The organism is Thermogutta hypogea, from assembly GCF_055386265.1.
On record NZ_AP042425.1, the window covers coordinates 4383036 to 4498378 of the forward strand.

Genomic DNA, 115343 nt, shown 5'->3' on the forward strand with positions numbered 1-115343 from the left:
TCGAGCTTTTCCAGCCCAGGCATACCCCATCGCTGTCCCAACCAGACGCCGGTTAGGCCTGCCAAGACCACCAGCGAGGACCAAACGTCGGTGGAGAAATGCAAGGCGTCGGCTTCGAGGGCCTGGCTGTGATATTTCGCGGCGGCCCGCTTCAGCACGCCCGCCCGCCAGACATCCACGCCGATGGACCCCAGCACGACGAGGAACGCCCACACGCTCGGCTCAATCTCGACGTTCTCGCGAAAGAAGAGGCGTGCCGCGGCTTCATAGATCACCCAGCCGGCGGTGATCAGCAGCAGCAAAGTCTGCCCCAGGGCCGAGAGGTTCTCGAACTTGCCGTGACCGTACGTATGGTTGCGGTCGGGCGGTTTTTCGGCCAGTCGAACCGCCCACAACGTCATGGCCGTGGCGATCAGATCGAGGCCGGAGTGCAAGGCCTCGGCGATGATTCCCAAGCTATTCGTCAACACCCCCACCAGCAGCTTGCAGGCGGTCATTCCCGCCGCGGCCAAGAGCGACCAGAGCGCGACGGCGATCTTTTCGTGCTGGAAAAGCATGGTGCTGGATCGGTTTCGGCCGGGATGCCGCCGGGTCAGGGAAAGCCCACGAGGCCGACTTCGCGCGTTTCCACCTGGATCAACGGCAGATCGAACTTGCGGTTCTGTCCCAGATAGCGGACCGGGTTATTGTGAAAGACCTCGATCGCCTCCTGGAGGGAGTGCCCGCGGCGGCGAAAATCGAAGATGCACTCGTGCAGCGTGGCCGGGTCGCTGGGGCCCCAATCCGCGGAGGAATTGATCAGCGTCCGCTCCCAGCCGTAGCGTTCCAGCATGTCCACGGCCCGACGGGGTGAACATTTCGTGATGGGGTACAAGGTGAAGCCCAGCCAGTAGCCCGCATCTTTGACCATCCGAATCGTGTGTTCCTCCACGTGGTCGATCCAGACCTTGTCGGGATCGAGGCGAAAGTTCTTCAGCACCTCCAAAATGCGTTTGGTGCCGAACAGCTTGTCGGCCAGATGCGGGGTATGCACGAGCAGGAGCTGATCGTACTGAAGGGCCAGCTCGATCTGGGCCTCGAAGATTTCGATTTCGTGAGGCGTGCTCTTGTGAAGCCCGGTCTCGCCCACGCCCAGCACGGTCGGTTTTTCGAAGAATGCCGGCATGTTTTCCAGGACGACGCGGCTCAGCTCGGGATTCTCCGCCTCCTTGGGGTTGACCGCCACCCAGCAGAAATGCCGGATGCCGTACTGTGCGGCCCGAGTCGGCTCGAACTCGCTGATTTGGCGAAAATAGTCGATGAACGTCTCGGGATACCGGCGGTCGAACCCCGCCCAAAATGCCGGCTCCGCCACGGCGACGACGCCGGCGGCCGCCATCCGTTCGTAATCTTGGGTGGTTCGCGCGATGGCGTGATAGTGCGGTTGAATGATGAACATGGGCCTTGCATTCCCTCGGGTTAGAATCGACGCTCCGTGAGGTGCCGGATCGCGCGAGCCGTCCGGGAGAGAACTCATCGCCGACTCGCTCTTACCGAACGGCGTTACGGCGTTCCGCCCGGATCGTCGGAGAAGAGCAGCAGAATTTCCTCGACGCGATCGTCCCGGGACCCCGACGATGCGAGAATCCGCAGCGCCTCGTGGATTTTGCGGCGGCGCGGGTCGCCATCGGCGTTGCCCGAAGCGACTCGCTCCGCGGCCGCGTCGTAGCGGTCCAAGGCGGCTGCGATCTCCAAGAGCATCGATCGCACGTCCAAGAAGTAAAGATCCATCACCTGGTTCGGCACAAGCATCGGCGAAAAAGTCTCCCGCGTCTCCGGTTCCGGCGATTCCCGTATTTCGCGTCAACCCCCATTGTACGCATCCGTTTCAGCGGGGGATACATCTCTTTTTTCGTGCACGGGGAAGGCGGGCGACGCACTCCACGCCTGTATGAAGGCGACCGTGCACGCCCGTGCAGGTAAACCCGGACTACGGCGACTTCGGGGTATAATGCGGAAAAAGATGATCCGCGTTGCTCACCGCCCGCAGCGCTGAACCGTCTCGCTCCTTCCCTCGGCATAGGAAAGGAATACGATGCCCGAACAATCGCCCTGGATTATCGAAACCGATGTCGCGCGTTTTCAAACCGACGTGCTGGAGCGATCGAAGCAGGTGCCCGTCGTAGTGGACTTTTGGGCCCCTTGGTGCGGTCCGTGCCGGATGCTCGGGCCGATCCTGGAAAAGCTCGCGCGAGAAAAGAACGGCGCATTCGTGCTGGCCAAGGTCAACACGGACCGGGAGCCGAGTTTGGCCGCCGCTTTCGGAGTGCAGGGAATCCCGGCCGTCTTCGCCGTGCGCGACGGACGCCCCGTCGATCAGTTCACGGGGGCGATGCCGGAATCGCAGCTTCGGGCATGGCTGGAGGGAATCTTGCCGGCGGAGGACGAGACACGGAGCGAAGCCGCCCGAGCGCTGGCGGCGGAGGATCCGGCGGCCGCCGAGGCGGCCGTGCGGGCAATCTTGGCCGAGTACCCAAACAGCAAGGCCGCACGCCGCGTCCTGGCCGAGTTGCTCTTCGCCTCGGGGCGGCTGAAGGAAGCCGAGCCGCTGCTGGAGGAGCTGGCGGAAATGGGCGGAGCGGACGAGGCCTGTGAGCGTATGCTGTCCGAGATTCGTCTGCAAGAGGCGGTGCGGACGCAGGGGGACCCGGCGGAGTTGCAAGCCCGTCTGCGGGCCGATCCCCATGATTTTGCGGCCGCGTTGGCGCTGGCGGAGATCGAGGCCGCCCGGCACGACTATGCCGCAGCCCTGGAACACGCCCTGCACGTGGTGGCTCGAGACCGCGGCGACCTCCGCGAATCCGCCCGCGCGTTGATGCTCCGCGTCTTCAACGTCCTGGGCAACGATCATCCGTTGACGGAGGAATACCGCCGTAAGCTCACGATGCTGCTTTTCTGAGGTCGTTTCATCGGGCGGCGCTTTCGCGAAAACAGGGTCGCGTTCGAAAGGGGATCGATGGCCATGACCGGCGTGCTTTCCGCGGAAGGGGGCGCGGCGCTCGCTGCCGAGGTGATTCGCGTCCGGGGCGTGCGGGTGCACAATCTTCGCGACTTGGACGCCGATATCCCGCGAGATCGCATCGTGGCGATTACCGGACCGAGCGGTTCCGGAAAGAGTTCGCTGGCCTTCGACACCCTTTACGCGGAGTCGCAGCGGCAGTATTTGGAGACGTTGTCCGTCTCCGCGCGCCGCCTGTTGCCCATGATGGATCGCCCCGACGCGGATTGGATCGACGGCCTCCCGCCCGCCATTTGCGTCGATCAACGGACGGACGCGCCCAATCCTCGGGCGACCGTGGCCGCCTTGACGGAGGTGTACGATCTATTGCGGTTGCTCTACGCGCGGCTGGGAACGATGCGGTGCCCCGAGTGCGGTGAGCCGGTGGTGAAGCAGACTTCCGAGCAAGTCCTGTCGGAGCTGATGCAGCAGCCGGAGGGAACCAAGGCGGTGTTGTTGGCGCCCTTGGTCCAAGGGGAGAAGGGGGCCCACCGCACGATCCTGGCCCGCATCCGAAAGCTGGGGTTCCTGCGCGCCCGCATCGACGGCGAAATCGTGGATCTGGACGAAGTGACCGCGCTGGACGCGGCGAAGCCCCACACGATTGAAGCCGTGATCGACCGGATCATACTTCGCCCGGGAATCGAAGATCGGCTGGCGGAATCGTTGCGTCAGGCCTTCAAACACGGGAACGGGCTGATCCGCGTGGCGCTCGAGCAGACCGTGGCGGACGGACGCAGACGATGGATCGACCGGGTCTTCAGCCGGCACCGGTACTGCGGCCGGTGCGGCACCGGTTATCCCGATCCCGAGCCGCGGACGTTCAGTTTTCACAGTGCGCACGGCGCATGCTGGACGTGCCAAGGCTTCGGATACACGGATCGCTTTGCGGCCGAGTTGGTGCTGGACTTCTCGCGCGGGCTGGGAACCGGGGCCGTGCGCGTTTGGGAGGACGCCAAGACCGAACTGAAGCACCATCGCAGCAAACTGCAACAGTTGATGCGGCAAGGCGGCTTCGATTGGTCGACGCCGCTGGCGGACGTCCCGGAACCGATCCGGCAGATCTTGATCCACGGCGACAACGGCTCCGGCGCGCCGGCGGACGGCAAGCCGAAACCGGCCCGCCGCCGGGCGAGCGCCCGCTTTGTCGGAATCCTGCCCCTCTTGGAACTGCATTACGAGATGCTGGATGACGCCCGCACCCGTAAGGCATGGTCCCGGTACCGCAGCCGGGTGACGTGCCCGGAATGCAAGGGCGCTCGGTTGGGACCGCTTGGGCGGTCCGTCTTCTTGGGTGAGAAAACAATCCACGACGTCACCTGTCTGACGCCGGATCGGGCGGCCGACTTTTTGGCCGGGCTGGAATGGACCGCCGTCCAAAAGGCGGTGGCCGAGCCGATCCTCGACGAGTTGCTGGCGAGATTGGGTTTCCTGGCGGAAGTCGGTTTGACCTACGTGGCCCTGAACCGTCCGGTCGACACCTTGAGCGGGGGCGAGCTCCAACGGGCAAAACTGGCCGCCGGGATGGGGGCCGTTCTGACAGGCGTTTGCTACATCCTGGATGAGCCTTCGGTGGGACTGCATCCCCGCGATAACGACCGCCTGATCGCCGCCCTCCGCTGCCTCCGCGATCGCGGCAACACCGTGTTGGTGGTGGAGCACGACGAAGCCTTGATCCGGTCCGCCGACTGGATCATCGACATCGGTCCGGGGGCGGGCGAAGACGGCGGACGCCTGGTGGCCCAAGGCACGCTGCCGGACATCCTACGGATCGAGGATTCGCCGACGGGTCGCTATCTTTCGGGCAGGAGCACGATTCCCACTCCCCGGAAGCGGCGCCCGATTTGCCCCTCCCGCGCCATCGTGCTGGAAGGTGTGACGACGAACAATCTCCAAGATGTGACGGCCGTCTTCCCACTGGGCGTGTTGGTGTGCGTGACGGGTGTCAGCGGGTCGGGAAAAAGCTCGCTCCTCAGCGAGACGCTGGCCCCGGCCTTGCGGCAGGCCCTCCAACATTTGCCCGTGCAAAACGCCGGCTACCGTAGACTCTCCGGGGCCGATCTGGTGGATCGAGTGGTGGAAATCGACCAGACGCCGATCGGCCGCAGCGCGCGGAGCAATGCGGCGACCTATTGCGGCATTTTCGACGAGATTCGCAAGGTCTTCGCGCAGACGCGCGAGGCCCGTCGCTTCGGTTTCACCGCGGCCCGTTTCAGTTTCAACGTGCCGGGCGGGCGGTGCGAGGCCTGCGAAGGACAGGGCCGTAAAAAGGTGGAAATGGACTTTCTGCCCGACATCTTCGTCCCGTGTCCGGTTTGCGAGGGGACGCGATTCAATCGGCCGACGCTGGAGGTCCGCTATCGGGGAAAAAACATCGCCCAGGTGCTCGAAATGTCGGCCGGTGAAGCCCTCGATTTCTTCACGAACTTTCCCGTCATAGCGAGGCTGCTGGCCGGACTATGCGATGTCGGATTGGGCTATCTCAAGCTTGGTCAGCCTTCCACCACTCTGTCCGGCGGCGAAGCCCAGCGGATCAAGTTGGCCGCCGAGCTGGGGCGGAGCGAGGGAGGCCATACGCTGTACCTGCTGGACGAACCGACCACCGGGCTGCACTTTCAGGATATCCAGCGCGTGCTGGACGTTCTGAATCGCCTGGTCGGTCGCGGGAACTCCGTGATCGTGGTCGAGCACCAGCTGGATGTCATCAAGTCCGCGGACTGGATCATCGACTTGGGCCCGGAAGGCGGCATGAATGGCGGCCGCATCGTGGCGGAGGGAACGCCCGAGCAGGTCGCCCAATTACCGGACAATCACACGGCCCGATATCTGGCCCGGGTATTGGCAACGGCATAAGCTAAGCTCCGAGGCGCAGCCCACCCATGGCAAACGCCGCTACGCCGGATGTCATCTCCCGTCGTGAGCGGAATCCTTGGAGTGTTAGCCTTGGTCTGAGCCCACGGCTGGGCGTTGCGAGGCTTTCCATTCCCTTGATCGGGTGTAGCGGAATGATTCAATTGCATCAAAATGCGGCACACAGGTAAGGTGGCAAAAAATGGTAGGTGTTGCCTCGGAGTATAGAGCAACGCGTCTGACTTCCGGAATTGCAAACGAGACCGGCATTTTTCGATAGCATGATGTTACACTAGCTTGGAAAAATTGAAAAAAGCGAAGCCTTTGTTATTGGCATACAGTTTGCAGCGTACTCTTTCCATGCACCGACTTTCCCGGTAAGTGCTGATGGGCAATGGCCGGCTCTGTGGCTGGCGGGGAATAAGGCCAATAGGCAATGGCTTGTTACAATCACACGGCGTTACGCATATAAATTACCGAAACTGTGTGCTCCACTGTTGATTCCCATATTTCCCATAATTACAATTCACAGAAGCGTGGCGTTGTCCAGTATGCCGCTGTCGGAAGGTGAGAGAGAAGAGGGTGTTGGGACTTTGGCAAAAGAAAGCGTCGGCAACATGAGAAAGCAACTGGTTCATCGAGGCTTGTTGAGTTTGGCGGTGGTGGCGGCCGGCATGTTGGCTTGCAACACCCAAGCCGTGGCGGGAATCGTTTGGGTCGATCCGAACGATTACAATCTGGGAGATGCCATCACGCCGCCCTTCGTAACGCTTCGCGCTCTCCAAGGCGCAACCGCCCAAGCGGTGCCGTTCACTCCCACGGTGTTTGCCATGGCCGACGACAAGGGGCACTACCCCTCCTCGATGCACTTCTTCGGCTGGAAGACCGAAAACAGTAATGTGATCACCGACAAGCCGGCTTGGCGGCAAAAGTGGGTTGTTTTGCGGGCCGATTTCGACTCGCCCGTCTCGTTCGTCTCGATGGATTTTTATCGAAACGACTTTTCGGGCGGCCCGCTGGATGACGAGCAGGGGTTCCTGACGGCCTTCAATTCGTTCGGGGTCCCGATTGCCACCGTTCCGGTAGGCATTCCCACGAACCAAGAGGTGTTTACCGCCACGATTTCGCTTGCCCTCCCGGACATCAAGTACGTCATGGCCAGCGGTCTCTACAATCCTCAGAATAGTATTGATGACGACATCCTGCTGACTCGGCTGGGCTACAGCGTGGAAGCCGTGCCCGAACCGCTGTCGTTGGTGGGCCTGGCAAGCGGCGGCGGAGCGCTCGCCGTTTGGATGGGTCTGCGGCGGCGGTCAGTGCGCCGCAAGGGTGCTCAAGCCGCTTGAGATCGGGCCGGGACACGTGCCGGACCGGCGGCTGAGCGTGCAACAGTCAAACCACGGAACGGAGGCTCGATTTGCAGGATGGCAAGTCGGGCCTCACCCGTTTTCTTGAGCGTGTTCCGCAAACGTCCGCCGTAGGGCATCTCATTGCCGATGGTCGGACAAGCGAACGCGACGCAACGCCTTCCCATACGAAGGACGCCCCTTTTGGAACGGTAAGCCGCCGCGCCGAGCGTCGGCCGCGCGGTTTTCGGTCGAGAACGGCCCGCGATCCCCTCTCCGCCGCCTATTCCCCCCGCCGGATGCCCCGGCGATAATGGAACTCTTGAAGAAGCCCTCCCAGGATTCGTCAGTGCAGAGGCGAACGTTTCGCCGGGGAGCTCGACATGGTGGCGTCCTTCGAATACATCGAACGGATCCTAGCGACGTGCCGAAAGGCTACTGAGGCCAATACCGAATGCGATTTGCGAAAGGGGAACCTCGTCGTTCTCACGCCGGCCGACGGCGATGAAATCATGATCACGGGCGATCTGCACGGGCATCGCAAGAACTTCAACGCCATCCGGCGTTTGGCCGCGCTGGACAAGCATCCGCGGCGGCACCTTGTGATTCAGGAAGTCTGCCACGGCGGGCCGACTTACCCCGAAAACGGCGGCTGCATGTCGCACACCGTGCTGGAAGACGTTGCGAAACTCAAAGCGCAATTTCCCGATCGTGTGCATTTTCTGCTAGGAAATCACGAATTGGCGGAGGTCACGGACTACCCCATTCAAAAGAACCGGCAGATGCTGAATCTCCTTTTTCGGCTCGGGTTGCAACACGCCTACGGCCCCGCTGCCGACAAGGTGCGCCAGGCCTACATCCCGTTTCTCCAAAGTTGCCCGTTGGGACTCCGTTTACCGGGCGGCGTCTTGTTGACCCATAGCGTTCCCGAGGCCGTGGACCGAAACGGCTTCGATGGCTCGGTCTTCGACCGGCCCATCGATCCTGTTGAATTTCTGGAGCACGGGGCGGTGTTTCGGCTGGTGTGGGGACGCGATTACCGCAAAGAGAACGCGCGGACGTTTTGCCGTCTTATGCGTGCCAACCTGCTGATCAACGGGCACGAGCCGGCTCCGCAAGGATACGCCGTGCCCAATGAATATCAGATCATCCTGGATTGCTGTTCGGATAAGGCGGCCTACCTCCTCTTGCCCCTCGCCCACGAAGGCGACTGGACGCAAGAGGAGGTGTTGGGTCGCATTCAGTACCTGCCGTGATAGTCCCCGGAAGGGCCGGATCCGTCGCGGCCGCTGTCGGAGCCGGCTCCCGTCCGCGTCGGCCTCTCGGTGCGAGCGGAGGAGGGCGGTCCGGCGCGTCGCTCGAGGATTTTCGAACCGCTTCGCCTCACGGCGTGAAATCGTCGTCGGGGCTGAGGGTTTCCAGGAACCGGGCGAGCAGGTCGGCGGCGTGATCCATATCTTCCAGGCTCACCAACTCCACGGGGCTGTGCATGTAGCGGTTGGGGATGCTGACCAATCCCGTGGCCACGCCCGCGCGATTGACCTGAATCGCATTGGCGTCGGTGCCGGTGGCCTTGCCCGCCGCCGCCAGCTGATAGGGGATGTTGTTGCTTTCCGCGGCCTGAATTAGGCGTTCGACCACCTTGGGGTTCATATTGGGACCGCGATAGATGACCGGTCCCTTGCCGATGGCGATGTCGCCTTCTTCCTTTTTCTCCAAAGTCGGGCAATCGGTGGCGAAGGTCACGTCCACGGCGATGCCCACGTGGGGATCGATTCCGAAGGCGCTGGTCCGAGCACCGCGGAGGCCCAATTCCTCTTGGACCGTGGAGACGGAGTAAGCCGCCGCGCGAAGCTTCTCGGGCCGAACCCGTCGCAGGGCTTCGATCACGGTCCACGCGCCCGCCTTGTCGTCCAGGCCGGAGGAGATGATCCGCCGGTTGAGCAGCGTACGGTAGGCCAATTCGATGGTGACGCTATCGCCGATGCGAACCTTTTCCGCGGCTTCCGCCTTGTTGGCCGCCCCGATGTCGATCCAGAGGTCCTTGAGTTTGGGTACGGCTTTGCGTTCTTCCTCGGTCAACAGATGGATGGGCTTGCGGCCGATGACGCCCGCCACAGGCCCCGAAGCCGTCCAGATCACGGCTCGCTGGCCGACCAGGTTGATGGGGTCCCAGCCGCCGATGGACTGAAAGAAGATGAAGCCGTTATCGTCGATGTATTGAACGATCAAGCCGATTTGGTCGCAATGGCCGGCCAGCAGGACGCGAAAAGGAGACGCGGCGTTCCGCACGGCGATGACGTTGCCGTGAACGTCGGTGCGGACTTGCTCGGCGAACGACCGCGCATGGGCGCGGACGACGTCTTGGCCCGGCGTTTCGTAGCCCGAGGGACTGGGGGTTTCCAATAGCTTGGTCAGAAAATCGAACGCGACCGATTCCATGAGCGACTCTCCGTGTATCGAGGCATTTCCTTCGAAGATGACCGGCGCCCGGCCTGGGGAGCCGGAAGGTCCGACCGGCCGCTGAGCAGCCCCGGTGGATTACCGGCGGACCGAAACTCTCCAATCATACCGTCTTGACGCTCGTCAAACCACTGGCATAGGATGAAGTCTTTACCGCGTTATGCAGGGGCGAAGTGCGCTTTGGCAGCGCGTTCGCTCGCCGCGACGTCACGATTTTCATCTCCCCGCTGGTCAATCAGGGGGCATTTCGGCCTCGCCCGGGCCGCCTCCTGCGAGGCATGCCATGCAGTCCATCAAGGTTGGGATTCTCGGGTTCGGTACGATCGGTTCGGGCACGGCGCGGTTGCTGTTGGAACAGCGCGAGCGGATCCGTCGTCGAGCCGGTTGCTCCCTGGAGTTGGCGCGGATCGTCGATAAGGACCTCTCCCGGCCGCGGAACGTCGCCGTTCCCCGCGAGTTGCTTTCGGATGACGTGGAAGGCTTGATCCGCGATCCGGACATCCGCATCGTGGTCGAGTTGATCGGCGGCGTGGAACCGGCTCGGACGTTGGTGGCCGCCTTGCTCGAAAACGGCAAAGACGTCGTGACGGCCAATAAGGCGCTGTTGGCGGAGCACGGCCCGGAATTGTTCGAATTGGCGCGAAGGCACGGACGGTCGATCGCCTTCGAGGCGGCGGTGGCGGGCGGCATCCCCATCATCGCGGCGATTTCCCAATGCCTGACCGCCAACGAAATCACCAGCATTCACGCCATTCTCAACGGCACCAGCAACTTCATCCTGACGGAGATGGAGGAAAAGGGGCAGGAATACTCGGCCGCGCTGGCCGAAGCCCAACGGCTCGGATACGCGGAGGCCAACCCGGCCATGGACGTGAACGGCAGCGACGCCGCGCAGAAGCTGGCGATCCTGGCCCGGCTGGCCTTCGCCTCGCAGGTCTCGTGGCGCGACATTCCCCGCGTCGGCATCGAGACCGTGCAGGCGGCGGACATGCGCTATGCCCGCGAATTGGGCTATAGCATCAAGCTGCTGGCCGTCGCCGAACGAACGGAACAGGGCCTCCAGTTGCACGTTTCGCCGACCTTGGTTCGCCGCGGCACGCCCTTGGCCGAAGTCCGCGGCGCTTTCAACGCCGTCCGCGTGGTGGGCGACGCCGTGGGGCGGGTATTTTTCCATGGGCTGGGAGCGGGGCAGATGCCGACCGCCTCCGCCGTGACCGCCGACATCATCGACACGGCGGTGGGGCGGGCCGCGATCACGTTCCGCAACCTACGGCTTTGGGAACGGGACGGCGACGCCCCCGTCCTGCAAGACGCCCAAAGTATCGCCAGCCGTTTCTACCTTCGCTTCCATGTGCAAGATCGTCCCGGTGTGCTGGCGGAAATCGCCGGCATTTTGGGCAAGAACCAAATCTCCATCGCGTCGGTCATTCAGCATGAGGCGGAGGAGGAAGACGGGGGGCCGGTACCCCTGGTCATCATGACGCACGAGGCCCGCGAGGGCGCCATGCGACAGGCCATGGAGGCGATCGACCGCTTGGAGGCAGTGCGGCCGGGGAGTGTGCGCATGCGGGTGCGAGGCTGACGGCGAAGCGGTGGGGCGTCCCCTTACGGACCAGACAAGGACCCGATTCGATGAAGTTCGTCATCGTCATTCCGGACGGCTGTGCCGACGAGCCGCAGGCCGAGCTGGGTGGGAAGACGCCCTTGCAAGCCGCCCGAACGCCCCACATGGACGCCGTAGCCGCAGCGGGCATTTGCGGGCTGGCCAATCACGTCCCCACGGCCTTGCCGCCCGGGTCCGACACCGCCAACCTCAGCCTGTTGGGCTACGACCCGATCCGCTACTACACGGGCCGAGCGCCCTTGGAAGCGGCGGCGCAGGGAATCGCCCTGGGACCGCAGGATTGGGCCATCCGCTGCAATCTGGTGACGATCCGCGACCGAATCATGGCGGACTTCACGGCCGGCCATATCACCAGCGAAGAGGCTCGGCAACTGATCGCCGCGCTGCAAGCCGAATTGGGATCGGAACGGCTGCGTTTTTACGCCGGCGTCAGCTATCGCAATTTGGTGATCTATCGTGGGGAAGGTGAACCGGCCCCCTTCAGCGCCCATACCGAAACGACGCCCCCCCACGACCTCATGGATCGCTCCGTCCTGGACGACTTTCCCCGGGGCCCCGGGAGCGAGCTTCTGACGGCGTGGATGAACGCCGCCGCGGCGATATTGGCGAGCCATCCGGTCAACCGGGCGCGGGAAACGGCGGGCAAGTTGCCGGCCACGAACATTTGGCTTTGGGGGCTGGGCGGCGCACCGCAATTGCCGTCCTTCGCCCAGTGCTACGGCGTACGGGGGGCCATGATCACGGCCGTCGATCTCCTCCGCGGACTGGCCTGCCTGTTCGGGTGGGATCGCATCGAGGTCCCGGGAGCCACGGGGTATTTGGATACCGACTATGCGGCGAAGGGGCGCTACGCCGTCGAGGCCTTGCGCCGGTACGACCTGGTCTGCGTCCATGTGGAGGCCACCGACGAGGCTTCGCATCAGGGACAGGTACGGGAGAAAGTCCAGGCCTTGGAGCAAATCGACCGCCATATCGTGGGACCGCTTTGGGAGGCCGTTCGCGAGCTGGGCGAATTCCGTATCATGGTGTCGCCCGATCATCCCACGCCGCTGCGAACGAAGACCCACAGCCACGGCCTCGTGCCTTTCGCCATGGCGGGGACCGGTCTGGCGCCGAGCGGGGTTCCCAGTTATGACGAGGTCGCTGCGGCCGCCGGGCCGGTTTTCGAACCCGGCTGGCGATTGATGGGCTACTTTTTGGGCAAGCAATCCTTGGAGGACACCGCGCCGAGTTGACGTGCGAATCGTCGATCACGAAGGCGCCGTTGGAAGAAGGTCGGTTTCACGTCGGGTGACCGCACCGCCGCGCAGATCTGCCGATTCGTCGCGGCCCTCAAGGCAGGCGGCGAAACGGACTTCGAATCTGTCCTCGATTCTACGGGCGAGGAAACGAACACGAAATCTCCGGAATACAAGGCAGTCAAGGGCTTCACAATGGGAATCTTGGTACAAAAATTCGGCGGCACGAGCGTAGCCGACGCGGAAAAGATCATGGCTGCGGCCCGGCGGGCGATTCTTGCCCAGCGGCAAGGTCGGCAGGTGGTGATGGTGGTCAGCGCGATGGGCCACACCACGGATCATCTCGTGGACTTGGCGCGGCAGATCACCAGCGATCCGCCCGCCCGCGAAATGGATATGCTCCTCTCCACCGGCGAGCAGGTCAGCGTGGCCCTGATGGCCATGGCGATTCACGCCATGGGGCACAAGGCGATCAGCTTTACGGGCGGCCAGTTGGGAATCCACACGGACGCCATCCACACCAAGGCCCGGATCCGCTCGATCTCGACGGACCGCATTCGGCAGGCGCTGGACGACGGCTGCATCGTAATCGCCGCCGGCTTTCAGGGCGTCAGCGACGCGGCGGACATCACGACGTTGGGGCGGGGAGGGAGCGACACTACGGCCGTGGCTTTGGCGGCGGCGCTCCGCGCGGAGCAGTGCGAAATCTACACCGACGTGGACGGCGTGTACACGACCGATCCGCGTTTGGTCCCCGAGGCCCGCCGCATGAATCGCATCAGCTATGACGAGATGCTGGAGTTGGCGACGGCGGGGGCGGGCGTGATGCACAACCGCTCGATCGAGTTCGCCAAGCGATTCTCCGTCCCCGTTCATGTCCGCAGCAGCTTCAGCGACAGCGAGGGGACGGTGATCTCGTGGTTGCCGGAAAGCCGCGCCGTGCCCGTTTGCGGAGCGGCGTTGATCCAGAAGGAAGCCCGGCTCACCGTCCGCGGCGTTCCCGACCGCCCCGGCGCCGCCGCCGCGATCTTTACCCGCCTGGCCGCGCGGAATATCCCCATGGATATGATCGTACAGAACGTGGCCACGCGTGGCCGCGCCGACATCTCATTCACCGTGTTCCAGGAAGAGCTTCCCGCCGCCCTCCGCATCGTCGAAGAGGTCGGCAATCAGCTCGGCGTCGAGGGCGTGAGCTACGACGAAAACGTCGCGAAGACCTCCGTGGTCGGATTGGGAATGGCACGCCAGGCGGGAGTCGCCGAGCGGCTCTTCTTCGCCCTCGCGGAAAAGGACATCAACATCCTCATGATCACCACCAGCGAGATCAAGATTTCCGTGCTGGTGGATCGCGGGCACGGCGTGGAATCGCTCCGGACCGCTCATGCGGCCTTCGCTCTGGATCAAGCCCCGCCTCCCGTCGAGGAGGAATCGGCCCCGGCCCTCAACGGCAAGAACGATCGCGAGCGGATCATCGGGCGACTGCACGGAATGGAGGATCTGGTGATCGAATCGATCACCTTGGACGAGACGCAAGGCCGCGTCACCATCGCGGATATTCCGGATCGGCCGGGTTTGGCCGCTCGGTTGTTCCAACAGGTCTCCCAGGCGGGAGTCAACGTGGACATGATCGTGCAAAGCGTGGGCCGCGACGGCAAGGCGGCCATGAGCTTCACGATGCCTGAAGCCTGTTACGAAGCCGCTTTGGAGACCGCCCAGCGATTCAGCCGCGAAATCGGCGCCGGTGCGCCGACGGGCGAACCTCGCGTCGCCAAGCTCTCGGTTTCCGGTACCGGTTTGAAGAGCCATGTCAGCGTGGCGTCGCGCACCTTCCGCGCCCTGGCCGATGCCGACGTCAATGCCGAAATGATCAGCACCAGCGAAGTCCGGCTGAACGTGGTGGTGCAGGGCAACGAGGGACGCCGCGCCGCGGAGGCTTTGAACAAGGAATTCGCGGAGGAGCTGATCTGACCGGCGGCAAGTTCTCGTTGCACCGGTTCGCGTCACACTCGGAAGGCTCGCCGCCGCGCCGAAGAATCGTGAAAGGGCTTTTGGGCCGAGGAAAGACTGCGAGTATTTCGCACGTGCCGCGGGAACGTCTTTTCGGGCGTGTTCGTAACCCCTCGGTAACTTCCGGCAGCCGACCGATGTGGGAGCGATGCGGACGATTCCCGACGAGCAAGGGTGTCTTGCGTGGGGGGCGATTGGAAGACATACTAATTTAGGTGTCGGGCAGGGTGGTCGGTAGGATTCCGCTTGCGAGCATCATCGCAAGTCATGTCCAGGTCGCCGGCCGTGTTGCCTTGCCGGAGTGGCGGAATGGCAGACGCGCTGGACTCAAAATCCAGTCCCCTTCGGGGGGTGTGGGTTCAACTCCCACCTCCGGTATTTTTCCCGCCTGGGAACGGCTCGCTTATTCCTCGGAAGTCCCACAATCCCCGAAGTCGTAACAGGCTTTCGGCGAGAAAGCATGTTTTCGCGGGGTAGCCACCGAAGCCTGAACTACCGCCGAGCACGGCGTTGTCGCGTTTTCCAAAACGGGTACGCATTCTGCGGGCACGTGCTCTCTCTCGCGATTGCCGGTCCGCCAACGTGAACCGGTGCGGGTTGCATGGCAATAAATCCCCAATGGTCGGATGGGATGTTTCGGCCGGGTAGTCCGTTTTATTGGGGATTGGTCACGTCTTGCTCCCATCGGCGCAGCAAGACGTGGAGCCGGGCGGCTTCGTCCGGTCGGTCTGCCCGCAGATTGCGGGATTCTTGCGGATCGTCCTGCAAGTCGAAGAGGTATTCGACGCGTTGAGCGTCATCTTCTCGCTCGATGTACTTGAGTGCTCCGTCGCGCACGGCCCGCCACGTCAGCGTTCCCCGCCGCTGGCGCCAGAATAAGGTGCGATGCCGGAAGGGAGCCTTGTCCTCGATCAGTCGCAGGATATCGATGCCGTCCAGTTCCTCGAGCTTCGACGGGGGGACTCCCGCCGCGCGGAGGATGGAGCGGGTCAAATCCATCGTCAGGGCAGGCTGCTCGGTGACGGAGCTTGGAGGCAGGACCTCCGGCCACCGCACCACGCAGGGAACGCGGATGCCTCCTTCGAACAGTCCGCCCTTGGTGCCGGAGTAAGGGGCATTGCGCCCCAGTTTTGTGGCACCGTTGTCGCTACAGAAGATGACCAGCGTGTCTTGCTCCAATTGTTCTTGTCGTAGAACGTCGAGCAGCTCTTCGATGCCGCGATCCATGCTTTCCACCATCGCGGCGTAAGTTGGGCGATCGCCGAGGTTCCACACCTCTTCGGTGCAGCGGGCGGGCGGTTTGGGGCCCGGCGATTGAATCGGCGTATGCGGGGCAGTATAAGCCACGTACAAGAAAAAGGGGCGACCCGGCGGCCGGTCGCGGACCCAATCCTTGGCCGTTTCCGTGATCAGGTCCGTAAGGTAACCCTCCCGTGAGATCGGGCGGTCGTCCTCGTAAAGCATCGCGGTTCCGTCCGGTTCGCAGTGGTAGAAATAGTCCACGGCCCCGCCCAGCGGTCCGAAATAACGGTCGAATCCGTGCCTGCGGGGCGAGAACGGGGCATCGTACCCCAGGTGCCATTTGCCGCAGGCAAAGGTGGCATAGCCCGCCTCGCTCAACCCCGCCGCCAAGATGTTTTGCTCGGGCGGCAAGCCCAACCTCCCGACGGACGCTAGACGCTCCGCGTCGTCGTAGCGGCCCACGTTTCCCAAGCCGATGGCACACTCCATGCCGGGCGCTCGCTGCTGATAGCGGCCGGTCATGAGAGCGGTCCGCGTGGGCGTACACTCCGGCCCATTGGAGTAGAACGACGTGAAACGCACCCCCTCACGCGCCAAGCGATCTATGGCCGGCGTGCGGATATCCGGGCATCCGTAACAACCGACGTCGCCGTAACCCAAGTCGTCGGCCAGGATGAAAACGATATTCGGGGGGCGGCGGTCGCCGTCGGAGGGCGCGGCGTTCGTGCCGGGCGCGACGATTCCAACCAAGGCCATCAGGGCGAAGATGCAGCGCGTTTTCATCGGCGATCTCCCAGGGTGTCGGTTCCGATTTCCGCGAACGATTCCGCCGCCGACGCGAGCCGAGCCCGTCTTCGCATCCATGGAAATGATCGGCCTTCCGTATTGCAAGCCGTAGGCTTGGGTAAACGGCGCGCCGGTTCACGGTGCGGGATGCCTTCCCGAGCCGTCGGCGTCACGGTTGCTCGGAGCCGCCCACGATCGCAATGTAATCGAATCGGCAAGTGCCGGTGAGGTTTTCGCCCGTCGCCAGATCGAGGCGGAGTTGCTTGAGCGTCCCCTTCCAGCCCGGCACGGAAGACATATCGACGACGTATGCGCGCGGTGCTTCGTCGTTCGGAATCACGTCGAAATCGCGGCTCTTGGCGTCGTCCCAGGCCTGATCGCCGGCGGTCGTGAATCGGAACCGCATCGTCGTCGCCGGGGTATGGTTCATGAAGCGGATGCGAATCAGTTTGTGATGATCGACGTTCACATCGAGGTTGTCGGGAGAGAGCAAATGGGCGTCGTTGCTGTCCTCGACGGCCAAGATGTAATACCCGCCCGAGACGTACCGCACCGGCAAGGATCGGGTCGGCCATTGCGGATGCGGCTCGTCGCGCTCGCGCGTGCCGGGGTGGACCTCGGTCCAACCTTCCTTGTCGAGGAAACCGTCGAAATCCCAGGCCTTGGCCGCGGTTTGTCCGGCGGGCAAGACATGGACGGCGACCGGATCGCTCACCCAGAGTTCGCCGTCGTCGCCCACCAAACGCAAGAGATAGTCGCCGGGGGCGGAGAACGTCGCCGCCGTCGCGGCGGCGGTTGCGTCCTGGAATGAGACCTCGCCCGGCCCCTCCAGTACTTCCCAGCGTACGGTCAACGGCTTGCCTTCGGGCCGGCCGTCGTCGACGACCTCGCCTTGCAGCGTGGCGACGGAGGCGCCGGTGTAGACGGCCGGACCGGCCTCCACGACGGGCGGATTGTTATGCGGCATGGCCCGATCCAGGGCCTCGCGGTCCGCGTATTGCGTATTGTCGCGGAGTGTCCACTGCGTCAGCGTGGGAGCTTCGTTGACGAAGAATTGCACCCCCGGCAAAAGCACGTAGCCGTTTTCCGCGATCAAGCCCGTGCTGCAACAGACGGCGGGGTCTTGCGGTTGGGCCTTGCCCCAAATATAGATCTCGCCCGGCCCCAATTTCATGGCCCAATTGTTCCGGATGAAGCGCGAGCGGCGAATCTCCACATTCTTGGGTTGCGGCGACCGTAGTCCCAAGACCTCGACGGCCGCCCCGGCGTTGTTTTCGAAGGTGCAGCCGTCGATCAAACAGCCGTCGCCGTGGGCCTCGAAGTCGATGCCGCCCTCATCGTGGCAGCCCGAGTCGGGGACGTTGCGGAACGTGCAGTTGCGGATCGTGAGGTTCCGCGGATCGACGAGCATGATGCCCATGGTCCCCGCCGAGGCGTGCCCGCCCGAGGCATCGAACACGCTGTTTTGCAGCACGGCATCGTGAACTTGTACCAGCGCGGGATGGGGCGACGTATTGTGAACATAGCAGTGGTGGCAGTAGACGCGGTCCACCGTGAGGCCTTGGCCCTTCAAGAAGAATCCCCAGGAGGTCTGGAAGAGATCGCAATCGCGAACCGTCAAGTCGTTCGCGGCGGCGCCCACCACGGCAATACCGGCGGAGGCGTTGAGGGCATCGCCTTGCGGTCCCGGCCGATCGCGCCATTCCGGGATGCCGCTGCTGTTGGGCCGATAGATCCCCTCGATGTGATGCGCGATGCAGTCTTCGATGATCAACCCCTTGCGGCCCGGTTCGGTGTACGTCACCACCAGCCCCTTGGCGGCGTAGCACAGCGTCAGGCCGCGGATGCGGAGATAGTCGGGGTCCATCACCCACGCGCAGCGGTCGTCGATGTGCCAGTTGCGGCGGAGAATGGGACGTGGTCCAACGCCGTAGGTGCCGATCTCGGCCCAGCGGTCGGGCGTTCCTCGCGCGGAGAGTCGCAGCTCTTGGTTGATCACGCTCCCCCGTTTGATGAGCAATCGCTCACCCGGCCCCAATGTCTTGCCGTTGATCGGCGTGAAATCCCGCCAAGCGTTCTCGGGCGAGGTGCCGGATCGAGCATTGTCGCCCGCCGTGCCGTCGATGTAATAGGTGACCGCCTCGTAATCGGCGACCGCCTCGGTTCGCGGCGGCGTCGCCTCCGGCGCGGCGGCGCGCGCCCCACCGTTCCCCGCAAGCAGTATCAGGGCCGTAAGCAAGGTTTGCCCATGCCGGATGCGCATGACGTTTCACCTCCCATGTTTCGTGAAGCATGAAGCGTTGGGACTATTGTAGCACCGCGGCGGTCGCGTGCGAGCGTGCGTAACGGGTCATTCACGGCGGAGGGCGCCGATCAGGGGCAGTGAGGTCAGTTGTCGGCCCGCCAAGGCGGCCGAGCAAAGGCCGATCATCAGCGAGATCGGCACGATCCACAGCAGGGTGGTGACCGGCGGGATCGCCCTGCCGAGAATCCATTGAGGCAGCACCGCGGCGGCGGCCGACGCCGTCCCAATCGCCAAACCCCCGCCCAGCAAGACGAGGTTTTCCAGCACGATGAGGTTGCGAATCCGGCCGTTGCGAAAGCCGACTGCCCGCAGCAGGGCCAGCTCCGAATGCCGTTCGGCCACGCCGCGAATCTGGGCCGCGGCCAAGCCGAACGTCCCCAGCAGTAACCCCAACGCACCCAAGGATTGGAAGGTGGAGAGGTACGTGTTTTGGACGGCCAGCAAGGCGGCTTGGCGTTCGGTCGTCAGTGTCATAGTCATGCCGTAGTCCAGGCACTGCCGCTCCAAGGCGCGTTGCACGCGGCGGGCCGCCTCCCGCCAATCGCCGGCGGTCTTCTCTCCGTCGCCGGCGACGGTGCTTGACGCAGATTCACGCGGTTCGACCAAGAAGAAGCGATAGCCCGCGGTATCGGGAAACAGCTTTACGAACTGCTCTTCGGCAATCAAGACATTTCCCTGAAAGATGCTGTTGCTTAACGTGGCGACGATCTTCAGTCGCACGGACCGGCCCCGCCCGTCGAGGATGTCGAACTCCGCCCCCACGCCGGAAAGGTGAAGCGAATACTTGACCGTGGCATCGTCGAGGACGGCCGGAATGGGAGCCGTCGGCGAACCGGCGGGACTGTCGGACGGTACCAGCAGCTTCCAAGGGTTTGTTCCCGAGCCTGCCCCCGATGCCTGAACTGCGGTGGCGGCGAAGGCGAACCCGTCGCGTTGCCGAAAGGCCTGCGGCACGCCCAAGACGCGGGGCTGATGCGGGCGATAGAGATTCAGGCAATCGGCGCTTTCTCCGCTTTGAAGTCGTAGCGGAAAGATGCGCACCGAATCCAGCAACCGCGCGTCCTCCGGGGAGAAGCCGAGCGCTTGCCGGCCGGTCGGCGTGTTGAGATCGGCGAAGATGGGCTGATCCGTCTCGCCCATCAAGTGGAATCCGCCGTTACCGCCGTCCCAGGCCGGAACGGACTGCGAGGGATCCAGGCGAAAGGCGGCCACGGAGAAAATGAGGAAACATGCGGCCGCCATCATGCCCAGGCTCAAGGTGCTGCGGGTGGGATTCCGCGCGGCGTTGCGGAGGGCCAGCCCTACCAGGGACCTGGCCGCGTGGGTTTGCCCGGCGGACCGACGGAGCCGCGCGAGCACGGCGAGCAAGGCCCCGCACAGGCTTAGCAACCCGACCAGAAAGAAAGCCACGGCCTGCTGCATCTCGTCGCCCCGTCCGCCTTGAACCGCCAATCCCAGGGCCGCAAGGAAGCAGACCGCGGAGACCCAGCCGACGCGTTTGCGCATTCCTCCCCGACCGCTCGCGGCGGAGGCCGCCCCGTCGGCGCTGCCCGCCAAAAGATTCCGCGTCGGCACCCGGACCGATTGCACCACGGCCCAGGCGGCAACGACTGCGGCGGTGAGCACCCCGGCGCATCCGCCGATAAACAGGGAAATCGTGGTCGCGTGGAAGCGCAAGAACGGAACGACCACGGCGGGCAACCAAATCGTGTTGAGCCCGGCTATGAAGGCCGCGGCATAGCCCAGCCCCAAGGGAACGCCGAGGACGCCGCCCAATACGCTGACGACGCACGCTTGGCCGAGCAGGAATTGCAGCAGGCGACGGGACGGCCAACCCACGGCCGAGAGCACGCCCAATTGCCGCGTCTGCTTCTCGATTCCCAGCCGAAACAAGAGTGAGGCGAGTAGCAATCCCGCCGTCATCACGAACATATTGAAGCCTAAGAATAGTGCGCTGAAGGACGTGGTTCCCTCAGAGGCGGTCAGTCCCTGACGCTTGACCGGCAGGAGTGTGATCCCGGCTTCCCGGGGAGAAAACCGGAGCCGCGAGCGAAGTTCGTCGGGCGAGACGTTCGGCGGAGGGACGACGCGGAGCGAGGTGGCGTCGCCCCACCGATTGGCCCAAAACCGCGCGGCGATCCGCGGCGAGAAAAAAGCCTTGGGCGTGCCGCGATGCCGCTCCCAATATTCTTCATCGGCGGGAGTAACCTTGCGGGCGTCGAAGGGGAAGGGCGGGTCCCAATCAGCGATGGACCGGCGGTCGGTCAATCCCTCGACCTCCGGCATCAACGCGGGGTCGTCCGCCGCCCCGGCCAGGGCGACGATACCGCTGACGCGGAACTCCCGCGTATGACGCCCGACTTCGCCGCCCGTCTGCTCCGGCTCGAACCAGGTGACCTCGACGGTATCGCCGAGGGAGACTTGCAACTGTTCGGCCGCCCAGGTGTTGAGAACGACTTCGTCCTCCCGCGGCGTGGCTACGGGCTTGCCGTCGGCGGCTAGGAACGGCCCGAGCGGCGGAACCGACTGCAACTCCAAGGCCGCCGCCGTGGCATAATGGATCGTCCGCGATCCGGCGCGGACGCTTTCCAGCAGATAGAAAAAGACGGGATCGACGGCGGCGATCCCCAACCGCGATGCGACCAGGCGGTGGAGAGACGGTGCCAGCAACATCCTTCGGCTGGTGAGGTGGAGGTAGCCCCGCGCCGTCTCCTCCAATCGCAAGTCCAAGTCTTCGGCCGACAAGATCGCGCTCTCGCCGAACCGCCGTTCGGCCGCGGCATCGGCGGGGCGATCCGGTCGTTTGCCGGTAATCAGCCACATGTTGGCCGCGCCGGGCTTGTCGAGCCGCTCCGCCAACCACTGCAAGTCCACGAAGGCGTTGCGCGGGACCTGTTGGGAAGGCTCCAAGGCGAATCGTCCCGCACCCTCGTCCGCGATGACATCCCGGACGGTGACGACCGTGGATTCGATGGTGTCGGCCTTGCGGCCGAAGACGCTCTCTCCGGGAACGGCCTCCGGTCGCGGCAGGCGGAGGATGAGACGGTCTCCCGGCCCGGCCCCGAGGAGTTCCGCCGTCCGCCGATTGAGCACGATTTCCCGCGGTCCCGGTAACTGTGGCGGGGCACGGTCGAAGGCCGACCAGAAGCGGGCGTCGCAACCCAGGACTTGTACGTGCCCGGCCGCGGCGCCGTCCGGCGATTGACGCTGCAAGGCGGCGTACAAACGGATCACCGGAACGACGGCGTCGAATGCCGCGGTGAATTCGGGCGAGGCCGAGCATCGCTCAGCGGAGGCGTTCGTGAGCCAATATGGGCCGGTCAGGGCCTGATCGACGCGCCCCAGGCGATCCAGCGTCAATTGCCGCAGGCTGAATCGCATGGAGTCGCCCACGACCAAGGCACCGGTGAGCACTGCAGCGATCACGGCCGCTCCGAAGGCCGCCGTCAAGTGCAGACTCCGGAAGTAAAAAACGGTTTTCCACAGGAATTGCATGAAGTTCATGGCCGATGCGAAGCCCTCCCGTTCAGACGGTCGTCGGATGCAGCCGGCCGCCTTCCAGCCGAAATACCCGCTCCGCGGCGGCCGCCAGACGCTCGTTGTGCGTCACGAGGATCAGCATCGTGCCGAATTCCTCCGTGGTCCGGAACAGCAGGTCGCGAACGTGTTCGGCCGCGGCGGCGTCGAGGTTCCCCGTCGGTTCGTCGGCCAGAATCAGCACGGGGCGGCGGATCAACGCGCGGGCGATGGCCGTTCGCTGCCGCTCTCCGCCGGAGAGCTCACTCGGCAGGTGCCCCGTCCGATGCGCCAGCCCCACGCGATCCAAAAGCTCCGTTGCGAGCCGGACGTCTTGGTCGCTCACGCGGGACTCGGCGAGCACCGGAATCAGCACGTTTTCCAAGACCGTACACTGCGGCAACAAATGGTGATCTTGGAAGACGAAGCCGATGCGGCGTCCGCGAAAGCGGGCCAGCGCGTCGGGCGGCAGGCGCGTCGGATCTTCGCCGTTCAACAAGACCCGGCCGGAGCTCGGCACGTCCATGCCGCCGATGATGTTGAGCAGGGTGCTCTTGCCCGATCCGCTGGGGCCGATCACCGCCACGCGCTCCCCCGACTGAACACGCAAATCGATGCCTTGCAGCACGGTCAGGGGTTCGGCTCGGGTGGGATAGTGTTTGGTTACGCTTTCGAGTACCAGTTCGGCCATGATGAGACGCCTATCGTTGGATGGTCGGTCCGCCGTCCCGTGGATTACTCTCCCCGGTGCACGCTCGAAGGAGGATCCGCACTTCGTCTTTCGCCAATCTAGCGGGCATACGCCGTTTTCACCACCGGTTTACGCCCGCGGCTTGCAGAGCTGATGGAGAGCGAAAACGCAATGCCCGACGCGCGATGGCCAGGCTCGGGTGTCGGCTCAAGGTGGAAAAGTGCGCCCGGCGCGGTTGCATCCCGGGACGGCATGGGTCACCATGAAAACCGAATCAACTTCAGGGAACGATTGGGGGAAGGAAAGAAATCATGTTGACCGTGATGTGTCCCTCCTGCCAGGCCAATCTGCGTGTGCGTCCGGAATTAGCCGGAAGGGCGGGCAAATGTCCCAAGTGCGGCGCCATCGTCCACGTGCCGGCGCTCGAACCGGAGGCCGAGGCCGAACGCCGCGTCGAAAACGGGCGATCCGTCGGCGATAGCGACGCCGGCAATGAGTTTCCCGACATCGAGCCGACGGACCGCCTGGTCCGCGACTACCATTATCTGGTCGTGGACCGCAAGGGCTTGGTGGCCACATGGGAAAACAACGGGCAAGGCTGGATGATCCGCTCGGGGACGACGTTCGTGCGGGCCGTCCGCAACGCCGACAAACTCCCCGGCCAAGGCGATTTCAAGCTGGTGGAGCTTCAGCTCACGAAGACGGAGGAGGGTTCCCATCGGCTGAAGGGGCTGGCCGTCTATCAACTGGCGCCGCGTTACGCCCTGACCAGGATCGAAAGGGGGGAGGACGCAATCCTTCAAGCCGTGCGGGGACCGGCACCCCTTAGCAAGGAACAGAAGATCGCCGTCTTCACCTACATCCGAGAGAAGTTCATGCGGCCGATTTGGGAGGACCATGCGGCCCTTGTCGATTACCTGACGAATCTCGACTACCATTCGCCCGGCATTTCTTTGCACACGCACCCCTTCGTCACGTGAATCGACGGAGCATCACGGACGCTGCCAAGCGTCCCCTTGCCGCAAGCGGGCGGAGACGACGAGCCGCTGCTTCGTGACCGAGGAGATCGGCGGGACCGTCCCAATCGCCTTTCGCGGCCCGGTTTCCCAGCCGAGAGCTGCGGAGCCGGTCCGTCACGTCGCGTCAACGTACTAGGTCTCCTGCCCCTCCGCGATACGCTGCTTAAGCTGGGAAAAGAGACGGCGGAATTTCGGAGTGCGTACCTCCCGGCCGGTCTCCCGGCGGCTGTTTTCCCCGTCGGCCTTGCTTCGCGCCGTCCCCGGATGGGCATCGAAGATCAGCACTTCCGCCGTGCCGGTGTCCTCCGGGATAGAATCGCTCGGTCGGTCCTCGCCGAGAGGAGTCGCCCGAACGGTCGGCACGGTCGCGTCGTCTTCGGTCGCGATCACAAGCTCCAAGGAGCCGCGGTTCGCCGACTTCTTCTCTGTTTCCTGGTCGGGGAAGGTCCGGGTCCACGGCCGGTCACCCTGGGCTTGCGGGGCCGTCTCGCGGACGGTGCCGCCGGTCACCGGTATGACTTGCTGGAATTCCTCCTCGAAGGGATTGCCCCAGTCGTCGAAGATCAGCTCGACCTCGGTCTTGGTTGCGGGAGGCCGGAACTCCTGCTGCAATTGTCGCAAGGCGTTCTCAGCTTGTTGGATGTGCTCCAGCGGGCGAATTTCCACCGGCTCGGGGATGGCTTGGCCGCAGTCGGCTTCGCCGGATGGCACGGGAAAGGCTCCGCTCGGCCCGTTTACCATGGGGCCGGGGCCGTGAAAGCGTCGGCCGCCGTCGCTCCGCGCGGCCTCTTCCCCGGTCTCGGCCGCTTCTTCCGGGGCAGGCAAGTTCTCTCCGACGGGGCGGTCGTCGTCGGGCATTCTCGTCCCGTCTGCCGCAGCGGCCCGCAAGTCCTGACCCAGGTCTTCGGAGGGTGAGTCGGTGGTGGAAGTGTCCTCCCACGCGCCGAACTCCACGACCTGCGAGGGCCCGCTCTTCGGTCCAGGGACCGGCTCCCAGGGCATGGGAAGCTGCTGCAAATCGGACCACGCCTCTTGCACCAGCTCCGGCGAGATCTGCTCGACTTCGTCGGCGAAAGCCAGCAGCAAGGCATGGTCGCAAATCTGATTGATCAGGCGAGGCACGCCGCCCGTGGCGTGGTACACCGCCGCCAAGGTCTCTTCCGAGAGCATCGCGTCGGGATTCCCGCCGCACAGCCGAATCTGCTCGCGGACGTAAGTGAAGCTCTCGGCCCGGCTCAAGGCGTCCAGATAGCATCGCGCGGCGATCCGTTGGCTGAGGGGCTGGAGCTTCGCGGCGGCCAGCTTCTCTTCCAACAAGGTTCCCCCGGACAGGAGCAGCCGGAGCGGCGGTTCCTCGCCCTTTCCCAGGTTGAGCAACAGGCGTAATTCATCCAAGATCCGCAGGGAGAGCGTGTCGGCCTCGTCGATGATCAGGACCAGCGGCTTCTCTCGATCCTCGCTCAAGAGGTAGTCCATTAGGGCCAGCCGTAATTCGCCGTCATCCATGCCCTGATAGGGCCGGCGCAATTCGAATAGGACGGCTTGAAATAGGGCTTTGCGCGATGCGACGCGTCCCACCGCGGGCATCACCACCTCGCAGTGGGCATTCAAGTTCGCTCCAACCGCTCGGCACAACAGCGTCTTGCCCGTGCCGGTCGGACCGACGAGCAGGCCGACGCCTTCGCCCCGGGCCAGGCACCGCACCAATTTCGCGCGGTGTTCCTCCATCGTCTGCAACGAGACGTAGTGCCGAAGGGACGGCGCTGCCGGAAACGGCCGACGACGAAAATGGAAGAATTGCTCGTACATGCTCGATGATGACGGTTAACGGGTTCGAACGGGCCTTGGGGTATGTTTGCGGCGATGGGGCAACGCATCGTCATCGGGGCTGAAACTTGGGGCGGGACGGCGGTTCCGCTCCATCCGCCCGCCAATATCGCCGAGGAGGCGGTTCGGCGTGGGGCCTTTCCCCCGTGTCGCGGAGGCCGCTCCAAATCCAACCCGCGGCAATGGCCGAGAGCACACTCAAGGCCGCCGCCAGCGTGCTCCGCAGCCCCCAATCCGAACGCGACCGAGTGATCGACGCAGTCGCCGGAGGATTCGAGTGCTCGGAAGAGTCCGTCGCTGCGGCCGCCCGTTCCGCGGAATCGCACCAGGCCTGCCGCAAGGCTGCGGCGGACGCTTGTTCCTGCCGTAACGCCGATTCCAGCTCTTGCCGAGCCGCGCCGGCTTGCTCCAGCAATTGCGAGAGCGTGGCTTCGCCCGCGGCCAAGTCGCGCATCGCCTCACGAAATGCTTCGGCTTCCTCGCCCCCAACCGGCAACCCCTCTGGGATTTCTCGCGGATCGCTCTGTCCCACGGGGGGTTGCGAGTCGGCGGTCACCAAGTGCTGCTGATAGGGCGGCGGCGGTGCCGCGGCACTCCGGCTCGATCCCTGCCCGCTTCCGTCCGGTGCGAATTCCCCCTGGTTGCCGAGCCACTGCTCCAGTTGGCGGATTTCGTTCCGCAGCTCGACCATGACGCCGTCCAATCGGGCGACCTCCGGGTGCGCGGGCGTGTGCGTTGCCAAGAGCCGGGCGCGTTCCGCTTCCAATCGCGCCAGATCGCCTTTTAGAAACGCCCAGCGCTGCCTCTCCATCTCGGAATACGGCGACCGAATTGCCTCGGCGGTGTCGGAGGCATTGGACGCCGGTGCCGCGTTCGATCGCTGCGCAAGGAGCGAGGAACCGTATCGACGGGCGTCCCGGAGCACGGCGACGTGCTGCTGCAAGAACAATTGCGTTTGGTTGGCGATGGCGGCGTATTCGGCTAGGGCGGCTTGCACACGTTGCCGCGCGACAAACCAAGCCTCCCAGCGATCATTCGATAAGGCCCGAGATTGGGAGTTCTCGACAATCGAGTCGTCGGCCGCGTGGTGCGAGGTTGGATCGGGATCCGACGGAAAGGCGGCGAGGCCGGGCGTCTCCCCGATCGGCCGCGACAGCCAAATCACGGCCGCGAACGTAACCGACAGCGCCGCTCCGCGGACGAGCCACCCCAGGGGATCGCCGCCGATGCGCGCCTTCGTGGACGGTCGGGATATCGCCTCTCCTGGACTTGCCATCTTGCCCAAAAGTCCTCGGTGGTCGAGGTACATGCGGCGGACGCGCGGGCCGATGCCCCCTTGGTTTGCACGTATAATGCAAGGGGAACGCCCTGACGGCGCCCTGCCGCCCCTCACCCGGCATCGACTTTTCCCGGAATGAGCTTTAGACCGTTCCGTGCGGTCGTTTTGCTTTTACCAATCACCGGGGTTTTACCTGACGGGAAAGACGCGCGCGGCGGACACTTTGATGCCGCCGAGGAACGCCGGCAAAATCGACGGACCGCGTCCTTCCAAACATGGGAGAGCGATGCGGATGGGCAGGCCGTGCACCCTCATGGACGCCGTGTTCCGGCAGCCATCCTGCGCCGTGGCGGTTCGGCTTTTCGAGAGACGAGCAATGTTTCGCGTCAAGATTTGCGGAATCAAAGACTTGGAGGGGGCCGAGATGTGCGTCGCGGCGGGCGCGGACGCCATCGGCCTAAACTTCTACCCGCAAAGTCGAAGATTCGTGGCGGCCGACACGGCTCGGCGGATTTCCCGGGCGGTCTCCGGGCAACTGCTTCGGGTGGGAGTCTTCGTTTCCTGCCCTGTCGAAGAAGTGCGGGATTTGGCCGCCTTTGTGGGGCTGGATGCCGTGCAGCTTCACGGCGACGAGCCGCCGCAAGATGTTGCCGCTCTGCGCCCCCTGCGCGTCGTCAAGGCCTTTCGCGTTCGAGATAGTTGTCATAGCGTGGAGGACTATCTCGCGCGGTGCCGAGAGCTGGCAGCGCTCCCCGCCATGATCCTCCTGGATGCTTGGAGTCCCGACGCCCCGGGCGGGACGGGCAAGACGTTCGAGTGGTCGGCGGCCGCGGAATTCCTGCGGCACGAGCCGGACGTTCCCGTTGCGTTGGCCGGCGGATTGCGGCCGACAAACGTCGCCCAGGCCATCCGCACGGTTCGGCCGTGGGGCGTCGATACGGCGGGCGGCGTGGAATCCTCGCCCGGCGAAAAGTCTCCCCGGCTCATCGCCGCGTTCGTCGAAACGGCACGGACGACCTTTCGCGAGTGCGGCATGCTCTGAGGGCGATGACCGGCGCCGGCTGTGAATGCCTAATGATAAACAGGTCTCAGCAGTAAATCCGGAAAAGCCGCTTCCGGGGGCAAAATGCCCGTATACCTTCCATAGTTTTCCAATACCGCATATTGCGACCCTTGCCTGAATTCGCCAATATCTCCATAAATCCTCTCCGATAGTTCTTACGGCGGACCCCACACCGAAGCTCTCACCTGTGTGCCGCATCCTTCTTTCCCGCCGCGGACGTTTCCAAAGTGAAATCTCTTGACTATTTGGGGAGGACCCAAGCATGGCGAAACGCTGGTTTCCCGGCACTGTGTTCGGATTCTGTAGCGGAACACTTCTCGTAATCGGTTTAAGCTCATTGCGGACGGATCACCCGGCAGTCGGAAAACAGGCACCTTGGACGCAACCCACGACCTACGACGTTAGCGAGGAAGTTAATCCTTGGCTGGTAATGGAGGACGAAACCGACAAGAACCTTGCTCAGATCGGCGAAATCGACGGAGGAGTGATGGAGGGAGAAAGGGCGGCGGAAGGCGAATTCGCCGTGTCGAACCAGGTTTCCGAGAACCGGTTGGAACCGGCGAGCGACGCCGCCAATTGTCCGGTGGAAGAGTTCTTCGCACAAATCTCGGAGTATCGATACCGCTATCTCTTCCAGGGGCGGGACGAACTGGGCTTCTTCGCGGCCGAGCCTGGCCGGTCGGTTGCCGCGGAGGACGAGCCGGCAACACCGGCGCAAGCTGCGCCGGAGCTTATGTTCGAGGATGCCGCCGATACCGAAACCTACGGTTTCTACGAGGAATACGGCCCCAGCGAGCCGTATTCGTCCGCCGCGGACTTGCCTGAAACGGCATTGGACGATGGGCATGACGGCATGGATGACGAGGCCCTTTACGGGGACTACTACGAAGAGGCTCGACCGCAGGAGGTGGTCGGCGGACGTCCCTGGATTCGGCGTCGCAACGCGCGGCAGGCGCCGGCACCAACGGCAAGCGAGAACGCAACATCCGCGAAGTCGGGCGTGATTCAATTTCCTACCCTTGCTGAATACGCCCAGGTCCATGTGGAAGAGGACTGGGAGGCTCGTGTTGCGGAGACCTGGATCTTGGCCCGAAACGATGGGATTGCCCCGCAAACTGATGAAAACCAAGGGCCGGTCGAAGACCGGATCGGAGCTGCCATAGCGGGAATCGGGGCGGATAGCGATGAGTACGCCGATTCCCTATGGGGCACGGACTTCGATCTGGTCCGTGACGAGAGCCTGGAACCACTGTTTGAGGGTGACGAGCGCGAGATGAGCGGTGACGTCTCCCTCCCCATTCCAGAGGAAGACCGCGGCGAGGCCGCACCGGTTTGGGATACGCCGATGCACGGGGAGCCGGGCGAAGACTTCCAGTGGGATGAAAACCGGGAAGAGACCACGGTGGAATTTCCGGTATTCCCGCGGTTGGATTCGGCCGCGGCAGGCGGTGATGACTTCGATGCCGGCGGCGACAACGCTTGGGACCTCGAAAAGCCCGGCTATTCGCCCGACTTGAACTCGAATGAGGTTTCGCACATCTACGAGGGCGAGTACTACCAATCCGAAAAGTATCGCTACTTCGTGTATGAAGAAGGGTACCGAGGTTGGAAGGAACTGAACGCCGCGCCCTTGGCGGGAGACGACGCGGATTTAGTTCGAGTGGAGGTCGTGTTGCCCGCCCTGCTGCGAGCGCTGGACTCCCTGCCCGAGTTCCTCGGTCGAGCCGCGAGTGACGCCCGGCGGAACTTGGCGGATAGCGTCGCTTGGCTGCTGAACCGGCCTCGGACGGCTGCGAAGCCGGATTCGACGAGTGTGAAGTAGCGCCGCCGGTAATTGCCGGCGTAGTGCAATTGATTGTCGGCGTAGTGCAATTGATGCATTGGGCACGGCGGCAGGAACATCGCTTTCACCGCCGTGCCCGCTTTTCCGCGGGCCGCCGTGCCGCCTCCTCCGTAAGACGTCTCGCGGCCGTATTCGTCGCCATGCGCCGTCCGGCCGACTTGTCGGGCCATCGGTAGCACGGCCCCCCCGTTTTGACGCCTTTTCTTCGACGAGACGTCGTTTTCGGATTTTCCGCGGACGGCAAGAATTTCCCTGAGCGGCGGTGCGGAACTTCGCGCCCCGGCCGGGCGTCAAAAGAGCGGCACGGCATCAAGCCGCGCGTCGCCGCGATGGTCGGGCGGCTCGAACCGGCCAACGATCCGGAGGCTGTGGGCTTTTCCCATTATGCCCATCTATCCAGATCGAAAGTTTTTGCTTGGCAAACGTAATCTGTCCAAGCTACAATGGGCATAGCCCCTTAGTTTTTGAACAAAGACATCGGCCTCTAGTCTGTTTCGGCGCGTAGGTCCCGGGGGAAACGCCGAAGGCGCGTGTTAAAGTCGGAGAAGCATGATCATGTCGAAAGTGCGTCCCAGCCTACTGGTCCCATGTTTCGCCTGGATGGTCCTCTCGCTTGGGGCATCGGTGCACGCCGCAGCGCCGCAGGGGAACCTGGAGGTGTTTCAATCCCCGGACGGCACGGCCTATTTCGCCGCCTCGCTGCGAGCGGATGACTCCGTGCTCCGGCCCGCGGATTCGCACCACGTGGTCATCCTGGTGAACACCTCGGCTTCCCAATCCGGTGATTTTCGCCGGACCGGACTGGGGGTCTTGAAAAACCTGCTCGCCAAGTTGGAGCCGAACGACAAGGTCCGAATTTTGGCGGTGGATTTGAAGGCCGTGCCGATGCAGGCCGATTTCGCCGCGCCGGGAAGCCCGGAATTGGAGGCCGCCCTGGCCAAGCTCGAGCAGCGGGTGCCGCTGGGCGCTTGCGATTTGGAAGCGGGTTTGAATGCCGCCGTGTCGGCCTTTGAAGGTACCCCCCAGCTCGGTCGCTCGTTAGTTTACATCGGCGACGGTTTGAGCCGCGCGAATCTCCTGCCGTTGGATCGCATCGGAGCGATCTGCAACCGGTTGCAAAAGGACCGTATCCCGGTTAGTAGCTTCCTGGTCGGCCCGCGTTGGGACGCCCCCTTGATGGCGAGTATCGCCACGCATAGCGGCGGCATCTTGGTCCGCGATATGGAAGGCGTGACCGCCGAGTCGGCGGCTGCGGAATTGGCCGCTGCGGTGGCCTCGCCGGTTGCCTGGCCGAGCTCGGTGAACTGGTCCGGATCGGTGGGGGAAGTGTTCCCGAAGACGTTGCCCCCGCTCCGTGCGGATCGCGACACCGTGGTTGTTGGAACGCTAAAAGAGTTGGGAGCGTTGGAAGTCGAGGCGGGTTTCGGCGACACGTCGTTGACCTGGAATCTGCCGGCGGTGGAATCTCGCCCGGACAACGCCTTCCTGGTCCAGCTCGTCGAATCGATGCGAGCCGGGGGGGGAATCGCGGCACCGATTCCCGGTACCGCCCTGCTCCGCGAGTTGGCCGAGGAATTTGAGATTGCGGCTTACAACCTGACGGAATTGGCCGAGCAGGCCCTGCAAGTCAACGACGTGCAGGCGGCGCGGCGGATGGCGGAGGAAGCGGTGCGCCGCGATCCGCAAAACCAAGCCGCGCGCAAGATTTTGGCGCGGGTGACGCAGATATCGCAAGAGTCGGCCGAGGCGGAGGCGCCCGCTGCGGCGGCTCCCGCCCCCGCGGCCCCCAACGCGCCGCAGGCCCCTGCCGATTTGACCCTGAGCGGTCCGGCCGTTCCACCCGCAGCCGGTGCAGCGCCTCCCGGTTTGGTCGCGCAAGTCCTGAAGGATCGGGCGATCCTGGTGGATGCCGTGACGCAGGATGTCCGCGTCCAATTGAATGAGGCCCGCAAACGGATGGCGACCAATCCCGAGGATGTTCGCCAGGATCTCAAGGAGCTTTTGGATCTCGTTCAGAGAACGCCGGATTTGCCGGGTGAAGTCCGCGAGCAGTTGGCCGATCAAGTCCGCGCGGCCATCCGCCAGGCCGATGCCCGCGTCATCGAGTGGAACGAGCAACAGCGTCGCGCCGCCGCGCAAGAGGCCCAAGCCTTGGAGCGGAAGCTGTTGACGGAAAGCCTGTTGGCACGAGAGCAAAAACTGAGCCAACTGATGCAGCGATTCGACTCGCTGATGCAAGAGGGGCGATACGATTTGGCCGAGGTGGAGGCGGCCATGGAGGCCGTCAAGCTGGCGCCGGAGAATCCTGTGATGAACCTGGCGCAGCGGATGGCCAGCCAGCAAGGCAATTTCGAGAAGGCGATGGAGCTGCGCGAGGCCCGCAAGAAGGGTGTGCTCGACACGCTATATCAAACGGAAAAGGCCCACGTCCCCACCCCGGACGAACCTCCGGTACTGTATCCCGATGCCGAAGTTTGGCAAGAGCTGACCGCGCGGCGGAAGGAGCGCTACAGCTCGATGGAGTTGACCAGCGACAATGCGGCCGAACGGAAGATCGCCGCGGAGCTGCGACGTTCGACGGAGCTGGACTTCGTCGATACGCCGCTGTCGGAAGTCGTGGATTACCTGAAGGATCGGCATGGAATCGAGATTCAACTTGATAACAAAGCCCTGAGCGCCATGGGGGTGGATAGCAGCACGCCGGTCTCCAAGAGTCTGCGCGGCATCTCGTTGCGGTCCGCCCTGCGGTTGCTGCTCCGCGATCTGGACCTTACCTACATCGTCAAGGACGAAGTCTTGTTGATTACGACGCCGGAGCAGGCCGATACCGACCTGATCTTGAAGGTCTATCCCGTTGCCGACCTCGTGGTACCGCCGAACGTTATGGGCGGAGGCATGGGGATGATGGGAGGCATGGGTGGCTTCGGAGGCATGGGTGGCATGGGTGGCTACGGAGGCATGGGTGGCATGGGTGGCTTCGGGGGCATGGGAGGCATGGGTGGCTTTGGTGGCATGGGTGGCTTCGGAGGCGGGTTCGGCGGCGGTATGTTCAACGTCCCGAACGGCGGCAACAACGGCTTCCGTGCCTTCAGTGTCAACGATGATCTGACTTCCACTCCGGACGGTCGGCCGCGTGCCCAGACCGCCCCCCAAGCTTCGCCGCTTCTTCAGGCGGCTGACCGGATCGTCGCTGGAAACAGCGACACCGCCGCGGGTTTGGTGTGGGATAGCCTCTTCCAAGGGGAACAGCCGATTCCCGCCGCCGAGATCCGTGAGGCCGTGCGTCGTCTTCTGGCGGCTCAAAAGTTTGATGAAATCTTGGAGTTGCTGAACGCTTCGTTGCGCCACAATCCGCCCGAGCCGTGGATGTACGAAGGCATGGCTCTGGCCATGGAAGCGGCGGGACGGCCCAGTGAGGAGATCGAGCGGGTCTTGATGTCCGCGGCTGACTTCGCCGTGGAACCCCTGGACCTCCTGGCGTTGGGGATCCAGTTGGAACGTCACGGGCTGGACGCCCGCGCCTTGAGCGTTTATCGCCAGGCGGCTTCGTTGGCCCCGCAATGGCCTGAACCGTACGTGGCCGGACTGAAGGTCGCACAGAAGCTCCAGGATCTGGAGGGGATCCAGTGGTCCACCGTGGGAATCTTGGGTCAGGTGTTCCCCGAGAAGCACCAGGATGTGTGGCTGAACGCCCTTCGGACGGCCAAGGCCACGTTGGACGACTTGAAGGCCAAGAAGCTGGAGGAACAAGCTGCGCGTTATCAGGCCGCCCTCGATGAGGCCGTCGCACGGGACTGTGTGATCGAGGTCTCGTGGCTCGGCGAAGCCGACGTGGATTTGATCGTGGAGGAACCGGCGGGCACGCTATGTTCGCTCCGCAATCCTCGCACCACCTCGGGCGGGGTGTTGGTCGGCGACGCATCCAGTCGCTCGGTGCGCAAGGGCGACGAGGGGTACCGTGAATACTACGTCTGCCCGCGGGGCTTCAGCGGCACCTATCGCGGCTTGATTCGCCGAGTGTGGGGCGACGTGGCGGGCGGCAAGGTCAAGGTCACCATCCACACGCACTTGCTGACCGACAAGGCCCAGTCGCTGACCAAAATGGTCGAAATGAAGAACGACGAGGCCGTCATTCAGTTTGAGCTGGCCGACGGTCGACTCCAAGCGCCGCTTAACGAGCGGATGTTGGCCGCCTCGGTGATGAACCACCTCGAGCTTCGCAATCGCATCTTGGCCCAACAGCTTCCGGCCGATCAGGCTCCTCAAGTCGATCCGGCGGCCATGGCGTCGTATTACGGCTCGCGTACGGACGGGGCCAATTTGGGCGGGGCCGGCGGCATTTTGCCCTTCGTGCCGGTCCGCGGCGGCGCGGTGGGCTACGCCCCGCAAATTACCGTCGTGCCTGAAGGAGCCTACATGATGACTTCGGCCGTGATCTCGGCCGATCGCCGCTATGTCCGCATCAACCCGGTGCCGTACTTCTCCGCGATTACCGAGGTCAACACCTTCAACTTCATCACCGGGGAAGGGGCGCAAGGCCGCGGCGGTGCCGGCGGACAGGGCTTCGGCGGACTGTTCGGCGGGGGTGGTTTCGGCGGCGGGTTCGGCGGCGGCGGCTTCGGCGGCGGGTTCTTCTAAAACGATGCGCCGGTGACCGCCGGCCCGATGGGGCGATTGCTGCCGACCTGAATTTCTGAGCTTCCCCCAGCCTCCGGCTGACGCCGGAGGCTTTTTCATTCTCGTGGGCGTCGATTTCGGATTCGCACCGCCCGGCGGCAGGGAAACCTTGTCGAGTACGCTTTCGACGCTGCACGCAGAATCGCGACTTGCACCCCAGGCTTACGTTCGAGTCCGAGGTTCACGCTCGTGCGCCGATCCGCACGATCGCGCCGGCGCTACGGAGGCGTAACCTAGGCCGTCGGCACAAACCGGCGGTGGATGCGAGGGAGAGTTCACTGCGCGGCGGGCTGGGACTTCCATCGCCGATAGAACTCGAGCAGCCGGCCCAGATTGACCCGCACGTACGGTTCATCGCAGGCGGGCGTCGATCGCCCGGCGTCCGCCACCCACATATCGAGCTTTTCCGGCTGCATAACGGCGTTGTGCAGGTTGGAACTCATGGCCACGGGCCGCTTGATGATCTCGATCATGGCAGCGGGGTCGATGCGGCCGAACTGCTGATGCAGGCGTTCGCTCAGGACCTCGGCTCGCCGATCAGCCGAGATGAATACGGTGTCCTGGGGAACCGGCGGTAAAAGGGGGTGTTGCTCGCCCGGCCGGAGGACGAGCAGCTCGTCGGGCACGGCCCGGACGGCCGCCAAGTTTCGCTCGCGATCGCTGAAGACGTAGTAGTACTCGCAAGTGCGGGGCGTACTTCGGAGAATTTCGAGGGCCTCTTCCACGGTGGCCGCCCGCTCCATGATCTCGCGGAGCAGCAAGCTCATGGGCATGCCGTCCCAATCTCCTTCGCCGCGTCCGCCCATCTCGCCCACTGCCAGCCCCTTTTCGTTCATGGCGGTAACGGTGCCCACGAAGCCGGCGTAGCCGAGGCTCATCCAGGCGTGGCGATCCTCGGGCAAGAAGACTTGTACGGCCGCGCAGGTTTGCAGGTGGATGTCGCGCATGTAATCGAGCACGCGGGCATGGACGACCGATCCGTCGGCGCTGGCACTACCGCGCACCGCCACGCCGCTGCAATGAAAACGTTCGGGAAAGAAATTGGCGTAGCGGCCGTCGCGGATCGAGACTCCGGCGGCCAGAGAAAGCGCGTCGATTTCCTCGATGTATCGGGCGGGAACGTGCGGAGCGGTGCGCTTCTCGATTTGGGCCATGGTATCCAGGAACCAGGCGCCGCCGGCCAAGGAGTCGGCCGCGCCTACTCCATACACCACGCGCTCCACCAAATAGCGGACTTGACCCGCCAAGAGTCGTCCGTGGGCCGTCCCCATTTCCCGCGGATTGCCGTCCACAATGACTATCTGCTTGCCCTGATAATGCAGCAATACGCCGTGCCCCTCGGGATCGACGGCGACGACGCGATAGCCTTCGGCGGACAAGGGGGCGATCGCGGATTCGGCGGCCGCCGCACGAACCCAGACGCCCGTCACCATCCCCCACGCGAGCAGCAACGGTGCGATGATCCGAAGCCCGCGCCGGGCGGGGTGAAACGATGGCTGTGCCGACCGACCGTCCAAGTCGTGAATCATGGAGACATCCTCGATGGACCGATTTGTTTGGGATTTGTTAATGCGAGCCGCGCCGCCGAGACGAGGCAGCGGAGCGGCCGGCGCCGTTCAGCGCAAGCTTTCCAAAGCGAAGTTGATCACCGCACCGAACATACGATAGACGTCGTCGGCGGCGACGTCCTGCGTCTCCGCTTGGGCCGGGGGAGCGAACAATTCCTGCGAGGCCGGGGCCTCCGTCTGCCAGCTTTGGAAGCGTACCCGCACGGTCACGCCCTCGGCTTCCACGGTGATTTCCTCGGGGACTTGGGCGCCTGTCGCATAGACCAAGCGCACCGCGGGCTGTTGTTCGCGTAAGGGCGTGACGACCAGCGTGCGCCGGCCGTCTTCAGCCGGTGATTCGCGAATTTCCACCAGCGACTCCAGCGCAGCCGGCGAAGCCGCCGTCCCGGCCACCGCCATGACCGCGAACCGCAGTCGTTGGAGATACTCCGACCGCACGTACGACAGGGGAGAACGCACGGCGTCCAGTCCCTCGCGACCGGCGAACGTCCGCGCGGAGACCGACGTCATCCAGGGGAATTCGCCCTGTCCGATGGTGAAGCCGCCCAACTGCGGCACCTTGCCGGCCAAGCGAAAGCGATAGCCGCTTCCGCGGATGAGCATGAGTTCGCCGCCCTGCTGGGATTGTCCCGATTGCACGTCGGCCGAGGCTCGCACGATGTGGCATCGCCCCGGCGAAGGCTCCTGCAAGTAGAACCGCGTCCACTCCCGCAGGGTTGCCGAGAGCAAGGCGGCGGGCGTTAAACCACCCGTCGTCGGAGCGGGCGAGATTGCCGAGTCGGGGGGCAAATCGCGGGCGAAGAAGGCCGCCGTGGTGTCCAAAATCTGCGGCAACGCGCCCAGCGAAGTGTAATGCCCCATTCCCTCCAGCCAAACGATGCGGTCCTCGATGCCCAGGGCTTGAGCCAGCTTTTCGGTGGACGATTTCGGAATCACTTCATCCTCCGCGGCATTGATCATGAGGACGTATCCCGCCTGAGCGCGCTCGCGAAGGGCATCGGCGCGGTAAAGCGGATCAGCTTGGCGGAAGGCCTCCAGCACGGCCGCCCGTTGCTCTTCCGGCAAAGCCATCAGAAATCGCCGGAGGTCTTCGGCCTCGCGGGCAGTGGCGAGGATGCCCGGCAAATCTCCGCCCGCCAGGATCAACGCTGCTCGGTACAGTCGCGGTTCTCGCTCGGCGGCCGACGCGGCGATGATACCACCCAAGCTGATGCCCGCCACGCCGATGCGATCGGCGCGGACCTCGGGTCGGGAGGCCAAGAAATCGACGGCCCGGCGGACCTCCTCCATGGTTTGATCGAGGACCGCGGTAAATCGCTCGGGACGTGCCAGAATGTCGTGGGGCCCGTTAGGACCGCCGCGATCCCCGTAGTAGGGCAACTGGAAGACCATGGCCGGGATGCCGCGCGAAGCCAACACGGCCGATAGGATCCGCACCAATTCCAAGCTGCCGTCCAAGATGTGCAGGCAAATGACGGCCGGTCGCGGTCCATCCTCCGGACGCAGATTCAACGGGAGGTAATACTCCACGGGGATGACGTTGTTCTGCGGCAACTCGGTGACCACGGGCGAGGGGTACCGAAGGCGAACCACTCGGCAATTCTCCTTTTCCGTGACGGAGACGATCTCGCAGGCGAAGCTCCCGCCGTGTGCGGATTGGGAGACGGTCCAGACGTCTCCCGGCCGCCAATCCGTCGGCGCCGCAGTTTGGGATGCGACGGGATTTTCTGCCGCGGCCGCAAGGCCGCCGAACGTGACGAGCACCGCGGTCGCCACCGCCGTCGCGCGAAGCCTTGGCGAGACGGCACCGGTTCGGCATTTCCCCGATGCCCCGGCCCCAATTCCCATAACGCACGCGAGCGGACTCAAGGTCGGGAAGAGTCTTTCGGCTACCATAACGTGCCGATCCTCCGAGGTTTGAGATGAAAGGCAATAGTATCGGTGACATGACAGTCGGCTGCCGTGCCTCCGCGGACGGGATGACGGCGGACGGCCGTCGTCATCCCTGGATGGGGTCGGCTCGGGTCGAATGCTCGGCCCGCCACGGCCGAAGTCAACCATTATTCGCGATCCGCCCGCCCCGGCCAAGCCCGATGGAGGGATCACCGCCGCGGACCGACACCGGCGGTTCGCGGCGCGGCATGGGATGACGACGCCGGACACTGTACACCGTTCTTGGCTGCCGGGTTGCAGCGGCGGCGGCGCTGAACCAAGATTGAGTCTGTGGACGGTTCGGGGAAGCGTTGTGATACGGCAGCTTGGCGATGGGGCGGCACCATGAGCGACGGCTGTCCGGTGCAGCCGGCCTCGAGTTGCCCGGCAGACACACGGCGAGACGCGGCGATGATTGTGGTGACGGGAAGTAACGGACAATTAGGGGGGGAAATCTGTCGCCGCTTGGGCGATGCCGCCGTAGGGCTGGACCTGCCCGACTTCGACTTGACCGACCCCGCGCAGGTCCGCGACCGGCTGTCGGCGCTGCGACCCGAGGCGATCATCCACGCGGCGGCGTACACGGCCGTGGATCGGGCGGAGGAGGAACCGGACCGCTGCTTCGCCGTCAACGCCGAGGGCACCGGTGTTTTGACGGAAGCGGCCCAGCGATTGGATTGTCCGCTCGTCTATATCAGTACCGATTATGTCTTCGGCGCAAGCAGGCCGGACGCCGAGCCGCACCGCGAGGAAGACCCCGTTTGCCCCCAGGGAGTGTATGCTCGGTCGAAATACGAGGGCGAGCTGCGGGCCTTGGCCTGGCAAAAGCACTACATTGTGCGGACGTGCGGTTTGTATGGGCGGCTGGGGCCGAATTCACCGGGCAACTTCGTGGAGACCATGATCCGCTTGGGAAAGCAGGGGAGGCCGCTCCGCGTGGTGGACGACCAATGGTGCACACCCAGCTACGTCCCGCACGTGGCCGGGGCCGTCATTTACCTCTTGCGGAGCGGAATGTACGGCACATTCCATGTAGTCAACGGTGGGGCGACGACTTGGTACCGCTTCGCTTGCGAGATATTCCGGCTGTTGGGTCTCGACGCGGACATTCAGCCGATTACCATGGCGGAATACGGTGCCAAGGCCCCGCGACCGGCTTTCAGCGTGCTGGATACCTCGAAGTACCACCGGTTTTCGGACGCCCCGCCCCTGCCCCATTGGAGGGAGGCTCTGGCAGAATACCTTCGGGAACAGGAACACGGCAATCCGGCGGCCGGCTGATCAGAGGACAACGGCGAGACTTTCGCGGCGAGAATTGGCTTGCCGGGACGCTCCCTCGCATTTCCCGCCTGACAACGCGAGGGCCGATACGCCCGCGAGGCCCGATACGCCAAGCGACTCCAAACAACCCCGGTAACCCAAAGAGTCGCTCCTAGTCGGCGTTGTACGAATTGGCGAAAGACTTTATACTCAGGGGTCTGAGTTTCTCGTCTGTGCTTAGATTGCCTATTTTATCCATCGAGCGAATCCATGCGGTTCAGCCTGATTGATCGGATTTTGGAATTGGAGCCGGGACGCCGAATCCGGGCGGTGAAGGCGCTGTCGCTGGCTGAGGAATATCTCGGCGACCATTTCCCCAAATTTCCGGTCTTGCCGGGAGTCCTTATGTTGGAAGCGCTCACGGAATCTGCGGCGTGGCTGATTCGCGCATCGGAGGATTTTGCCCACAGCATTGTGGTTTTAAAGGAGGCCAAGCGGATTCGCTACGGCCAGTTCGTGGAGCCGGGGCAATTGCTCTATCTGACGGCCGAAATCGTCTCCCAGGACGACAGATACACGGAATGCAAGGCCGAAGGCCGAATGGAAGATCGCCTCACCGTCAGCGGAAAAATCTACCTGGAGCGGTATAACCTGGCGGATAGAGACCCTGAACTTGCCCGAGTCGATCGCTCCGTGGTCAAGGACATGCGCCAGTTGTTCAACATCCTATGGCCCATCCCGGCGAGAAAGAGCAGTGGTGCTCCAACCTCGACTCCGGCAGGGGCCGAGAGCGTCCACACCGGTCTCTCGGGTGCCGCGGCGAGTTCCTTGCGGAACGAGGGCTGATCGTGCATCGAAAACGAGGGCGAGGAGAAGCCGGATGATGCAACCGTCCTTCAGGGCAGGGACGCCCGGCCCGGTGAATTCGTCGCGGCCTTTGCTCCGATATGGAAAAGTCCTTTAGGAGGACGTGGGGCGGCAGCGGTAACGCCGATTACGCCGAAAGAGAAAGTTCAGAAACGAGGAAAGGCTCACGTGGTCCAAGGGAAAATCGCCATTGTGACGGGCGGCAGTCGCGGAATCGGTCGGGCGTGCGTTCTGGACCTCGCCCGAAACGGCGCCGAGGTCTGGTTCGTGTATCAAAGCAGCCGAGACGCTGCCGAAAAACTGGCCGCCGAAGCCGCCGAACAGGGCGGCAAGACCCATCCCGTCCAAGCCGATGTGCGAGATTTCGAGCGGGCACAGCAAATCGTGGACGGCATCTTGGCCGAGCGAGCGCGGATCAACGTCTTGGTCAATTCGGCGGGCATCGTCCGCGACGGCCTGCTGGGGACGATGACGCCCGAGCAATGGGCCGAAGTCATCGCCACAAACCTGACCGGCACGTTCAACTTTTGCCGGGCGGTGGCGCAACAGATGATTTCGCAGCGAGCGGGCAGTATCGTCAACCTCTCCAGCACGGCGGCCGAGTTTTCGTCCCGCGGGCAGGTGAATTACGCGGCCAGCAAAGGCGGCATCAACGGCTTAACCCGGGCCATGGCCAAGGAAATGGCCCCGCGTCGCGTGCGCGTCAATGCCGTGGCCCCGGGGATGATCGACACCGACATGAGCGCGGCCGTCCGGGGATTGGTCGGCGACAAAATCAAGGACCTGATTCCCCTGCGGAGGATCGGTACGCCGGAAGAGGTTGCCAAAGTCGTTACGTTTTTGGCGAGCGATGCCGCAGCGTACATTACCGGCCAAGTCATTCGCGTGGATGGCGGATTGAGCCTGGGAGGGTATTGACGGACACCGATTTGGGGAGGAGGCCGGGACCCGTCGAAATTCAAGGCCGCTGTTGCTAGGATAGGGAAATTGACGGCTTATTGCCGATGATCCCCGGCGGACAATTCCGGCAGCCGCATGGTTGACGGGCGCCCCGACGCCAATAGAGGCATTTGAGCCGCGGGCGAGGTTGTTTTCATCCCGCCGGTCCCGCACCTTTCCGAGACCCGCAGCAGGCACATCGGGCAAGCCTCCACAGAACTGAGTCATGAACGGAGCTTTTTGGTTTCTGGATTCGCAAGGGAGAACACTATGATGACCCCCAGTAAGGAGGAGATTTTCGAAAAGGTTCGCGAAGTTTTGGTGGATGCCTTGGCCGTGGATGAAGATGAGGTCAAGCCGGAATCCACTTTGGTGGGGGATTTGGGTGCAGAATCGATCGACTTTTTGGATATCGTTTTCAAGCTCGAAAAGACTTTTAACATCAAGATTCCCCGCGGCGAATTGTTCCCGGAAGATATCATGACGAATCCGGACTACGTGAAGGACGGAAAATTCACGGAGGCGGGTTTGGCCGAGTTGCGGAAGCGGATGCCGTTCGCCGAGCTGGATCAATTCGCGCAGAACCCGTTGGTGCAGGATTTCGCGAACCTGTTGACGGTGGCGGATATGTGCCGTTTCGTGGAGAGCAAGCTGAAGCAGGCCGCCTGACGGCATCGCGCTTTGCGGTTGAGGTCCAACCGCGTCTTCCCGTGCAGCCCTTCCCTCCGCAAGAGATCATCGAGGTCGGCCATGCGTTGGTACTGGATCGATCGTTTCATCGCCTTTGAGAGCGGGCGCATGGCGAAGGCCGTGAAAAACATCTCGCTGGCGGAGGAGCACCTGCACGACCATTTTCCCGGCTATCCGGTCATGCCCAACATCCTGGTCATCGAGGGGGTGGCCCAGACCGGCGGGCTGCTGGTCGGGCAATATAACGGGTTTCGGGAAAAAGTCGTGTTGGCCAAGGTTCAGCGGGCGGTGTTTCACTGCGAGGCGGTGCCGGGCGACACGCTGATCTACACGGCGATCGTGGACAGCATCCATCCGCACGGAGCGGCCGTCACCGCCACCAGCCACAAGGGCGACGTCCTGCAAGCCGAGCTGGAATTGGTGTTCGCCCATCTCCGTTCCGACGTGGGCGGCCGAGAGTTGTTCGAAGCCGGTACGCTGACGCACATGATGCGGATTTTGCGTGCTTACGAGGTGGGTGTGGACGCGGACGGCTCGCCGCTGCGAGAACCGGATGAGGATGCGTGAAGCCCTTCCGAGCATCGCGCCGAACGGGCGCGCGGCGGACCGACCCGGCGAAGTCCGCCTTCGCTGCGACCTTGGCGGCCGCGCAGTCCGGGCCGTGGAAGCGGACCGGGGCGGCCGTGGGCCGACTGCCTGAAGCGTAATGGGAGTTCATCGGTATGAGACGCCGCGTTGTTGTTACCGGCATGGGTTTCGTCACTCCGCTGGGAGATGACGTGGAGACCGTCTGGCGCAGATTGCTCAACGGCGAATCGGGGATCGACTATACCACCCTTTTCGATGCGAGCAATTTCCCCACCAAGATCTCGGCGGAGGTCAAGAACTGGGACATCTCCTCGGTAGGTGAACACCCCGAGGATTGGCGATTCCGCGGCCGGCACACGCAGTTTGCGGTGGGCGCCGCGAAAAAGGCCTGGTGGGACGCCGGCTTGGACGATTCCAAGATCGATCCCACGCGCTTCGGCGTGTACACCGGTAGCGGCGAGGGGCAGCAGGACTTCGACCGTTTCACGCAAATGATGGTCGCGGCCCTCACCGACGACGGCCTCGACGTGGTCAAGTTCGTGCAGAAGGGGCTGGAGATTCTCAATCCGATCGAGGAGCTGGAGCAGGAGCCCAACATGCCGGCGGCTCATCTGGCCGCCCTGTTCAATGCCCAGGGACCCAATATCAACTGCCTGACGGCCTGTGCCGCCAGCAGCCAAGCGGTGGGCGAAGCCACCGAGATCATACGCCGCGGAGAAGCCGACGTCATGCTTTCGGGCGGAACGCACACCATGATTCACCCCTTCGGCGTGACGGGTTTCAACCTCCTGACGGCGCTGAGCACGCAGAATGATCCGCCGCAAAAGGCGTCGCGACCGTTCGACCTCAACCGGGACGGCTTCGTGCTGGGCGAAGGGGCGGCCATGCTGGTCTTGGAAGAGCTGGAGCACGCGCGGCGTCGCGGCGCTCGCATCCACGGTGAAATCATCGGCTACGGCACCACCGCCGACGCCTACCGCATCACGGATGCCCATCCCGAGGGGCGCGGGGCGATCCGCTGCATGCAGATGGCGTTGGAGGACGCGGGCATCGCTCGCGAGGACGTCCATTACGTCAACGCCCACGGTACCAGCACCGTCGTCAACGACAAGGTCGAAACCCTCGCCATCAAGCAAGTCTTCGGCGACTATGCGTACAAGTTGCCGGTCTCCAGCACCAAAAGCATGATGGGGCACTTGATCGCGGCGGCGGGGGCCACGGAGTTGATCGTTTGCCTGCTGGCCATTCGCGACAACGTGCTGCCGCCCACGATCAACTACGAGACCCCGGACCCCGACTGCGACTTGGACTACGTCCCCAACACGGCCCGGGAGTCCCGTTGCGACACGGCCTTGAACAACAGCTTCGGTTTCGGCGGCCAGAACATCTCGCTGCTCGTGCGGCGATTCACCGGCTGAGGCCGCAAGCTTTCTCTCCGCCGCAAAGTCTTCCCTGCGACTTTACGCTTTGGGTCGGCGTGAGCGCCGCGCCCAAGCAGCCGCATCGTGGGCACGGTTTGTGCCGACAATTTCTGAGTGCGGCCCGTATCGCGTCGGGCCGATCCGTGAGTGCTCCAACGAGGCGGCGACGGCCGGAGTGGAATGTCGATTCTTGCGATTCAAGCAGCGCTGATTGTGGGGTTTCTCGTTCTTGTCGGCGTCGCCGGAGCGGTCGTCCTGATCCGCAGGTAGCGACGTTGCCATCGCTCGGCCGTGAGCCGCCGACACCATGCGCCGCCGATGGAACCGCCCCTCCCGGCCGTGACTCGCGGGCGTAAGTCGGCAGTGGAATCGCCGCGAATTCATTCTTCGGGGGCATGCTCTCCCCTCGATCTCCGCCTTGCCCGAGGCACGCAGCGTCGCGGCGCGACGCGTCCCCCCGTTTGCGGTTCCGCGGTGATTGTTGTACCGTAAGGTAATGCGCGGCATTGGAATGCCGGGGTCTGAAAAGATCTCCGAAGGGCGGGCCGTGATTGCCGGGCCGGGGGCATTCGAACCAGTGCCGGCCGCGAATCGTTTTGCGCCCTGTCGCCGATCGACTCAGCAATTCCGCGGCGAACGGGGTGAGCAGCGCTTTACCCACCTATCAGTTCGGGAGCCGGCCTCGATGCAACTACGTTTTCCAGTCTGTTGGATGTTCGTTGCGATCGCACTCGCCTTCCTCGTCGGTTGCCCCAAACCGCAACCACCGGCCGAGCAGCCCGCGGCCGGCGACCAAGGCGCCGCCGCGGCCGTGCCGGGGGAAAGGCCGGACGCGCCGCAGACCCAGAGCGTGGATCCCGCCCTGCTCGCGGAAGTCGTCGCCCGTGTGGAACAGCGCGGAGGCAAAGTCCGGCTGGAAGGAGAAGGCAAGATCCTGAAGGCGGTCGATCTCTACGGCCGGCAAACGCGCGACGAGGACGTCGCGCTATTGGCTCAGGTGCCCACCATCGAGGAGCTGATTCTCTGGGGAGCGGAGATCACGGATGCCGGAGTGCGGGAACTGCCCAAGTTGCCTCGCTTGGTCAAGCTGACCCTGGAAAACACCAGCATCACCAACGATGGAGCCCAGGTGCTGGGCGAACTGAAAAACCTCCGCTCGCTTAACCTCCGCCGTAGTACCAACCTCACCGATGACGCCCTGGCGTTTACGGAAAAACTGCCGGATTTGACGGAGCTGATCCTGCTCTACAACAACTTCACCGACAACGCCATGCCGTATATCGGCAAATTGAAAAAGTTGCGGGCATTGGATCTCCGCGGCTGTGTCCTGATTACCGATCGGGGATTGGAGTCTTTGAAGGACCTCAAGGAACTGCGGGCGGTCAAGCTCCGCAATCAGGCCTCGGTGACCGACGTCGGGATGGCGCTGCTCAGCACGCTGACCAACCTCCAGGACCTGACACTGGAGGACTCCGGCATTTCCGACCTGGGGCTGGACGAAATCGCCAAGCTGACGGGGCTGACCAGCCTGAATCTGATGCGGAGCTACGGAGTTACGGACGCCGGTTTGCCGAAGCTCAAGCCCTTGACCAAGTTGCGTCGGCTGTTCCTCCGCGGCCTGTTCATCAATGCCAACGGCCTGAAAGAGCTGGATTTACCCGAGTTGATCGAGCTCGACTTGGCCGAGACGGGGGCGGACGACGTTGCCGCCGAGGCCGTTTCCCGTTTCAGCAACTTGCAAAGTCTCGACCTGTGGCATACGAAGATCACGGACGCCGGGCTTGCACATCTCGCCAAGCTGAGCAATCTTAGCACCTTGAATCTGGTTGGAACCCCGGTCACGGATGCAGGTTTGGCTCATCTCACCGGCTTGAAAAACTTGCGGACGCTCGCCCTCGATGAGTGCGGCGGCGTCACCGATGCGGCCGTGGAGCAACTCGCTCAATTGACCGGTTTGGCCGAGCTAAGCGTGGGCAAGACCGGCCTCACGCAAGCCGGCGTCTCCAAGCTCCGCGAGGCCCTCCCGGATTGTAAGATCAAGTTCTGACGGCTGGCGCGGCAAAGACATCGCGGACATCCTGCGGCAACGGCTCCGCCGACGGCACGCATCGAGGCGATTCCCAACGAGGCCGCGAGGGGTGCGCTTGCGCGAGCCTCGGCCGGAATCCCGAGCTGGAATGGCGGCCCGAGTTAGAATAACCGGATAACGTCGGCTCTTGCGGAAACGGTGCCGGCGGGTAAACATCCGTTACGAGCCGGCGCGCTTTTCGCGGGTTTTGGTTCGGCACGTTTCTCGAGTAGAATGGGGTCAGGGCGTCTCCCATCCGGCGGAGGGTTGACCATCCGCGCGGCTGCGGTACGGGGACGCCGGCGGCGAAGGGAGCGTGCATATCATGACGGGTCGGGAACGCGTCCTGGCTGCATTGGAACACCGACAGGCCGATCGGGTGCCGATCGATTTCGGCGGCCATCGCTCCTCGGGGATCGCGGCCGTGGCCTACGCCAAGTTGCGGCGATATTTGGGCCTTCCCGAGCGGCCGATTCGTGTCTACGACCCGATCCAGCAATTGGCCGTCATCGATAACGACGTTCTGGATCGCTTCCAGGTCGATACGATCGAGTTGGGCCGGGCTTTCGCCTTGGAAGACGAACACTGGGTGGATTGGATTCTTCCCGACGGCACACCTTGCCGGATGCCGCGCTGGGCCGCCCCCGAGCGAGGCAACGGCGAATGGCTGCTTCGCGGGCCTACCGGCAAAGTCTTGGGGCGGATGCCCGACGGGGCCCTCTACTTCGAGCAGTGCTACTGGCCCTTTTTGGAGCGCGATGACCCGGATCACGCCGCCGAGGCCCTTCAAGATACCATCTGGTGCGGCATCGCCTCGCCGCCGGGACCGCTCGTTTCCGGGCCGGACGGCATGCGGCGGCTGGCCGAAGGCGCGCGGCGGCTGCGGGAAACCACCGACCGGGCCGTGATCGGTCTGTTCGGCGGCAATCTTTTGGAGTGCGGCCAATTCCTCTACCGCAACGACAATTTCTACATGCTGTTGGCGGGCGATCCCGATCGCGCCGAACGCGTGCTCGACAATCTCACCGAAAGCCACCTCAAGAACCTCGAGCTTTTCCTGGGGGCGGTGGGGCCGTATATCGACATCATCCTCTTCGGCGACGACTTGGGCATGCAGAGCGGCCCGCAGATTTCTCCCCGCATGTATCGGCGGCTGTTCAAACCGCGACACGCGGCAATGTGGCGCCGGGCCAAGGAGCTGGCGCCCGTCAAGGTAATGCTGCACTGCTGCGGGGGCGTGCGGGAACTGCTCGACGACCTGATCGACGCCGGGTTGGACGCCATCAATCCCGTGCAGATCTCCTGCAAAGGGATGGATCCGGCCGGCTTGAAACGCGACTTCGGTTCGCGGATCACGTTTTGGGGCGGGGGATGCGATACGCACCGCGCGCTCACGTTCGGCTCGCCCGAAGAGATCCGCGAGCACGTCCTGAGTCAATTGGCGATTCTCGCGCCGGGCGGAGGATTCGTCTTTCAGCAGGTTCACAACATTCTGGCCGACGTGCCGCCGCGGAATATCGAGGCCATGTTCGACGCGGTTTTGGAGTTCCGTTACGCGGCGGCCGATTCCGTCGCAACCCGATGAGCACCACGCGAGGACCTGGATCGTGCCGTATGAAGTGGAATTGAAATACCCGGTCATCGACGCCGAGGACTTGGAGTCCCGGATCGAGGCCCTGGAACCGGAACGCACGATGGTGCGGGAGGAGTTCGACGTTTACTTCGCCCACCCCTCCCGCGATTTCTCGCAGACCGACGAGGCCCTCCGCATGCGCCGCGTCGGGCAGCGCTGTTCGTTGACCTACAAAGGGCCGAAGATCGACACGACCAGCAAGACGCGGCGGGAAATCGACTTGTCGCTTCCGCCCGGCCTGCGGATGTTCGACGAATGGGCCGAACTGCTGTCGGCACTGGGCTTCCGGCCGGTGGCCGAGGTCAAAAAGCTGCGCCGCAAGCTGTGGATCAAATGGCGCGAATTGCCGGTGGAAATCTCGCTCGACCATGTCGAGGAAGTGGGGCGGTTCGTGGAACTGGAGACCTTGGTTGAGGAGGAAGGCGTGCCCGCCGCCCGGGCCAAGTTGGAGGAATTGGCGGCGCACCTGGGGCTGAAGAACTCGGAACGCCGCAGCTATTTGGAATTGCTTTTGGAAAAGCGACGGCAGCGCGGAGACTAGCCGGGAACAGGTCCATCCATCGAGGGCGGCAGTCCGCGGATGGGGGCGTTAGAATAGCAGCATGGATGCGCGACCAGAAACCCCATCCCGCCGCGCCGCGATCGCACCTGACGTTCCGCCTCCCTGCGGTTCGCCACGCAATCTGACGCTCTTGGCGATCCATCAGATCCTGTTTCGGATAGGGTGGCTGTTCAAGACCGAAAGCGTCGTCATCCCCGGTTTCCTGGACTATTTGGCGGGGCCGGGGGCGGGATGGTTGCGAGGCTTCTTGCCCATCCTGAGCCGCGTCGGGCAGGGAGCTTTCCCATTGCTCTTTGCGCATCGAGTCGAGCGCTCTCGCCACGCCCCCTTGCTGCTGGGCGTCACCACGCTGGTCTTAGTCGGACCGATGCTCTTTTTCTCGGCCTTGGCGCTGCTGGGAAAGAGCATGCCGGACGGCGCCGCGGTCGCCTTTCTTGGGGCGTACTTCGTGTTCTCATGCCTCTACGGCATTTATCAATTGGCGTTCGGGGTAGTGCAAGGCAGGCTTGTGGCCGCCGAGCGCCGCGGCCGCTTGCTCAGCCTGTCCACGTTCTGGGGCACGGTGCCCGCCGTCATGATGGCGATTTGGCTGCTCCCCGGGCGTCTCGACATCCCCGATCCGCGTTACGACGAGGTGTTTTTCGCGGGGGCCTTGTTTTTGTGGCTGTCGAGCCTGATCTGTTTCACTCTGCCGGCGGGCCGGAATCAGGGAGCGAATGCTTCCCCCGTGCCTCAGCCGGGCGGCGCATTGGGGCTGCTACGGCGTTACGGCGCGGTGCGGTGGCTCTTCGCTTCAGCGTTGGCCTACAGCATCGCTCTCAGTCTGATCCCCCATTACCAGGCCTTTGCGCGGGACCACCTGCACCTGGGAAACGCCCAGCGCGGCGGCTGGATCATCACGCAAAGCATCAGCGTGGGGCTGTTCAGCTTGCTAGTGGGCCGGTTGGCCGATCGCCGCGGCAATCGCGCGACCTTGCTCGGACTGATTTTGTTCTCCACCTTGTCGCCGTTTTGGGCCGGTATCCTACCCCTGTTACCGGAAGGCTGGGCGACCAACGTGTTTTGGGTAACGTTCATCACCCTGGGATTGACGACCTTGGTCCCGCGAGTGGCCGCCAACTTCGTCCTGGAGTTGGTCACCCCGGAGGAATACTCGCAAGCCACCGCGATCGTTCAGATGGGCTACACGCTGCCGCTAGCGGCCTCCCCGCTGGTCGGCTGGGTGATCGACCGAATCGGTTTCGAGCCGGTTTGCTGGTCGGCGTCGGCGGTGATCGTGCTATCGGCGGGCCTGCTGCTTTTCGCCCCCGAGCCGCGCCGAACCCGGCGCCCGCCCTCACGCGTGATGGGGTATGACGAATAGCCGCGCGAAGGATCCCGGCCGTCCCGCGGAGCCCGGCCGAGCGCTCGCGTGAGCCGCCGAGTGGGCCGGTCCGACGTCGACGATGCGGGCGGGCTTCATCGACTCCGGCGGGGAGGGTGGATAAAATAGTAATTTCTTCGCCGGCCTTTTGCCGGTTTCGGCGGTGATCCGCCGGGCGGCAAGGCGGACGTCGTGCGATCGAGCGAAGCGAACCGAGCCCCGTTCGCCGTTGTCTTGAGACACCTGCCAACCGCTTTGGGACATTCACAGAAACTGGAAAGCAAGCAAGGAGCCGTGATGACTGATCCGACATCGCGCCCGACGGCATCGAAAAACGCCGCGCCCTCGGCCGGCGACGTGCCGGATTTCAATAAAGCCGGCGGTATTCTGCCCGCCATTGCTCAAGACGCGGAAACCGGCGAAGTGCTGATGTTGGCCTTCATGAACGCCGAAAGCTACGCGGAGACGTTGGCGACCGGCCGGGCCGTCTATTTCAGCCGCAGCCGCAACCGATTGTGGCGGAAAGGCGAGGAAAGCGGCAACGTCCAGCTCGTCCGCGAGGTTCGCATCGACTGCGACGGCGACGCCATCCTGCTGAAGGTGGAGCAGGTGGGCGGCGCGGCCTGCCACACCGGCCATCGCTCATGCTTTTACCGCCGGGTCACGAAGGAAGGTCTGGAGGTGGTGGGAACGCCGCTCTTCGACCCCGCCCAGGTGTACGGCAAGAAAAGCGGTTGAATCTCCCGCCGCATGCGGCCCGAAATCGGGCGGCTCGCCGTCGATCGGTTTCGTCGAGCGGCGTCGAAGCAGCGGTTGTGAGATAAGGGTCTAAACTCGAGGTGGTTCCTGACGTTTACGAGATGGGTTCTTATGGCGCAATCAGTGTTACGATTGGGTTTACCTGCCGGAAGCCTTCAAGAGGCCACGGCGGATTTGTTTCGTCGGGCCGGTTACAAGATTACCTACACGTCGCGAAGCTACTATCCGTACATCGACGACGAGGAGATCGAGTGCGTTTTGATCCGCGCCCAGGAAATGGCCCGCTACGTCGAAGACGGGGCCTTGGACGCCGGCCTGACCGGCTACGATTGGGTTGTGGAGACGGGCGCTGATGTGGTGGAGGCGGCCGAGCTGGTCTTTTCCAAGGTGAGCCGGCGCCCCGTCCGCTGGGTCCTCTGCGTGCCGGAAGATTCGCCCGTCCGCACGGTCAAGGACTTGGAAGGCAAGCGGATCGCCACCGAGGCGGTCGGCATCACGCAGCGCTACCTCGCGCGGCACGGCGTGAACGCCAAAGTGGAGTTCAGTTGGGGAGCCACCGAGGTCAAGCCGCCCAAATTGGCCGACGCCATCGTCGAAGTCACGGAGACCGGCAGTTCGCTTCGGGCCAACAACCTCCGCATCGTGGACGAGGTGCTGGTGAGCACAACCCGATTCATCGCCAACAAGCAGGCCTGGCAAGACCCCTGGAAACGCGGCAAGATGGAAGATATCGTCCTGATGCTGCGGGGGGCCATGGCGGCCGAAGGCAAGGTCAGCTTGATGATGAACGTGCCGCGGGCGAGGCTGGAAGAGGTGCTGGGTTTCTTGCCGGCTTTGCAGAAGCCCACCGTCGCCGACCTGGCCGACCCCGATTGGGTGGCCGTCATCACGATCTGCGATGAATCGTTCGTGCGGTGCGTGATTCCACGGCTGAAGGCGGCGGGGGCAACCGGCATTGTGGAACAACCGGTTACCAAATTGATTGAATGACGCGGATCGGCGGTACGGTCAGCCGGGGCGCGGTAAGGGGGCGAATCCGACCGCTCGTCCGCATCGAAACGCCCGATTTCCTTGAGTCCCCCATTGGGAGCCGAATCTCCATGACGCCCGAGGAACGGCTGCACGAATACCTCAAAACCGTCAACCAGGTCATGCCGCCCGCTCCCGAGCCGAAAGGGCTGTACCGGCCCGTAGTTGCGGTCGGAGGCTTGCTTTTTACTTCGGGTCACCTGCCGATCGACGAGCAGGGGCGGCTCATTCAGGGGACGTTGGGCGGGGATCTGAGCGAGGAGGAGGGACGCCGGGCGGCGCTGGCGGCCGGCCTGGGAATCTTGGCCTCGGTCCGGGCGGCATTGGGAGGTCTGGACCGCATCCGCCGCGTCGTCAAACTCACCGGTTTGGTGCAGTCCGCGCCGGGGTTCACCGGGCAGCCGCGGATCATCAATGCCTGTAGCGAACTGCTGGCCGCGGTCTTCGGCGAGCAAAACGGCGTCGGTGCCCGCACGGCTTGCGGCACGAACGCCCTGCCTCTCAATGCCGCCGTGGAGATCGAGGCCGTCTTCGAGTTGCGGGATGCTGCTGCCGGCGACGGGCAATGACCTTCCATTCGGCAAACGGTCATGCGTGACGAAAAAATCCTGGTGGTCGAAGACGACCTGCGGATTCAGGAGTTGTTGCAGTATAACCTGCAAAAGGAAGGGTTTTCCGTTCTTCCCGCCCATTCCGCCGAGATGGCGCTGCAAATCCTCGAGCAGACCACGCCGCAATTAATGCTGTTGGATTTGATGTTGCCCGGAATGGACGGCCTGACGCTTTGCCGGCGTCTGAAAGGCGCGTCGCAGTGGCGCCACATTCCCATCATCATGCTGACGGCGCGGCGGGAAGAGGCCGACATGGTGGCCGGCTTGGAGCTGGGAGCCGACGACTATCTGCCCAAGCCGTTCAGCGTGCGAGTCCTGCTGGCGAGGATCCGCGCCGTGCTCCGCCGCGCGGCCGAAGAGCCGCCCCCGGCGGAAGACGGCGTCATCCACATCCGTGAAATCACGGTCAACCGCGAACGGCACGCCGTGACGGTCAACGGCAAGCCGGTCGTGCTTACGCCGATGGAGTTCCGCGTGTTGGTGATTCTCATCTCCAAGCCGGGCAAGGTCTTCACTCGGGCGGAGATCGCCGATGCCGTGCACCATGAGGAAAACGTGGTCACGGATCGGGCCGTCGACGTGCAAATCGCGGCCCTGCGCCGCAAGTTGGGTGTCGGCGGGCGCTACATCGAAACGGTCCGAGGGGTGGGTTACCGCTTCAAGGTCTAAGCCGGCCGGCGGGGACGGTCCGGATTATTTCCGGCCATGGCATGCCCGCACCGGTCCATCGGCGACGGCCGCCCTCTCCTGTTTCGCCTGCCGCGGAACTTTCGCCTCGTTCAAGGCGTCTTTATTGTTGATCGCCGAGGTCGGCGGACAACGTCGCCGGACGGCGATTTCGCCCCGCCGCAAGGCTGCAACACTCCCTCTCCGGAAGCCGGGCCGCCTCGGCGTGGGGTGCTTGACGCGCGTGGAAATCACGGGTAAGAAGACACCGTTGCTCGTCTCGCCCATGTACCGTGTTCCGCGGCGTCCGGAGGTGCTTGTTCGCTTGCGCCGCCGCTTGGGTTTCTTTCAAGGATGTGTCTGACGCGGTGTTCCCTCATAGGACGGAGGTTCCGGTCCATGGCTCGATCCGGCATGTCTCGCAGCGGTAAAGTGGTCGTGGTTTTGGCATCGGTCCTTTTGGGCGGCGCCGTGCTGCCGTGGGCGTTTCGGCAAAGCGGCGTCGCGGCCGGTTTAGCGGCGGTGCTGACGGGAGAGGACGCAGCCGTGGAAGAGTCGGCACAACGGGCCAAGGCCGTTCAATTGCTCCGGGAGGGAAATTACCGCGAGGCCTACGATCTCTTTTTCCGTCTGTTGACGACGCCTGCCAAGGACGCCCGCGCCGTGTGCGAGGACCTGCCCAACGCTTGGCAATGTCTGGCTCAGTTGAATCGCATGAATGAGATCGACGACTTGATCGAGAAAAGCGTCGATGCCCAGGCGGAGAATTGGCGATTCCTCGCGGCGGCGGCGGAATTGTACCGGCAATTGCCGCACCAGGGCTTTCTGATCGCGGGGGAATACCGTCGCGGACCGCATCGCGGCGGCGGTGAGGCGACCAACTCGTTCCAGCGGGACCGCGTCCGCGCGCTGCAATTGATGCGGCAGGCCATGCCCCTGGCCGATCAAGACGACCATCGTGCCGAGGCGGCCCGTTTCTACCTCCAGTTCGCCGGGATGTGGCTGGAGGGGGCGGGCGGGGTGGAGGCGTGGCGTTTGGGCGCGTTGACCGATTTGGAGACGCTGCCCGACTACGAACCGGGTTGGGGCTATTGGAGCGGAGTTCGCGGCGCCCCCGTCGATGAAGACGGCAAGCCGATCTTCCATACCGCGCCCAAGACATTCGCGGAGGCCGCTAACGACGGACAACGGTGGCGTTGGTGCCTCGATCAGGCCAGGGAGATGGACCCCTCGCTCGCCGATTCCATCGACTTCCAATTCGCCGACTTTCTCTGGTCGCAATTCGGCGTGCAAACGATGGCCGACTACGGCTGGTTCTTCGGCCGGCTGGAGGCGGAGGAGAAGCCGTCGGGGGAGGCGGGGACCTGGGCCTTGCACCTCTTGAGCGAAGATGAGACCATGGCCCGCCTGGCCGGCGGCGTCCAACGCTTCGCCTTACCGGAGGAATTCAACTACATCCGTATTTGGCGGAGGTTGGCCGATAAGCAGGGCGGGTTGCAAGTGCAGGCCCTGGATCGGCTGGCCGGCGTTTTCGAAAATCGCCGCCAATACCCCAAGGCGGCGGAGATGCTGCAACGCGCCGTCGCGCTGACAAAGGACGATGTTCAACGAAGTTATCGCGAGCGGCTGCATCAAATCGTGGGGAATTGGGGGCGATTCGAGCCGGTGGGCACCCAGCCCGCCGGGCGCGGCCCCACCGTCGATTACCGCTTCCGCAACGGGAAAAAGGTCACCTTCACAGCTCATGAAATCCTTCTCGATAAACTCTTGACCGACGTCAAGGCCTATCTGAAATCTTCGCCCGCCGAGCTGAATTGGGAAAACCTCGACGTTTCGAACCTCGGCTATCGCCTGATCGAGAAATCTCAGACGCGCTACCTGGGCGCGCAGGTCGCGCAATGGTCGATGGAGCTGACGCCGCGGCCCAACCATTTCGATGATCGCGTGACGGTGACCACGCCCCTGCAAAAAGCCGGGGTGTATCTCCTCCGCGCCGACATGGAAGGCGGCAACATGTGCTTCGTGATCCTTTGGGTCGCGGACACGGCGATCGCCAAGAAGCCCTTGGACGGTCGCAAGGTCTGGGTGTTTGTCGGTGACGCGGTGACGGGCAAGCCGGTTCCCAAGGCCAACGTCGAGTTTTTCGGTTGGCAGCAGGAATGGCGGAATAATGCTCCGCGGCCGCGCGTCGTCACCAAGAATTTCGCCGAGTTCACCGACGGCGACGGACAACTGGTTCTCGATCAAAATCGACTGGCGGACAACTACCAATGGCTGATCATCGCGCGTACCCAGGACGGCCGACTGGCTCACCTGGGATTCACCGGCATCTGGTTCGGCGATCGGTACGACGCCCAGTATCGCGCGATCAAGACGTACTTCGTGACCGATCGGCCGATCTATCGCCCCGCGCAAAAGATGTTCTACAAGTTCTGGATGCGCCGCGCGCAGTACGACATGCCGGAGACGTCGGATTTTGCGGGCGCGCAAGTGCTGATTCGCCTGATGGGGCCCCGCGGCGACAAGCTTTGGGAGCGGACCGCCAAGGCCGATGAGTTCGGCGGCGTGGAAGGCGAATGGGAGATCCCGTCCGATGCCGGCTTGGGCGTCTATCAGTTCGCGGTGCAATTGCCGGACGGAAGCAACGTCGGCGGCGGGGCTTTCCGCGTGGAAGAATACAAGAAACCGGAGTTCGAGGTCACGGTGAAAGGACCGGAAAAGCCCGTCGCTTTGGGAGAGAAGATCACGGCCGCCATCGAGGCCCGCTATTACTTCGGCTCACCCGTCACCGAGGCCAAAGTCAAGTACAAGATCGAGCGAACCGGCTACACGGAGAGCTGGTATCCGCCGCGGCCGTTCGATTGGTTGTACGAGCCGGGCTATTGGTGGTTCGCCTACGACTACGATTGGTATCCCGGCTGGCGCTCGTGGGGATGCCTCCGCCCCAGCCCGTTCTGGTGGCCGCGCAGCCCGCAACCCCCGGAGCTGGTGGCCGAGCAAGAGGTCGCCGTGGGGCCGGACGGCAAGGTCGAGGTCACCATCGACACCGCCCTGGCCAAGCTCCTGCACCCCGACCGAGACCATCGCTACCGGATCACGGCCGAGGTCACGGATCAGTCCCGTCGCACCATCGTGGGAACGGGCGAGGTGATCGTCACGCGACAGCCCTTCAAGGTGTATCTGTGGGTCAACCGGGGCTATTACCGGACGGGCGACGTGGTGATGGTGGATGCCTCCGCCCGCACACCCGACGGAAGCCCGGTCTCCGGTAAAGGCGAATTGAAGCTCTATAAGATTCGTTATCAGGACGGCAAGCCGGTGGAGACGGCCGTCCGCGCGTGGGAAATGCCGACCGACGAAGAGGGCCGGGCCTCCCTGCAAATCCGCGCCGCGGAGCCGGGACAATACCGGCTTTCGCTTAAGCTCGACGACGGCGGCGGGCACCAAATCGAGGGCGGTTACGTCTTCACCATTATCGGTCCCGCCATGGCCGGCGGCGACGATTTCCGTTTCAACGAGATCGAGCTGATTCCCGATAAAGCGGAGTATCAGCCCGGCGAGACCGTCCAGCTTCAGGTCAACACCAATCGCCGCGATTCCGTGGTATTGCTCTTCGTGCGTCCCAGCAACGGCGTGTATTTGCCGCCGGTCACTTTGCGATTGGAGGGCAAGTCGGCCGTCTTCCCCATCCCGGTGACTCTCAAGGACATGCCGAATTTCTTCGTCGAGGCGGTCACCATCTCGGAAGGCAAGCTGTTCAGCGAGGTCCGCGAGATCGTGGTTCCCCCGGAAAAACGCGTCTTCCATGTGGAGGTCCAACCTTCCAAGACGGAATACCTGCCGGGCGAGAAGGCGACCGTCAAGCTCAAGCTGACCGATTTAGCCGGTCAACCGCTGACGGGATCGACCATCGTCGCCATCTACGACAAGTCGGTGGAATACATTTCCGGGGGAAGCAACGTCCCGGAGATCAAGGCTTTCTTCTGGAAATGGCGGCGCGGTCACAATCCCCAGACGGAGCATTCCTTGGACCGTTCGTCATGGAACATTGTGCCGTCCAACAGGCCCGGCATGAATGATTTGGGAGTCTTCGGCGCCGGCGTCGTGGAAGAGGTCGAATCACGAGAATTCGGAATGCAGGCGACCAATGGGATGGCGATGCGGGCGCGCCGAATGGGGGTCTTCGGCGGAGGGATGGGAGGCGAGGCCCTCATGGCGAAAGGGATGGCCGCACCCGCTCCCATGGCGGCGGCCATGGCGGACGGCGCCATGGAGAAATCCGCGGCCGACCGCGATGCTCTTAACGCCGCGGCGGAACCTGCCGCCGCCGGCGTCGAACCGACCGTCCGTTCGGAGTTCGCGGATACGGCGTTGTGGGTCGGCACGCTCAACACCGCCGCCGACGGTACCGGCGAGGTCTCCCTCGATATGCCGGAAAACCTGACCACGTGGCGGATCAAGGTTTGGGCCATGGGCCACGGTACTCGCGTGGGCGAGGCCGCCGCGGACGTGGTGACCCGCAAGAACCTCATCCTCCGCCTCCAGGCCCCGCGATTCTTCGTGCAAACCGATGAGGTCGTGCTCTCCGCCAATGTGCACAATTATCTCCCGTCGGCCAAGTCCGTCGAGGTCCGGCTGCACTTGGAAGGCGGCACGCTGCAGGCCCTGGACGAAGTCGTTCGCAGGGTGGAGATCCCGGCCGGCGGCGAGACCCGCGTGGATTGGCGGGTCCGCGTTACCGCCGAGGGCGAAGCCCTGGTCCGCATGGCCGCCCTCACCGACGAAGAGTCGGATGCCATGGAAATGCGGTTCCCCTGCTACGTTCACGGCATGGACAAGATGGTCCCGTTTTCGGGCTGGATTCGTCCGGAGAAGGACGTGTGGCAATTTACGGCCCACGTCCCGGCCGAGCGCAGGCCCGAGTCCGCCAGGCTGGAAATACGCTTTTCTCCCACCTTGGCCGGCGCCATGGTGGATGCGCTGCCCTACCTGATCGACTATCCCTACGGCTGCACCGAGCAGACGCTCAACCGCTTCCTGCCCGCTGCGATTACCCAAAAGGTACTCATCGACCTGGGTTTGGATCTGGACCAGATTCGTCAGAAGCGGACGAATCTCAACGCGCAGGAATTGGGCGATGCCGCGCAACGGGCCGCCCAATGGAAGCGATACGATCGCGAACCGGTCTTCGATCAGGCCGAACTCACCCGCATCGTCAAGGACGGCGTCGAACGCTTGACCGAGATGCAGCTCTCCGACGGCGGTTGGGGCTGGTTCTCCGGTTGGGGTGAGTTCTCCTCGCCCCATACCACGGCGGTCGTGGTCCACGGACTGCAAATCGCACGGCAAAACGACGTGGCGATCGTGCCCGGCGTGCTGGAACGCGGTGTGGAATGGCTGAAAGCCTACCAGCAAAAGCAAATCGTCCTCTTGCAGAACCACGAGAAGGACCTCAAAGACGTGCCGCGGAAGGCGTCCGCCGACAATCTCGACGCCTTCACGTACATGGTCCTGGTGGATGCCGGGCACGCCGACCCCGAGATGAAGCGGTTCCTCTATCGCGACCGATTGAACATTTCGGTGTACGCCCTGGCGATGTTCGGACTGGCGCTGGAAAAGGAGGGCGACCGTGAAAAGCTCGATATGGTGCTGCGGAACATCCATCAGTACGTGCGCCAGGATGACGAGAACCAAACCGCTTGGCTGGATATGGGCCAATGGAGCTGGTGGTATTGGTACGGCAGCGAGATCGAGGCCATGGCCTACTACCTCAAGCTGCTGACGCGGACCGATCCTAAGGGGGAACTTGCCCCGCGGCTGGTGAAGTACCTGCTCAACAATCGCAAGCACGCCACATATTGGAACTCCACGCGCGACACCGCCCTGGTGGTGGAGGCGTTCGCGGACTATATCCGGGCGTCGGGCGAGGACCGGCCCGAGATGACCGTCGAGGTCTACGTGGACGGCGAACTCCGGAAGGCCGTGGAAATCACGCCGCAAAACCTGTTCGCCTTCGACAACGGCGTGCTGCTGTTGGGCGAGGAGCTGAAGGAGGGCGATCACACGGTCGAGGTGCGGCGCCGCGGCCGGGGCCCGCTTTACATCAACGCCTACCTCAGCTACTTCTCACTGGAGGAGTTCATCCCGGCGGCCGGCCTGGAGATCAAGGTCGCGCGGCGCTACTTCCGCTTGGTCCCCGTCGAGGCGACGGCTCAAGTCGCCGGTTCCCGCGGGCAAGTCATCGATCAAAGGGTCGAGAAGTACCGCCGCGAAGAACTGCCCGACCTGGCCGAGGTCCGCTCCGGAGACTTGGTCGAGATCGAACTCGTGCTGGAAAGCAAGAACGATTACGAGTACCTGGTCTTCGAAGACATGAAGCCGGCGGGCTTCGAACCGGTGGATCTGCGGTCGGGCTACACGCGGAACGCTTTGGGGGCCTACGTCGAGTTCCGCGACAATCGAGTCGCCTTCTTCTGCCGGAGCCTCGCACGCGGCACGCACAGCACGGCCTATCGGATGCGCGCGGAGATCCCCGGCAAGTTTTCGGCCCTGCCCACCCGCGGTTATGGCATGTACGCTCCGGAGCTGCGCGCGAACTCGGACGAAATCCGGCTCCGCGTGGCGGATGTGCCGATCGTGCCCGAGAAATAGCCGCGGTCTCGCACGTGCGGAGACGCCGCCGGCTTCCACCGGCGGCTCTCCAAAGTGTAAACTGAGGTGACTTGGGAGCCTCCGGCGTAAGCCGGCGGAGCCCAACAGCCGACGCGAACACAGTTTCGAGCCGCGGGCGCAATCCGGCGGTGCCTAGCGATTGATGCAAACGGACTCAGAGCCTCCGGCGTAAGCCGGCGGTGTAGGGGCTTCGCCCGTCGCCCACAATTCCTCGTTTCAAGGTGGAGATCGCATGAACCGGACCGCTTGCTTGCCCTCCCACAGCCAACGGAAATCCCTTGCGCGCCCTGCGCGGCGGTGCGGACTTACAATCTTCGCCTTCGCCGTGGGGCTGATGATCGGGCATGCCGGTGCCGGCTACGCGGCCGAGGACGGTTGGATATCCCTCTTCGACGGCCGCACGCTGGACGGTTGGACCGTCAAGTGCAAACCCAAGGACGACGCCAAGCGAGATTACTTTCGGGTGGAAGAGGGTACCATCGCCGCCGTGGTTCCGCCGGGCAGCGACCACGACTACATCTGGCTGGTCCGTCGCGATGAATACGCCGACTTCGAGTTGACGCTGCAAGTTCAAACGACTGCCGACTCGACCGGAAACAGCGGCATCCAAGTGCGAAGCCGCTACGACGACACGGCCTACTGGATGGACGGTCCGCAAGTGGACATCAATCCGCCCGGACCGTGGCGAACCGGATTCATCTACGACGAGACGCGGGGAGTGCAGGTTTGGCTCTGGCCCGACGTGGGCCGGCCCGCCAATGCCAAACCGGAGCATGCCCCCGCCGAATGGAAGTGGGCGCACGCGCCGGCATGGAACGACCTCCGCATCGTATGCCGCGGTGTCCGCATTCAAACCACGGTCAACGGCGTCTCCGTGGCGGATTATGACGGCGCAGGACGGCTGGACGACGAGCCGCATCGCAGTCGGAACGTGGGGATGAAGGGGCACATCGCGCTCCAGATTCACCCCGGCGGGACGCTGCACATCCGTTTTCGCGACCTCCGCCTCCGGCCGATTCCTTGACGGCCGAGCCGCCGGCATCGCGATTCCCGGTGTCATTGCGATCTCAATCCGGTCGAAGATGCCATTTTAGGGAGCGTAGCGATTTTCTGGACTATTCGGGGCGTGAGGCCGATGTCTGAGTTAAGGGAGCGGATTGCGCGGCCTAGAGCAGGTTTCGGCCGCGGCGGCAACGGACGGCGGTCGCCGCACCCGCCCGAAACGTCGGCAAGAAGGTGACCTACTCGGAAAGGAATCGCCGGAAATGAAACACGCGATGTGGATGATCTTGTTGGTCGTCGGTCTGGGGATCGGCGGGACGGCGTCGGCCGGAGACTACGGCTATCGGCACGGCCGGGGCATCGGTTTGAACGGCCTCGCCGCCCCCGGCTGCGGATTCATTTGCGAAACCTGCCCGCCGATCGGCTATGCTCCCTTGCCGATGCGGGCGCCGATTGGGATCGGGATGCGGCCGTGGGGTTTGGGGATGCATCAAGGGGCGATGGTCGATCCCGGGCCGCCGACCGGCGCGATTACCTATCCCTATTACACGGTTCGAGGTCCGCGGGACTTTCTCCAAAAATACCCCACTCCCATCGGTCCGTGACCCACGTCACCGCCCAGGGGGGACGGACGATTCGAATCCTTCGCCATTGGCCGTGTCGGTTATTGCCACCGACCGGCCAATTCCATTTCTAGAAGCGGAGCCACGACCGATTTGACGTCGTTGCCTGAAGACGACAAGGCCAGCAACGTCGCCACGGATCGGATTTCGACGCGCGAGGTGGGATATTGCATGGTCACATCGCGGCCGATGACGTTAAGCACATCGTCGCCGGCGGAATCGTAGATCACGGCCGCATCGTTGCCGCCTTGGTCCAGGAGGGCGAAGACGGTGTCGAAGGCCTTACTGCGGCGATAGGTGCCGCCTCCGGAGATGACGGTCTGGGCCTGCCGCGCCGCCACGAGATCGTCGGCCGATGAGCCGTAGAGGTAGGCCGTATCGTGTCCGCCCGCCGTCGCATAGCCGTGGACGTAGTCGAAGAACCTAGCGGTGATTTGGAAGCCCGGCCCCTTCATCGTGGAAACGAACACGTCACTGGTAAAAGTATCGTCGCCGGCCGAATCTCGGAGTTCCGCCGTATCCACGCCGCCGGAGGCCGTCACGTCGATGACGGCGACGCCGCGAACGGTGAGGCGATAGCCCGGCCCGGTGAGAACGGCCCACGTAGGCCCCGCCAGCAGGTGATCGTCGCCGGGAGAGTCGTAGAGTTCGGCCTGATCGTTACCCCCGTTGCCCAGGAAGACCGTATCGGTGAAGCCGCCCGCCTGCACGGTCTGCACGGCGTTTTGCAGTTCGAAACCGTTCCAGCGGCCGATGAAACGGTCCGCGGAAGCGGTACCGGCCGCGTCGGCGACGTCGGTCCCGCCGCCGCCCAAGGCGATCACGTTGCGGAAACCTTTGGCGCGGGCGAAGAACGCGTCATTTCTCAGGCTGACGAAAGAGGATCGCACGACCAGGCGGTCGCCGCCCGTCGAGCCTGTGAGCTGGGCCGTGTCGTTGCCGCCGGCCAGGCCGTATCCGTGCGTATAGCGGAAGCCCTTGGCTCGCAAGTAGAAGTCGGCGCCGTAGAGCACGGTTTGCAGCGGGTTGGCGGACAAACGGTCGTCGTCGGCGGAGTCGTACAAATGTGCCGCGTCGCTTCCGCCGTTGCGGCTATAGCCGTGAACGTAACGGAAGCCTTGGGCGCGGAGGCGATAGCCCGGCCCGTTCATTTCCCCCCAACCCGGTCCTGCGATGAAGGTGTCGTCGCCGGTCGAATCGATCAGCTCCGCCGAGCTTGCCCCGCCGGCTGCTCGCACCGTGGCATCTTCCATTCCGCCGGCACGCAGCGCCAAGCCCGTCATGTTGACCGTCAGCAGATTGGGGGCTGCCGTCAGCCGGGCGTCGCCGTCGGCGAGTTGCAGGTCCAACGTGTCGGAGCCGCCCAAGCCATCGATTTGCACCGTGAGTGATGTCCCCGCGGCGCGATCGAACCGGTAGTCGACGTCGTTCAGGCGGAGCGCAATCGCGTTCTCCAGGCTCAGCGTCATGCTATCGTCGCCGGTCGTTCCAAAGACGGTCAGCGCGCCGGAGCCGTATTGCACCAGGTTGGCCACCGTGAGCTGGACGCTCGGCGCGCCGGCGGTCACCTCCAGCAGGTAGGTTTGGCCCGCCGCGGCCGACCAGTCCATCCGAGCGGCGGTCTCGCTCAGCGATTGCCGGGCAAGGACCCGGCGATCAGCCGAATAAAGCGTGATCTGGGCGGTTGTAGAACCGGCGGGCGAGGCCAGCACCGTCAGAATGCCGTCCCGCGCCGCCGTCATGCGGTACCACGTGCTGCCGGCATTTTGCGACTGGGTGCGGAGATAATCCACGGTGCCCAATTCGACGACCGGGATTTCCGTCCGCGATGTCAGGAAGTCGACGCCCGTCACGACCTGTCCGGCGGCCAAAGTCACCGCGCGGCCTTCCTCGCCCAGCGTGTCGCGATAGCCCTCTCCGACGATGTGGCGAACCAGGTAATCGCCGGGTGCCAATCCCTCGAACGAATAGGAGCCGTCCTCGGCGGTCACGGCGAACGGTTCACAGTTGCTGAAGGAGATCGCCCAGGAGTTGAGCTTGCCGGTGTCCCACGGCATGGTGTCGCGGATTTCCAGTCGCCAACGGCCGTCGGCTTGGGTGCCGCGGAGGATGCCCAGCGGCTGCATGGGCCGGAAGACGCCGGTGAAGGGAGCCGCCCCGGCTTGGATCCCGAGGTCGGCGTCGTCCGAGAACACGGTGTCGGTGAAATCGTCACCCGAGCCGCCGACGCCGCTCGCCAGCAAGACCTGCGTGCCGTCGGGGGCGATCAGCGTGATTTGCAGATCGGCCGTGTAGGTGTGGGTCAGGTTCAGCCGCACTTCCAAGGTGTTGATCCGGCCGACTCCCGAGACATCCAGCGTGCTGGTGACCACCCCGTTGTCGATCAGATTCAGGGGCGTCGATTGCGAATAGACGAGGGGATCGCGATCCAGCCTGCCGTTGCCGTTGAGGTCCAAATAGACGACCTGCTGAGCGAGCGGGAGCTCGCCCGGGTCGAGGATGCCGTCCCCGTCCAGGTCCTCAAACACGTGTCCGCGGATGGCGGCCGTCGGCGGCGGAGTCCAGTCTCCGGTTTGCAGCGTCAGCTCCGGGTCGCCGAAGAGCGTGGCGGAAAAGTGGATCCATCGGTATGCCCCGCCGGCGCCCACGCGGAAGAGATTGTCGAGCTTGGAATCGTTTTGGGCGTCGCCCACGCGGCGGATGCCTTCGTTGAACACGGCGTCGAAGAATTCCAGGGCGTAGTCGTGGCTGCCCGCCGGCACGGTCCCGGGCGCATACCAACCGTATCGCGTGTTCATGATGACGGCGGCGGCCCCGGCCGAGGATACGACGAATTGCTCGGCAATGGCAATGTCTTGCGTGTCGAAGGAACCGGCGTCGCAGCCCTGCGAATACATGAAGAAGGGAAAGGCGTTATTCAGGGAAGCGACGTCGCTCCGCAGGAGCCGGGCCGTGTACACCGAATTCGCGTGTCCGAGGTGATGTACCAGGTTGGGGGACGCGTTCAACTGTGAAATCAGTTGGGATCGGGTCCAGGCACTGGTCGCCGTGTCGTACAGCGTGTCGACCGTCCATTCATCGGGGATGGTCCGGTCGCGGATGACCTCGCTGGAGACGCTGCCGTAGGTGATGCTGTCCAGCTTCTCCCCCAGCAAGAGGGCGTTCGTCGCATTGGGGTGCGGCGTCGTCGCGTACTGCACGGTTTTGGCGACGAAATTGCGAGCCTCGGTGAGGTTGCTGACGGGAGCGCGTCCCACGGCGACGTCGGGCACCAGGTCCACGTCTCCGCCGCCGGTTCCGTCGTTCGATTCGCCCCAGATTCCATCCCGGTCGCCGTCCCACGTGCCGTCCAAGCAGGCGTAGTACATGTCGGTGCCCAGACCGTTATCGACGGTTGATCCCACCGCCGCGTAGACGCCTCGCGCCGGGATGACCTCATGATCGCCGCCCAGCAGCACGTAGCGGGTACCGTGTTGCGCGTAGGCATCGCGAATGAAGTGGCGAATCTTGTCGGGCAAATCGCCGCTCTCCGTGCCCGAGTAGTTCGCCGCGATCCAATCCGTGGTCACCAGCCGCGTGCTGAGACCGCGCGCTGCCTTTTCCTGCAACAGCGGTTGAAAGGCCGACGCCAGTGCGTTGTTGGTGATGATGACGTAGTCGTACCGCTCGGCCGGGGTTGCGGTGGTGTAGGCGGCCAGCATTTCCGGATTGATGACGGATCCGGCGATCGCCGCCGTGACGGTCGCATCGCTGGTGGGGGCCAATCCATCCGCCCCCTCTACGCTCTCTAGTTGCAGTTCCAGCGAAAAGGAGTCGTAATAGGTCAGCACTCCGCCGTCGGCCTGGAAGAGGACGGGAAAGACGTTGATGACGGCCATCTGGTAGCCGGCCAGGCCGTGATTGGTGAATTGCACCGCGTCCGATATGTCGAGCGTCGTCGTGGCGAGTTGGGTCCAGTCGGGATCGCCTTGAGAACCGTCCAGCAGGACGGGGTTCGGCGCGGCCAAGAGCGGCGTGCCCGTGCCGAGCACGCGGCCTTCTCCCAGTCCCACCACCCGTACGTCGACCAGTCGCGTCCCTTGAGGCAGGAGGACGTTTTGGGAGGCGACGGGCAAGATCGGCTCGCCCGTGTTGAACCAGGTGTTCGCTCCCGCCAAAGTGACGATCGTGCCGCTGCCCAAGCTTTGCAAAGCCGGCAAACCGTCGAACCGGAATTGCAGGGAGGCATCCCAGCCGTCTCCGGTCTGCCGGAATCCGGACCATTGCGTTTGCACGCCGCCGGAACCGGCAGGGGCGTCTGCCTGCGTCCAAGCGTCTTGGCTGAGAAGCGAAGACACGGGCAGCAGGGACGGGCTAACCGACATCATCTGCCGGCATTCGAGCGGCTCAACACGGCAAGCGGGGCGATGTCGGCGGGTTCGATCGGCCGAGGCACCGCCGAATGGCCGATAACCGCGACTCGGCAGCTCGGCATCCCGTTTCCTCCGCTGCCGACCGGGCCGGGCGGATCGCCCAATCGATAGGAAAGCCTCGATGCCGATGGACGGCGAAGCGATGAGCTTGGCGAATTTCATGGCGCGGCGTCAATGATGCGAAGAGTCGAGTTGCAACCGCCGGCGGTACGGTGACCGCGCGTCAGCGGCGGTCGGCGTTCGGGGCCGTCAACGAGCAGCGGAAGACCCCTGAGCCATGACCCTAAACGATGAGAATCCCCAGGATTCCAGGCCGATTCACGCGATTAGACTTCCGAAAAGAGGATGCCGTGAAAGCCTTGGAGCATCCCGCGTATCCACCAGAAACTTAGTCCATAAACTGCGCCGGTTGCGGAAGCTTGAGGAAAAGTGCGGGGAGTTGCGGCGCCGCGGCAAGCAAACTTTCCGTTTGCATGGATTTTTCGGGGAGGAGGGTGAGGTTTATGCGCCCCGGCTTCCATCTCGGACCGACGCCCGACGCTCGCGCTTGCGCCTGGTGCTGGTAGGCTTCGTGAGATCACGTGGTCGCTTGCCGTCGCGGTGTTCGCAACGGTCCGTCGTCATGCAGACATCGCGGCATAGCTAGGACTCACGCGACGAGGAATCGTATTCCACCAAAGCGTCTTCACCTGAGCCAGTGGTCAGAACGCGATCATAGACTCGGGCCGTTCCTCTCGCCATGCTGAGATCGGAAAAGGACTCCTGTTGACGCTGCCGGGCGTTGCGAGCCATCATCGCCCAATCCAACTCGCCGCGGATGAAGCGGGCGGCGGCCGACGCCAGAGCATCGGGATCGCCCGGTGGAACCAGTACGCCGTCTTGCCCGTCGCGAAGGGCCTCGGGAATGCCTTCCACTTGTGAGGCAATCACGGGCAGACCCAAGCTCATGGCCTCCAGAACGACCATCGGCAGCCCCTCGCCGAAGAGGCTGGGGAGCACGAAAAGGTCCATGGCGCGCATGGCTTCGGTTACGTCACGGCGGAATCCCAGCCACTCCACCGCGGAGTCCAAGCGAAGCTCGTGAGCAAGCCTTTTAAGATGGGCTTCGTACTCGGGGGTCTCAAAAGGTCCCACCGCCGTGAGCCGCACAGGCAGATTCCATTCTCGAAGCCGAGCCAGGGCGTGAAGCAAGACCTCGGTCCCTTTCCGCGGCCGAAAGAGGGCGGTCGTACCCAGGTTCCAACATTCGCGGGGCGGGTCGGGACTCCGCGGCAACGCGGCGATCGGCACGCCGTTGTGCACGACGTACAACCGGGTCGGATCATAACCGCCCCCGACCATGTAGCGGAGCAGACTTTGGGAGACGGTGATGACGGCCGACGCACCGCGGATGCAAAGACGCTCCACCAGAGCGGTGATTCGATTTTTCAGGCCGGCCGTGGAATCGCGGGCGGCCGGACTGTGGACGTGGTAGACCCAGGGGACCCCTGTCCTACGGCAAGCTCGTGCCGTAATCAACGCAGCCCGCGGCGTGTGTGCGTGCAACAACGCGATTTGCTCGCGGCGGAGGCGTTCCGCTAGACGCCGGGCGGGTTTCAAATCCCAATGGCTGCGCATGGGCAAGGCGACCAGGGGTGTTTCCGTGACGGTCCGTGCCTGCGGGAACAGACCCGGTCGGAGACATACGAATTCGACTTGATATCCGAAAGACGGCAACCGCAAAGCCAGCAGGTCCTGGACTCGCTCGGCCCCGGAGTAGTATTCGCCGTTGATGACGTGCAAAACGCGGCGTGCGGCGAGCACAGAGCCGCTATCGAGGTCGCGCCGGTGCCGGTCCCTCAGCTCGGGATCCGAGCTTTCCGCGGCGCATGTCAAGACATCGGGTGCGTGTACGACGGCGGCGCCGGCGTCGTCCCAGTCAGTACGCATTTTGACCTCGCAGAACCGTCCAAAAGGTTTGAATGAGGATTTTGATGTCCAGCCACAGCGACCATTCGCGGATGTATCGCAGGTCCAGTTCCACGCGGCCTTGCATCTTTTCCAGGGAGTCGGTCTCGCCGCGAAAGCCGCGGACCTGGGCCAATCCCGTGAGGCCGGGGCGAACCTTGTGCCTTAACATGTAGCCCTGGATGATCCGCCGATATTCCTCGTTGTGGACGTTGGCATGCGGTCTCGGACCGACCAGCGACATCTCGCCCTTCAGGACGTTGAAGAGTTGGGGCAATTCATCCAGCGAAGTGCGGCGGAGGAAGGCCCCCACCTTCGTGACGCGGGGATCGTTGCGCACGGCTTGCTGTACGTTCGGACCGTCCTCGCACACGGTCATGGTGCGGAATTTCCAGACCACGATCTCACGACCGTCCAGGCCGTAGCGTCGCTGGCGGAAGAAGACCGGTCCCGGCGACGACCACTTGACGGCCACGGCGATCGCGATCATCAGGGGGGCGGCCAAGATGAGGAACAGCACCCCCAAGGCCACGTCCAACGCACGTTTCACGAAACCGTCGATTCCGTAGAAGGGGTTTTCGTACACGCTGACCACGGGCAGACCGCCGACGTTCGTCCAACGCGAGTGCAGCAACTCGAAGACGAAGAAATCCGGTACGATGTAGACGGACGCCGTAGTATCGCCCAATTGATTGAGGATGCCGCGAATGCGCTCTTCGGCTCGCATGGGAAAGGTGATGTAGATCATATCCACGCGGCGCTGCCGCGCATGTTCGACTAGTTCGGAGATGCTGCCGAGCTTTTTCCCGACCCTATCCGGGATAGGTCCCGTCCGCTCTTCGGGCCGATCATCGTAGAAGCCCAGGAAATTCAACCCCAGATCCGGGGAGTTTTCCAAGGCTTCGACCAGACGAAAGGCGAGGTCGTTCACGCCCACTACCGCGTAGCGGCGGGTGTTATAGCCGGCGGCGCGGAGTCGCCGCAGGACCAGCCGGATAGAGGCACGGAGGACGGTCATGACCAAGGGCGTCACCGCGAACCATGATGCCGCGACCTTGGCCGGGAAATAACCGAACGAATCGGTAACGTAGCCCAGGGTGATGATGAACGGGATGGCGAACAACCAGGTGAACGCCGCGCAGAGGAGTTCGCGTTCCGAGGAAATGCCGCGCCAATTGCGGTACAGGCCGGTGATCTCGGCGACGACGTGGAATGTGATGGTGGCCGCCAAACCTGCCAGCAGATAACGATCGTGATCGCCGCCCGTCTGGTATTGGGCCAGCATCGCGCCCGCCACGACGGCGGCGCCGTCCACGATCCGATAGGTCAACTCGCGAACCGACCAATATTGGTAGATGCGACGTGTAGGATTCATGATGGACTTCTCGAACGGATTCCCGCCACAAGATTGACCTATGTGAAGGACCGACGGATCGATGCGGCAAGACCTGGGAGGGTGCCCCGTACGGTAAGCGTTCCGTGCCAGGCGGCCCCGGCCGTACGGCATGTACCGGCCCGCGACTACGATTTTTCAAACCGTGTCTAGCGAAATATAGCTTGCGGCGGCACGCGCGACGGGGCCATGGAGCGGATCACGGGTCACGCTCCGCTTTCATTTGGGGGATTCCCCCCGCATAGGTGCTTGTTTCGGGAAGGCGGGTGGAATAACGTGGTAGCAGCGCCGGCCGCGTTTGCTACGGCCGATCAGTTGACTGAGGGAAATGGCAGGAAAACGCTCGACGGAGGACGGCGGTGACTTCTTCCGATCGCAATCGTGTGGTTTTGGCATGCATGGCCCATCCCGACGACGCCGAGTTCGTGTGCGCGGGCACGTTGATCCGACTGCGTGAGTTGGGTTGGGAAGTTCACATCGCCAGCTTGGCTCCGGGCGATTGCGGTACCATGACCCAAAACCGATGGGATATCAGCAGCCGCCGCACGCAAGAGGCGTCCTCCGCCGCGGCCTTGATCGGGGCCGAATATCACTGTTTGGATGAGCGAGACGGTTTCATCGTGTACGACAAACCGACGATCCAAAAGGTCGTCGATTTGTTTCGGCGGGTCGCACCCGGCATCGTGTTCACGCACGCATTGCGGGATTACATGATGGATCACGAAATGACGGCCTTGCTGGTTCGGGCGGCGAGCTTCCTCCACGGAGCGCCGAATTGTTCGGCATTTCCGTTGAAACCGAACACGGCTGTGCCGTACCTGTACTACTGCGATCCGCCCGAAGGCGTCGATCCCTTGGGCCGGCCGGTCGAACCCACGGTGCGCGTCGATATTTCGGCCCAATTGGAGAAAAAAGCGGCCATGCTGGCCTGCCATGTCAGCCAGCGTGAATGGTTGCGGGCCTATCACGGCATGGATGAGTACCTGGAATCCATGTATCGCCAGTCGCGCTTCCGGGGAGCCGAGATCGGGGTCGAGGCCGCCGAGGCATTCGTACAGCATCGAGGCCACGCCTATCCGAGCGACGACATCCTAGCGACGCTGTTCGGCCGCGCTTAGTCGCGAGGCCGGAAGCCGAGGATCCAGCGTCGGAAGACCGACGGTCTCGGCCGATCGCATCGGAGCGGCCAGGATGGAACGGCCAGGATAAGGTGGCGGCATGCCTTTTCCCATACAATGTTCGGCTTGCGGTCGCGAATTGACGATCCCCGACGATTTGCTGGGGAAAAAGGTGCGGTGTACTTGCGGCCAAGTGCTGGAAGTGCCCAAAGAGCCGCCCCTGCGTGAAGAGGATTTGTACGCCGTTGCCGAGTCGTCCGCGGATAAACGCAAGCGCGGCGGTCCGCCTCCCTTGCCGCCTTCGGATTTGCCCCAGGGCGGATCGCCGCCGGCAGCGGTTTCCCCGGTCAGGGGCGAATCGACGCCGGAGTTGCGCGAGGCGCCGCAGCTTCATTGGGCGGCCGGGCTGGCCATCGGCTATGGCTGTATCATGACTTTGGTCACCTGGTTTTTTCCTCAGTTCACGGGCTTTTGCTGTTCGTATTATCCGGGCTTGGTCTGTTTTCCGGCCTTGGCGGTGGGGGGAATCCTGCTGTTGCAAGGAAATCCCCTGGGCGTCGAATGCGTAGGTATTTTCGCGGCGGCCTCCGCGTTTCTCACCTTCGTTTCCGCTGCGACGATCCTCTTTGTCAGCTTCGTCGCCCTAATGCGGGGGCACATCGGGGGATCGCTATTGGTGGGAGGCATCGCGGCGGCCTCCGTCGCGGTTCCCGCCTGGCTGTTTCTTTGGGCCTTGCGTTTGCACCGGAAATGGAGAGAGTTGCAGGACGCGGACTCCGCCTGACGGCGGACGGCACCATTCGAGCCAACGAGTTTCCCGCCGGGCGCCGATCGGAATCTCTCGGCCGACCGGGTGCCGTCGCCTCGCGGCCGGGTCGCATAAAAGGGGATAACGAGCTTGGGGCTTTACCGGCGAGTTCACGAGGGCCGACTCGAATCGGCGGAAACCGCTCGGGTCGGGTCGCGGAAGCGAGGAGCGGGCGATGGCCAAGAAAAAGACCGTGAATCGGAAAAAACGAGACGCCTCACGCGGCAAACCGTTGACCGCGCGAGAAAAACAGGTGGTCCGGCTCATCAGCCTGGGTTGTTCCGTGAAGGAGGCGGCCGCCATCCTCAAGTTGGCCGCCAGCACGGTGGACAATCATAAGGCCAACGCCATGCGCAAGCTGGGCGCCGACAAGGTCGCCCTGGTTACGCGCTTGGCCATCAAGAAGAAGATCAGCTCTCTTTCCGACCGCCTGACGCCCTTGGAAAAACGCCGCAGCGGCCGGAAAGACGACGGCTGGAACTGAAAAACAAAGGCGGAACGCTGAGACCTTCACTCAGCCTCCGCCGAAGCCGTGCGACCTCAAAGGGCCGGTGGATCCTTTTCCCGAACGCGCGGAGTCCCATCGCGATCAGATGTCGGCATACAGGCAGAACTCGTAGGGATGCGGTCGCAACTGCACGGCCGTAACCTCGTTCTCCATCTTGTACCAGATCCAGGTGTCGATCACGTCGGGGGTAAAAACGTCACCCCGCAGCAGGAATTCGTGATCCGCCCGGAGCGAGGCGAGAGCCTCTTGCAAGGACGCGGGAGTAGTCGGCACGTCCTTCAATTCCTCGGGCTTGAGGTCGTAGATGTCCTTGTCCAAGGGCTGACCCGGATCGATCTTGTTTTGGATCCCGTCGATCATCGCCATCAGCATCGCCGAGAAGGCCAGATACGGATTGCACGCGGGGTCCGGACAGCGGAACTCCAAGCGTTTCGCCTTGGGGCTGGGGCTGTACATGGGGATGCGGATGGCCGCCGAACGGTTTCGTTGCGAGTAGGCGAGATTGACGGGGGCCTCGAATCCCGGAACCAACCGCTTGTAACTATTGGTCGTAGGGTTGCTGAAGGCACAGATGGCGGCGGCATGTTTTAGCAAGCCGCCGATGGCATGCAGAGCCATGTCGGACAAGCCCGCGTACCCGCGACCGGCGAATAACGGCTGCCCCGCCTTCCACAACGACAGGTGCGTGTGCATGCCCGATCCGTTATCGCCGAACAGCGGTTTCGGCATGAAAACGGCCACCTTGTTGTGCTTGCGCGCCACGTTCTTTACGATGTACTTGTACATCATGACGCGGTCCGCCATCAGCACCAGCTCGCCGAACTTCATGTCGATTTCGGCCTGGCCGCCGGTGGCGACCTCGTGATGCTGGGCCTCGATGGGAATCCCGCATTCGATCATCAAGTGCATCATCTCATTGCGGATATTGAACATCTGATCGGCGGGCGGGACGGGAAAATAGCCTTCCTTGAATCGCAGTTTGTACCCCAGGTTGGGCTTTTCATCGCGACCGCGATTCCACACGCCCTCCACGCTGTCGATGTAGTAGTAGCCGCTTTGCGCCGACTGATCGTAGCGAATGTCGTCGAAGATGAAGAATTCGCACTCCGGACCCACGTAGCACGTGTCCGCAATGCCCGTGGATTTGAGGTAATTGACGGCCTTCCGGGCGACATTGCGGGGATCGCGAGAGTAGTCTTCTCGCGTGATCGGATCTTGAATGTTGCAAATGATGTTGAGCGTTGTGATTTCCGCAAAAGGATCGATGGCGGCCGTCTCGGGTTGCGGCACCAGCAGCATGTCGCTTTCGTTGATGCGCTGCCATCCCCGGATGCTGGAGCCGTCGAAGCCGACTCCCTCCTCGAAGGTATCCTCCGTCAAAGCGGATACGGGAATCGTCAAATGTTGCCATAGACCGGGAAAATCCATGAAGCGTAAATCCACGGATCGAACGCCTTTTTCCCGGCACAGCGCCAGCACTTCTTTCGGGGTCATGCGTTTGCACCTGTCTCGCAAGAAACCAACGGTTAGGGGAAACCACAGGACTCGCTTCACATCCCGGTTCGGCGGTCGGCCGGAATGCGTCGCAACTTCCAACCAGAGCCGAAGCATCCAGGTCAGCTGTTTTAAGCAAAGCTTATTCCAAAGCTCAATTTCCGGGCGATCCGGCTTTTTCGGGGGTTTTTCCGGCCAATCCTGCCCCCAAAGCATTCGAGCGGAACAACCGGATGCCCACTGAAAGCGCGTCCTTGCTCACAATTCGGGCAAATGACGGCTGCTCCAATGGTACGTGCCCAGCCTTAAGTACTAGCTTGCTCTTGTTTCTCCCCACGACGGTCGGCGATAAACGGTCGCAAGATTTTGAGTTGAGACATCGCCAAATCCGCCTGAACGGGGGTAGGACGTTCGAGGGCACGAGAGGAGGAAAGTGGATTCGCGCGACCTGTTCGCCGTAGTCGTTCCCGACGAATTCAAGCGGCTCTAGCGGCGTCCCAACAACAGGTTTACACTAAAGCGGCAGCTTATTGCCGCGCCTGAAGCAGACGCTAAGAGGTGGTGTGGACGTCCGAAACATTGGGCAACAGGAATTGGCCGAGAAAGCCTTTCGGAGACCGGTAGCATGGGCAAGCAGACTTGGACCCTTCTCGATTCCCAACACGGCGTTTACGTCGATTCGCTGACGATTTCACCCGGTGAATTGCCGGGGGCGGCGGCGTCGGTTCGAGCATCCAAACGTCGGCTCCACGGCGGACCCTGCGACGGTGTGGACGTCATCGAAATCGGCAACGGCGAGATGAACGTGACGGTCGTTCCCACTCGTGGGATGGGGATCTGGAAGGCCCAGTCCGGCCCGGTCCAATTGGGGTGGAATTCGCCCACGCGCGGGCCGGTCCATCCCGGCCTCGTGCCGGTTTTCGACCCTAGCGGGCTAGGCTGGTTGGAAGGTTTCGACGAACTGCTGGTCCGATGTGGATTGGAAAGCAACGGCGCGCCGGAATTCAAAGAGGACGGCACGCTTCGTTATCCACTTCATGGGCGGATTGCAAACCTGCCGGCCGAGCACGTGCAGCTCGCGGTCGATGCCGAAAGCGGAGAGATCAGCGTGATTGGGCGAGTCTGCGAGGCGCGACTCTTCTTCACCAAACTGGAGCTGACCACCAGAATCTCCCTCGTTCCCGGGCGGCCCGAGTTTACCGTCACCGACACCGTGACCAATCGGGCGGGGGTGCCGGGCGAAATGGAGCTTCTGTATCACATCAATTTCGGCTCCCCGCTTTTGGAGCCCCAATCCCGCGTCGTGCTGCCGATCCGTAGAATGGCCCCCCGCGATGCCGTCGCCGCCGCTGAGATCGATCGTTGGGACGTTTACGGGCCCGGCATCCCGGGCAAACCGGAGACGGTCTACTTCTTCGAGCTCGGTTCGCAACCGTCGGGCGGATCGTCGGCCTTGTTGCACAACGCCCAAAGTACGCAGGGCGTGGGTGTGGCCTTCAACGTTCGTGAACTGCCGTGCTTCACCTTGTGGAAGAATGAGCAGCCGGAATGCGACGGCTACGTGACCGGGTTGGAACCGGCCGTGAACTTCCCCAACGTTCGATCATTCGAGAAGGCCCGGGGACGCGTCGTGACCTTGGAACCGGGCCAGTCGCGGAGTTTCTCGGTGACGGTACGCGCGTACCGGTCGTCGGACGAGGTCGAAGCCGCCCGGGCGGAAGTGTTGGAGTTGCAGCAGGGCGTTTTGCCGCAGATCTCTCGGGAGCCGAATCCGCAGTGGTCGGCCGGCGTGGGGGACTAGATTTCGCGACCGGGGAATGCGGCCGAGACGTTCGGCGGCCGCCGGCGGAGCTACAATCGCACTCCCTCCGCCGCCGCCAAACGCGTCACGGCGAATTTGAAATACTGGAAGCGGTGTTTGGGCTTCGTCTTGGCGAAAAGGTAGGCCGCTTGGACGATCTTGGGAGAAATCCGTCCCGCCCGAGCCAGCCCGACGACGTATTCGATGAAGCCGTTTTCTTCCGGCGTGGCCGTGCGGAGCGAGGATTTGAGAACCTCGGGGTCGAGGCCGTCGCCGGCGGCCCATAGCCGGCGCGAAGAAAGCGTTAGGCAGCCTACTCCACCGCAAATCATCGCCAAGAAAAGCCTGCGATCCATAGCCTCGCGCACTCCTTCCTATTGCCGCCGGGCCTAGCGTGGTCTTCCTTGGCCGGCCCCGCGCAAAGCATGCCGCGAAAGGGACGGCCATCGTCGCCGGCGCATTCGCTGATGCCGGTGGCCCGGCTCTCGTTTCGAGCCGGCCCGGGATGGCAAGCCGGTATAGCAAAATCCGCGGAACGGGAAAAGGTCGATTGGATACGCATTAGCCGCGGAGCGCACGGCGGCGAGAGATTCTCGGGCCGCAGCGTGTCGCCCCGCGGCGTCTCACCGCGGACCGGAGAAGCCTCTTCGGCGAAGAGGATGCCCGCGGTTTTCCACCTTTCGGTTCATGGAGCTTGGGCTCGCGAATGGGAGAACAGCCACTCGATCAGTTCAGGCTCGTTATAGGCCTGCGTCCAGGAATTGTGGCCCACACCGGGATACTCCGTGTAGCGAACCTCGGCACCCGCCTTTTTCAGAGCCTCGACCATGCGCTGGGACAAAACGGGAGGCACCACCGGATCGGCGCCGCCGTGAAAGACCCAGAAGGCGGTTCCTTTCATTTCCGCCGCCCGCGATTCCTCGCCTCCCCCGCAAATCGGCACGGCGGCGGCAAAGTCCGTCGGCCGGCGGAGCACCAAGTCGAACGTTCCGAAACCGCCCATCGACAGGCCGGTCACGTAGCGGCGGGCGGGATCGACGCTGAACTCCTTTTGCAAGGCGTCCAGAAGTTGGATGGTCAGCTTCATGGCCGGGCTCGGGTCACCCGACTGAGCCTCGAAACCGTTCGCCGACCGGCGGATGGCCGACCACCACTGATCGCGCGGGCATTGGGGGGCGACCAGAATTACCGGGTGATCCGGCGCCGCGGCCAGGTTCAAGAATTCGTCGTTCTTGAGCTGGGCCTCGTTATCGTCTCCCCGCTCTCCCGCCCCGTGAAGGAACAGAATCAACGGGTATTTCTTGGCGGAATCGTAGCCCTCCGGCAGATGCAGCCGATACGGGAGCGTCTCGCCGTCGGCATTGGTAAACACGCGTTTTTCCATGCGTTCTTTGATCATGCGTCGCTTGCCGGCCGCGTCTTCTCCGCGGGAAAACTGAGGAAGCACCAAACCCACGACCAATGCGATGAGCGTCAACTTGCGCATCACAAACTCCTTGATTGTATGAGGCTGGAAACAGACAAGAAACCGCCGATGGGCCGGCCCGAACACGCCGCGCTTGGGAAATCCCCGTGCTCAAGGCCGCCGGAATCGCGTCGGGACCCCGGCTCTCCGATCATCCGATCAAGCCGAATCCCTACCCCAGCCCGTGATACAAGAGACGTTGTGATTCGCGCCGGCGCCCTTCCCGTCGGCCGTCCTTGCGGCGAACCGCCAAATCCGAGCGGCCGTTAGCGAGGAAGGAGCCGCGAAACGACTATTTCTTCTCTTCCTTCGGAACAGGTACCGGCAACTCGCCCGCCTTGATCCGGTCGCCGAAAGTGGGAGATTTGGGATCCTTGGGATCGACCTTCACGGATTCGACCTCCGCCAACGCCGCTTGGATCTTTTCTTTGTCTCTCGCATCCTTCGTACGGTCCAGCAAGCGATCCAAGGCGTCGCCGTAAGCGTTTCGCTGTTTTCGATCCGTGCCCACGTGGCAGATGTTGCATTTGGCCTCTTCCACGAGCTGGGCAAAGGCCTGATCCTTAGGCTCTTTGCTGTCTTTCTTCACGTAGCGAGCGACGAATTCGTTGCGGAATTGAATGACGGCCCACGCCGCGTTCATTCCCCAGCAAAGGACTGCCGCGATGACCGCTGAGGCGACAAAAACCGGCCACTTCGTTCGCATGGTGGGAACTCCTGGAGCTTCGATAAACACGGGATTGCCAACAATTCACCCTCGTACAACTGCCAAGGCTTCCGGAATCGTGCGTCGGCAGGCCTTCTCGAAAGCAGAGGACCGGAGGGCGGCCGTCTTGGCGACGTCCATGCGCCGTGCGGCCGACCGTGAATGTAGTCGTAATAATAGTTAAGCCTCGGCTCAGAGAAAAGTCAACGAACGGGCCCCACCGCGGAGCCGCACTAGCCTTTCCGGCGTGGGCTCATAGAATGACAAACGGTTTGCCCCGTTTGGCCGGCGGGCCCAAAGCGGTTCGGCTGGGCGGCGGTTCGGGCGGTTGCAGTCGCCGCCGAAGCATCCAACGACTACCTTTCTCCGATTAGACACGCCGCCGGCGGGAAACAGCTACGATTTCGGCGGTTCAAAGTGGGGGCTATCCACAGAAATCGAAGGGGAACGATGATGGCTGATTGGTTGGAAGCAGGGGCGAAGGCCCCGGATTTCACGTTGCCGGCGGACTCGGGGAAGAAAGTCAAGCTCAGCGAGTTCCGCGGCAAACCGGTCGTGCTGTATTTTTATCCCAAGGACGACACGCCGGGCTGCACCAAAGAGGCCTGCGCCTTTCGTGATTTGCAGTCCGAAATGCAGGCCTTGGGAGCCGTGGTCTTAGGGATCAGCGCCGACGACGTCGACAGTCACGCCAAGTTCCGGGACAAGTATCAGCTCAATTTTCCCTTGCTCGCCGACACCGATCACAAGGTCGCCGAGAAGTACGGCGCCTGGCGCGAAAAGGTGCGGTTCGGCAAGAAGTCCTTCGGGATTCAGCGATCGACGTTCCTCATCGACGCGGAAGGTAAGATTCGCAAGGTGTGGAAGAGCGTGCAAGTGGATGGGCACGATCAGCAAGTCTTGGCCGCTCTCCGCGAGATCGCGACGTGAATCGACTCGCGTGTCGACCGGTAGCGCCGTCTTGTGCCGCTCGGCTCTTCACCATTTGCGGGCGGTTGGGAACTAGCGAGAGATGCGAGGAAACATTGCGATGAAGTTGCGATTGTCCGGAGGCGGATCGGAATTGCCGGCTCAACCGGGGCCGATGCCGTGTTCTTGGTCGGGGGCCTTGTTTGCGGCGGGCGCGATGGGGGCGTTTTTCTTCGCCGGGTGCGCTAAGCAGCCGGTGCCGTCGGATGCGGCCGGGGAAGCGGAAACCGTCGTCATCCGACCGACGGACTCCGCGGAGTCGGCCGCGCCCTCCCCCGGAACCGGCGGCGGTGAGACGGCGTCGGCCGCGTCCGGCAGCGAAAACGCCTCGGCGGCGTTGCCGGCGGGCGGCGAGTTGGTGCTGGCCGGTAAGTATCACGTCACCCTGCCCGAAGGGTGGCAGCCGCGGCGACCGGCTATCAATATGATCGAGTATGAATTCACCGTGCCTGCCGTCGAAGGCGACCCACGCGACGGCCGCGCGACGTTCATGGCAGCCGGGGGCTCGGTCGATGCCAACATCGATCGGTGGCTCAGCCAATTCACCCAGCCCGACGGCTCCGATAACCGAGAGCGGGCCAAGATCGAAACCCTTCAGGTCGCCGGGGCGGAGGTGCACCTCGTGGACATTACGGGGACATACAACGAATCGAGCGGGCCGATGATGGGGAATGCGGTCCCTCGTGAGAACTATCGCATGTTGGGGGCCATCATTGCCGCGCCGGACGGCGGCATGCCGTATTTCATCAAGTTTTACGGCCCCGCGAACACCGTTTCGGCGAACGCCGACGCCTTCCGAAAGATGATCCAAGAGATGCACTGAACGACCGCAAGGCCGACGAATCGCCCGAGTTGCATGCAGGCTGGTTCCATACTCCCTCCCGCGAATCGAGGACTTCGCCCGCGATGAAGGTCTTTCTTGCCGGGATCATGCAAGGCTCATTGACCGAAAAAGGGTTGCACGACCAAGACTATCGGCAGTTGCTGCGCCGAGCGTTGGCCCGGGCGTTCCCCGAAGCGGAGATCTACGACCCCTTGGCGGACCATCGCAATTCGCTCGATTACGAGCCGAAGACCGGCCGAGACGTCTTTTTCCATCACAACCGCATGTGTCGGGAGGTGGATGTGCTGGTGGCTTACTTGCCGCAGGCCTCGATGGGTACGGCGATCGAGATGTGGGAGGCCCATCAGCACGGGGCGGCCGTCATCAGCATCAGTCCCATGCGGCACAATTGGGCCGTCAAATTCCTCAGCCATGCGATTTACCCGGACGTGCCCGCCTTTTTGGCCGCCGTAGAATCCGGCGAAATGGCTCGGCTGGTGCGCCGGGTACGAAGTCCCTCGCCCGTCGAAGAAGCCGGCTGACTCCGCAAGCGATTCGCGCCGCCGAACGATCGAGGGCCGCTGAACCTTTTAGCACGCACTAGGACGCGCGACGAGCAAGGATCTCTTGAAACGCTCGGTGGGCGTTCAGCACTCGCTTGGCCTGTTCGGCAACGGCAGGCGCAAACGGCACGGCCGAAAAACGCAGGACCTCGTCTCCCCCGCGAAAGAAAAGGATGTCCCCCACTGCGGACCGCTCTTGCCCCGGCAGCAGCCGGACTTCAATTCCGGTGATCTCTTGCCACGGCACGAACTGCGCCAGTCGGCCGGGAATTCCTCGCAGCACGGCAGCGCCGTTTTCGGCCAGCCGATAGTACGTGCAGGCCCAAGGACGAACGCGCCAGAGATAGAACACCGCGGCGGGGACCGCCAGCGCCGCCCCAATCGCGATCGTCACGAAGCGATTGGCGGAGAGGGCCTGGTTCCACAACCTAGTCAGCGCAGCCCCGGCGGACCAGAGAGAAATGGTCGGCCAGATCGTTTTGACGGGCCGGCCGGGCGCGACGGATACCTTTTCTGAAAAATCGTCGGCATTCAGGGTCATAAGCAAGGCCATGGCGAAAAACCGCCGAGAGTATGTTTAGTAAGGAGGGTTGCCGGCCGTACCGGAGCGTTGGACGTCCCCGATAAGCCTGCTATTGTCCTCCACGATTAAGACGACGCGGAGCGCCACAAATCCAACTTGATCATAGTGTGTCAAGCTGCGTTGGACAATTGGAACTCTTGCCCTGCGGATGGGCGGCTTGGGCCGTCATTGACCCGGGCGAAGGCCGCCATTAGACTGAAGGCTTGGTGACGCCTCGCGTCGTCCCTCGTTTCGTCGGAGGAAGGCGGATCGGGTGGTTCTCCGCTTCCTCTCCGAGCGCGTGGCGGCCCAAGAGGCGCGCATTTTACTCGCGGTGGCTGTAGCTCAATCGGTTAGAGCACCAGACTGTGGATCTGGGTGTTGGGGGTTCGAGTCCCCTCAGCCACCCTTGGTCAATCCATCCTTTTGCGGCCGGCGTTGCTTGTCGTCGTTGCGATTCCCTTCTGCGGACTCCTTGGGGGAGGGAGTCGTCCGGCCGCTATCACGGTAAACGCTCGTCAGGAGCGGGGATTCCGCCGACCGTTGGGGGGAGCGGCGGATTGTGGTTCGCCCCTTACCCAAGTTCATCAAGTTCACACGGTGGGAACATCTCCGCCGGTCGTTTTTCTTGGACGCCGGCGGCCAAGTGTTACACCACGCGCGGATCCGCGGGGCGAGCCGGCACATGATTCGGCCGAAGATGCGGCTTAGAAGCGATCGGGCAAGAGGTGGCCCATCTTTTCGCGCTTGGTCGCTAGGTACCGGGCGTTGAACTCGTTGACGGGTGCCAGGATCGGCACCTGATCGACGACCTCCAAATCGTACCCGCCGTAGATGAAGGCGTCCGTCTTTTTGGGGTTGTTGGTCAGCAGCCGGACGCGATTCAGTCCCAAGTCCTTGAGAATCTGGATACCGATCCCGTAATCACGGCTGTCGGCCTGATGGCCCAGCGCCAGATTGGCCTCGACGGTATCCATCCCTTGGTCTTGCAGGTGGTAGGCTTTGATTTTTTCCGCCAGGCCGATCCCCCTCCCCTCCTGCGGCAGATAGACGAGGATGCCTCCGCCTTCCCGGGCCATGGCCTCCATCGCCAAATGCAATTGGTCTCCGCAATCGCAACGTAACGAAGCGATCAAATCGCCGGTGAAGCACGAGGAGTGCAGCCGGACCAACGGCACGCCTTGCGACGGCGGCTCTCCCAGCACGATCGCGATTGGTTCCTGGGATTCGTACTTGACGCCGTACACGATGATGCGGCCTTGGCCGTATCGAGTCGGGAGCTGAGCCTCCGCGAGGCGGTACACGAGTTTCTCACGCCGACGGCGGTAGCGAATCAGATCGGCGACGGTGATGATTTCAAGATGATACTTTCGGGCCAGCTCGATCAATTCGGCCGCGGTGGCGCGATCGCCGGACGCGTTGAGGATTTCGCACAGCGTGCCGGCGGGTTTCAAACCGGCCAGGCGGGTCAGATCGACGGCCGCTTCGGTGTGACCTGCCCGACGGAGAACTCCGCCCTCTTTGGCTACCAGCGGATAAACGTGGCCGGGCCGCACCAAATCCCCTGGCTTGCAATCCGGATCCACCAAGGCCTGAATGGTACGCGCCCGTTCCCCGGCCGTGATGCCCGTCTTGGACGTCCGATGGTCGACGGGAACCGTGAACGCCGTCCCCAGCGGGGAGGTGTTGTTGTGGACCATCATGGGCAGGTCAAGCCGCTCTGCGGCCTCCGGCAAGACTGCCGCACAAAGCAGGCCTCGGCCCACGCTGATCATGAAATTGACGATTTCGGGCGTGGTTTTTTCGGCCGCGCAGATGAAATCTCCCTCGTTTTCGCGATTCTCGTCGTCGAGGACAATCACGACCTCGCCGCGTCGAATCGCGTCGATAGCCGCTTCGATTGTGGAGAATTCATCGCCCATACCGGACCTCGGTTTCCGCGCCTGCGTCCCCGGCTTTCCGGCAGAGGACCGTCCCGGCTCTTCATTATTGTAGTCGAAACGACAAGTCGGCGCAAACTGCCCGAATGGGTTGGATTGCAGCCTTGACGCCGGCATTTCGAAGGGCCTATCGTCGCAGAGCGGTTTCCTGTCGTAAACGATTCCGTCTCCTATCTTTACGTTGCAATTCCCCTGCGGTTCTTTAGTTTGCGATGCCCCTGCGGTTCGGCCCGCGTCATTCCGCTTGCCACGCGAGGCGATGCGGAAGGCGTCGGGCACTGTGTCGCGGTTTAGTCGTCGAATCGAGGCCGGCGATGCGATTTCCGGGCGGCAATCCGCCGGGGGCGTCCGCTGGATCGCCGGAGATGGATGAGAATGGCGAAAATATTCCGATTTTATCGATGAAACAGCCGATAGTTTTTTTACGAGAGTCTGGAGATCGCACGGAATCGACATGTTTTACCTTGATCTCCGCGCGCAAGCGGGGGTCGCGCCCAGCGGAAGAGGGACGGCTATGAAGTTTCAGCCCCATCTCTTGGCCATATTCGGTACCCGGCCAATGCTCACGGCCTGCGTCGGCCTGCTATTCGTTTTCCACGCCGGCTGCTGCGCGGTGCCCGGCCGTTACTGCGGAGAAGTCCCCTTCGGCGGCGCCGGGGTGTGCACGACCGGGAGTTGCGGAACCGGCGGTTGCCGCGGGTGCCCGGATGGGGTCGTTGTGGAGCGGCCGGGACTGCTGACCGGGGTGTTTCGGGTCCTCGGTATCGGGCCGTCTTGTGGGGATTGTGGGCCGCGCTACTGGGGAGATTGGGGCGGAGAACCGGCACGGTGTGAGGCTTGCGATGACTACGGTAACTGGACCGGCGGCGGAGTGCTGCACTCCCGGTCCGTCCCCTCCGACTTCCCCGGCGCCGTTGAGGTTGTTCCCGACTCGGCAGCCTGTCCGCATTGCCGGCAGTCGGCATCGCAAGGGGAAGTTCGAATCACTCCCCCGAGTGTGGAATCCGGTCCCAAGGCCATGGCGGCTGCAAGGGGACGCGCGTACGGCGGCGATCTCCAACCTGCCGGGCGGCAGCCGAACGAGGCCCCCAAAGCCCGCCTCGCGGCCTCGCCGCGTCAGTGATCGCCGGAGCCGATTCCGGCCGTCGTTCCGCCGCCAACCAATCGAGCCGTCTCACGTGTTCGGTTTGCCCGGCGACTGTCCATCGGTGGCTGTTCCTCGGCTCAAAGGCCTGATGTTTTGCCGCGCCGGCGGTTGACGCCCGGCATTCTCAGACTTTTGCAGGCAAAAGCTCCGTGGCCGAGTAAGTTCACGGGTTCTTACGGACGGTTGTCCGCCCTTAGTGCTCGGGCGGCATTCCTCTCTCCCAAAGCAGGGCCGCGGTTCCTTGCCGGAATCGGGTGACTTTCGAGCGTTACGGAATTTCACCCCACCGCCGCAGGGAGTTATATTGGGTGGTAAGGGATGCGACGTCTTTCGGCGGGTTCCGGGGTCGTTCCGTCCCGCCGAAGTCGTGCTTAAGGTGAACAGGAGCCGCTCCATGAGTCCGGCCGTCTCCAAAGTCTTCTTGTCATTGGGTGCCGCCCGCACGTTGCGACGGAGCTTGTTGTCGGCGGTCGCGCTGGCGGCGACGATGTGGGGTGCCTCCGGGCAAGCCGCGGAAGAGCCGCCCGCCCTCAATCCGTTCGGACCGGCCGTGCAAACGCGAGAGGACGCGGTGCCGGGATACATCGAACTGTCCAACGGGCAGGTCGTGGCGGGAAAGATCTTCATGACTCGTGACAAACGGGTCAAGGTCTATGATGCGGAGCTGAAACGACAGCGCGAGATTCCCCTGAATCGCATCCAGGAAATCGAATGCACGGTGCTCAAGGAATGGATGGAAAAAGAGTGGCGATTTCGCGAATTGGCCAAGGACGAGAAGGAATACACAGGTAGGAGCTACCCGGCCCGGGAATATTCCCATACCGTGACGCTCAGCGACGGCCGAAAGATTGAAGGCCCTTTGGCGGAGGTCATCTATGTGGAGCCGGATACGGGCGGCGACTCGCGCTCGGCCGGCGGCAATCGCCCCTATACGGAGCCGCTGCGGTTTTTGCTGCACAAGCGGGAAAAAGGCGACGTGGGCGAAGACCTGAAATCGCTGGTGTACGTTCGACGGATCAAACTGGGCGAGGAGGCCTTGGCGGAGGGGAAAAAGATGGCCGCGGCCCGACCCTACGTCCCGTCGCCCAAGAAGTAGCCGAGAACCCGACGGCTGTCGGCACGGATGTCGGCGACTCGTTCACGGACGAGGACGGCCGGGATCGCATCAGCGGTGGTCGTGGGCGGCTTTCGTTCAATCGGAACAGACGATCGCGGTTTTCCATGCGTCGGTTTTCCATGAGTCATCGTGAAGAAGAGGCGACAAGAGACTCGTGGCGGAAATCTCCCTAGCTCGAGGCGCAAGCCCGCTCACCATGCTGCTGGTCCTGCTCGTCTCGGCGGCACTGGTGACGGTTTTCTATTACCTCAAGTTTGGCCAGCTCGGTCCCGGCCGATGGCGGACGCTCCTGGTTCTCCGGCTGATCGCCGTGGTCTTGGTGGTGCTGCTTTTGTTCCGTCCGGTGGTGCACTTCTATCGTGATAAGACCCAACGACCTTCCCTCGTCTTTCTGTTGGATTGCTCGGCGTCGATGAACATCGCCGACGACAACAGCGGGGTGACGCGCTTTGAACAGGCCCGGAGCCGAATCCTGGATTGGAGCGAGAAGCTGCGGAACGATTTCGACCTGCTGATGATACCGTTCGCGGAACGGGCGTTTCCCGTCGCCTCGATCGCGGAGATCGGCAAATATCGGCCGGAAGGTCAGGCGACATCGCTGTCGCGTGCCTTGGTGGCCGCCGTCAAGGCCGCCCCCAAGTCCGAGTTGGATGCGATCTTTCTGTTTTCGGACGGCGTCCATAACGCGGCACGAAGTCCGCGGGAGGTATCTTCCAAGATGGAGACTCGGGTATTCGCGGTGGGGGTCGGCGCGGGCCTTCGCAGCAGCGCATCCTATCGCGATATCCAAGTTACGGCGCTCGATTGTCCCGAACGGTTCCTCGTCAACAATCTGGGCAGGGTCAAGGCCTCCGTGGAAGCCGTCGGCTTGGCCGGCCGCGTAGTCACCGTCACGCTGTACGAGGATGATCAGCCGGTCGCCTCCCAGGAATTGGTGCTCGACGATCAGCCGGGGCCGCAAGACCTGACGTTCGAGTTTCGACCGACCGTCAAGGGACGGCACGTGTACACGGTCCGAATTCCACCCGTCGGCGAGGAAAAGATCAAGGAGAACAACGTTCGCTCCGCCCCCGCCATCGTCGTTCAGCCGGGCATCCGCATTCTCTATTTGGAAGGCACGCTCCGCGCGGAATACGGAGCTTTGGTCGACCGGTTCTTGTCCAAGGACCCGGACCTCGAGTTCTACGCCATGGTGCAAACGCGGCGCAACGTCTTCGTCAAGCGAACCAATATCGAGGGCTTGGAGTTCGCGGGGATACCCTCGGATGCCGAATCACTGGCGCAGTTCGACGTGTTCATCATCGGGGATTTGGATAGCAGCTATCTCACGGCGGCCCAGCAGGAGGCGATCCTGGATCGGGTCCGCGGCGGGGCGGGCCTGATCATGCTGGGCGGCTATCGTGCGTTGGGACCGGGCGGATATGCGGCGACGCCCTTGGCCGCCGTTTTGCCCGTTGATTTGGGAGATCGCGACATCGGCCAAATCACCGATCCGTTTCTCCCGGAACTCACCGCGGAAGGGCGGCAGCACCCGATCTTCGCCAACATCACGGAGTTTTTTCCGACGGCGACGGGCGGCCCGAAGATCGTCGGCTTGCCGGAACTGGACGGCTGCACGAAGGTTCTCGCCGCCCGGCCGGGCGCCTCCGTCTTGGCGATCTGCCCCGTCACCGCCGACCGCATGCCCGTCCTGGCCGTGATGCCCGTCGATCGCGGTCGCAGCGTCGTCTTTCCCGTCGATACCACCCGCAAATGGCAACAGGGGCCGCGGGTTCTGGATCAGCAGTCGCCGTTCCTGCAACTGTGGGGACAACTGGTGCGTTGGGCGGCGGGACGGGAGCAGGATGTCGAGGCCAAGGCGGGCGTCACGGCCAACACCGACAAGGCCTATTACGAGCCCGACGAAGTCGTGCAATTGGCCGCCGTGGTGCGCGATTCACGCGGCGAAGGCACGGACAAGGCCAAGGTGGAGGCCGTGATTCGGGCGAAGTCGGGAGCCGCCGAACGGGTGACGCTGACGAGCCTTCCCGGACCGGGCGGCCACTACGGCGCCTCCTACGAACCCACCCTCAACGGGACGCTGGAAATCGAGGTATCGGCCGAACTGGAGGGGCAAAAACTGGCCGCGGAAAAACTCGTGATCGAAGTGGGCCGGCCGTATTTGGAATTCGAAAGGCTCGACCTCGACGAGCAAACCCTAAGCGGGATCGCGGCGGATACCGGCGGGCGATACCTGCACATCAGCGCCGCCGACAGCCTCATCGAGCAATTGAATCGGGCGGAGCGCAAGAAGCGAATCTACTTGGAGCAACCGCTCTTCTCGCCGCTGTTGTTTTGGTTTTTGTTCGCCGTCGCCGTGACGGTCGAGTGGTTCCTCCGCCGAAGGTTTCAAATGCGATGACCGGAAAGAGCAGCTATCGCTACGTCGAACCCTCGGCCCTGGCGCGGGTCAAGAACCTCCAGGTCGTCGCCCGGGGTGTGGTGGAGGGCTTCATCAGCGGGCGGCACGCCAGCCCCTACAAGGGGTTCAGCGTGGAATTCGCCGAGCATCGCGAGTACACGGCGGGCGACGATCCTCGCCACTTGGACTACAAGATGCTCGCGCGGACCGAGCGGCTGTACATCAAGCAATACGAGGAAGAGACGAATATGCGGGTTCAGGTCCTGCTGGATGCCAGCGGGTCCATGAGCTACCGCCGGGACGGAAAGATCAGCAAGCTGGAGTACGGCTGTTATTTGACCGCCGTTCTCGCCTATCTGATGACGCGGCAACAGGATTCGGTGGGGCTGACGGTCTTCGACGACGCGGTTCGCTTGGATATGCCGCCGCGCAGCTCCCCCAGGCACTTCAACGAGATGATGCGGCAATTGGAGGCCTTGCGACCCGGCAAAGTCACACGGCTTGCAGATGTCCTGCACAAGCTGGCCAATCGCTTCAAGAAGCGTTGCCTGATCGTCCTCATCAGCGACCTTTACGACGAGGTCGATCCGATCATCCGGGCGTTGCACCACTTTCGCCACCGCAAACACGAGGTCATCGTGTTCCATGTGCTGGATCGGGCGGAGGTCGAGTTCCCCTTCGATGATCTGACCGTCTTCGAGGATCTGGAGACCGGCGAGCGTCTGGAGGTGGACCCGCACTACGTCCGCGACGAATACAAACGGTTGCTGGCGCAGTTTCTGTCGCAATTCCGCATGGCCTGCACCGAGAGCGGGATCGACTACGTGATGACCGATACCTCGGTACCCTACGACTTCATGCTCTCCCGATATTTGACGAAGCGTAATCAGTTATGACGTTCGGCTCAGCGGCATTCCTCCTGGCGGCGTTGGCGGCGGTCATCCCGCCGATCCTGCACATGATCAACCGCCGCCGGGCCAAGCAATTACCGTTTAGCACGCTGCGGTTTCTCCGCATCAGCGTGCAAAAGACGCGTCGCCGCCGGCAGCTTCACGACATCCTGTTGATGCTGCTGCGGATGGCGGTGCTGATTTTGATCGCCGTGGGATTGGCACGGCCGACGGTGAGCAAGCTGCGGAACTTTTTCGGCGGGGCGGATGCGGCCGTCGCCGTCATCCTCGATAACTCGGCGAGCATGGCGACCATCGACGAGGGCCGGCCCCGATTCGAGTGGGCGGTGCGCGCCGCCGAGCAGGTCCTGGATGAATTGGGCGACGGCGATCAAGTCGCCTTGTGGACCACCTCGGGAATCCGCTATCCCGAGCTTGGAACCTTCGACCGCGGCCACGATAAAGTGCGGCAGCTCTTGGCGCAAATCAGCCAAGTCGGCGCCACCTACGAGCGCGGCGACGTGGGCATGCTGGTGCACGAGGCCCGGAGGCAGCTTGCCGCGGCCACCGCCGCCAACCGTCAGATTTTCATCATCACGGACAATCAGGCCGCCGCCTGGGAGGGTTGGAAGCAAGCGGATGAAACGTCCGACACCGCCGGTGCGGATTCCGAAACCGCTCGCAAGGAACGCGAGATTCCGGTCATCATCGTCGATTGCCACCGCACGCCCAAACCCAACGTGGCGGTGCGCCGTGTGGAAATCCAAACCGTGATTCCCGTGGCGGGGATTCCCATGAAGGCGGTGACCGAGGTCTTCAATGCTTCTCCCGTGGCCCAACAACGCTTGCTGGAACTGTACTTGGACGGAAGCAAAATCGGCTCCAGTCCGGAGCTGAACATCGCTCCCGAGACGGCCGTCACGGTGGAGATCGTTTTCACGGTCCCCCGCGGCGGTCTGCATCAAGGAGAGGTGCGACTGGCCGGCGAAGACGGCAATCCCCGAGATGATCGACGTTTCTTCACGATCGAGGTGGGAGCCGGCGTCCCCGTGGCCGTCGTATGCGGGGAAAGGCACGAGATCGCGTATTTGAACGATTCCTTCTATTTGGAGCGCGCCCTCCAACCCTTGGACGAAGAGGACTGGGCGATCAAGACGACGGTCCTCTCGGCAGCCGATTTGCCGACGGAACCGGCGTCGAATTACCGCGTCATCTACCTGGTCAATGTGCCGGCCCTTGATGCCGCGGTTGCGGAAAAGCTGGCCGATTACGTCGAGCACGGCGGTCACCTGGTTTGGATCGCCGGGCCTGCGGTGGACGTGGAGGCCTACAACGCGATGAACGCGGCGACGGGCGGGCGTTTGCTGCCTGCCCCGTTGTCGGGAATCGTCGCTCCCGATCCTTCCCAGGAACGGGATAGCTGGTACGTGGCGTCGCTGGACAAGCAACATCCCGCCGTGATGCACCTGGTGGAGCCGCCGTCGTTGTACCGCTCCGTACTGGCCTACAAGTATGTCCGAGCGGATACGGCGGACGCTCCCGACGTCGCGGTCATCGGCCGGTTCGACGGCGACGGTGATCCTTGGCTGCTGGAGCGGCGCGTGGGCGAAGGGAGCACGCTCTTCCTGGCCACCAACGTTCACGTGGATTGGACCAATCTCCCCTTGCGCCCGATTTTCGTCCCGCTGGTGGCCCGGCTGACGTTCCATTTGGCGGGCGGTGAACCGGCGCGTTATACGGCGGATGCGGGCGGCACCATCGTCCTGCCGTTCGAGGGGAGAATCCCGCCGACCGCCGTCGAAGTCTTGCCGCCGAGCGGGGCGCTCAGCCGCATTCAGGTGAGCGAAAAGACGGGCGGCGCGAAAGAGTTCCGCTACGACGACACACATCAGGTCGGCATTTATCTGTTTCGCCTGTTGGAGTCCGTCCGACCCGGCCAAACGGCCTTTGCCGTGAACTGTTGCGCCGATGAAGCCGATCCCGCGGCGATCGCGCGCGAGGACTTGGAAAAACTGCTGGGAGGAACGCCGGTGATCTTCGCCGAAAACCCCGAAGACCTCAGCGGCACCTTCGCCTTGTTGCGGCAAGGACGCAGCCTCTCGGAGTGGTTTTTGGCCGCCGTGCTGATCGGGCTGATCTTCGAGACGTTCGTCTCCAATTGGTTCAGCCCCAAAGAGGAGACGCCCAAAGTGCTGACGGCCTATCGTCCGATACGACGATTGTCGCCCATCTGAAGCTTGCCGCCGTGCGTGCGTTGACGCGGCCGCAGGTCAGGGGAGCAGTCGCCAGGTCCGGGCGGCCTCGTCCACTTCGATCGCCTGCGCGCCGTAATAAGTGTCGTAGACCTGAAGCATTTGCCCGACGTTGTCGAACCAGCCCACGATGAAAGCGGCGCTGAAGGAATCGCCGGGGGCCGTCTTCCGGCCGCCGATCTCTTCGATCATGCACACGTAGCCCCGCTGGTGGCACCAGGCCTCGGAGACGACGGCCGGATCCAGCGTCATGCCCGCCAACCACGGTCCCGGACGCCCCGACGCATCAACCGGACGGTAGGCGCGGATGAAACGGTCGGGCAGGGGATCGCGGCCGCGGACGTAGTCGTATCGTTCGTCCGGTGGGAAATCTTGACGGAATAGGCCGGAGGGGAAGAACCCGCGATACGAAAGATAGATGAGATCGAAGGTGTCGCCGTCCTGATGCCGGATATGGCCCGGCATGTCGATCCGCAGCGCGAGGGCCGGGCTTTCGTTGACGCAGTCGATGCGGTCCATGGTGAACACATAACGACGATCGACCGGGACGACGATCCACTGGGTCCAGCGCGATCCTGTTTGTCGGCCGGGCGCCGCCGAATGGTAGGTGAAGCTCTGACCGATCGCCACGAAATCCTCGCCCTGAACCACTTTCGGCGAAAGCCGCTTCGCTTGGGTGCAGATTTGCGGCCCTTCCACCAACCGCTTGGCCCGATTACCGTGGTACGGGTTGCCAAAATCGTATCGCAGTTCGGGCGTCAGTTGTTCGCGGTAGGCGGCATCCGATCCCGGCTCCAAGAGATAATCGGCGATGTCCAGACCGAAGCCCAAATCGCGACGGCCGGTGGCTCGGTCCACGAAGGAGCCTCCCGCGATGCCGCTGACATAGCCCTCCTTTTTCACGGTCAACTCCAGGTGCGGCGTAACGACGCGAATCGCCTGATCGTCCTCGGTCACCTGAATCCGGGCGGGTTCGGCGGCTCGACTGTGAGACATGCCGATGCTCCCCAGCGTCGCCGCCCATGCGGCGATTCCGATCCATGCTTGGCGGGCGTACCCCATAACGCGGACCTCCCTTTTTCAGAACGGACTTCGCGTGGCGTACCGGAAAGGCGTTGGGGGTGGAAGAACGCTTCCCCAACAGCACCCATCTTGACAAAACCGCCGCAGCGGTCAAGGATGGCGGCGTTCGCGGTCCGAGCCTTGCGGCGCCCGCCGCACTGTGCCGTTAGGCATACCTACGACTACGCTCGTCCATAGTGTAACGCTTACGGTCTTCATGCAAACACCCGTCGGGAGTCGAGCGTCATGAGAGCACCGTCCCTCAGGCTCTGGGGCATTGGGTTGACTTGCTGGGCATGGCTGACGCTGTGCGTCTGGGCCCAGAGTCGGCAAGTCTCGGCCGATGCACCAACCCCGAGTCGCTCTTCAGAACTCAGTTTGGACGGCGACTGGGAAATCGCCGAGAGCTTGCAGGAAACGCCGCCGCGCGAGTTCACCGCGCGGGTCCCCGTGCCGGGATTGGCGGACATGGCAAGCCCGGCCTTTGCCGAGGTCGGCACCGAAAAGAGCGGGGAGCACCGCCGCTTTTTCTGGTACCGCCGCACCTTCGGCTCGCTCGGTCCCGTGCCTCCCGTCGTGCGTTTGCGGATTCGTAAGGCGATGTTCACTACGGCGGTATTCGTCAACGGGCAAGAAGTCGGCAGCCACGCCGGTTGCTTTACTCCCTACGTCGTGGATATTACGCGTTTTCTCCGTGGCGAGTGGGCGAAAAACGAACTCCTTATCCGCGTCGGCGCCCATCGCGAAAACGTACCCAAGGGGCTTCCCGACGGCTGGGACTTCGAAAAAGTCCGCTATATTCCCGGCATTTACGATTCCGTGGAATTGTTGTCGTCGGGAAACCCTTATGTCGAGAACGTCCAAATCGTGCCGGATGTCACGGCCAAGCAGGTTCGTGCCGTCATCGAGCTGGTCAATAGCGGTCCGGCCGCACAATCCCCTCTCGCCGTCGCCGTGACGGACGCAAGCTCGGGGCGGACGTTGGCCGAAATCGACCTTCCTCCGCAAATGCTGGAGCAGGGTGAAAAGAGGTCCGTCGAAGCGGTCCTCGCCATTCCGGATTGTCGGCTTTGGTCCCCGGAAGACCCGTACCTTTACGGTTTGCGTGTTTCCACCGCCGGCGATACCTACCGTACCCGTTTCGGCATGCGTGAATTCCGCTTCGATCCCCGGACGAAGATGGCATTGCTCAACGGCAAGCCCTATCCGCTGCGGGGAACCAACGTCACCGTTTTGCGCTTTTTCGAGGACGCGGCTCGAGGCGGGCTTCCGTGGCAGAGGGATTGGGTCCGCAATCTACACCGATTGTTTCGCCGGATGCACTGGAACTCCGCCCGATATTGCATCGGTTTCCCGCCGGATTTTTGGTACGACATCGCCGATGAAGAAGGGATTCTGATTCAGGACGAGTTTCCCATCTGGTACCTGGGACAATGGCCTCCGGAACTGAAGGCGGACGCCCTGGTCGAACAATACACCGAGTGGATGCGTCATCGCTGGAATCATCCCAGCGTCGTCATTTGGGATGCCCAAAACGAGTCTACCACGGAAGAAACGGGCGAAGCGATCCGCCGTGTTCGCGGCCTCGATCTATCTCGGCGTCCCTGGGACAACGGTTGGGGCCGGCCGCAGGATCCGCTCGATGTGTTCGAGTGCCATCCCTACCCTTTCTACAGTAAGGATCGCCCCAGCGAGTTTCGCATCCGCCGCTTCGGCGAGCTGCCCGGCAAGCCGAACGTGCCGGGCGGGTTATCCGGCAACCCGCTCCCCAATGAAGGCGACAATCCCATCATCATCAACGAATACGGCTGGCTGTGGTTGACGCGAGACGGCAGTCCGTGCACGCTCTCGCGCAAGAATTACGAGGGCTTTTTGGGCGAGCGCAACACGGCGGAAGAGCGGCGGCGTTTGTATGCCCGTTACTTGGCCATGATGACGGAGTTCTGGCGGAGTCGTCGGCAAACGGCCGGAGTGATGCACTTCTGCGGCCTGGGTTATTCCCGTCCCGACGGCCAAACCAGCGATCACTTCATCGACTTGGAGCGACTGATCTTGGATCCGTACTTCCAACGGTTTGTGGGAGATGCATTCGCCCCGGTCTTAGCGGTGGTCGATTTCTGGGAAGAGACCGCGGCCCCCGCCGCCCCGCTGCGGATCGTGGTGATCAACGACCGTGAGCGTTCCGTCTCCGCAAGTCTGCGACTACAGTGGAGTCGCGACGGCCGCGTGATTCACGAGGAGCGGCGCAACGTTTCCATTCCGGCTTGGGGCACGGAACGGGTGAACTGCACCGTCCCCGATTGCGGGTCGCACGGCACTTACGAAATTAGCGCCGTCTTGGTCGCCGAGGGAGAATCGCCCGCGCGCAGCTATCGCGTGTTCACCGTATCCGACGGCGGGCAATAAGCGGTACCGCCCGCCCGGCAAAGACGTTCCCACGACGTTCCCACAGCGCAAGCCGCGTTCGCGGGTTCTGCGGGCGTCAAGGACTTCCCGCCCCTTGATGGCGTGGAATCTGACCCCGGACCAAATAGATGACGTCCTCCGCGATGTTCGTCGCGTGATCGGCGGCCCGTTCCAGGTTCCGAGAAACGGCAAGATACTGGAGCAGCGGCTGCACGGCCGACGGCTGCGACGCGATCAACTGTTCGATGGTGCGTCGAGAATCTCGCTTTTGTTGATCCACGATTTCATCCCGCCGGCACACGTCCGCCGCCAGCTCCGCATTGGTTTGCACCAGGCTGTCCACGCTGTCGCGGATCATGGCCTTGACGTTCTTCCACATCGCATCCACGTCGATGGGGAGCCGAATCGGTTCGTACTGCGACAAGGTACGCGCCTTGCGAGCGATATTGACGGCCAAGTCGCCGATGCGTTCCAAATCGTTGTTGATCTTGATGAACGCGATGACGAAGCGGAGGTCGAGCGCCACCGGCTGGTACAACGCCAGCAGCTTGAGGGCGGCCTCTTCGATCTCGATCTCCTTGGCATCGATCTCTTGGTCCCGCCGTTCGACCTGATCGGCCAGGTTCGGGTCCCGGTCCAGTACCGCACGGACGGCGTCGGACAATTGCTCTTGAACGGTGCCGCACAATCCCAAGAGGGACGCCTTCAATTGATCGATTTCTCGATGCATGTGGATGGACATGGCGAAATTCCTTGCTCCCATGAGCCGAAAATCGTGGTGATTCTCCATCGGTCCGTAACGGATAGGGGCCGCCCGTCCACCGATCATGTGATCCCGCTTAACGCAACGGCGATCCGCGTCTCGCTCCCGCGGCGTCCTCTTGCCCGACGCCGACTCGAAACGCTAGCGCCATGCGTTATTATAGGACGATCCCGGCGAACTCGATAGATCGCGTGAACCGGTCTTTGGTGAACGGCAAAGCGACCCGGCGTAGCCGATTCGGCGGTAGAGCCGGGCGGAACGGTCTCACGGCTCAGTCGGATCGCCGACGGATTGCCCATGCCGCGGACGTTCCACTATGATGGCGGGCATGAGCGAGCCGGACTCCTTTCTCTGCCCCATTTCTTGCCACCGCTGCGGCGCGGAACTGCGCTTGGGGAGCGGGACCGCCTACCTCATCCGCGTGGAGGCCATGGCCGATCCGACCCCGCCCTCCTTGGATCCCCGCGAGCTCGGCGGTGATTTGAACCGGGCTTTTCGCGAAGTCCTCGAGGAGTTGGAGCACGTCTCAGCCCAGGAGGCCATGGATCAAGTCTATCGGCGGCTGAGCTTCTATCTTTGCGCGACCTGCTATCGCCGGTGGATCGAAAACCCGACCGGCTAGCAATCCGGCTTGGCGGCAGGTATTTCGTCAACGGCCGGCCGCCGCTTCACCCGTCGGGACGATTAGTTCATCGTCCGCGAAGCGTGTGTCCTTGGGATTCGGCACGTGGAAGTAAACCGCCTCGCCCTGGGGATCGGGAAACTCGGTTAAAGTCAGCGTGAAGCGCGGAGCGCTGTGGGGATACCAATCGCCCGGTCCCCATGCCTGGACGCGGCAGGCAAGCCCGCCGGGGCGAACCGCGTCGCTGGGGAACGGGCCTTCCAACGATTCCGGCTGGAGCGTCAGCAACCGCAGGTCCACGTCCTTTAATTCGGGATGGGCCGCACGATTGAGACAGAAGATGATCGGTCCGCGCCTCACGGCCACCCGCCCGAGTTGCGATCGCCGCCCCTTCACGTATTGCAGGCTCATGGGCAAGGTCAGTTCGAACGTCTTGTCGGGCTGCCAGACGCGACGGATTTCCGCCCAATCGCCGCCCGGCCTTTCCAGCGGCTTTTCCAACCAGGGAGCGTGGATTACGGCTTTCTCGCAGAATCTCGGGATGCGGAGTCTCAACGTCATTTCCCGCGGTTGCTCCAACGCGATCGTGAAGCGTACCGTGTCCTTTTGCGGGTATTCCGTCTCTTGCCGCACGGTCACGGTCGCCCCGTCCGACAAGTGGTGCGTAACGACGGACGGTGTGTAGAGATTGACCGCGATGCCGTCCGGGGTGGCATAGCCGACCATGCCCGGCAGCTCGGCCACGATGCGGCGATAGTTGCAAGGGCAGCAATAGGTGTCTCCGGCGTGATACGAGCGCGGACCGTCGAACGGCGTGTAATAGCGGATTCTTCGCCCGTCCGGCGACTGCGCCGCGAACAGGGCGTTGTAGATCGCGCGCTCCATCACGTCGCCGTAAAGACTGTCTCCGGTGCGTCGTAGCACTTCATCCAGAAAACGGATGAGATACGCCGTGGCGCACGTTTCCCCCAGGTTGATCGTTCCGGACTGCGTATCGTGCCAGCATTCGTGGTCGCCGCACTCGCCCGTGATCACCATGCCTTCGCCGTGGAGCAGGAAGTCCAAGGCGGCGCGGCCGGGAACCCACAGCCGCTCATCCTGGAGGGAGTCGCTCAAACGCAATTGGCCGATGGAGCGGCAGAGATAGGCATAGATATGCCCTTCGATCGGGCCGTGCCTGCCGATGACGATGCGCGCATCCCATTCCGGCAGTTTGCGGAATTCCACGACGAAGTCGCGATACTTGAGGTCGCCGGATTGGTCGCTCAAAGCCAAGAAGGCATTTTCCAATCCGGTTACCGCCATGTACACGGTGATACTGCCGCCGCCAGGCGTCCCGTCCGGCTCCGCCCGCCAGCGGTTCATGATGTAATCCGCCAGCCGTTGAGCCGCCGTCAACGAGGCGACGTCTCCAAAGAACCGATGGTCGGAGGTCAGGCCGTAAACCAGGTACGACATCTCATGCACGTCCCACAGGCTCCACATCCTGGCCTCCGGCTTCATGATTCCGATGTAGCCGTCGGTTTCCTGCGTGGCGATGATTTCCGCGATGAGCTTTCGTTTCAACTCGATCAAGCGCGGGTCCTGCGTATGGGCGGCGAAACGGACGACGCTGTCGATCAGTTTTCCCAAACCCACGTAGCCGCCCTCGGCATTCCGCAGCTTAAAAGGCCGGAGAAAATCGTCCTCGGTGTTCAACTTCAAGATGTTTCCCTCGATGGTGACGGCGACGCGGCGACCGATCTCTCCGCCCTCCAGACGCACGTCTTGAGGGTTCGGCTGTCGCCATGCGGAATCGGCCCGGACCGCCGGAAGCCACAGACCGTTCCCATGGGCCAAGAGTAAGGCCGCCAATGCCGAAAACGCGACGTTCTTGTAACGCAGGCAGCGCATGTGCATAGCTCTCTCATCCTAGGGTCCCGAGACGCCGGAGAGCGGCCCTCCATTCCCATCACCGCTCGATCGAGCCGCTTACGACAAACCGTAGAATCGCACGGCGTTTTCACCGAACAGCTTGCGGCGAAACGCGGTCGGCCGGTCCGCCACGATGGTTTGCAACGCCCGAATCCAGTCGCGCAAACTTCCCCCCTTGGTGCAGACGGGCCAATCCCCGGCGAACATCACGCGATCCTCGCCGAAAATCTCGATGCACGCGTTCACGACGGGAGCCAGGTCCTCGGCCGTCCATTCGCCCGGGGTCATGCGCGAGATGATGCCGGAGATTTTGCAGACCACCTGCTGATGTGCGGCCAAGGCCTGCATTCCGGCCCGCCACTTTCGGCAATAGGCCGCGGCCTCGGCTACTCCCTCGAGGGATGCGCGAAACTGATGGGGGTCGGCGTTGCCGCAATGATCGACGATGAATCGCGTGGCCGGGCAGCGCGCGACGATCTCGGCCGACTCCTCCAACCACTCCGGAGGTACGCAGATGTCGAACGACCAACCGCGTTCTCCCAAGAGTGCTAGTCCGCGGGAAAAGGCCGGGGAAAAGAACATGGTGCGGCCTTCCTCCGTGTTCGGCGGGATATGACGGATCCCCTTGACGTAAGGGTTCCCGCGGAAGCGATCCACATATTCGGCGAAGTCCGGAGCGGCGGGTCTTCCGCCGATGACCGCCGCCGCCGTGGGACCGTCGCCTCGGCGGCACAACTCGATCACGTATTCCGCCTCGCGGACAAGGTCTTCCTCCACCACCGCCACTTCCATGTAAACCGCCTGCTTGACGGGCAGACCTTGCACCGCCTCCGAATAGTCGCTCGGCAAAAAGCTGCGATTCAGGGCCGGCACGCCTGCCAGCCAAGCCAACCGCACTTGGGTAAGATCCCAAAGGTGCTGATGCGTATCCACGATGGGGATCTCGTCTTCGGAGGCGGGCTTGGCGTTCGGCGACTCGGCAAGGATTCCCGGACGGTAGCGACCAAAGCAGGCCGCGGCGGTCGCCGCCAAACCGGCTTGCAGAAATCGACGTCGCGTGGCCATGGGCAGGTTCTCGCATCGAAGATCGTAGCTTGCGAACGATTCTCGTCGGTCGCGCGTGCTGATCGCGGCGGCTGCGCGAAGCCCCTCCTCCGGAGCAGCCGGCATTCTATCCGGCATGGCAAACGCACGGCAAGGGTGCGCGCTCGAGACCGCGGGAGGACATCGCGTGCGTCGAACCGTGCGGCCGTCGCCTTGTCGTCGCTCGGCGGCCCCGGCTTGGCACCACGCGCCACCGAATAGGAAAGGCCGCGGGGCAATCGGCGACGCATGTCGATGTCAAGTCCGCTCGATACGGCGAACCACGATTTCCTCTCCCCAGGCCGAAAAAGAAGAGTCGTGCGTCAGCAGGATGATTTGGCGTTGCAAAGCGTTGCGGCTCAGCCCCCGGCGAAAACGTTCCCGCCGCTGATCATCCCACGTAAGGAAAGGATCGTCCAGCAACAGCGGCAATACGGTATCGCCGGCCAAGCGATCGAGGACCGCCGTCCGCACCGCCAGGGCCAGTTGATCCCGGGCGCCTTGGCTCAACCGGTCGATCAACTTCGGGTCCGGTTGCGAATCGACCGCCGAGATTCGTACCGACAAACGAAAGCCCTGATCCAAGGTGAACTCGGCGTAGTCTTGTTCCGTCCAGGAACGCATCAACTCGTTCAAGGAGCGCTGCATGGCCTCGCGGTGTTGCGAAGAGAATTCGTCCTGAGCGTCGCGCAACAGTTCCGATGCGATCCGAATCGCGTCGCGGCGCCGCTCCAGGCGTGCGATCGCGGCCTCCGTTTCGCGAAGCTCCCATTCGCATTGCGCAACGTTCACGACCTTCCCGCCCTCCCGCCGGGCCAGCTCGCGTTCGAGTTCGTTTCGCCGAAGCCGCAATTCTTCGGCGTGCCGCTGCAAGGCGGCCGATCGCTCCGCTGCCTGGGTCGCCGCGTCGTCCAGCTCCGCGCTGCTTGCCCGTGCGAGTTCCTCGGCCAAAGCGGAACTCTCTTTCAATTGATCCAGCCGCAGCAAGGCCGCGTTGCGTTCGCGCTCCGCGTCGCGGAGCCGCTCCGCCAATTCCTCCGGGTCTCGAACATCGTGGGACTGAAGCAGGTTTCGGAAGGCGTCCTCGGCGGCCTGAATCTTGCGCCGCAGGTCAATGGCGCCGTCCAGTACCTCCAGGGCATGCGTTAGCAAGGCGGCATCGGGTTCGACGATCTGCGAGTCCGGGCCATGCTTCTCGGCCAATGTTCGCAACAGGCCGGCGGCCGCCTCGGGTAGACGATCGACGGAAATCGCTTCGCGCAGGCGTGCTTGACGGGCGGATTCCTCACCGAATCGGCGTAGCTTTTCACGATACAACGTCCAGGTCTGAAGGAGCTGCGTCAATTGCGCCGCCTCGCAAGAGCCGGCCCAACCCGCCACGGTATCTTGGATTTCCGTCAGTCGATCCCGCGCGGCTCGGCACGAATCCTGGGCCTCCCGGCGCCGCGCTTCCGCTTCGGCACGGCGGGGATTCTCCCGGGTCGGTCGATACGTCAAGCCGAGGGCGACCGCGGCCGCGGCGGCCAAAATGATGCCCCCCAGGAAGCCCCAAGCCCAACCTCCGACCAAACCGCCCGCAATCAGACCCAGCAAGAATCCCCCCGCGGCGGCCGCCGCGATGAGTCGCTGCCTTTTGGGGCCGTCCGGTACCGGGGCCATGTTCGCAACCGCCCGTTCCGCCTCCATCAGCGCCGCATCGGCCTGATTCGCGGCCTGCTCTCGGCGATGCAGTTCGGCGATCTGCTCCGCCGCGTCCTCCGGCCAGTCTTTGACCGGGGCATAGTCCTTGTCGATGTCCGCGAGCCTTTCCCGGAGCTGATGCTCGGGAATCCTCTCCGCCGCGAGCGAACGAGCTTTTTCGATCGCCTGCTTGGCGGCGAGAAGCAGCGAAAGCTCCGCATGCGCGAGAACGCTCGGTTCACCGGCCAGTCGCTCCCGCAGATCCGCCAACCTCTTGGCCGCTTGTTCGCTTTCGTGATGCGCTGCGGTGAATCGTCTCAGATCACGTTCCGCCGCATCCAATCGGCGTCGCAGTCCGCGCAATTCGTCCACGAGGGCCTTTTGGGCCTCGGCCTTGCGCGTTTCCTCGGCGCAATCCGTGATTCTCTGCTCAAGCTTTTCCAACTCTTCTCGCAGGTTCTGTGCAACCTCCAGCGTCTCCTGCGCATCCTGAATCGTTCTTTGCAGGGATCCCCGCCGGGCCCTCGCCGCTTCCAAGGCGCCGTCATTCCGGGCATCGGCCGTCGCAAGCCCGGCCTGCTTGCTGAAGCGGGAAACCTCGCGGAAGCGTTCCAGCAACCGCGCGCGTGCCTCTTCGGCCGTGGCGCTGCCGCTTCCGGAGATCAGATTCTGGACGATCGCCGCGTCCACCTGCCAATCCGCCGGTTGCGAGAGCACGGCGATATGGCGGAAGCTTTGCGGCGACACCGGGACCCAGCGATCGGCGAGCACCTCGAGCCACGCGGTGTTGTCGGCGGTGCGACCGCGTGCCTTGTGCCGAAGTTGCGGCTTGTCCCGAAGTTCGGGGACCGTCTGCCATGCGCCGTCGCGCAGCTCGGCCAGGGACACGCGATCCGTCTCGAAATGGCGGACGGCGCGGTAGGAGGACTTGCTCAGAAGTCGGCCCGACGGATCGTGCAACTCGCGTTCGAACTCCACGGCGGCGGCGTATTCTTGATCGGCGGCGAACCAATTTTTGGCCGGCGATCCCTCACCCCAAAATACCGCCGGAACGGCCGCCAGCAACGTGCTCTTTCCTTGTTCGTTCGGCCGGCACAGGACCGCGATCGGTGCGTCGGGAATCTCCAGCCGCCAAGCCCCGAGCCACGGGCCGCAGTTGCGGATTTCCACGGCCGCGATGCGGATGCGGATCATCAGCCTCCGCCTCCTTGTTTCCATCCCAGCGCGTGCAGGCCTTCCCAGAGCGCGGCCGAAGCCAAGGATTCGGCAGGCTTCTCGGCCTCGACCCATGCCCGCCATTTGCGGACGAAGCACCCGGTCAACGACTCCTCGCGGGCAAGCTGATCCACATCCGCCTCCGGCACGGCTTCCAGTGCGTCGGCTTGGATGACGGCGGACAGACCCGCGTCGGCGAGTCGGCGTCTCAGTTCATCATGCAGTTCAGAGAAAGACGTGCGACCGTGGAGTCGGACAACCGCCGGGTGTTGCGGCTCCGCCGCGACCCGCCGCATGATCCTTTCCAGCACGGATGAGACGGCTTCCTCCGCCGCGACTTGATCTTCCACGACGTTCCAGTGAGTGGGAATGACCGCCGGCGGGGCCGGCGACGTTTCGACGATCAACGAGGAAACGGCGACCCGCACGGACGCCCACGTCCCCGTGCCGGGATCCGATGCGATCGGCCCCACGACGGGCCCGGGATAGACGGCGTCGCAGGAACCGATGCGCCAACGATGCGGACGATGAATATGCCCCAGCGCGAGATAATCGTAGCCGGCTTCGGCGACTTGGCGGTGGGAAACGCGAAAACAGCGTTCGCCCTCGATGACGCGTTCGCTAAAGTAGTCCGTCACGGTACCGTGGACTGCGGCCAGAAATCGGGCATGGTCGGGAATGGCGTGGCTCGCCCGAAGCTCATGCACAGGTGGAAATCGCAATTCCGTGCCGGGTCGGGCTTTTCCGGCTTCGTAGGCGGCCGAAACAATCACGAGGTAGCCGTCCGGCTCGATCGGACCGTGCCACACGACCTCGGGGCTGGTATTACGGACCAAGACGCCGGGCCAGTCGCCGCGGCGATAGGGGCAGTCGCGGTAACTCAATTCGTCGTGGTTGCCCGGTACGGTGATTACCGGCACGCTCCGCGCCGCCACGGCGATTGCCCGTCTTACCCGCGTCTCCAGCTCTTGTGGCGGGTCGTGCCGATCAAACAAGTCGCCGACGATGATCACCAGGCCGACGGGGCAATCGGGTTGCGCAAGATAGTCGGCCAGGCGATCCAGGATTCCGTCCCGACAATCTCGCAGCTTTTGGGCCGAGGACTCCGGCAAATCAGAATCGGCCGCCGCCCCGAGATGAAGGTCCGCCAGGTGCAAGATTCGGTTTCGCATTGCCCCGATTCTGACCAGCCGAGAACGCACCCTAAAGCGGTTCGCCGCCGCGGACCGTCCGCCTTGCGAGTTCCGCCTTGCCGACGGGCAGTGCTGTCAATCGCTCCGGCCGAACCGCGTCCGGTGAAGAAGAATCCTCGCTGAGCCGCCGGCATCGCCGTCTGAGATCCGGTTCACCCGACGATAAACGCCCGGCCGAAAGCCCGGCGACACTTTTCATTTTCCCGGTCGGGGGATGACCTGGGCACACCGTTTGCAGCGGGTACGTTGCGTGTTGAGCTTGGTGCCGCAGCGCGGACAGACGCGTTTTTTCAGCTTCAGTACGAACTTGGTTCGCGGTCGTGATCGCATCCTTTGTATCCTTCCCTTTTTCGGAGGTCGGCATTTCTGCGCCGGTGCCAAAACTCGGACGGGCATGCCGATCGCTGGTTGTTTGTGTCCTTCGTGCCGGCGACGCGACGGGACTGCCGTCGCGTCGGAGAACCGGCAACAAGAATACCCATTATAGGGGAGCGACTGGCGTTGCGCCAACGGACGCGAGCGAGGGCGTCGGGCCGGTTGCTTGGAAAAGAAGGGGCGGAACGATTATTCCGTAAGGCTAATCTCTTTTCTTGCCTCATTCTCGGGAATTTCGCGCGATCCAATCCCGGTCGGCGTCTCGTATTCTCCTATTCGAGAGACCGACATGCCCCTTTCACCAAGCCGTTCCGTCCCATTCATTCACGTTTAGCGTGTAATTGGGCGAACCTTTTCGGTCATCACAATCGTCATTATTCGCGGAGTCTCTCGTGAAATGGGCATGAAGGGAGGCTTGGGCAAGAAATGCCACCCTTTCGGGCGGTATTGAAACACAGTCCCGATAATACTACCATCAACTGTGTGGAATGACTTTTCCAATTATGGAGGAGGTGCGAAGGATGACGCACGCGCTCTTTTTCGTTCAGGGATGCCCAACCTGTGGTCGAAAGGTCCAGATCCGGATCGAGCACTTGGGCAAAGTCGTGACTTGTCACCATTGCCGAGCCACCTTCATGGCCACGGACGGATTCGCGCGGGAAGACACATTGGAAGATTTCCCGTTCGGGGCCCGCACGCAAAGTCTTGTCCATCGAATGGGGGCGAACCTGTCCTCGCCTTGGCCGTTCGCACCGCCCGACCACCGGTGAGTGGAAGTCGTCCGCCGCTGCACGACGAGTGAGTTCGGAGCGTTCGTCGTCTTCTCGCGGAGGCGGTACAGCCTGCTCTCCATGCGCTCCGTCGAGGGCCGTGATGCGAAGCCCTCGCGGGTCGTCCGCCTCGGCAATCGCTTGCAATAGACTCTTGATGCCCTCCCTACCAGCCCAGTCGGCTTGGGCGGCGTCCGCCCGAAAGTCCTTTACCCCCGCCGTTCGTGCGAGCTTGCTGCGAGCAGTCGCTCCAGATCTTGGAAAAATCGAGGATAGGTCTTCGCGGTACAGCCGGGATCGAGGATTACGACGCCCGGTAGCCTAAGGCCGGCGATCGCGAAGCTCATGGCCATCCGGTGGTCGCGGTAGGTTTCGATGACGGCGGGGCGAAGCGAGCGAGGGCGAATCACCAAACCGTCTTCCGTCTCTTCCACATCGGCCCCAAGCTTCCTCAATTCCACGGCCAGCGCGCGAATCCGATCCGTCTCCTTGTGGCGGATGTGCCCGATCCCGCGGATGGTAGTCGGTCCCTCCGCGAAGAGTGCGGTCACGGCCAAAGTCTGAGCGGTATCGCTGATGGCGTTCATATCCACGTCGATGCCTCGGAGCGGCCCGCCCTGAACGGTAATGGAATCTTCGCCGAAAGCGACCCGGCATCCCATCCGCTCCAGGCAGTCGCAGAAGGCGACGTCTCCTTGCAGACTTCGGCGGGAAAGGCCCTCCACCGTCACGCGGCCGCCGGTGACGGCCGCTGCGGCGAAGAAGTAGCCGGCGGCCGAAGCGTCCGGTTCCACGGCGTATCGCGCGGCCCGATAACGCCCGCCCGCCGGGATCGTGAATGTGCGGTAGTCTTGACACGAGACGGAGACGCCGAAACTCCGCATCACGGCAATCGTCATGTCCACATAAGGTTTGGAGACGAGGTCGCCCGCGACGTGCAGATTCACGCCCTCGCGTGAAAGGGGAGCGGCCATGAGGACGCCGCTGAGGAATTGGCTCGAAATGGTGCCCGCGATCTCGGCGGTGCCGCCGGGCAAACCGCGGGCCTGTACAATGACGGGCGGGCAACCGTTTCCCAATTCCGAGCGGGCGTCGGCGCCCAATTGCCGCAGGGTTGCCAGCAGGTCCTCGATCGGGCGTTCGCGCATCCGCGGCACGCCGTCCAGTCGAAATGTTCCCGACCCCAAACAGCAGACCGCCGTGAGGAAACGAATGCTGGTGCCGCTGTTGGCCAAATCAAGCTCGGCGGAGGTAGCCGGAATCCGCCCTCCGCAACCCGACACTCGCAACACGTCGGAACCGGTCGGCCGATCGACCGCGATCCCCAGGCGGTTCAAGGCCGCAGCCATGACCTGGGTATCCTCGCTATCCAGGGCACCGGTCAACTCGGATTCGCCCTCGGCCAAGGCCGCGCAGATCAGTGCCCGGTTCGTGATGCTTTTGGAGCCCGGCGGGCGGATGGAGCCGTTTAGCGGGCCGCAAGTCGGTACTCGATATGCTTCTGATTGCGACATGTGTTCTCCCAGGGAGATACGCCAAGGTCCGGGAGCGGCGTTTCCGCGCTCCGCCGCGATGTATGTTTTCGCGACTGCGGCGTCATCGGACGGCCTCAGCCTTGCCTCGCCGCCGTCGTGGGGCGGCTCCAAGCGGTGATCCGTCTGTCACTCATTTCGGGCCGAATGCAAACTTCCAGAGGAAGGATCGCGTGCGGACGTAGAGGCCCGATTCATCGACGGCCGGACTGGCGAGGACTTGCGGCTCCAACTCGATTTCTTCGCGTTGCGTCGGTACGCCGTCGTCGTCCAGGGAAACCGCGTAGAGCGTGCCCTCATAGGAAGGTACGTAGAGCGTTCGCCCTACGATGACGGGGGAGGCCCAAAAAGAGCCGCCCAGCCGCATCTGGCTCAGCAGCCTGCCGTCGGCGGCATCCGCACAAACCAAGATATTCGGCGGCTTCACGGCGTACAGCCGGTTGCGGCAGAGCAAGGGGCTGCTGTTCGCGACTCGTACCCGGTCGGAAACCCAACGCGCATCGAGCGCCGGTGTCGCGGCGTCCAGGTCCAGCAGATGAATCCCCGCGGCGGGAAGCGCCGCTTGGGAACCCCAAACGGCGGCGGTGGGCACGGTATCGCACCAATGCGCGTATGCGGCCACCTTGCGACCCGTCTTGGGGTCGATCAATGCGAGGTCGTCCCGCGATTGCACCAGCACCCAAGGGCCGGCGTCGGAACCCGGCGAGGTCGCTTCGCCGACGGGAAAGACCACAGGCGAAGACCACATCGCTTGCTTGGGACGGTCGATCTGCCAGAGCGTTCGGCCGTCTTGCAGGCTCAGCCCCATCACGACGGCGTCGAGAAGACTCTCCGCTTGAACGACGACGACATCGCCCACGATCCGCGGTGAGGAGGCCATGCCGACGTCGTTCCGCAGGAACGGGCGTTCCCATCCCAGGGGGCGAAACCAGCGCGGCCGTCCGTCCAGATCGAAGCAGGCCAAATCGTTCGACGAGTATTGGACGACGACGACGCGGCCGTCGGAGGAGGGCGTGGAGGCGGCAATGCCGCCGAACGCATTGAAAACCGTGGAACCCGTCGCCCAAAAGCGCGTCTCCCAGAGCTTCGCGCCCGATTCGGCATCCAGGCAGGAGAGCCGCAGTTCGTCTTGGTTCGGTTCGATGGCGGAGGTCAGCAGCACGCGTCCCGCCACGATGATCGGTGAAGACGGCCCGGGGCCCGGCAACTCCACCTTCCAAACCGGTTGATCGTGGGATCGGACGGGCGGAATATCCTCGCCCGGTTGCAGGACGGCCGTCTGATCGGTCCCGCGAAAGTGCCGCCAGTCGCCGGCACGCGCCGCGGAAGCGCCGGCGGCGATGAGCGCGGCGACGACGGCCGCGCCGATTCGAGTCCCGCCCCGAAAAGTGCTGAAAGAAAGGTTCATCGCCGAAGCAACCTCGTATTCGCTTGTAACTCAATCGTTATTTGCCGGGGAGGGCGATTCCCGGCCCATCACCCCGCCGCCCAGGGCATCGCAAACGCGGAGGTAGAAGGCCCAGGGCTTGGCCCAATCCTGTGTCTGTTCGTTTTGACAGACTTTGATGAAGATTACGTTTTCGCCTTGCTTCAATCGGCAAGGCACCGTGTATTGGTCGGGTTCGAATCCGGAATGATAGACGTGATAGATTGCCGCCGCCTCGCCGTTGACCCATAGTTTGAAGGCGTTGGGTGTGGAAACGCGGATTTGGGCGTCTTGCGTCGTATCGACGGTTACTCGCGCCGTCGCGTAAGCCAGCACGCCTTTTTCTTCACGGATTGCCGCATTCAGGTCGATCAACCCGACGTCGTCCTCGGAAACGAATTCCCGCCAGGTAACGACGCCGTGTTTGCCGGGAAACGAGGCCGACAAGACGGGCGCACCGGGGCTTTCCTCGGGTGGAAAAGCACGGTCGAAACCGGCGTCCCCCGTGTTATCGAAAGGCCCGACGACATACCACGCCCGGACGTAGCCGTAGTGCTCGATCAGGTCCGGCGACTCGCCCAACGCGCGGAGGCGGTCGGTGATTCTCCGCACTTGATCGCGGTCTCGCGCGGCGTGGAAGAGGGCGTAGAGCGATGCTCGCCATTCCGCCCGATGTGGATCATCGTTCGGGACGGCACGGAGGGCGGCGGCGTCGGGCAAGGCCGCAAGCCGCAGTTCGACGGCTTCTCGGCGTAACGGTCCGGCCGGATCATCCAGCATGTTCTCGGCGATCCGCCGCGCCGCCGACGGGTCGATGCGCCGCAGCCAATCCCAGGCGAGGTATCGGGCCTTGTCACGCTGGGAACGGTCCTTGGCGAACGCCTCCAGTTCGTCGCGCGGCAGCGGTGTACCGACGCGAGCCGCTTCGGCCAGAATGCGATCCGCCGCCGCGAGCATCCAATTTAGCGCGACGGGGTTGGCCTGCTTCGCGTTGGTAAGGATCGGCGACAAAGCGGGTAAGCCCGCCGCAACGACCCGGTCGAAGGCCGCCGCGGCCTGCGACTGTCCGGCGCCCGCCCGATCGGCCGATAATAAGGCCTGAATCTCCGCCTGCCAAGGCTCTTCGACGGCATGGAGCAAGTTCGCCGTCAAGGCCGCCAATACGGCCGACGCGACGCAAATCAGGCGACTGGGTGCGCGTTGAAACGGACTCATCGAATGATTACTCTCCCCTGGAGCCGCGGAAACCATCGCGAAGACGCCCGCGTCGGATGGAATGCGCGCTCCGTAGCGCGATCTCGTCTGCATTCAGCTTTGCTGATCTTGAGGCTTGGGAGATGCCTTGTCAAGCATGTTCGCCCGAACGGCGTCGATATCGTGGCCCGATCAGAGCGGGGTTCGCTTCGGTGAGTGTTGCAAGCTGAAGGGATGGTCGCGCGATCCGGCGTGGAATACTTAGCGCATCGGTGCGCGGACGCTATAATGTCACGCATCTGGAAGGTTCAGGGAACGGACGACGAGGGACAACGCTAGGGAGCGGCAGGCACTGGGGCGACTGAGAAGAGCGAGTCTTGTCAACCATGATTGCGAGCGTCCCGAATTCGGGAGCCGCGGCCGACCGGGGCCTACGCATGATGCATTCGTCGTCGCAACACCGGGACGATTCGCCCGCCTCTCTCGCGCCGCGACGGATGCGACCTGCGCTGGTCGCCCGAATCGACCCCGATTTGTGCACGGGCTGCGAGGCCTGCTTTGCCGTGTGCCCCGTCGGGTGCATTGTGCTCGACCGACACGACGACGCATGCGGGTTCGTCCGTCGCGTTTGTCGCGTGATGGAAGAGCGGTGCATCGGTTGTCGTTTGTGCATCCGCTTGCCGAGACCGCGAGAGACAGGTTATCTTTTGCGCATCTGTCCGTGGGAAGCGATCGACATGGTTCCGTTGTCGGACGTCTCGTGACGTCCTGGATTCGCGAGTCCTTTGGCTTGGAGGGATATGATGAATACCGGCCTTCGAATTGCAGCCGCCTTGGGATTGGCGGGAGTTCTCTCTTGGGCGATCGCCGCAGGGTCCGTCGCCGAGGAGCCGACGAAAGGGGAAACCATGAGCTATGCCCAAGCACGGGACTATCTGGTCCGTCATACCAAGGTCTTAGAGCTGACGAATGAACACGGCGCGAGAGTCTTGGTTTGCCCGGAATGGCAAGGCCGAGTCATGACCTCGACTTGCGGCGGTTTGGAAGGGTTGAGTTTCGGGTTCATCAACTCGGGCTTCATCGATGCCGGTCAGCCCAACCCGCACTTCAACAACTACGGCGGCGAGGACCGATTTTGGTTGTCTCCCGAGGGCGGCCAATTCAGCCTTTGGTTCGCCAAAGGGGCGGAACAGAATCTGGACAACTGGTTCACTCCGCCGGCTTTGAACGAAGGCGCTTGGCGGGTGATTTCCGGCCCCAACGACCCCTTCTATCGCATGACCCGGCGGATGAAACTCGTGAACGCGTCGGGTACGGAGTTCGAGCTGGATGTCGTCCGCGACGTCCGCCTGCTGAACGGCGATGACATGACGCGGTTGTTCGGGCAAAGCGCCGCCGCGCAGTTGCAACAGGCCGGCGTCAAGGTCGTCGGTTACGAGACCGTCAATCGCGTGATCAACCTTGGGCCGCAGTGGACGCGCGACGGCGGACTGATGTCCATTTGGGTCCTGGGGATGTTCAACGCCGGCCCGCAAACGGTCGTCATCGTTCCGTACCGCCCCGGCGACGAAAGCGAATTGGGGCCGATCGTCAAATCCGACTATTTCGGGGCCGTTCCGCCGGAGCGGTTGAAGGTTCTTCCCAGCGCCATTCTCTTCCTGGGCGACGGGAACTACCGATCCAAGATCGGTACGTCGCAGAAACGGGCGAGAAACGTCGCCGGTTCAATCGATTTCGTCAACGGCGTGCTGACCTTGGTGCATTTCACCATGCCGGACGACCCCACCGCCCATCCTTATATGAACAATATGTGGGAATTGCCGCAAAAAGAGCCTTACGTGGGCGACGTCGCCAACAGTTATAACGACGGACCGGCCGGACCGGACAAGCCCGGACTGGGGCCGTTCTACGAAATCGAATCGCTCTCTCCGGCGGCCGCCCTGCCCACGGGCGGTCGCTTGGAGCACTGCCATCGAACCGTCCACGTGCAAGGCGATTACGCGGTGCTCCAGGCCGTGGCGAAAGACGTCCTGGGAGTCGATCTGGACGAAGTTCGCGACACCATGTTCCCCAAGTAGTCCGTGAATTGAATGCGTCATGCGGCAAGCTCGCGGACGCCGCCGCGGGGAGATGAGATCGCGATCGTGGAGCGGGCTTGCCGGATTCGTGGTTCATCGCCACAATCAAAAACGGAGATCGCACGTTCCGCGATCATGGAAACAACGGACGGGCCGAGCCGTATACTCCCCAAGCCCCAGGTGGCCGGCGACGTAAGGATGCGTCGCGGCGTAGGGAGGTTGCGGCTCGGCTTTTTTTCTCATTCGCGCATCGCACGGAGGACGGAGTCGTCGCGGCTCGAGAGTTCCCCATTCCACTCGCCCGCTCGGTCGCAGCTCGGTGACGCACGGTGATCCGCAAGGACCGTCCCATGTTGCAACGCATTTTGGAAACGGAGGCCATGGACGGCGTGTTGGAGGCGGAGGAATACGACGCCATGGATCACGGCGAGGTGAACGATCGCTTCGTGCGGGACTTCATGGCGGCGGGGGCATCGGCGGATTGGACGCTTGATTTGGGCACCGGAACCGCTCTCATTCCGCTCGTGTTATGCGCGCACTTGCCCGACGTTCGCGTCGTGGCCGTGGATTCCGCGGGCGAAATGCTCCGCGTTGCTCGGCGGAACATCGCGCGCAAGGGGCCCGGCGGTTGTATCGTACCGGTTCGAGCGGACGGCAAGCGGCTGCCCTTTCCCGACGAAGCTTTTCCGCAAGTGATTTCGAACAGCATCGTTCATCATTTGGCGGAACCGGCGTGCCTGTTTCGGGAAGCATGGCGCGTCCTTCGGCCGGGCGGCATCGTGTTCTTCCGTGACCTCTTTCGGCCGCCCGACGCCGCGACCTGGCATGTTTTGGTGGAACGCTATGCCGGGAACGCCACGCCTCATCAGAAGAAGATGTTCGCCGATTCCTTGCATGCCGCGCTGACCGTGGAAGAAGTCCGCGAGATCGTTTCTTCCTTTGGTTTGAACCAAGACTGCGTCCAAGCAACCAGCGATCGACACTGGACATGGATCTGCCGAAAACCGGCGGTGTGATTACCCGGCGGGTATCGGCCGGAAGACGGCCCGCCCTACGCCGCGTCGTCGTCCGACGAAGTCCGGTTCGGCGTCATTCGGCTAGGCTTGCCAAGGATTGGGCCAGTCTCCCCAATGCTCGAGATAGAGGCGGCAGGCGGAGTCGCGTTGGGACCGCTCCTCGATCCACTCGCGAGTTCGGGCGACGATCTCGCGTTCGTTTTCCAGGGTCAACTCGCCCACGAGAACCCGCGTGCGGAGAAAGATGAAGTAGGTATCCAGAACGTCGCACCGGCAGTAGGCGTTGATTTGTTCGAGCTGTCCGGCATCGAATAGGTCCTGGACCATGTAGCCGGCGACTTCCATTTTCCCCGGTTTGCCGAGCAGATTTGCCGCCAAATTCAAGCCGCCGACAAAGCGGGTGGAGCCGAAATTGGTCAGCAGCTCGCACAGATCCAGGTGCGACTGGGTGTTGTATCGGTTGCGCGGCTGCCCGCCTCCGCGCGCGGCGCTGCTGCGGAACCAACCCGGCACGCTCACCCCGAAGCGAAAGGCGGCAAGCTCAAGAAGCGGGATGTCGAACGCCCGGCCGTTGAATGTGACCAACGTCGGCTGTCCGTACTTCTCCCAACCCCGCCAAAAGTGCTCCGTGATTACGTGGGGGCGAAATTGAGGTTCATCCAGCACGACCAGATCGAGTAGCCGAAAATCGGCGGCCACCTTGGCGATGGCAACCGACACCGGGACTTGGAACGTGTAGGGAATGAAGTCGCTGTCGTATTTTTCGATCAGCTCGCTGCGGTAGCGTGCCACGGCCTGCTCGGGCGAGATGTCTTCGGTCGGATACCGGAGCTTCGCCACCAGTTTCGGGTCGGCCACACTCTCCACGTCGAACACGAAATAGCGAACGTCTTCGATCATGTCGCGTGCCTTTTGCCGGTGGAAAGCCGCGTTCGCCCGCCCTCAATCGAATTGGGGGCGAAGCGCCGCCAAGCGCCGTTCGGTCTCGGCCATCAAGGCGTCTTCGTCGGCCTCGTTTTCGGCCTGATAGGTTACGGAAAACCGCAGATAGGCCCCTGCATCGTCCCACGGCACGGTGACGATGGAATGTTCGGTGATCAGGAATTGAGAGACCTCTTCGGCATTGGCGAATCGCTTGCCGGCGACGACCAAGGGTGCCGGAGTGTAAAGGAAATACGTTCCGCCCGGCATTTCGCAGCGGAAGCCGCATTTGCGAAGCACGGTCACCAACTTGGCCAGCCGGCGATGATACTTGGCACGAACGCGCCGTGGGATATCGGGGTTGTCGAGGGCGGCGATCCCCGCCTTTTGGATGGCGATGAATTGCCCCGAATCGCTGTTATCCTTGATGTCGGCGAAGGCTTGCACGATCTTGCGGTGGCCGCAAACCCAACCCAAACGCCAGCCGATCATGTGCCAGCCCTTGGACAGCGAATGCACCTCGACCCCTACCTCCCGCGCACCCGGCGTCTGGAGGAAACTCAGCGGGGGAGCCTCGTAAGTGAGCATCCCGTGGGCGGCGTCTTGCACCACCACCAACCGGTTGTCGCGAGCGAAATCCACCACTCGGCGGAAGAAATCCGGCGTGGCCGTCCTGCCCGTGGGGCTGTTGGGATAATTGATCACCAGCATCTTGGCGCGGCGCAACACGTCGCCGGGAATGGAGTCCAAATCGGGAAAGAACCCGTTCTCCGGCAGAAGCGGAAGCTTGTACACCTGCCCGCCGTAGTAACGGGTGTGCGTACCCGCCACGGGATAGCCGGGCACGGTCATCAGCGTAACGTCGCCCGGATTGATGAAGGCCGCGGGGAGCATCGCCAAGGCCGTCTTGGAACCGATGCAGTGATTGATTTCCGTCTGCGGGTCGAGTTCGACGTCGAACTCCCGTTTCATGAATCGAGCGACCGCCTCGCGGAAGGCGGGGATGCCATTGTCGGCATAGCCGCGGTTTTCCGGCTTGTGGATCTCCTCAGCCATCACGCGGCGGACCGACTCGTCCGCCGGCTCGTCGTTTTCGCCGATGCCGAAGTCGATCAAGCGGCGTTCGGGATGTTCCGCCAAGACTTTGCGTTTGGCTCGCTTGATCTTCTCGAACTTGTAAATGTCCGTTCCCTTGCCGTACCCGGCGCCGCCGATGCGCTCGGCGAACAAGTCTTGAAAGTAAGGATCGCTCATGGCAAGCCGTGGATTGTTAGCTGCTTTCCTTCGCCGACCGGCATGCGGCCGGATCGGGAGGCTCCGTCAACCGGAACACCGCGTGACGAGATCGGTCCCCTGGGGCCCACGCCCGGTGGAAGTTGGAAACAAGACACAAGAGCAGGGCACGTCCCGCGATCGGCTTCACTCGGCCCCGCCCCCCCCGGCCGAACCAATTCAGTTTAACATTTTCCGCAGGCATCACAAGGAAAGGAGACGCGTGACGGCTGTTGCTTCCGCGGCCCCGGGGTGCGGTCACTTGGCTTAATGGTGGCACGCGAGCGCCGGCCGCCCGCGGAGGCGACCGCGCATGCCGCGCTCGGCCGTGGTAGGCTGCGGAGGGGTTCGCGCGATTACCCCTCGGATTTGGCCGAGCCGGCAGGCGGCGGGACGTGGACCGCCTTGGCAGCGGCTTCGCCCACGGCGGCCAAGGTTTCGGGAATCTCCACCCCGGCCACATCCTTCATGACTTGCATCATGGGCGGGAGGACCCTGGCCAGATCGTGTACCCAGCGGGTCGTGGCGGAGGTGCCGTCCGCGGCTTGCCCGCCGTCCCAGACCACGATCTTGTCGAACTTGATGTTCGAGATCGCTTGAGCCGAGGCGTTCACCAAGGCGTCGAAATGCTCCAGCAACAGCATTTGGAAGGCCTGGTCGGCGCCGCCGCAAGCCTCGATGATTTGCCGCAGACCCTCGGCTTTCTTGGCCAAGATTTCGTACTGCCCGCGGGCCTCCGCCTCCAACCGGGAAAAGACCGCCTTGGCTTCACCTTCGGCCTCGATGCGGCGTTTTTCAGCCTCGGCCTCGGCTTCGACGATGATGCGGGCTTTTTCGGCTTTGGCGGGGGCCTCGACCTCGGCCCGGCGCTTCGCTTCCACGCGCTCGGCTTCGGCCAAGGCGGCGCGCGCCAAGGCGCGATGCTGGGCCTCCAAGACCGCCGCTTCCGCCTCCCGTTTGCGCGTCTCGCCGAGTTGATAGGCTTCCGCTTGCTTTACCTGTAGAGCCGCTTGCGAAGCCGCCACCGTGGCCTTCGCCACGTTTTCTCCCTCGATGGCCTTGGCTTCCGCGTCGGCCAAACGGACGCGCATCTGCTGTTCGGCCTCCTTCACCAAGGAGTCTTTTTCGAAGGCGGCCGTTTGTTCCCCGACCTGTTGCTCTTTTCCCAGCTCGGCGACGCGGACGGCGCGATCGCGCTCGGCCTGGCGCGTGCCGATCTCTCGGTATTTCATCGCTTCGGCAACGCTGATCGCCTTTTCGCGTTCGGCTTCGGCGACGCGGATTTCACCCATTTTCTCGTTTTCGGCCACGTCGCCGCGGGCCTTTTGGATCGCCTGCGAGGCCGCCTTCTGCCCGATCGCCTCGATGTAGCCCGATTCGTCCGTGATGTCGGTGATGTTCACGTTGATCAGCACCAGGCCGATCTTTTTCAGCTCCGGCTCCAGCGAGTTCTGGATGTTCGCCAGGAATGCCTCGCGGTCGCGGTTGATCTCCTCGATATTCATCGAGGCGATGACCTGCCGCAATTGCCCGAAGATGATATCCTCCGCTTGCTTCTTGATCTCTTGATTGCTCAACCCCAGGAGTCGGATAGCGGCGTTCTGCATCAACTCGGGCGAGGTCCCGATCGCCACCGTGAACACGCTGGGCACGTTGACCCGAATGTTCTCCATCGAAAGCGCCCCGCGGAGGGGGATTTCGATCTGCATCGGCTCCAGGCTCAGCCAGGCATAGTCTTGCAGCAAGGGAATCACGAATCGGGCGCCGCCGTGCACGCACGTGGCGGCCTGTCCCCGGCCAGACTTTCCGTAGATCACCAGCACCCGATTGCTGGGGCACCGCTTGAATTGCTTCAGCAAGGCCACCATGCCCAGGAATAGAAAGATCACGACGAACACCACCATCAGCAAGATCCAAAACGTGGAGCTGCCGATGAAATCGCCGCTCTGGGCCGACAGCAAATCACTGGACATGGTTCGCCTCCTGAGCCTGCGCCGCGAGGGGCGCGGCCAGCACGGTGTCGGGACCAAGGATTTTCAATACGACCACCTGGGTGCCGGCGGGAATGGCATCCTCGGCGGACATCGCCAAGTATTCCATGGTCCGATTCTGCAAGTTGATGTGAATCTTGCCGCAGCCGGACTGCCGGGCCGGTATCTTCAAGTAAACCATAGCTCGCCGACCGACGGCCTGGCCGATATGGACGGTTCCTTCGCTCCGTAAAGAGGAAATGGCCCGCATAAGCCAATACACTCCATACATGGCTCCCAACCCGCACGCCGTAGCGATCAAGAGGGCATGGACGGGAGGATAGTCGGCCGCCTGAGCCGCCAAACCGGATAACCCGAAGAACGTGAGCGCGGCAACGAGCGTGCGAAATGAAACGACCTTGAACACGCCCACCGTGGAAGCGTGAGGCCCGACGCCGTGATCCGCGTGCCCGGCCCCGTGACCCGCATGGGCCATCTCCGAGACATCGGCGCCATGCATCGAGTCGGGTGTATAGGCATCCATGCCTCCGGCGGCATCGGCGTGAAAGTCCGTGCCGGTTGCGTCTCCGGAAAAGTCGCCGTGGATGTCACCGCCGATATCACCACCGCCGTCGGTGCCGTCCATATCGGCAAAGTCGGTTCCCATTCCGATGAGAGTGAGAATCAGTTGGCAGACCAAGACCGTTCCGCCAATGGCGGCGCTGATCGCGAAAATGAGCGACATGACCCACCCCCCTTGGCAGAGGCAAACTGCTGCCGTGGGACAGAAGAACAGACATCGATTTGCGGCCCGAATCCTCAGGCTCGGTTGATAAGATATTCGCCGGGCACCCGTTCATCTTATCGAACGGGCCGCGGGATTCGGCTCTTGTTTCGAGCACATTCTCGTCCAATGCACGTGGAAAGCGTACCGGTTCCCACGTGCCCTAGGCTCGATTTGGTGCCGCACGCCCGCCCCGCGCGGTGCAGGCGCTACGGGAAGCACCAATTGCTAGTCTGTCCAAATGTCGCGGATCCGTTCTTCCAGACTGGGGAAGGGCGGCAAGGGCGCGCTGGGAGTCGGCTCATACCAGAACGTGGCGCAGCACCAGTCGTCTTGCGTCTCTTGCAAGCCGTTCTTCCAGGCGATTTGCTGAATGGTGATACGGCACTCCTTTTGCCATGCAATGGGGTCGGGGAGATGCCAGCGGTACATGGAAACGAAATCTTTCTGATCCAGGGAACAGCCCTGGTAAAAGAACGGCACTTGCTGGATGCCCCAAGCCAAGCCCACATAGTCTTCGCTGCCCGTACCGCAGATGGTCGGGAAATCGGTGTCGCCGTCCATATAGACCTTGATCTCACCTTCCCCCCACCATTGCCCGGGGTGCAAGTTGCGAATGCCGATCACGGCCCCTACGTAGCGTCCCTTGTTCATGCGTTTGGGCAAGAGTTCGAAGTCCTGCTTG

At 63.2% G+C, this 115343-nt stretch carries 81 protein-coding genes and 2 tRNA genes (2 of these 83 cut by a window edge); 47 read left to right on the top strand and 36 right to left on the bottom strand.

Annotated features, from left to right (window positions below; translation table 11 throughout):
• The 3 genes from ACZ5B4_RS15755 to ACZ5B4_RS15765 form a co-directional block, all read right to left on the bottom strand.
• Positions 1 to 557, bottom strand: partial view of a cation diffusion facilitator family transporter gene (locus ACZ5B4_RS15755; RefSeq protein ID WP_464912186.1) — the beginning only. The gene continues 850 nt to the left of window position 1, outside the view; only the first 557 of its 1407 coding nucleotides appear in the window; its start codon is at positions 555 to 557; its stop codon lies beyond the left edge, outside the window.
• Between the two features lie 35 nt (positions 558 to 592).
• The gene (locus ACZ5B4_RS15760; RefSeq protein ID WP_464912187.1) at positions 593 to 1438 is read right to left on the bottom strand and encodes a TatD family hydrolase; all 846 of its coding nucleotides are present in this window, start codon (positions 1436 to 1438) and stop codon (positions 593 to 595) included.
• Between the two features lie 104 nt (positions 1439 to 1542).
• Positions 1543 to 1791, bottom strand: a complete 249-nt coding sequence (locus tag ACZ5B4_RS15765) for a hypothetical protein (protein ID WP_464912188.1) — start codon at positions 1789 to 1791, stop codon at positions 1543 to 1545.
• 283 nt (positions 1792 to 2074) lie between these two features.
• Here ACZ5B4_RS15765 and trxA point away from each other — a divergent pair, with 283 nt between their 5' ends.
• From trxA to ACZ5B4_RS15785, 4 genes are all read left to right on the top strand, one after another.
• Entirely contained in the window at positions 2075 to 2938 is an 864-nt protein-coding gene (trxA, locus tag ACZ5B4_RS15770; protein WP_464912189.1) for a thioredoxin, read from the top strand.
• Between the two features lie 57 nt (positions 2939 to 2995).
• Positions 2996 to 5890, top strand: coding sequence for an excinuclease ABC subunit UvrA (uvrA, locus tag ACZ5B4_RS15775; RefSeq protein ID WP_464912190.1), 2895 nt, complete (start codon positions 2996 to 2998; stop codon positions 5888 to 5890).
• Positions 5891 to 6504: 614 nt separating this feature from the next.
• The gene (locus tag ACZ5B4_RS15780; RefSeq protein ID WP_464912191.1) at positions 6505 to 7233 is read left to right on the top strand and encodes a PEP-CTERM sorting domain-containing protein; all 729 of its coding nucleotides are present in this window, start codon (positions 6505 to 6507) and stop codon (positions 7231 to 7233) included.
• A 383-nt stretch (positions 7234 to 7616) separates the two neighbouring features.
• Complete coding sequence (locus tag ACZ5B4_RS15785) at positions 7617 to 8489, top strand: metallophosphoesterase (protein WP_464912192.1); 873 nt, start codon at positions 7617 to 7619, stop codon at positions 8487 to 8489.
• A gap of 127 nt (positions 8490 to 8616) precedes the next feature.
• On the opposite strand, the gene ACZ5B4_RS15790 is transcribed toward ACZ5B4_RS15785, so the two are convergent.
• Positions 8617 to 9675: a M42 family metallopeptidase gene (locus ACZ5B4_RS15790; RefSeq protein ID WP_464912193.1), complete on the bottom strand. Its 1059-nt coding sequence runs from the start codon at positions 9673 to 9675 to the stop codon at positions 8617 to 8619.
• A gap of 304 nt (positions 9676 to 9979) precedes the next feature.
• Here ACZ5B4_RS15790 and ACZ5B4_RS15795 point away from each other — a divergent pair, with 304 nt between their 5' ends.
• The 4 genes from ACZ5B4_RS15795 (at position 9980) to ACZ5B4_RS15810 (ending at position 14943) form a co-directional block, all read left to right on the top strand.
• Positions 9980 to 11278, top strand: coding sequence for a homoserine dehydrogenase (locus ACZ5B4_RS15795; protein ID WP_464912194.1), 1299 nt, complete (start codon positions 9980 to 9982; stop codon positions 11276 to 11278).
• A 50-nt stretch (positions 11279 to 11328) separates the two neighbouring features.
• Positions 11329 to 12555 carry a cofactor-independent phosphoglycerate mutase gene (locus ACZ5B4_RS15800; protein ID WP_464912195.1) on the top strand — a complete coding sequence of 409 codons (1227 nt, stop codon included), beginning with the start codon at positions 11329 to 11331 and terminating at the stop codon, positions 12553 to 12555.
• A 198-nt stretch (positions 12556 to 12753) separates the two neighbouring features.
• Positions 12754 to 14526, top strand: coding sequence for an aspartate kinase (locus ACZ5B4_RS15805; protein ID WP_464912196.1), 1773 nt, complete (start codon positions 12754 to 12756; stop codon positions 14524 to 14526).
• 334 nt (positions 14527 to 14860) lie between these two features.
• Positions 14861 to 14943, top strand: a tRNA-Leu gene (locus ACZ5B4_RS15810).
• Positions 14944 to 15219: 276 nt separating this feature from the next.
• Here ACZ5B4_RS15810 and ACZ5B4_RS15815 read toward each other — a convergent pair.
• From ACZ5B4_RS15815 to ACZ5B4_RS15830, 4 genes are all read right to left on the bottom strand, one after another.
• A complete protein-coding gene (locus ACZ5B4_RS15815) occupies positions 15220 to 16590 on the bottom strand; it encodes a sulfatase-like hydrolase/transferase (protein WP_464912197.1) in 1371 nt (456 codons plus the stop codon).
• Positions 16591 to 16762: 172 nt separating this feature from the next.
• Positions 16763 to 18856 carry a right-handed parallel beta-helix repeat-containing protein gene (locus tag ACZ5B4_RS15820; RefSeq protein ID WP_464912198.1) on the bottom strand — a complete coding sequence of 698 codons (2094 nt, stop codon included), beginning with the start codon at positions 18854 to 18856 and terminating at the stop codon, positions 16763 to 16765.
• Between the two features lie 87 nt (positions 18857 to 18943).
• Positions 18944 to 22402, bottom strand: coding sequence for an ABC transporter permease (locus ACZ5B4_RS15825; RefSeq protein ID WP_464912199.1), 3459 nt, complete (start codon positions 22400 to 22402; stop codon positions 18944 to 18946).
• 22 nt (positions 22403 to 22424) lie between these two features.
• Entirely contained in the window at positions 22425 to 23105 is a 681-nt protein-coding gene (locus ACZ5B4_RS15830) for an ABC transporter ATP-binding protein (protein WP_464912200.1), read from the bottom strand.
• Positions 23106 to 23416: 311 nt separating this feature from the next.
• On the opposite strand from ACZ5B4_RS15830, the gene ACZ5B4_RS15835 reads away from it, so the two are divergent.
• Positions 23417 to 24085, top strand: a complete 669-nt coding sequence (locus ACZ5B4_RS15835) for a zinc ribbon domain-containing protein (RefSeq protein ID WP_464912201.1) — start codon at positions 23417 to 23419, stop codon at positions 24083 to 24085.
• 171 nt (positions 24086 to 24256) lie between these two features.
• On the opposite strand, the gene ACZ5B4_RS15840 is transcribed toward ACZ5B4_RS15835, so the two are convergent.
• Both ACZ5B4_RS15840 and ACZ5B4_RS15845 read right to left on the bottom strand, forming a co-directional pair.
• Entirely contained in the window at positions 24257 to 25933 is a 1677-nt protein-coding gene (locus ACZ5B4_RS15840) for an ExeA family protein (RefSeq protein ID WP_464912202.1), read from the bottom strand.
• Positions 25934 to 26003: 70 nt separating this feature from the next.
• Entirely contained in the window at positions 26004 to 27227 is a 1224-nt protein-coding gene (locus tag ACZ5B4_RS15845) for a hypothetical protein (protein WP_464912203.1), read from the bottom strand.
• Positions 27228 to 27522: 295 nt separating this feature from the next.
• On the opposite strand from ACZ5B4_RS15845, the gene ACZ5B4_RS15850 reads away from it, so the two are divergent.
• The 3 genes from ACZ5B4_RS15850 to ACZ5B4_RS15860 all read left to right on the top strand — a co-directional run bounded on the left by ACZ5B4_RS15850 (position 27523) and on the right by ACZ5B4_RS15860 (position 34774).
• Entirely contained in the window at positions 27523 to 28272 is a 750-nt protein-coding gene (locus ACZ5B4_RS15850) for a phosphoribosylanthranilate isomerase (protein WP_464912204.1), read from the top strand.
• Positions 28273 to 28555: 283 nt separating this feature from the next.
• Positions 28556 to 30115 (top strand): hypothetical protein, encoded by a 1560-nt coding sequence (locus ACZ5B4_RS15855; RefSeq protein WP_464912205.1) that lies wholly within the window; start codon positions 28556 to 28558, stop codon positions 30113 to 30115.
• Between the two features lie 576 nt (positions 30116 to 30691).
• Positions 30692 to 34774, top strand: coding sequence for a hypothetical protein (locus tag ACZ5B4_RS15860; RefSeq protein WP_464912206.1), 4083 nt, complete (start codon positions 30692 to 30694; stop codon positions 34772 to 34774).
• Between the two features lie 314 nt (positions 34775 to 35088).
• Here the strand turns inward: ACZ5B4_RS15860 and ACZ5B4_RS15865 are convergent, their stop codons facing one another.
• Both ACZ5B4_RS15865 and ACZ5B4_RS15870 read right to left on the bottom strand, forming a co-directional pair.
• Positions 35089 to 36342 (bottom strand): C45 family autoproteolytic acyltransferase/hydolase, encoded by a 1254-nt coding sequence (locus ACZ5B4_RS15865; protein WP_464912207.1) that lies wholly within the window; start codon positions 36340 to 36342, stop codon positions 35089 to 35091.
• A gap of 87 nt (positions 36343 to 36429) precedes the next feature.
• A complete protein-coding gene (locus ACZ5B4_RS15870; RefSeq protein ID WP_464912208.1) occupies positions 36430 to 38277 on the bottom strand; it encodes an alpha/beta hydrolase family protein in 1848 nt (615 codons plus the stop codon).
• A 447-nt stretch (positions 38278 to 38724) separates the two neighbouring features.
• Between ACZ5B4_RS15870 and rfbD the strand changes: the two genes are divergently transcribed.
• From rfbD to ACZ5B4_RS15955, 17 genes are all read left to right on the top strand, one after another.
• On the top strand, positions 38725 to 39594 hold the full coding sequence (gene rfbD / locus ACZ5B4_RS15875; protein WP_464912209.1) for a dTDP-4-dehydrorhamnose reductase: 870 nt from the start codon (positions 38725 to 38727) through the stop codon (positions 39592 to 39594).
• Between the two features lie 249 nt (positions 39595 to 39843).
• Positions 39844 to 40419 carry a 3-hydroxyacyl-ACP dehydratase FabZ family protein gene (locus tag ACZ5B4_RS15880; RefSeq protein ID WP_464912210.1) on the top strand — a complete coding sequence of 192 codons (576 nt, stop codon included), beginning with the start codon at positions 39844 to 39846 and terminating at the stop codon, positions 40417 to 40419.
• A 189-nt stretch (positions 40420 to 40608) separates the two neighbouring features.
• On the top strand, positions 40609 to 41358 hold the full coding sequence (locus ACZ5B4_RS15885; protein WP_464912211.1) for a 3-oxoacyl-ACP reductase family protein: 750 nt from the start codon (positions 40609 to 40611) through the stop codon (positions 41356 to 41358).
• Positions 41359 to 41649: 291 nt separating this feature from the next.
• Entirely contained in the window at positions 41650 to 42048 is a 399-nt protein-coding gene (locus ACZ5B4_RS15890) for an acyl carrier protein (protein WP_464912212.1), read from the top strand.
• Positions 42049 to 42129: 81 nt separating this feature from the next.
• Complete coding sequence (locus ACZ5B4_RS15895; RefSeq protein ID WP_464912213.1) at positions 42130 to 42636, top strand: 3-hydroxyacyl-ACP dehydratase FabZ family protein; 507 nt, start codon at positions 42130 to 42132, stop codon at positions 42634 to 42636.
• Between the two features lie 149 nt (positions 42637 to 42785).
• Positions 42786 to 44075, top strand: coding sequence for a beta-ketoacyl-ACP synthase II (gene fabF / locus ACZ5B4_RS15900; protein WP_464914036.1), 1290 nt, complete (start codon positions 42786 to 42788; stop codon positions 44073 to 44075).
• Between the two features lie 688 nt (positions 44076 to 44763).
• Positions 44764 to 46125, top strand: a complete 1362-nt coding sequence (locus ACZ5B4_RS15905; RefSeq protein ID WP_464912214.1) for a leucine-rich repeat domain-containing protein — start codon at positions 44764 to 44766, stop codon at positions 46123 to 46125.
• 346 nt (positions 46126 to 46471) lie between these two features.
• A complete protein-coding gene (locus ACZ5B4_RS15910) occupies positions 46472 to 47731 on the top strand; it encodes a uroporphyrinogen decarboxylase family protein (RefSeq protein ID WP_464912215.1) in 1260 nt (419 codons plus the stop codon).
• Positions 47732 to 47753: 22 nt separating this feature from the next.
• Entirely contained in the window at positions 47754 to 48320 is a 567-nt protein-coding gene (gene cyaB, locus ACZ5B4_RS15915; RefSeq protein WP_464912216.1) for a class IV adenylate cyclase, read from the top strand.
• A 61-nt stretch (positions 48321 to 48381) separates the two neighbouring features.
• The gene (locus ACZ5B4_RS15920; protein ID WP_464912217.1) at positions 48382 to 49704 is read left to right on the top strand and encodes an MFS transporter; all 1323 of its coding nucleotides are present in this window, start codon (positions 48382 to 48384) and stop codon (positions 49702 to 49704) included.
• Between the two features lie 297 nt (positions 49705 to 50001).
• Positions 50002 to 50442 carry a phosphoribosyl-AMP cyclohydrolase gene (hisI, locus tag ACZ5B4_RS15925; protein ID WP_464912218.1) on the top strand — a complete coding sequence of 147 codons (441 nt, stop codon included), beginning with the start codon at positions 50002 to 50004 and terminating at the stop codon, positions 50440 to 50442.
• A gap of 132 nt (positions 50443 to 50574) precedes the next feature.
• Positions 50575 to 51453, top strand: a complete 879-nt coding sequence (gene hisG, locus ACZ5B4_RS15930) for an ATP phosphoribosyltransferase (protein WP_464912219.1) — start codon at positions 50575 to 50577, stop codon at positions 51451 to 51453.
• A 110-nt stretch (positions 51454 to 51563) separates the two neighbouring features.
• Complete coding sequence (locus tag ACZ5B4_RS15935; protein ID WP_464912220.1) at positions 51564 to 52061, top strand: RidA family protein; 498 nt, start codon at positions 51564 to 51566, stop codon at positions 52059 to 52061.
• A 21-nt stretch (positions 52062 to 52082) separates the two neighbouring features.
• Complete coding sequence (locus tag ACZ5B4_RS15940; RefSeq protein ID WP_464912221.1) at positions 52083 to 52772, top strand: response regulator; 690 nt, start codon at positions 52083 to 52085, stop codon at positions 52770 to 52772.
• Positions 52773 to 53168: 396 nt separating this feature from the next.
• Positions 53169 to 59420 carry an alpha-2-macroglobulin family protein gene (locus tag ACZ5B4_RS15945; RefSeq protein ID WP_464912222.1) on the top strand — a complete coding sequence of 2084 codons (6252 nt, stop codon included), beginning with the start codon at positions 53169 to 53171 and terminating at the stop codon, positions 59418 to 59420.
• Positions 59421 to 59673: 253 nt separating this feature from the next.
• Positions 59674 to 60465 carry a 3-keto-disaccharide hydrolase gene (locus tag ACZ5B4_RS15950; RefSeq protein WP_464912223.1) on the top strand — a complete coding sequence of 264 codons (792 nt, stop codon included), beginning with the start codon at positions 59674 to 59676 and terminating at the stop codon, positions 60463 to 60465.
• 241 nt (positions 60466 to 60706) lie between these two features.
• Entirely contained in the window at positions 60707 to 61048 is a 342-nt protein-coding gene (locus ACZ5B4_RS15955; protein WP_464912224.1) for a hypothetical protein, read from the top strand.
• A 59-nt stretch (positions 61049 to 61107) separates the two neighbouring features.
• Here ACZ5B4_RS15955 and ACZ5B4_RS15960 read toward each other — a convergent pair whose 3' ends face one another.
• From ACZ5B4_RS15960 to ACZ5B4_RS15970, 3 genes are all read right to left on the bottom strand, one after another.
• On the bottom strand, positions 61108 to 65433 hold the full coding sequence (locus ACZ5B4_RS15960; RefSeq protein WP_464912225.1) for a C25 family cysteine peptidase: 4326 nt from the start codon (positions 65431 to 65433) through the stop codon (positions 61108 to 61110).
• Between the two features lie 687 nt (positions 65434 to 66120).
• On the bottom strand, positions 66121 to 67407 hold the full coding sequence (locus ACZ5B4_RS15965) for a glycosyltransferase (protein ID WP_464912226.1): 1287 nt from the start codon (positions 67405 to 67407) through the stop codon (positions 66121 to 66123).
• On the bottom strand, positions 67397 to 68800 hold the full coding sequence (locus tag ACZ5B4_RS15970) for an undecaprenyl-phosphate glucose phosphotransferase (protein ID WP_464912227.1): 1404 nt from the start codon (positions 68798 to 68800) through the stop codon (positions 67397 to 67399). Before ACZ5B4_RS15970 ends, ACZ5B4_RS15965 begins: the two co-directional genes overlap by 11 nt.
• Before the next feature lie 377 nt (positions 68801 to 69177).
• Here ACZ5B4_RS15970 and ACZ5B4_RS15975 point away from each other — a divergent pair, with 377 nt between their 5' ends.
• The 3 genes from ACZ5B4_RS15975 to ACZ5B4_RS15985 all read left to right on the top strand — a co-directional run bounded on the left by ACZ5B4_RS15975 (position 69178) and on the right by ACZ5B4_RS15985 (position 71228).
• On the top strand, positions 69178 to 69936 hold the full coding sequence (locus ACZ5B4_RS15975; RefSeq protein ID WP_464912228.1) for a PIG-L deacetylase family protein: 759 nt from the start codon (positions 69178 to 69180) through the stop codon (positions 69934 to 69936).
• A 100-nt stretch (positions 69937 to 70036) separates the two neighbouring features.
• Entirely contained in the window at positions 70037 to 70720 is a 684-nt protein-coding gene (locus tag ACZ5B4_RS15980) for a hypothetical protein (protein ID WP_464912229.1), read from the top strand.
• A 199-nt stretch (positions 70721 to 70919) separates the two neighbouring features.
• Positions 70920 to 71228: a response regulator transcription factor gene (locus ACZ5B4_RS15985; protein WP_464912230.1), complete on the top strand. Its 309-nt coding sequence runs from the start codon at positions 70920 to 70922 to the stop codon at positions 71226 to 71228.
• Between the two features lie 105 nt (positions 71229 to 71333).
• Here the strand turns inward: ACZ5B4_RS15985 and glnA are convergent, their stop codons facing one another.
• Positions 71334 to 72746 (bottom strand): type I glutamate--ammonia ligase, encoded by a 1413-nt coding sequence (gene glnA / locus ACZ5B4_RS15990; protein WP_464912231.1) that lies wholly within the window; start codon positions 72744 to 72746, stop codon positions 71334 to 71336.
• Positions 72747 to 73371: 625 nt separating this feature from the next.
• On the opposite strand from glnA, the gene ACZ5B4_RS15995 reads away from it, so the two are divergent.
• Complete coding sequence (locus tag ACZ5B4_RS15995) at positions 73372 to 74547, top strand: aldose 1-epimerase family protein (RefSeq protein ID WP_464912232.1); 1176 nt, start codon at positions 73372 to 73374, stop codon at positions 74545 to 74547.
• A 50-nt stretch (positions 74548 to 74597) separates the two neighbouring features.
• On the opposite strand, the gene ACZ5B4_RS16000 is transcribed toward ACZ5B4_RS15995, so the two are convergent.
• The 3 genes from ACZ5B4_RS16000 to ACZ5B4_RS16010 form a co-directional block, all read right to left on the bottom strand.
• Positions 74598 to 74903 carry a hypothetical protein gene (locus tag ACZ5B4_RS16000; protein WP_464912233.1) on the bottom strand — a complete coding sequence of 102 codons (306 nt, stop codon included), beginning with the start codon at positions 74901 to 74903 and terminating at the stop codon, positions 74598 to 74600.
• 329 nt (positions 74904 to 75232) lie between these two features.
• The gene (locus ACZ5B4_RS16005) at positions 75233 to 76033 is read right to left on the bottom strand and encodes a carboxylesterase family protein (RefSeq protein WP_464912234.1); all 801 of its coding nucleotides are present in this window, start codon (positions 76031 to 76033) and stop codon (positions 75233 to 75235) included.
• Between the two features lie 271 nt (positions 76034 to 76304).
• A complete protein-coding gene (locus tag ACZ5B4_RS16010) occupies positions 76305 to 76718 on the bottom strand; it encodes a hypothetical protein (protein ID WP_464912235.1) in 414 nt (137 codons plus the stop codon).
• Between the two features lie 453 nt (positions 76719 to 77171).
• Between ACZ5B4_RS16010 and bcp the strand changes: the two genes are divergently transcribed.
• From bcp to ACZ5B4_RS16025, 3 genes are all read left to right on the top strand, one after another.
• Positions 77172 to 77648: a thioredoxin-dependent thiol peroxidase gene (gene bcp / locus ACZ5B4_RS16015; RefSeq protein ID WP_464914037.1), complete on the top strand. Its 477-nt coding sequence runs from the start codon at positions 77172 to 77174 to the stop codon at positions 77646 to 77648.
• 100 nt (positions 77649 to 77748) lie between these two features.
• Positions 77749 to 78510, top strand: a complete 762-nt coding sequence (locus ACZ5B4_RS16020) for a hypothetical protein (RefSeq protein WP_464912236.1) — start codon at positions 77749 to 77751, stop codon at positions 78508 to 78510.
• Between the two features lie 83 nt (positions 78511 to 78593).
• A complete protein-coding gene (locus ACZ5B4_RS16025) occupies positions 78594 to 79052 on the top strand; it encodes a hypothetical protein (RefSeq protein WP_464912237.1) in 459 nt (152 codons plus the stop codon).
• A 58-nt stretch (positions 79053 to 79110) separates the two neighbouring features.
• Here ACZ5B4_RS16025 and ACZ5B4_RS16030 read toward each other — a convergent pair whose 3' ends face one another.
• Positions 79111 to 79626, bottom strand: coding sequence for a hypothetical protein (locus ACZ5B4_RS16030; RefSeq protein WP_464912238.1), 516 nt, complete (start codon positions 79624 to 79626; stop codon positions 79111 to 79113).
• Positions 79627 to 79969: 343 nt separating this feature from the next.
• Here ACZ5B4_RS16030 and ACZ5B4_RS16035 point away from each other — a divergent pair.
• A tRNA-His gene (locus ACZ5B4_RS16035) sits at positions 79970 to 80043 on the top strand.
• 299 nt (positions 80044 to 80342) lie between these two features.
• On the opposite strand, the gene ribB is transcribed toward ACZ5B4_RS16035, so the two are convergent.
• A complete protein-coding gene (gene ribB / locus ACZ5B4_RS16040; RefSeq protein WP_464912239.1) occupies positions 80343 to 81557 on the bottom strand; it encodes a 3,4-dihydroxy-2-butanone-4-phosphate synthase in 1215 nt (404 codons plus the stop codon).
• 532 nt (positions 81558 to 82089) lie between these two features.
• Between ribB and ACZ5B4_RS16045 the strand changes: the two genes are divergently transcribed.
• From ACZ5B4_RS16045 to ACZ5B4_RS16065, 5 genes are all read left to right on the top strand, one after another.
• Positions 82090 to 82698: a hypothetical protein gene (locus tag ACZ5B4_RS16045; RefSeq protein WP_464912240.1), complete on the top strand. Its 609-nt coding sequence runs from the start codon at positions 82090 to 82092 to the stop codon at positions 82696 to 82698.
• Positions 82699 to 83116: 418 nt separating this feature from the next.
• Complete coding sequence (locus ACZ5B4_RS16050) at positions 83117 to 83818, top strand: hypothetical protein (protein WP_464912241.1); 702 nt, start codon at positions 83117 to 83119, stop codon at positions 83816 to 83818.
• Between the two features lie 175 nt (positions 83819 to 83993).
• Positions 83994 to 86240, top strand: a complete 2247-nt coding sequence (locus ACZ5B4_RS16055) for a glutamine amidotransferase (protein ID WP_464912242.1) — start codon at positions 83994 to 83996, stop codon at positions 86238 to 86240.
• Positions 86237 to 87136 carry a DUF58 domain-containing protein gene (locus ACZ5B4_RS16060; protein WP_464912243.1) on the top strand — a complete coding sequence of 300 codons (900 nt, stop codon included), beginning with the start codon at positions 86237 to 86239 and terminating at the stop codon, positions 87134 to 87136. Before ACZ5B4_RS16055 ends, ACZ5B4_RS16060 begins: the two co-directional genes overlap by 4 nt.
• Positions 87133 to 89364, top strand: a complete 2232-nt coding sequence (locus ACZ5B4_RS16065) for a BatA domain-containing protein (RefSeq protein ID WP_464912244.1) — start codon at positions 87133 to 87135, stop codon at positions 89362 to 89364. Before ACZ5B4_RS16060 ends, ACZ5B4_RS16065 begins: the two co-directional genes overlap by 4 nt.
• Before the next feature lie 36 nt (positions 89365 to 89400).
• Here ACZ5B4_RS16065 and ACZ5B4_RS16070 read toward each other — a convergent pair whose 3' ends face one another.
• Positions 89401 to 90444 carry a hypothetical protein gene (locus ACZ5B4_RS16070; protein ID WP_464912245.1) on the bottom strand — a complete coding sequence of 348 codons (1044 nt, stop codon included), beginning with the start codon at positions 90442 to 90444 and terminating at the stop codon, positions 89401 to 89403.
• 246 nt (positions 90445 to 90690) lie between these two features.
• Between ACZ5B4_RS16070 and ACZ5B4_RS16075 the strand changes: the two genes are divergently transcribed.
• Positions 90691 to 92850 carry a glycoside hydrolase family 2 protein gene (locus ACZ5B4_RS16075; protein ID WP_464912246.1) on the top strand — a complete coding sequence of 720 codons (2160 nt, stop codon included), beginning with the start codon at positions 90691 to 90693 and terminating at the stop codon, positions 92848 to 92850.
• 76 nt (positions 92851 to 92926) lie between these two features.
• Here the strand turns inward: ACZ5B4_RS16075 and phoU are convergent, their stop codons facing one another.
• Entirely contained in the window at positions 92927 to 93592 is a 666-nt protein-coding gene (gene phoU, locus ACZ5B4_RS16080) for a phosphate signaling complex protein PhoU (RefSeq protein ID WP_464912247.1), read from the bottom strand.
• 337 nt (positions 93593 to 93929) lie between these two features.
• Here phoU and ACZ5B4_RS16085 point away from each other — a divergent pair, with 337 nt between their 5' ends.
• Positions 93930 to 94235, top strand: a complete 306-nt coding sequence (locus tag ACZ5B4_RS16085) for a hypothetical protein (protein ID WP_464912248.1) — start codon at positions 93930 to 93932, stop codon at positions 94233 to 94235.
• 27 nt (positions 94236 to 94262) lie between these two features.
• Here the strand turns inward: ACZ5B4_RS16085 and ACZ5B4_RS16090 are convergent, their stop codons facing one another.
• The 8 genes from ACZ5B4_RS16090 to ACZ5B4_RS16125 all read right to left on the bottom strand — a co-directional run bounded on the left by ACZ5B4_RS16090 (position 94263) and on the right by ACZ5B4_RS16125 (position 106638).
• Positions 94263 to 96134, bottom strand: a complete 1872-nt coding sequence (locus ACZ5B4_RS16090) for a beta-L-arabinofuranosidase domain-containing protein (protein WP_464912249.1) — start codon at positions 96132 to 96134, stop codon at positions 94263 to 94265.
• Positions 96135 to 96206: 72 nt separating this feature from the next.
• The gene (locus ACZ5B4_RS16095; RefSeq protein ID WP_464912250.1) at positions 96207 to 97214 is read right to left on the bottom strand and encodes an amidohydrolase family protein; all 1008 of its coding nucleotides are present in this window, start codon (positions 97212 to 97214) and stop codon (positions 96207 to 96209) included.
• Positions 97215 to 97490: 276 nt separating this feature from the next.
• The gene (locus tag ACZ5B4_RS16100; RefSeq protein WP_464912251.1) at positions 97491 to 100106 is read right to left on the bottom strand and encodes a hypothetical protein; all 2616 of its coding nucleotides are present in this window, start codon (positions 100104 to 100106) and stop codon (positions 97491 to 97493) included.
• On the bottom strand, positions 100106 to 101299 hold the full coding sequence (locus ACZ5B4_RS16105; protein ID WP_464912252.1) for a metallophosphoesterase family protein: 1194 nt from the start codon (positions 101297 to 101299) through the stop codon (positions 100106 to 100108). The genes ACZ5B4_RS16100 and ACZ5B4_RS16105 overlap by 1 nt, the downstream gene beginning before the upstream one ends.
• Positions 101300 to 101515: 216 nt before the next feature.
• Positions 101516 to 101650, bottom strand: coding sequence for a hypothetical protein (locus ACZ5B4_RS16110; RefSeq protein ID WP_464912253.1), 135 nt, complete (start codon positions 101648 to 101650; stop codon positions 101516 to 101518).
• Between the two features lie 1024 nt (positions 101651 to 102674).
• Positions 102675 to 103979, bottom strand: a complete 1305-nt coding sequence (aroA, locus tag ACZ5B4_RS16115) for a 3-phosphoshikimate 1-carboxyvinyltransferase (RefSeq protein ID WP_464912254.1) — start codon at positions 103977 to 103979, stop codon at positions 102675 to 102677.
• A gap of 151 nt (positions 103980 to 104130) precedes the next feature.
• Complete coding sequence (locus ACZ5B4_RS16120; RefSeq protein ID WP_464912255.1) at positions 104131 to 105405, bottom strand: PQQ-binding-like beta-propeller repeat protein; 1275 nt, start codon at positions 105403 to 105405, stop codon at positions 104131 to 104133.
• A gap of 30 nt (positions 105406 to 105435) precedes the next feature.
• Positions 105436 to 106638, bottom strand: a complete 1203-nt coding sequence (locus ACZ5B4_RS16125; protein ID WP_464912256.1) for a hypothetical protein — start codon at positions 106636 to 106638, stop codon at positions 105436 to 105438.
• Between the two features lie 476 nt (positions 106639 to 107114).
• On the opposite strand from ACZ5B4_RS16125, the gene ACZ5B4_RS16130 reads away from it, so the two are divergent.
• From ACZ5B4_RS16130 to ACZ5B4_RS16140, 3 genes are all read left to right on the top strand, one after another.
• Positions 107115 to 107381: a 4Fe-4S binding protein gene (locus ACZ5B4_RS16130; protein ID WP_464914038.1), complete on the top strand. Its 267-nt coding sequence runs from the start codon at positions 107115 to 107117 to the stop codon at positions 107379 to 107381.
• Positions 107382 to 107420: 39 nt separating this feature from the next.
• On the top strand, positions 107421 to 108695 hold the full coding sequence (locus ACZ5B4_RS16135) for a DUF6786 family protein (protein WP_464912257.1): 1275 nt from the start codon (positions 107421 to 107423) through the stop codon (positions 108693 to 108695).
• Positions 108696 to 109045: 350 nt separating this feature from the next.
• On the top strand, positions 109046 to 109711 hold the full coding sequence (locus tag ACZ5B4_RS16140) for a class I SAM-dependent methyltransferase (protein WP_464912258.1): 666 nt from the start codon (positions 109046 to 109048) through the stop codon (positions 109709 to 109711).
• Positions 109712 to 109792: 81 nt separating this feature from the next.
• Here ACZ5B4_RS16140 and ACZ5B4_RS16145 read toward each other — a convergent pair whose 3' ends face one another.
• From ACZ5B4_RS16145 to ACZ5B4_RS16165, 5 genes are all read right to left on the bottom strand, one after another.
• Positions 109793 to 110611 (bottom strand): 3'-5' exonuclease, encoded by an 819-nt coding sequence (locus ACZ5B4_RS16145; protein WP_464912259.1) that lies wholly within the window; start codon positions 110609 to 110611, stop codon positions 109793 to 109795.
• Between the two features lie 42 nt (positions 110612 to 110653).
• The gene (locus tag ACZ5B4_RS16150; protein ID WP_464912260.1) at positions 110654 to 111886 is read right to left on the bottom strand and encodes an LL-diaminopimelate aminotransferase; all 1233 of its coding nucleotides are present in this window, start codon (positions 111884 to 111886) and stop codon (positions 110654 to 110656) included.
• A gap of 374 nt (positions 111887 to 112260) precedes the next feature.
• On the bottom strand, positions 112261 to 113877 hold the full coding sequence (locus tag ACZ5B4_RS16155; RefSeq protein ID WP_464912261.1) for a flotillin family protein: 1617 nt from the start codon (positions 113875 to 113877) through the stop codon (positions 112261 to 112263).
• Positions 113867 to 114619: a hypothetical protein gene (locus ACZ5B4_RS16160; RefSeq protein WP_464912262.1), complete on the bottom strand. Its 753-nt coding sequence runs from the start codon at positions 114617 to 114619 to the stop codon at positions 113867 to 113869. The genes ACZ5B4_RS16155 and ACZ5B4_RS16160 overlap by 11 nt, the downstream gene beginning before the upstream one ends.
• A gap of 267 nt (positions 114620 to 114886) precedes the next feature.
• A protein-coding gene (locus tag ACZ5B4_RS16165) for a glycoside hydrolase family 172 protein (protein ID WP_464912263.1) crosses the window boundary here: on the bottom strand, positions 114887 to 115343 show its 3' portion. 662 nt of this gene lie beyond the right edge of the window; 457 of the gene's 1119 nt are visible here — the last part of the coding sequence; the start codon falls outside the window, past its right edge — the gene reads right to left on this strand; its stop codon occupies positions 114887 to 114889.

Bases quoted from the DNA above. Each gene is read 5' to 3' on its own strand.
- ACZ5B4_RS15760 (WP_464912187.1), bottom strand. From the start codon at position 1,438: ATGTTCATCATTCAACCGCACTATCACGCCATCGCGCGAACCACCCAA.
- ACZ5B4_RS15765 (WP_464912188.1), bottom strand. From the start codon at position 1,791: ATGCTTGTGCCGAACCAGGTGATGGATCTTTACTTCTTGGACGTGCGA.
- trxA (WP_464912189.1), top strand. From the start codon at position 2,075: ATGCCCGAACAATCGCCCTGGATTATCGAAACCGATGTCGCGCGTTTT.
- uvrA (WP_464912190.1), top strand. From the start codon at position 2,996: ATGGCCATGACCGGCGTGCTTTCCGCGGAAGGGGGCGCGGCGCTCGCT.
- ACZ5B4_RS15780 (WP_464912191.1), top strand. From the start codon at position 6,505: ATGAGAAAGCAACTGGTTCATCGAGGCTTGTTGAGTTTGGCGGTGGTG.
- ACZ5B4_RS15785 (WP_464912192.1), top strand. From the start codon at position 7,617: ATGGTGGCGTCCTTCGAATACATCGAACGGATCCTAGCGACGTGCCGA.
- ACZ5B4_RS15790 (WP_464912193.1), bottom strand. From the start codon at position 9,675: ATGGAATCGGTCGCGTTCGATTTTCTGACCAAGCTATTGGAAACCCCC.
- ACZ5B4_RS15795 (WP_464912194.1), top strand. From the start codon at position 9,980: ATGCAGTCCATCAAGGTTGGGATTCTCGGGTTCGGTACGATCGGTTCG.
- ACZ5B4_RS15800 (WP_464912195.1), top strand. From the start codon at position 11,329: ATGAAGTTCGTCATCGTCATTCCGGACGGCTGTGCCGACGAGCCGCAG.
- ACZ5B4_RS15805 (WP_464912196.1), top strand. From the start codon at position 12,754: ATGGGAATCTTGGTACAAAAATTCGGCGGCACGAGCGTAGCCGACGCG.
- ACZ5B4_RS15815 (WP_464912197.1), bottom strand. From the start codon at position 16,590: ATGAAAACGCGCTGCATCTTCGCCCTGATGGCCTTGGTTGGAATCGTC.
- ACZ5B4_RS15820 (WP_464912198.1), bottom strand. From the start codon at position 18,856: ATGCGCATCCGGCATGGGCAAACCTTGCTTACGGCCCTGATACTGCTT.
- ACZ5B4_RS15825 (WP_464912199.1), bottom strand. From the start codon at position 22,402: ATGAACTTCATGCAATTCCTGTGGAAAACCGTTTTTTACTTCCGGAGT.
- ACZ5B4_RS15830 (WP_464912200.1), bottom strand. From the start codon at position 23,105: ATGGCCGAACTGGTACTCGAAAGCGTAACCAAACACTATCCCACCCGA.
- ACZ5B4_RS15835 (WP_464912201.1), top strand. From the start codon at position 23,417: ATGTTGACCGTGATGTGTCCCTCCTGCCAGGCCAATCTGCGTGTGCGT.
- ACZ5B4_RS15840 (WP_464912202.1), bottom strand. From the start codon at position 25,933: ATGTACGAGCAATTCTTCCATTTTCGTCGTCGGCCGTTTCCGGCAGCG.
- ACZ5B4_RS15845 (WP_464912203.1), bottom strand. From the start codon at position 27,227: ATGGCAAGTCCAGGAGAGGCGATATCCCGACCGTCCACGAAGGCGCGC.
- ACZ5B4_RS15850 (WP_464912204.1), top strand. From the start codon at position 27,523: ATGGGCAGGCCGTGCACCCTCATGGACGCCGTGTTCCGGCAGCCATCC.
- ACZ5B4_RS15855 (WP_464912205.1), top strand. From the start codon at position 28,556: ATGGCGAAACGCTGGTTTCCCGGCACTGTGTTCGGATTCTGTAGCGGA.
- ACZ5B4_RS15860 (WP_464912206.1), top strand. From the start codon at position 30,692: ATGTCGAAAGTGCGTCCCAGCCTACTGGTCCCATGTTTCGCCTGGATG.
- ACZ5B4_RS15865 (WP_464912207.1), bottom strand. From the start codon at position 36,342: ATGATTCACGACTTGGACGGTCGGTCGGCACAGCCATCGTTTCACCCC.
- ACZ5B4_RS15870 (WP_464912208.1), bottom strand. From the start codon at position 38,277: ATGGTAGCCGAAAGACTCTTCCCGACCTTGAGTCCGCTCGCGTGCGTT.
- rfbD (WP_464912209.1), top strand. From the start codon at position 38,725: ATGATTGTGGTGACGGGAAGTAACGGACAATTAGGGGGGGAAATCTGT.
- ACZ5B4_RS15880 (WP_464912210.1), top strand. From the start codon at position 39,844: ATGCGGTTCAGCCTGATTGATCGGATTTTGGAATTGGAGCCGGGACGC.
- ACZ5B4_RS15890 (WP_464912212.1), top strand. From the start codon at position 41,650: ATGATGACCCCCAGTAAGGAGGAGATTTTCGAAAAGGTTCGCGAAGTT.
- ACZ5B4_RS15895 (WP_464912213.1), top strand. From the start codon at position 42,130: ATGCGTTGGTACTGGATCGATCGTTTCATCGCCTTTGAGAGCGGGCGC.
- ACZ5B4_RS15905 (WP_464912214.1), top strand. From the start codon at position 44,764: ATGCAACTACGTTTTCCAGTCTGTTGGATGTTCGTTGCGATCGCACTC.
- ACZ5B4_RS15910 (WP_464912215.1), top strand. From the start codon at position 46,472: ATGACGGGTCGGGAACGCGTCCTGGCTGCATTGGAACACCGACAGGCC.
- ACZ5B4_RS15920 (WP_464912217.1), top strand. From the start codon at position 48,382: ATGGATGCGCGACCAGAAACCCCATCCCGCCGCGCCGCGATCGCACCT.
- hisI (WP_464912218.1), top strand. From the start codon at position 50,002: ATGACTGATCCGACATCGCGCCCGACGGCATCGAAAAACGCCGCGCCC.
- hisG (WP_464912219.1), top strand. From the start codon at position 50,575: ATGGCGCAATCAGTGTTACGATTGGGTTTACCTGCCGGAAGCCTTCAA.
- ACZ5B4_RS15935 (WP_464912220.1), top strand. From the start codon at position 51,564: ATGACGCCCGAGGAACGGCTGCACGAATACCTCAAAACCGTCAACCAG.
- ACZ5B4_RS15940 (WP_464912221.1), top strand. From the start codon at position 52,083: ATGCGTGACGAAAAAATCCTGGTGGTCGAAGACGACCTGCGGATTCAG.
- ACZ5B4_RS15945 (WP_464912222.1), top strand. From the start codon at position 53,169: ATGGCTCGATCCGGCATGTCTCGCAGCGGTAAAGTGGTCGTGGTTTTG.
- ACZ5B4_RS15950 (WP_464912223.1), top strand. From the start codon at position 59,674: ATGAACCGGACCGCTTGCTTGCCCTCCCACAGCCAACGGAAATCCCTT.
- ACZ5B4_RS15955 (WP_464912224.1), top strand. From the start codon at position 60,707: ATGAAACACGCGATGTGGATGATCTTGTTGGTCGTCGGTCTGGGGATC.
- ACZ5B4_RS15960 (WP_464912225.1), bottom strand. From the start codon at position 65,433: ATGATGTCGGTTAGCCCGTCCCTGCTGCCCGTGTCTTCGCTTCTCAGC.
- ACZ5B4_RS15965 (WP_464912226.1), bottom strand. From the start codon at position 67,407: ATGCGTACTGACTGGGACGACGCCGGCGCCGCCGTCGTACACGCACCC.
- ACZ5B4_RS15970 (WP_464912227.1), bottom strand. From the start codon at position 68,800: ATGAATCCTACACGTCGCATCTACCAATATTGGTCGGTTCGCGAGTTG.
- ACZ5B4_RS15980 (WP_464912229.1), top strand. From the start codon at position 70,037: ATGCCTTTTCCCATACAATGTTCGGCTTGCGGTCGCGAATTGACGATC.
- ACZ5B4_RS15985 (WP_464912230.1), top strand. From the start codon at position 70,920: ATGGCCAAGAAAAAGACCGTGAATCGGAAAAAACGAGACGCCTCACGC.
- glnA (WP_464912231.1), bottom strand. From the start codon at position 72,746: ATGACCCCGAAAGAAGTGCTGGCGCTGTGCCGGGAAAAAGGCGTTCGA.
- ACZ5B4_RS15995 (WP_464912232.1), top strand. From the start codon at position 73,372: ATGGGCAAGCAGACTTGGACCCTTCTCGATTCCCAACACGGCGTTTAC.
- ACZ5B4_RS16000 (WP_464912233.1), bottom strand. From the start codon at position 74,903: ATGGATCGCAGGCTTTTCTTGGCGATGATTTGCGGTGGAGTAGGCTGC.
- ACZ5B4_RS16005 (WP_464912234.1), bottom strand. From the start codon at position 76,033: ATGCGCAAGTTGACGCTCATCGCATTGGTCGTGGGTTTGGTGCTTCCT.
- ACZ5B4_RS16010 (WP_464912235.1), bottom strand. From the start codon at position 76,718: ATGCGAACGAAGTGGCCGGTTTTTGTCGCCTCAGCGGTCATCGCGGCA.
- bcp (WP_464914037.1), top strand. From the start codon at position 77,172: ATGGCTGATTGGTTGGAAGCAGGGGCGAAGGCCCCGGATTTCACGTTG.
- ACZ5B4_RS16020 (WP_464912236.1), top strand. From the start codon at position 77,749: ATGAAGTTGCGATTGTCCGGAGGCGGATCGGAATTGCCGGCTCAACCG.
- ACZ5B4_RS16025 (WP_464912237.1), top strand. From the start codon at position 78,594: ATGAAGGTCTTTCTTGCCGGGATCATGCAAGGCTCATTGACCGAAAAA.
- ACZ5B4_RS16030 (WP_464912238.1), bottom strand. From the start codon at position 79,626: ATGGCCTTGCTTATGACCCTGAATGCCGACGATTTTTCAGAAAAGGTA.
- ribB (WP_464912239.1), bottom strand. From the start codon at position 81,557: ATGGGCGATGAATTCTCCACAATCGAAGCGGCTATCGACGCGATTCGA.
- ACZ5B4_RS16045 (WP_464912240.1), top strand. From the start codon at position 82,090: ATGAAGTTTCAGCCCCATCTCTTGGCCATATTCGGTACCCGGCCAATG.
- ACZ5B4_RS16050 (WP_464912241.1), top strand. From the start codon at position 83,117: ATGAGTCCGGCCGTCTCCAAAGTCTTCTTGTCATTGGGTGCCGCCCGC.
- ACZ5B4_RS16060 (WP_464912243.1), top strand. From the start codon at position 86,237: ATGACCGGAAAGAGCAGCTATCGCTACGTCGAACCCTCGGCCCTGGCG.
- ACZ5B4_RS16065 (WP_464912244.1), top strand. From the start codon at position 87,133: ATGACGTTCGGCTCAGCGGCATTCCTCCTGGCGGCGTTGGCGGCGGTC.
- ACZ5B4_RS16070 (WP_464912245.1), bottom strand. From the start codon at position 90,444: ATGGGGTACGCCCGCCAAGCATGGATCGGAATCGCCGCATGGGCGGCG.
- ACZ5B4_RS16075 (WP_464912246.1), top strand. From the start codon at position 90,691: ATGAGAGCACCGTCCCTCAGGCTCTGGGGCATTGGGTTGACTTGCTGG.
- phoU (WP_464912247.1), bottom strand. From the start codon at position 93,592: ATGTCCATCCACATGCATCGAGAAATCGATCAATTGAAGGCGTCCCTC.
- ACZ5B4_RS16085 (WP_464912248.1), top strand. From the start codon at position 93,930: ATGATGGCGGGCATGAGCGAGCCGGACTCCTTTCTCTGCCCCATTTCT.
- ACZ5B4_RS16090 (WP_464912249.1), bottom strand. From the start codon at position 96,134: ATGCACATGCGCTGCCTGCGTTACAAGAACGTCGCGTTTTCGGCATTG.
- ACZ5B4_RS16095 (WP_464912250.1), bottom strand. From the start codon at position 97,214: ATGGCCACGCGACGTCGATTTCTGCAAGCCGGTTTGGCGGCGACCGCC.
- ACZ5B4_RS16100 (WP_464912251.1), bottom strand. From the start codon at position 100,106: ATGATCCGCATCCGCATCGCGGCCGTGGAAATCCGCAACTGCGGCCCG.
- ACZ5B4_RS16105 (WP_464912252.1), bottom strand. From the start codon at position 101,299: ATGCGAAACCGAATCTTGCACCTGGCGGACCTTCATCTCGGGGCGGCG.
- ACZ5B4_RS16110 (WP_464912253.1), bottom strand. From the start codon at position 101,650: ATGCGATCACGACCGCGAACCAAGTTCGTACTGAAGCTGAAAAAACGC.
- aroA (WP_464912254.1), bottom strand. From the start codon at position 103,979: ATGTCGCAATCAGAAGCATATCGAGTACCGACTTGCGGCCCGCTAAAC.
- ACZ5B4_RS16120 (WP_464912255.1), bottom strand. From the start codon at position 105,405: ATGAACCTTTCTTTCAGCACTTTTCGGGGCGGGACTCGAATCGGCGCG.
- ACZ5B4_RS16125 (WP_464912256.1), bottom strand. From the start codon at position 106,638: ATGAGTCCGTTTCAACGCGCACCCAGTCGCCTGATTTGCGTCGCGTCG.
- ACZ5B4_RS16130 (WP_464914038.1), top strand. From the start codon at position 107,115: ATGCGACCTGCGCTGGTCGCCCGAATCGACCCCGATTTGTGCACGGGC.
- ACZ5B4_RS16135 (WP_464912257.1), top strand. From the start codon at position 107,421: ATGAATACCGGCCTTCGAATTGCAGCCGCCTTGGGATTGGCGGGAGTT.
- ACZ5B4_RS16140 (WP_464912258.1), top strand. From the start codon at position 109,046: ATGTTGCAACGCATTTTGGAAACGGAGGCCATGGACGGCGTGTTGGAG.
- ACZ5B4_RS16145 (WP_464912259.1), bottom strand. From the start codon at position 110,611: ATGATCGAAGACGTTCGCTATTTCGTGTTCGACGTGGAGAGTGTGGCC.
- ACZ5B4_RS16150 (WP_464912260.1), bottom strand. From the start codon at position 111,886: ATGAGCGATCCTTACTTTCAAGACTTGTTCGCCGAGCGCATCGGCGGC.
- ACZ5B4_RS16155 (WP_464912261.1), bottom strand. From the start codon at position 113,877: ATGTCCAGTGATTTGCTGTCGGCCCAGAGCGGCGATTTCATCGGCAGC.
- ACZ5B4_RS16160 (WP_464912262.1), bottom strand. From the start codon at position 114,619: ATGTCGCTCATTTTCGCGATCAGCGCCGCCATTGGCGGAACGGTCTTG.